We start from the raw sequence: 114450 nt of genomic DNA, 5'->3' as shown, positions 1-114450 counted from the left end.
GCCGAACGCGTTGCCGAGGTCGGTAAGCGCGAGCGCGCCCTGACCGTCTTTGGCCGCCGCCGCGACGATGTCGTCGAGACGCACGATGCCGTCGGCAATCGAGAATTCGGAGTGAACGCGGAGATGAACGAAGCGGGGATCTGACATGGGCGACATTGTAACTCCACCCTTCCGCGGATTTCAGGTCAAAACGGCGCGTTGGCCATCCGGCCAGGACGAGGTCGGAGCGAGCGCTGTTTGCGCTAGCGCAACTCGTTGGCCATTCGGCCAGGTCGGGGAAAATGCCGGGTTGAGGGATAATAGGGGTTTCGCCTCTCTCGACGTGGCCATTTAACCGGCAAACGCACGGCATACGCGCGCGAACCCGCGCGTCAAACCCCGGGTCTCATACGGGGCGCAACAGCGGCGGCACATCCCGCCGCCCCTCGCCACGCCGGCCATCTTTACCGCAGAACACACATGAGTATCGTCAATCTCGCCGCGTATCAATTCGCGACCATCGAAGACACCGCCGCCTGGCGCCCGTTCGTCACCGAACGCTGCAATGCGCTCGGCCTGCGCGGCACCATCCTGCTCGCGCCGGAAGGCATCAACCTGTTCATCGCCGGCACGCGCGAGAACACCGACGCATTCATCGACTACATTCGCCACGACGCGCTGTTCGAAGGCAAGTTCGCGAATCTGCAGTTCAAGGAAAGCCTGTCGGACAAGCAGCCCTTCACGCGCATGCTGGTCAAGCTCAAGCGCGAAATCATCACGATGAAAAAGCCGGCGATCCGCCCCGAGCTCGGCCGCGCACCGTTCGTCGACGCGCCGACGCTGAAGACCTGGCTCGACCGCGGTCACGACGACGAAGGCCGTCCGGTCGTGATGCTCGACACGCGCAACGCGTTCGAAGTCGACGTCGGCACGTTCGAGAACGCGCTCGACTATCGGATCACGAAGTTCAGCGAATTCCCCGAGGTAATCGAGAACAACCGTGCCGATCTCCAGGACAAGACGGTGGTGTCGTTCTGCACGGGCGGCATCCGCTGCGAGAAGGCCGCGATCCATATGAAGGAGGTCGGCATCGAGAACGTGTACCAGCTCGAAGGAGGCATCCTCAAATACTTCGAGGAAGTGGGCGGCGCGCATTATCACGGCGACTGCTTCGTGTTCGACTACCGCACCGCGCTGAATCCGCAACTCGAACCGACCGCGACCGCGCAATGCTTCGGCTGCCGCGCGGTGGTCACGCCCGAGCAACAGCAATCGCCGATGTACGTCGCGGGCAAGACCTGTCCGGCGTGCCACCCGGACAGCAAGGCCGCGTGCGCCGCGTAATGACAGCCGGGGGGCTCCGTGACGCGGGCGCCTCACCTGTCGTCCCCAAACCATGACCTATCGCGGACGCTTCGCGCCGTCGCCGACCGGCCCGCTGCATTTCGGCTCGCTGGTCAGCGCGCTCGCGAGCTGGCTCGACGCGCGCGCGCAGCGCGGCGCGTGGCTCGTGCGCGTCGAAGATATCGACGGACCGCGCACGATGCCGGGTGCCGCCGAGGACATCCTCGCGACCCTCGAACGCTTCGGCATGCGCGCGGACGAAACGCCGGTCTGGCAAAGCCAGCGCATGGCGCGCTATCAGCACGCGCTGGAGCAGTTGAAATCGACCGGTCTCGTCTATCCGTGCGGCTGCACGCGCAAGGAGATCGCCGATTCGCTGCTGCACGCGCACGCGCGCAACACCACACTCGCCTACCCCGGCACCTGCCGCACGGGTCTGCATGGCAAGCCGGCGCGCGCGTGGCGCCTGCGCGTACCCGACGGCGAGCCCGCCGTGATCACGTTCGACGACCGCTGGCAGGGTCCGCAGACGCAAAATCTCGCGACCGAGGTCGGCGATTTCGTGCTGCGCCGCGCGGACGATCAGTGGGCATATCAGCTGGCGGTGGTGGTGGACGATGCGGACGCGGGCATCACGCACATCGTGCGCGGCGCGGATCTGATGGATTCGACGGCGCGGCAGATTTATCTGCAGCGTTGTCTGGGTGTGGCAACGCCCGAGTATCTGCATGTGCCGGTCGTCACCAACGAGCACGGCGAGAAACTGAGCAAGCAGAACGGCGCGACCGCGCTCGATAGCGACAAGCCGCTCGAAGCACTAGGCGCGGCGGCACGGCATCTGGGACTGAAGTTGGGAAGCGAGCCGCCCACGACGCTGGAGCAGTTCTACTGCGCCGCGACCGCCGCCTGGGCAAAACGGATGAACATTCGCGCATCCCGATGATGCGCACGCGTGAAGCCTGCTGCGTTTTCCGAGACATCGAACCGCGCGGCCCCACCGTTTTTACGCTCGAGGCGTTGCACCCCGAGCTCTGAACCCGACAGCCCGTCTTACGACGACGAAGGCGTCTTCCTCGGCATTCCGAAGCCACCGAGCAACGCTGCCAGTGGCCGCTTCGGCGCCGTCTTTTGCGGCGCGGAGTTCGACGCGGCCGTCTCCTCGATCTTGCGCACCGATGCCGGCGACGGCTCGTACGGCTTCAGGAAGAAATCGTCGACCGGTTGCGCGCGATGATGATGCGCACGGTCATACGAACCCGACGCCCCGCCCGTGCGACGGCGGCTGCGCTCGTCGCGCGATTCGCTGCGCTCGCGGCGCGGCGGACGGTCCTCGTGATGATGGCGCACCGGCGCCTCGACGGTCAGGCGCTGCAAGTCGAGCGGACGCTTGATCAGCTTCTCGATGTCGGCCAGTTGCTTGCGCTCGTTCGGGCTGCACAGCGACAGCGCGTCGCCCGATGCACCCGCGCGGCCCGTGCGGCCGATCCGGTGCACATAGTCTTCGGCGTTGAACGGCAGGTCGAAGTTGATCACGGTCGGCAGTTCGACGATGTCGAGACCGCGCGCGGCGACATCCGTCGCGACGAGCGCCTCGACTTCGCCGCGCTTGAACGCATCGAGCGCCTGCATGCGCTCGCTCTGCGTGCGGTCGCCGTGAATCGCGGTCGCGACCACGCCGTCGCGTTCGAGACTGCGCGCGAGCCGGCTCGCGCCGATCTTGCTGTTGCAGAACACGAGCACCTGCTTCAGGCCACGCTCGCGGATCAGCTGCACGACCGCGCCGGTCTTGTCGCCCTCGGCGACTTCATAGACGATCTGCGTGACATTGGTCGCGGTCGAGTTGCTGCGCGCCACTTCGATGGTCTGCGGGTTGCGCAGATACGTCGCGGCGAGCTTCTTGATTTCGCCCGAGAACGTCGCGGAAAAGAGCAGCGTCTGGCGCTCTTTCGGCAGCAGGTTCAGGATGCGCTGCAGGTCGGGCAGGAAGCCCATGTCGAGCATGCGGTCGGCTTCGTCGAGCACGAGCATCTGCACCTGGCCCAGGTTCGCGGTTTTCTGCTGCACGTGATCGAGCAGACGGCCCGGCGTCGCGATCAGGATTTCGACGCCGCGGCGCAGTTGCTCGGACTGCGGATTCATGTCCACGCCACCGAACACGACCGCGCTGCGCAGCGCCGTGTGCTTCGCGTAGGCCTGCACATTCGCGGCGACCTGGTCGGCCAGTTCGCGGGTCGGCGTGAGGATCAGCGCACGGACCGGATGGCGCGCCGGCGACGCGCTCGTACTGGCCTGCGGCAGCAGACGCTGGATGATCGGCAGCGAGAAGCTCGCGGTCTTGCCGGTGCCGGTCTGCGCGGCGCCCATCACGTCACGGCCCGCCAGCACGACCGGGATCGCCTGCGCCTGGATCGGCGTGGGCGACGTGTAGCCCGATTCCTTGATGGCCTTCAGGATGTCGGGCGCGAGGCCGAATTGATCAAAAGTCTCGGTACTGGGCGTGACGGCTGTGTCGGACATGGTGGCTTTCGCTAAAAAGGCGCGTGGCGCGATGCGCGCGGCAGCGGTCGGGACCGCTGAGGGCATCAGGATGAAGGCGGAGCCACGTCGTTCCGCGCGAGACCCGTCTGAGTTCGGATAATGCGGCCGGCTCCGGCTGGCGGAAGCATCCGCCGAAAGCCGAGTATTGTAGCACTTCAGCAAAAACGCTCGTGACGGCTGGCCGGCCGGCGGCTCGCGGCCGTTGCTTCGGTCGCAGCGTAGTGCGCACAGACGACAGTGGCGTGACAGCCGGGCCCTTCGGCGGGCGGCGCGCGGCGTTCGTCAGCCGTCCCGGCGCCCGCACTGGCCCCATTGCGAACGGTCGCCCGCCCCCGCTCACGTCAGATCGCCCCTCACCACGTCTCGCGCATCACCATCAGCCGCATCTCGGTCATGTCCTCGATCGCGTAGCGCACGCCCTCGCGCCCGAGCCCCGAATCCTTGACGCCGCCATACGGCATGTTGTCGACGCGGAACGACGGCACGTCGTTGATCACGACGCCGCCCACTTCGAGCGCATCCCACGCGCGATGCGCATGCGCGAGCGAATCGGTGAACACGCCGGCCTGCAGGCCGAAGTCGCTGTCGTTGACCTGCGCGAGCGCCGCCTCGAAATCATCGAAGCGCTCGAGTATCGCAACCGGCCCGAACGCCTCCTTGCGATACAGATCGGTGTCGCGCTTCACGCCTTCCAGCAGCGTCGCCTCGAACATCGCGCCGTCGACCTTGCCGCCCGCGACGATCTGCGCGCCCGCCTGCACCGCCCCCTCCATCCAGCCAGCGAGCCGCTTCGCTTCCGATTCGGAGATCATCGGCCCGACGAAGGTCTTTTCGTTCTTCGGATCGCCCATCACGAGCGACTTCGTCTTCGCGATCAGCTTCTCGCGCAGCGCGTCGTAGACGCTCGTGTGCGCGAGAATCCGCTGCACGCCGATGCAGCTCTGCCCCGACTGATAGAACGCGCCGAACGCGAGCCGGTCGACCACGTAGTCGAGCTTGCCGCCCTGGTCAGCGTCGACGATCGCCGCCGCGTTGCCGCCCAGCTCCAGAATCACCTTCTTCTTGCCGGCTTTGCGCTTCAACTCCCAGCCGACCGCGGGCGACCCGGTGAACGACAGCAGCTTGAAGCGCTCGTCGGTCGTGAACAGGTCGGCGCCGTCGCGATGCGCGGGCAAAATCGAGAACGCGCCCTTCGGCAGATCGGTTTCCGCGAGAATTTCGCCCATGATCAGCGCACCGACCGGTGTGCGGCTCGCCGGTTTCAGCACGAACGGCACGCCGGCCGCGATCGCCGGCGCGACCTTGTGGGCGGTCAGGTTCAACGGAAAATTGAACGGCGAGATGAACGAGCACGGCCCGATCGGCACGCGCTTCACATAGCCGTGATACCCGTTCGCGCGCGGCGAAATCTGCAGATTGATGATCTCGCCGTCGATCCGCACGCTCTCCTCCGCGGCGACCTTGAACGTATCGATCAGGCGCGTGACTTCGCCCTTCGAATCGTTGATCGGCTTGCCCGCCTCGATGCACAGCGCGAGCGCGAGTTCGTCGTAGCGCTCGCGAAAGCGCTTCACGCAATGTTCGAGCACCGCCTGGCGCTTGAACGGCGGGTACGCTCGCATGGCCGGCATCGCATCGACCGCCAGGCCGATCGCCTTGTCGATCGCGGCCGCGTCGGCCATTGCGACGCGCGTGGCGACTTCGCCGCTGAATTTGTCGGTGACTTCGAGGTCGGTGTTGGCGGCCACCGGCTCGTTGGCCAGGTAGTACGGATAGGTTTTCTGCAACATGTCGCACTCTCCTTGATTCGATGCACGGATGCTCAAAGCCGCGCGGACAGCCGCTTGATCTCGCGATTGAGCACGCGCTCGTTGTCCGAATAGTCGATCGGCACGTCGATCACGTGCACGCCGGGCGTCGCGAAGCACTCGCGCAACAGCGGCGCGAACTGCTCGGCCGCCTCGATCCTATGCCCCTGCGCACCATAACTCTGCGCATAGGCGACGAAATCCGGGTTCGCAAGCGTCATGCCGTAGTCCGGGAAGTTCATGTTCTCCTGCTTCCAGCGGATCATGCCGAACGCGTCGTCGCGCAGAATCAGGATCACCAGATCGAGCTTCAGCCGCACCGCCGTTTCGAGCTCCTGCGAGTTCATCATGAAGCCGCCGTCGCCGCACACGGCGATCACCTTGCGCTCCGGATGCACGATCTTGCTCGCGATCGCAGACGGCAGCCCCGCGCCCATCGACGCCAACGCGTTGTCGAGCAGCAGCGAATTCGGCTCGTGCGCGCGGTAGTAGCGCGCGAACCAGATCTTGTACATGCCGTTATCCAGACACACGATGCCGTCGACCGGCGTGGTCTCGTACACGTCGTTGACGATCCGCACCGGGTACATCGGGAAGCGATCGTCGTGCTGGCCCTTCACCAGATGCGCCTCGAAGTGCTCCTTGATCTCCTTGAAGCGCGTGAAGTCCCAATGCTCCTGACGTGTCTTCAGGCTCTCCTTGAGCTGCCACACCGCGTTGGCGATATCGCCGACCACTTCGATCTGCGGGAAATACACCGGATCGACTTCGGCGCCGAGGAAGTTCACGTGGATCACGGTCTTCTCGCCCGCCTCGCCGCTGCGCATGAAAAACGGCGGCTTTTCGATCACGTCGTGACCGACGTTGATGATGCAGTCCGCGAGCTCGATCGCGCGGTGCACGAAGTCGCCGTCGGACAGCGTCGCGTTGCCGAGCCACATCGGATGCGATTCGTCGATCACGCCCTTGCCCATCTGCGTGGTGAAAAACGGAATGCCGATCTGGTCGACGAACTCGCGCAGCATCTTCGTGGTGGTTTTGCGGTTGCCGCCCGCGCCGATCATCAGCAGCGGATGCTTCGCGGCGGTGATCGCCTCGACCGCGCGCGCGACCGCTCTCTCCTCGGCGACCGGACGGCGGCTGTAGCTCTTCGGAATCGGCTTGCCGTCGCCCTCTTCGTGCGCGACGTCCTCGGGCAATTCGAGGTGGGTGGCGCCGGGCCGCTCCTCCTCGGCGCGGCGCACCGCCTCGCGCACCGTCGCAGGAATGTTGCCGATCGACACGATCTGCCGTGTGTACTTGGTGAGCGGCTCCATCATCCGCACCACGTCGACGATCTGGAAGTGCCCCTGCTTGCTCGACTTGATCGGCTTCTGGCCCGTGACCATCAGCATCGGCATGCCGCCCAGCTGCGCGTAGGCGGCCGCGGTCACGAAGTTGGTCGCGCCGGGGCCGAGCGTCGCCAGACATACTCCCGTGCGGCCGGTGAGCCGCCCGTAGGTGGCGGCCATGAAGCCGGCCGCCTGCTCGTGGCGCGTGAGGATCAGACGGATTTTCGAGCGGCGCAGCGACTCCAGCAGATCGAGATTTTCTTCACCGGGGATGCCAAACACATACTCGACACCTTCGGCTTCCAGGGATTTGACGAACAGGTCCGATGCTTTCATTGAGGGGCTCGCTTGATGACTCGGGGAACGGACAATCGAAGACGACAACGACGGCTGCGCGCGAAACACCGCTCCGCGCGCGCGGCATGGCAAACGGCATGGCGAACGCCATGCCGGACAGCTTACTACTCGAACGGAAACGATGCGCGCGAGCGCACGAGGCGGCGCGGGACAGGAAGCCAGGCGCGAGAAGAAGAGGCGGCGGTAGGGAATGAAGCCGCCGCATGCGGTGCATGTGTCCGCCGATCAGCAAATCAGCGAATCACGGTCACGCAGTCGGATAGAATCGGCGGCGCGTTCTCGCCGCTCGTCAGGTCATATAGATTGGCGCGCGGACCCTTGGTCCACCAGGTGTAGCTGCCGGCCTGGTACTTCGCACCGGACGCCGAGATCGTGTTGACGAACAGCATCGACGCGCCTTTCACCGGCAGCACGGCGAAGCTCTGGCCGTTCTGCGCGTTCCAGTAGGTGACTTGCAGGATCTTGCCGGTCGCGCAGGTGTATTTGCGCGTCTGATGGTTCTTGCCCTCGATGTGCTTGAATTGCAATGGCGCGGCCGATGCGCCGCCGGAAGATGCCGCCAGCCAGGCCACCGTCCATGCTGCCGTCGAGAGGATTGCAACACGCCATGTCTTCATCGAACACCTCGATTGTTGCGGGGGTCAGGCAGGGAGGGCAACACCGGCCGCGACGCCGGTCACAGCCGAGTCACGGCCGAGCCACGGCCGAGTCACAGGCAGCTCATGGGCGATTCACGGACAGCTCAACGACGCTTCAAGGATCGATCACGCCGGCACACGCATCGGTCGGCGCAGCGGCGACGTGGCCGACCACTGGCACGATCTTCAGTCCCGCCGAAGCGATCCGGCACGGCGCGGCCGCGAGCCCGCAGCCGCTGATGCCGGCGCTCAGCGCGAACGCCACGCCGAGTGCGCCGACCCGGCGAAGCGCGCCGCGCCATGGATTGCTGCGAGTTTCAAGCGCCATACGATCCTCTACTCCGATCTCTTTGCTTCGATAAGCCAGAAACGAATGCGGCAGGCTCTTTCGTGTGCGTCCCGCACACTTTTGCGCCGCGCCTCGCCGCCTGCCCGTTACTTCGCCGACACCGGCCGCACCGCGGCCGCCGCCTGCCTGGCACGCGAGCGCGCTTCCCCGATGTTCTCGCCGGTCGCGAGCGCGACGCCCATGCGACGTTTGACGAAGCTTTCCGGCTTTCCGAACAGGCGCAGATCCGCATTGGGCACCGCAAGTGCGGCCGCGACGCCTTCGAACGCGATGCCGGCCTCGTCGCGACCGCCGTAGATCACCGCCGACGCGCCCGCCGCACGCGGCGACGTATCGACCGGCAGGCCGAGGATCGCGCGCGCATGCAGCTCGAACTCCGAGAAGCGCTGCGAGCACAGCGTGACGAGCCCCGTGTCGTGCGGACGCGGGCTGACTTCCGAAAACCATACGTCGTCGCCGCGCACGAAAAGTTCCACGCCAAACAGGCCGCGGCCGCCGAGCGCCGCCGTCACCTTGTGCGCGATCTCGCGCGAACGCTCGAGCGCGAGCGGGCTCATCGGCTGCGGCTGCCACGATTCGACATAGTCGCCCGCGACCTGCACGTGGCCGATCGGATCGCAGAAATACGTGCCGACCGCACCGCTCGCCGGGTCGATCGCGCGCACGGTGAGCTGCGTGATTTCGTATTCGAAGTCGATGAAACCCTCGACGATCACGCGCCCGAAATTCACGCGGCCGCCCGCCATCGCGTACTGCCAGGCGGGTTCGACGTCGGCGTCGCTGCGCAGCACCGACTGCCCCTTGCCCGACGACGACATCACCGGTTTCACGACGCACGGATAGCCGACCTTCGCGATGCCCGCGCGCAGCTCGTCGAGCGAATCGGCGAATGCGTACGGCGAGGTCGCGAGGCCAAGCTCCTCCGCAGCGAGGCGGCGGATGCCTTCGCGGTTCATCGTCAGTTGGGTGGCACGCGCGGTCGGGATCACCTCGGCAAGCGCCTCGGTTTCGATCGCGGCGAGCTCGTCGGTGGCGATCGCCTCGATTTCGGGGACGATCAGATGCGGGCGCTCCTGCTCGACCAGTGCGCGCAGCGCGGCGCGGTCGGTCATGTCGATCACATGCGCGCGATGCGCGACCTGATGGCCCGGCGCGTTCGGGTAACGGTCGACGGCGATCACTTCGACGCCCAGCCGTTGCAGCGCGATGATCACTTCCTTGCCGAGTTCGCCGGCGCCGAGCAGCATCACGCGCGTCGCGGATTCAGAAAGGGGCGTGCCGATCCGTTGGCCGATCTGCATGGGAACTCCAGATAAAAGTCGGGATGAGGGTGGGATTGGATAGACCGCGATGTTAACATGCGGGCCCCTTGCCGCGCGGCGCTCAGGGTGCGCTTTGGGTGCGCTCGCGAGGCCGTGGCGGTCGAGCGGAACCGTGCCGCCGCGTCGACGTTCGCAGCCGCGATCACGTCACCGCGAGCATCGCTCGCGCACGACAAGCTTAGGGTCTGTTTACATATGGAACGCACGTGCGAATGCCCGCTATCGGCCGTCCCCCAAGGGGACGGCCGATAGCGGGCATTCCCCTGGAATGAAATTCAGAACTGGGGTTGCCGCGAGAAGGGCCGCTCGCTGCGTCATGCTCCTTGCGAATACGTCGAGTATTCGCGGCGTCGCAATCCTTGCGAGCGGCCCTTCTCGCGGCAACGCACGTGCGTTCCATATGTAAACAGACCCTAGTACGTTACCCTTACGCCTTCGCCAGTTTGAACAGGAACGACGCCATGCTCATCCGCTCCCGCCCGCGACCTCTTGCGCGCATCATTCCGTGCCTGCGCACGGCCGTCGCCGCGTTGAGCATCGCCGCGCTGCTCGGTGCCTGCGCGATCCCGAAGCATCCGGACTCGTCGGCGCCGCCGCCTGATCCGTTCAATCCCGCCGCCGCGCAACTGCTCGACGACACCAGCTGGGTGCTGAGCTCGTGGAAGAACGCCGACGGCACGGCGCGCGCGGTGCCGTCGAAAGATCAGAAGCCGCTCACGCTGACGTTGTCGACCGAAGGCGGCCGGCGCCACGCGAGCGGCTTTTCCGGTTGCAACCGCTTCATGGGTTCGTACACGCTGAAGGACGGCAAGCTGAGCTTCGGTTCCCTCGCCGGCACACGCATGGCGTGCGTCTCGCCGGGCGGCGACATCGAGAAGCCGTTCCTCGACGCGCTCGAGCGCATCGATCGCACCGGCGTGCAGATGCGAGCGCCGCAGCAGATGCAGCTGATCCTCGACAACGGCGACACCCTGATGTTCGATCGCAGCGACAAGTGATGCGAGTTTGCGCCGCGTTCGTGATTCGCGCCGGCCTTCGAAGCCGCGCGCTGCGCCGTTTAAACTCGACGGATTGCGCTTCTCGCGCGCTCCGTCATTCGTAGATGTCTGGTATGCACACGGTAGTTTTCGGCTGGTTCGGCGGGTCGGCCGTCTGGTTCATTCCTCTTTTGTGGCGCCTCGTGAAGTCGATGCTGCCGGGCGGCGCGGGTCTGCGCGGCCCCGGCACGATCCGGCTGTGGCTCGGCTTCGTCTGCGTGCTGATCGCGAGTTGCACGCTCGAGGGCTCGCTGATCGGCATTGCCGGCATCAATGGTTTCGGTCATGCGCTCGCCGCGGGGCTTGGACATCTGCTCGGCCATGTCGGCACGCCGCTCGCGGCGCTCGCGCTGCTCGTGATCAGCCTGCCGTGGCTCGTCGACTTCCGCTGGAGCGACGTCGCCGTTTGGGCCGACGGCGCGTTCGGCCTCGGTCTGTCGCGGGGACTCGCGAAGCGCGACGAGGATGCGCGCCGCCACCGCAGCGTCGACGACGGCGCGCCGTCGCATGTGTCGCCTGCTACCAACACGATGGCGCCACGCAATAACAAGGGTCGCTACGCGCGGCCGACGGTGTGGCGTCCGCCCGCGAGCGGGCGCGGCGCGGGCTCCGCCGCTGCTGCCGGCACCGCGGCGACTGGTATCGCGGGTAGCAAGGACGCTTCCGCCCGTGGCGCCGGCGCAAGCTGGCGAGCCGATGCGGCCGCTGACGCGGCGCGCGGGCCGGTCAAGCAGACCGAGCCGGTGTTACGCACGGGGTCGAACGCGTCGCCGCGCCCGGCAACGTCGACGGCAACGCAGGCGCTGCATGCGGACAAGGCTGCGGACAGATCCGCCGCACCATTCGTGCCGACCGAGCCGGTCGCGCCGGCCGGCTGGCTGCGCACCACGGAGCCGCGCGCGGCGACGGCGGCGGCATCGCTGGGTGCGGCGGGTGCATCGGCCGCATCGGGCATGTCGGCTCGTGATGGTGCTGCGCAGATCGGGCGGCGCTCGGTCGGAGATCAGCGTGCGGCCGCGTCGTTCGGCTCCAGTGCCGCGTCGTTCGGCTCCAGTGCCGCGTTGGCGGCGACGGCCGCCAACGCGGCCGGCGTGTCGGCGCGCGCGGCACAGGCAATGGCGGGCCGCGCCGCCGCGTCGGGCGCCGGTATCGGCATCACAGCGGGATCGATGAATGCCGCGGGCCGCGCAAGCCGCCCGTCGTCGCTGCCACGTCCGGCCGACGGCAGCGCGCCGCTCAATCGCGGCGCGACCCCGCGTCAACCATTCCCGGCCGCTTCGCGCGCCAACAGCGTGACCTCGCCGTCGACCGTGCGCCGGCCTACACCGAACTTCACTGGAACGATGACGAACGCGTCGACGGTCGCGCCGCCCGCGAGCGTCGAGGAAACGCTGCGCAGCATCGCGGAAAACGCCGCGCGCTGGACCGACATGGCCGGCGTGAGCCTGGCGCGCAGCCGTGGCGCCGATAGCGCGAAGATTGGCGATGCAGAGCGTGCGTCGACGACGTTCGATGTGCCACCGGCGCAGCGGGACGTGCTACCTGTCGAAAACGGCGAGACGGTTGCGGCGCCGCAGGCGCAGAGCGTGGAGAGTTCGGCGCGGATGGTGTCGCCGGCGCAGTCGCAGCAAGAGACCGCATCGGTCGAGTTGCCGGCTGAGCGTGCGGTGGCCGAGTCCGAGAGGTCGGTCGAGGGCGGCAACGAAGCGGTTGCGCAATGGCCGACCGAACCGCCCGTCATTCATGCGCCGCTTACGGCTGCGCCGCAGACGACGACTGCAACCGAGTCGGTGGCCGACGTGGCTGCTGCGGCTGTCGAATCCGCGGTTGTCGAGCCATCGGCATCCGCTGTGGCTGAACCTGCCGCCACCGAACCCACCGCACGCGCGCCGCAACATGAGTCGCCGACGGCGACGCCATTCGAGCGCTTCGCAGCCAGCCTACGGGACGATGCTTCGCAAGAAGACGCACCGGCGGTCCAAAACGATTCGACGCAGACAGCAACAAACACCAGCGTCCCGGCATCGCAGAGGGAGGAATCCGCGCGAACCGTCGAACCGGCCAGCGCCGACACCGCGACGCCTCCGCAAGCGCTGGCTCCGGCAGCCGAAATCGTCATCGGCAAGACGCTCGTGCCTTGGGAGAGCAAGCTCGGCCCCGCCGCGGCTCAACGCGCGGCCGCGTCGGCGGACTCGCCGCAGACGGAGGCCGCCGCGCCGTCGAGCGCAAGCGTGCCGCCGGGGTCCGGCGCGACGGTCTCGGAGCTCGCCAGCGAAAGTGCGCAGTCAGGTGAGCCCGCGACGTCGCACGCCCCTGCCCTGCCCGCTGTGAACGAGCCCGCGAACGAGCCCGCGAACACCCCCGCAAACGACTCGCCGTCGTCGACTTCGACGAGTGCGGCGAACCTCGCTATGCCGGCAACCGCACCGGCCGTCGTCTCGAACGTAGTCCGTTTCCCGGGCTTCGCCGCGCCGGCGACCAGCATCGAGCCTTCGGTCGGCGCAAGCGCAACGCCTGTCGCGAACACGCCGGCCGCCGAACCGTCGCGCGCTCCGTCGCCCGCTCCGTCGTCTTCGCCAGCGCTAACACCGCAGGTCCAATCCGCCGACCAACCCACTGCCGAGCCCGCCGCCCGCCCGCCGCTGCCCGGCCACGCGCCGGTCAACGGCTTCGAGTTCCATGCGCCGGCCGCATCGATGGTCGAACTGCCGACGCTCGATCTGCTCGCCCCCGCCGATGCCGACATCGAACCGATCCCGGATGAAAAGCTCCGCGAAACCGGCCTGCTGATCGAGCAGCGCCTGCAGGAATTCAAGGTGCCGGTGACGGTGGTCGGCGCATCGGCGGGTCCGGTCATCACACGCTTCGAAGTCGAACCGGCGCTCGGCGTGCGCGGCAGCCAGATCGTCGGTCTGATGAAGGACCTGTCGCGCGGTCTCGGTCTCACGTCGATCCGCGTGGTCGAAACGATTCCGGGCAAGACCTGCATGGGCCTCGAACTGCCGAACGCGAAGCGCCAAACGATCCGCCTCTCGGAAATTCTCGAGGCGAGCGTCTACCAGAACTCGCACTCGCGACTCACGCTTGCGATGGGCAAGGACATCACCGGCCATCCCGTCGTCGCCGATCTCGCGAAGGCGCCGCACATGCTGGTGGCCGGCACGACCGGCTCGGGCAAATCGGTCGCGATCAACGCGATGATCTGCTCGCTGCTGTTCAAGGCGACGCCTGAGGAAGTGCGCCTGATCATGATCGACCCGAAGATGCTCGAACTTTCGGTTTACGAAGGGATTCCGCATCTGCTCGCGCCGGTCGTCACCGACATGAAGCTCGCGGCCAACGCGCTGAACTGGTGCGTCGGCGAAATGGAAAAGCGCTACCGGCTGATGTCGGCCGTCGGCGTGCGCAATCTCGCCGGCTTCAACCAGAAGATCCGCGACACCGAGGCGAAGGGCAAGAAGCTCGGCAACCCGTTCTCGCTGACGCCCGATGCGCCCGAGCCGCTGGCGCCGCTGCCGCTGATCGTCGTCGTCATCGACGAGCTCGCCGACCTGATGATGGTCGCCGGCAAGAAGATCGAGGAGCTGATCGCGCGGCTCGCGCAGAAGGCGCGCGCGGCCGGCATCCACCTGATCCTCGCGACGCAGCGGCCGTCCGTCGACGTCATCACCGGTCTCATCAAGGCGAACATTCCGACGCGCGTCGCGTTCCAGGTGTCGTCGAAGATCGACTCGCGCACGATTCTCGACCAGATGGGCGCCGAGTCGCTGCTCGGCCAGGGCGACATGCTGTTCCTGCCGCCGGGCACCGGCTACCCGCAGCGCGTGCACGGCGCGTTCGTCGCCGACGAGGAAGTGCATGCGATCGTCGAATATCTGAAGCAGTTCGGCGAGCCACAATACGAGGAAGGCATTCTCGACGGCCCGGCCGCCGATGGCGGCGCGGCCCAGGACCTGTTCGGCGAAGCGCCGGATGCGGAAGCCGATCCGCTGTACGACGAAGCGGTCGCGTTCGTCGTACGCACGCGGCGCGCGTCGATCTCGTCGGTGCAGCGGCAGTTGCGCATCGGCTATAACCGCGCGGCGCGGCTCGTCGAGCAGATGGAGACGGCCGGCCTCGTGTCGGCGATGAGCATCAACGGCAGCCGCGAAGTGCTGGCGCCGGGGCCGGCGGAATGAGCGCCCGGTGAATCGCTAACCGGGTCGGCGATGATCTGGAAGAAAAAACGGACAGCCTCACGATGTGAGCTGTCCGTTTTTCATTTACCCGCGCGTGCCGCGCATCACGACGGTGATACCAGCTTGAAGTCGACCGGCGAGCCGAGATCGAAATGCTGCTTCGGATTCGGATCGAGCAGCCCCGTCTGCGGATCGCGCTTGAACACATAAACCGTGTCGCTCAGCTGATTGCCGACGATCAGCCAGTTACCGGTCGGATCGATGGTGAACTCGCGCGGCGATTTGCCGAGGCTCGACTGCCGGCCGATCTGCTTCAGGTGTCCAGTGGCGGGATCGACCGAGAAGATCACGATCTCGTTCGCGTCGCCGCGATTGGACGCATACACGAAGCGTCCGTCCGGCGACATATGGATCGCCGCGGCGCCCACCTTCCCCTTGAAGTCAGGCTCGCTCAATGGCAGCGTCTGCACGAGCTTCAGCCTGCCGTCGTGGTAGTCGAACGTGCTGACGGTCGCCGCGAGTTCGCTCGTCAGATACGCGTGCTTGCCGTCCGCGCCAAAGATCAGATGGCGCGGACCCGTGCCGGCCTTCTGCTGCGTGTAGCCCCAGTCCGTTGCGATGAATGGACCCGCGCCGGCGCTGCTCTGCGGCGCGTAGCGGTACGAGTACAGCTTGTCGGCGCCGAGGTCCTGCGCGAACAGATAGCGGCCGTCAGGCGAGAACACGGTCGAATGCACGTGAGAGTTGTCCTGCCGCCCTTTCACCGGACCGCCGCCCTCGTGATGCACGGTCTGCACCGAGGTGCCGACCTGGCCGTTCGCCTGCAGCGGAAACACCGCGAAACTGCCGCCCGGATCGGGCGCGACCGAATAGTTCGCGCCCAGCAGATACTTGCCGTCCGCCGAGATGCTCAGATAGCACGGATCATTGCCGTCCGACGACACCTTGTTCAGAAACGTCAGCTGCCCGCGCGCGGCATCGAAGCCGAACGCGCTGATCCCGCCGCGCTGCGTGGCCGGGCCGTTGTCACCGGGCAGTTCGTTGACCGAATAGACGAAGCGGCGGTCGCGGCTCACGACCAGAAACGACGGATTGACCGTCTGCGCGACCGACACCTGGGTCGCCGCGCCCGTCTTCGTATCGAAGCGAAAGACGTAGATGCCCTCGCTCTTGCCGCTGGTGTAAGTACCGACCAGCATCGTATAGACGCCGTCCGCGGGGACCGGGCCAGAATCTTGCGCATACGCGTGCGAAGCAACAATCGAAACCATGAGCGCGAAACCTTTTATTATCGAACGGGCGGCGCGCAACGGCGTTGGCCGCGTTGCGCGCCGGGCGGTGCTTTCCGCCGTGCAATCCACGGCAGATGGAGCGGCGCGGTCAGCGCCACGCGGACGGGAACCCTGAAAGGCAACACTGGCAAGAACAGAAGTAAAAACGGAAGTCGGAACTGGGCGCACGGCAATACGCCCGACGGCACGGCGACTGTGAAGCATGAGACCTCCTCGACATCGGTTGTCTGGTACGGGCTCGCGTATGAGCCGGGGTACGAGCGGTTGTAACGGTGTCTGGTCTGCCGCGCCGCGAATCGAGCGTCGTTCCACGTTGTTGTTGTCGAAGTCAGTATAAGAGCGTCAGGTCGGATCATGCAGTGAATCCATCGCTGCGGCACGGTCTGCGCCAGCGGCTTGGGTCCCGCGCGGCGGGACGTTTTTCAATCGTTTTCTCAATCGCGCATCACGCGTCTCAACCACGGAGTCTCCATGAACGTCACTCTCAGCCTGGGCCCGCTCGTTTCGCTGATCGCCGGCATCCTGATCCTGATCATGCCGCGCCTGTTGAACTACATCGTCGCGCTCTACCTGATCATCATCGGCATCATCGGGATCTTCGGCGTGGGCTCGTCGCATCTGTGAGCGACAGGCGCCGCGACGCCGGGCGCGAGATTTGCGTCCGGTATCGAGGTGGTTTTGCACGAAGGGAAGGTTCGCTGGGTGCCAGCGCCACTCGCCCGTGTGAGAGCGCGGTAAATGTCACGCCATGACATATGCGGGAAGCGGGCATCGCGCGCAAGATGGACGCGCGCGACCGCCCGCGCCACGCGAACGATCGACCTGACGCGACGCGGCGTGAAGATACGGATAGGAAATGCGAAGGCGCGGTACGAAGGGATGCGGCGAATGGCCGGCGCGGATACGCCAAGAACCTGCGCTACGAACGCTCGGCCCTACCGCTCAACCGTTCGCCAGCTGTTCGAGCCGCAGGCGCCCCTGCAACGACAGCGCGCCGACCGCATAATGATCGGCATCCTGCTGATAGCGCCGGAAGCAGGCCCGCTCGACCAGGAAGGAGGCGGCAGCCAGCATGCCGTTGCGGCTCAGGCCGAGCCGGCCATGATCGAGCGGCAGCATGGAGTCGCCGGCAAGCTGGCTGGCGGCCGAGAGAATCGTGATGCAATCGGATTTCGAAGGGTTCAGCATGGCTTTCGTCCTCGGAAACGGCGTCTGCAACCGCCATGAGCAAGGCCGATTCGCAGTCCGGCAGGTCGCCGGACATCGGCATGAAATTTGATTGTATGCATGGATTTGACAATTTTCCAATCCGCGTTTTGCCGCACTGTGCGGTGAACCAAACACTGCCGATCGTGGTCCGGTAATAACGCCCACTCGAAGCGCGGCTGCTGTTGCCGTCCGTAATAACGACTCGTTTTCCGACACGCTTTCCATGCCTGCACACATCGAAGACTACGCACTCATCGGCGATGGCCATACCGCCGCGCTCATCTCCCGCGAGGGTTCCGTCGACTGGCTCTGCTGGCCGCGCTTCGACTCGGGCGCCTGCTTCGCCGCGCTGCTCGGCTCGCCCGACAACGGCCGTTGGCTGATCGCCCCCGCCACCGAGGGCGAGCACGGCGCGCCGACCATCACGCGGCGCTATCGCGGCGAAACGCTGATCCTCGAAACCGACTTCGAAACGCCCGACGGCGCCGTCACGCTGATCGATTTCATGCCGCCCGGCAACGGCTGGTCGGAGCTGATCCGCATCGTCGTCGGCAAGCGCGGCACCGTGCGCATGAAGATGGAACTCGTGCTGCGCTTCGACTACGGCTTCTCGATTCCGTGGGTCGACAAGCTCAAGCACGACAGCGGCATCAAGGCGATCGTCGGCCCCGACAACGCGGTGCTGCGCACGCCGGTCGAACTGCACGGCGAAGACATGAAGACCATCGCGGAATTCACGGTAACCGAGGGCGAGCGCGTGCCGTTCTCGCTCGCGTACGCGGCGTCGCATCTGCGCATTCCGCCCGCGCGCGATCCGCACACGTCGCTCGCGCGCACCGAAAACCACTGGCTCGAATGGGCGGCGCGCGGCACCGTCGAAGGACGCTGGGCCGGGCCGATCCGCCGCTCGCTGATCACGCTGCGCGCGCTCGCCTACGAGCCGACCGGCGGCATCGTCGCGGCGCCCACCACCTCGCTGCCCGAGCGGCTCGGCGGCACGCGCAACTGGGACTACCGCTACTGCTGGCTGCGCGACGCGACCATCACGCTGCTCGCGATGATGCGCGGCGGCTACTACGACGAAGCGCGCGCCTGGCGCAGCTGGCTCGGCCGCGTGATGGCGGGCGCGCCCGACCAGTTGCAGATCATGTACGGCATCGGCGGCGAGCGGCGCCTGCCCGAATCCGAAATCGACTGGCTGCCCGGCTATGAGGGCGCGAAACCGGTGCGCATCGGCAACAACGCGGTCGGGCAGCGTCAGCTCGACGTCTACGGCGAGGTGATGAACGCGCTGCATCTGGCGCGCGTCGGCGGCCTGCAGGCGGACGTCACCGCGTGGAGCGTGCAGCGCGCGATGCTAGAGCACCTGAGCACGATCTGGCGCGAACCCGACGAAGGCATCTGGGAGACGCGCGGCGGCCCCGAGCATTTCACGTTCTCGAAGGTGATGGCGTGGGTCGCGTTCGACCGCGCGATCCGCTCGGCCGAAATGTTCAAGCTCGACGGCCCCCTCGACGAATGGCGCGCGACGCGCGACACGATCCATGCCGAGGTCTGCGAGAAGGCGTGGAATCCGGAGCTCAACGCGTTCTCGCAGTACTACGGCAGCGATCAGCTCGACGCGAGCGTGCTGCTGATGCCGCTGGTCGCCTTCCTGCCGCCGCACGATCCGCGCATCAAGGGCACGGTCGAGGCGATCGAGCGGGACCTGATGCACGGCGGCTTCGTGCTGCGCTACCGCACCACGGAATACGACGACGGCTTGCCACCGGGGGAAGGCACCTTTCTTGCGTGTTCGTTCTGGATGGTGGACAACCTTGCGCTGCAGGGACGCGTGCAGGAAGCAATCGAGATGTACGAGCGGCTGCTCGCGCTGTGCAACGACGTCGGCCTGCTGTCCGAGGAGTACGACCCGGTCGATAAACGTCTCGTCGGCAATTTTCCGCAGGCGTTCTCCCACGTGGCGCTCGTGAACACCGGACTGAACCTGATGAAGCACGAGCAGGAGATGGCGCAGGCGACCGGCCATCCGGCGCATGACGGCATCCGCGCGATGGAGCTCGAGGTTCAGGCAAGCCCTGATAGCGGCGGAGCAGCATCGCCATTAGCATGACGCAGTGACAATTTGCGTACACTGAATGCGAATATTGTTGCATTGCACAAATTTGCCTTATTCGATATTATCGATCTGACTGTCGGCCGACAATAATGTGCCTACAACCACAATGGCCCGCCGCAACGCCTCACGCGTGTTTGCGAAGCCCCATGCGAACCGCTTAAAACGGAGCAAACATGCTCTATCAATTTCATGAATTCCAGCGGGCGATGTTGAGCCCCCTCACCGCCTGGGCTCAGGCCGCATCGAAATCATTTGCGAATCCGGCCAGTCCGCTAGCCTATGTTCCGGGCGCCACGCGCCTTTCCGCCGGCTACGAACTGCTTTACCGGCTCGGCAAGGACTACGAAAAGCCCGAGTTCAATATTCACCAGATTGTCAAAGACGGCCATAACATTCCGATCGTCGAGCAGACGTTCATCGAAAAGCCGTTCTGCCGCCTGATGCGCTTCAAGCGCTTCGCGGACGACAGCGAAGCTGTCAGCCAATTGAAAGACGAACCGGTCGTGCTCGTCTGCGCACCGTTGTCAGGACACCACGCCACACTGCTACGCGATACCGTGCGCACGTTGCTGCAAGACCACAAGGTCTACATCACCGACTGGCTCGACGCGCGCATGGTGCCGCTAGAAGCCGGCTGGTTCGGTCTGAACGACTACATCGCGTATATCCAGGAATTCATTCGCCATATCGGCGCGAAGAATCTGCACGTGATCTCGGTGTGCCAGCCGACCGTGCCGGTGCTCGCCGCCATTTCGCTGATGGCGAGCCGCGGCGAGGACACGCCGCGCACGATGACGATGATGGGCGGCCCGATCGACGCACGAAAGAGCCCGACCTCGGTCAATTCGCTGGCCACGCAGCACTCGTACGAGTGGTTCGAGAACAACGTGATCTTCACGGTGCCGCCGAACTATCCCGGTGTGGGCCGCAAGGTCTATCCCGGCTTCCTGCAGCACACCGGTTTCGTCGCGATGAATCCGGAGCGTCACGCGGCGTCGCACTGGGATTTCTACCAGAGCCTGCTGCGCGGCGACGAGGACGACGCCGAAGCGCACCGCCGGTTCTACGACGAGTACAACGCGGTGCTCGACATGGATGCCGATTATTACCTCGACACGATCCGCGTCGTGTTCCAGGAGTTCCGTCTTGCCGAGGGCACGTGGGTCGTCAACGGCGAACCGGTGCGGCCGCAGGACATCACGACGACCGCGCTGTTTACGATCGAAGGTGAACTCGACGACATTTCCGGCGACGGCCAGACTTACGCGGCGCACGACTTGTGCAGCGGCATTCCGACGAAGAACAAGCGTCACTTCACTGCGGAGAAATGCGGCCACTACGGCATTTTCTCGGGCCGCCGCTGGCGCACGATCATTTACCCGCAATTGCGCGACTTCATTCTCGAGCACAACAAGGCAGCAAAAACGGCGAAAGAAAAAGTCGAAGCCTGAGCATCAAACTTGCACTAGCATATAAAAAGCCAACGGTCCCGTTCGAGGCCGTTGGCTTTTTTATCGCGCTTTGTTCGTGATACTGATTTTTTGCCACGGCCATGATCACCGCGGCACTGCCCGTTACTTTCTCAACAAATACGCGAGCAGCAGTTCGGTATTCATCTGAATCACCTCGCTGCGTTCGGCGGCGCTGCTGAAATCGCGGCCGAGCGTCGCCTCGAGCGTGAAACGGTTCGACACGATGTAGTAGCCCATGCCCGAGAGCGTCACGTAAAAGCGCAGCGGGTCGATGTTCGTGCGAAACAGCCCCGCGCGCTGCCCACGTTCGAGAATGCCGCCGAGCGTGGCGACGATCGGCGAAATCATTTCGCGTATGCGCGTGGACTTCTGCATATAGCGTGCTTCATGCAGATTCTCGTTGTTGATGAGCCTCAACAACTCGGGATGATCGCGGTAGTAGTCCCACACGAAATGCGCGAGACGCGTAACCGCCTCGACCGGCGCGATTCCGTTGAGTTCGAGCGTGCGTTCCGCTTCGTTGAGCGCGCTGAACGCGTGCTCGAGTACCGCGGTGAATAGCTGCTCCTTGCTACCGAAGTAGTAATAGAGCATTCGTTCATTGGTTTCCGCGCGGCGAGCGATCTGATCGACCCGCGCGCCGAACAGCCCTCCATTTGCAAACTCTTCCGCCGCCGCGAGCAAGATGCGGCGCCTCGTGCCTTCAGGATCTCTTTTGATTTTCGGCTGATTCATGGTGGCATCGTCTTCGTGAGCCGCGTTCTCCGGATCGCGCCGCCGGCCTCTCCTCGAGCCTTTTTGTGGCGGCGTTTAGCGGGCGCGTCATGGTTGGGAAACACACCCTTTTCTGCGGTCTTTCGAATGAAGCGCTTCGATTATGGCACATGGATTGCGAATGGCAATCCGGGAAATCGGCGATAATGTGCTATTTAGTTCAGGTCGTGCGATCGCACGGCAAACCCCCGCGCCGCAACCGTGACAGACGTCAAAACACTCGCGGATCGCATCGAAGATCTGCTGCCCCAAACGCAATGCACGAAGTGCGGTTATCCCGCATGCCGTCCGTATGCCGAAGCCGTCGCCAATGGCGAGGCGAACTATAACCAGTGCCCGCCCGGCGGCGCCGAGGGCATCGCGCGCCTCGCCGCGCTGCTCGGCAAACCGGTGATTCCGCTCAATTCGGCCAATGGCGTCGAACGTCCGCGTCCGTTGGCGGTTATCGACGAACAGGTGTGCATCGGCTGCACGCTGTGCATGCAGGCGTGTCCGGTCGACGCGATAGTTGGCGCACCGAAACAGATGCACACCGTGGTCGCCGAGCTATGCACCGGCTGCGACCTGTGCGTGCCGCCCTGCCCGGTCGACTGCATCACGATGCTCCCCGTGACCGGCGAGGCCACCGGCTGGGATGCATGGAGCCAAAGCCACGCGGACGCGGCGCGGGCGCGTCATAACCGCCACGAGACCCGTCTCGCGCGCGAGCGCGACGCCGCCGAAGCGCGCGCTGCGGCGCGGCGAGCCGCAAGCGCGCCGCCGGCTGCGCCGGACGCGGTTGCGGCAAACGGCGCGACAGTGCCGTCCGAGGCTCCCGCCGCCCCGATTGCGGACGACGCGGAAGCGAAGAAACGCGCGATCATCCAGGCCGCGCTCGAACGCGCGCGCAAGAAGAAGGAAGACTTGGCCGCGAAAGGCGAGGGACCGCTGAACACCGAGAACGTCAGCGCCGACGTGCAGGCACAGATCGACGCCGCCGAAGCGCGCCGCCGCCGTCTCGGTCTTGCCAGCGGTGGCGACACGCCCGGCTCGGAGCAGAAGTCCGACGAGTCAAATGAGTCAAACGAGTCCAATCCGCCGTCCAACTCGCCGCCAACCACGCGCTGACCACGCCGACGCAACCCGGCCCACTCACACGGACCCGCTCCGCATGAACGCGAACAAACGCCGCGCGATCTACGAAACGCTTCAGAGTCTCAATCCGCATCCGACCACCGAGCTCGAGTACACGACGCCGTTCGAACTGCTGATCGCGGTGCTGTTGTCGGCGCAGGCGACCGACGTGTCGGTCAACAAGGCGATGCGCAGGATGTTTCCGGTCGCGAACACGCCGCAGAAGGTGTTCGACCTCGGCGAGGAAGGTGTCGCGAGCTATATCAAGACGATCGGTCTGTATCGCACGAAGGCGAAGAACGTGATCGCAACCTGCCGCATTCTGCTCGACCGGTATGGCGGCGAGGTGCCCGAGGATCGCGAGGCACTCGAAGGGCTGCCCGGTGTCGGCCGCAAAACGGCCAACGTGATCCTGAACACCGCATTCGGCCATCCGACCATCGCGGTCGACACGCACATTTTCCGCGTCGCCAACCGCACCGGCCTCGCGCCCGGCAAGGACGTGCGCGCGGTCGAAGCGGCACTCGAAAAATTCACGCCCGCCGAATTCAGGCAGGATGCGCACCACTGGCTGATCCTGCATGGACGCTACGTGTGCAAGGCGCGCCGCCCCGAATGCTGGCATTGCGCGATCGAGCCGCTGTGCGAGTTCCGGCCGAAGACCCCGCCACCCGATCTATAAGGCCGGCCCAGTTCGAGACCCGAGGCAGTGCAGCGCGCCTGCGGCCCACGCGGCCGCCGCGTAAAATAGTGCCTTACGCGCAGCGCGCACTGCGGACCCGCACCGTCGCGCTCCGCGCCTCCACTCCCACGCACCGGTTCCACGATGTTCAATCCCAGCCGCGACGAAGTTCGCCTCTTTTTCACCGACACCTGGCGCAAACAGCGCCAGGGCGAGATTTTGACGCCGCTCGAGGCGATCGCCGCCGACTGGATCGTCGAGCATCCCGAATATCACGCCGATCTCGCCGATGGTCCCGCCGCCCAGGCGCAGGACTATTCGCCGGAGCGCGGCCAGACCAATCCGTTCCTGCACCTGTCGATGCACCTGGCGATCTCCGAGCAGTTGTCGATCGATCAGCCGCCCGGCATTCGAGCCGCGCATGAGCGGCTCGCCGCGCGCCTCGGCTCGACGCACGAGGCCCAGCACGCGATCATGGACTGCCTCGGCGAAACCATCTGGGAAGCGCAGCGCACCGGCACGCCGCCGGACACGGACGCGTATCTGCAGCGCATCGAACGGCGCGCGACGCGCGACTGAGGCGACTGGAAACGCCGGCGCGGCACGACGCCAGCACGCCGAGGTACGACGCCCTCAAAGCAAAACACCCCGCCAAGGCGGGGTGTTTTGCTTTTGAAGCTTCGGCGCGAAACCGGCGCCCGACGCTTACTTTTTCTGCACGAGGTCGCCTTTTAGCGATTCGATGTAAGCGGCGATGTCCTTCATGTCACTTAGCGACAGGCTCTGCACCTGTGCCTGCATGATCGCGTTGTTGCGGCCGAGGTGTGGATTGGCAGTACCCATCTGGTACTGACGCAGCGCCCAGAAGACATAGTCGGCGTACTGACCGGCCAGCTTCGGATACTCCGGGCTCACCGGCTTGTTCAGGTTGGGACCGTGGCAGGCCGCGCAGTTGTGGCTGTCGGCGAGCACCTTACCGTTGCCGGCGTCGGCCGCGTGTGCTGCGTTCGCTGCGGCCAGACCGATGACCGCCGCCGCGCCGACCGCCTTGAATACCGTGTGGAGTGCCTGTTGGGGCTTGATCATGAAATCTCCTATCCCGCGAATTGGATGTGCTGGTGACCGACGCCGATCACTTGTCGGGATTGTTTTTCGAAGCGGCAGTTTGCGCCGCGTAGTACGCGGCGACATCGGCAATGTCCTGATCCGACAGCGTCACCGCGATCGCATGCATCGTGGCGAAATGGCGGTCGCCCTTCTTGTAGGCGCGCAGCGCGTTTTCGAGGTACGCCTGGTTCTGGCCACCAAGCTTCGGCACGCGGAAAACCTCTGGATAAGCCGTGCGGTATTCGGGGATGCCGTGGCAGCCGATACACATCGCGACCTTGTCCTGGCCCGCCTTGGCATTGCCTACGACATCCGCTGCCTGCGCATTGGCCGCATACCCCGCGAGCACCGACAGCGCTGCGATCACGACGTGTTTGCCGACGAATTTATTCATAGATGTAACCTGGCTTGAGGGGAAACGGGTGCCCACAAAGGCAGCGGTCCGCGCCGTTCTTCTTGTAGGGTAGCCACGCAGGCCAAAAAAATCGGGCTCATTGTACCGCGCCGCCGCGCCGAACGTCCACCGGACACGGGGGCCGCGCAACGCCCGCCGGGACGGGCGCCACGCCATGACCGCGTCGGCTTCGCAACGACGCCACAGCGGCACCGCCGCCGCGTCACTGCGCGGCTGACACCATACGTGAGCCGGTTTCAGGCCAACAGGCCTTCTGACTTATACTGGGTTTTTTCCCGCACAAGAGCATCTCGTCATGCGTTTCGAAGGCTCATCGCAGTACGTCGCCACCGACGACCTCAAGCTCGCGGTCAACGCCGCGATGACGCTCAAGCGTCCGCTGCTGATCAAGGGCGAACCCGGCACCGGCAAGACCATGCTCGCCGAGGAAGTCGCCGCCGCGCTCGGCATGCCGCTCTTGCAATGGCACATCAAGTCGACCACCAAGGCACAGCAGGGGCTGTACGAATACGACGCGGTGTCGCGTCTGCGCGATTCGCAGCTCGGCGACGAGCGCGTGAAGGACATCCGCAACTACATCGTCAAGGGCGTGCTGTGGCAGGCGTTCGAATCGGACGAGCAGAGCGTGCTGCTGATCGACGAGATCGACAAGGCCGACATCGAATTCCCGAACGACCTGCTGCGCGAACTCGACCGCATGGAGTTCTACGTGTACGAGACGCGCGAGCTGGTGCGCGCCAGACATCGCCCGCTCGTGATCATTACGTCGAACAACGAGAAGGAGTTGCCCGACGCGTTCCTGCGCCGCTGCTTCTTCCACTACATCAGGTTTCCGGATGCGACGACGATGCAGCAGATCGTCGACGTGCATTACCCCGGCATCAAGAAGGATCTGCTCGCCGCGGCGCTGCAGAGCTTCTTCGAGCTGCGCAACGTCGCGGGGCTGAAGAAGAAGCCGTCCACCTCCGAACTGCTCGACTGGCTCAAGCTGCTGCTCGCCGAAGACATTCCGCCCGAAGCACTGCGCTCGGCCGATCAGAAGCAGATCGTGCCGCCCCTGCACGGCGCGCTGCTGAAGAACGAACAGGACGTGAGCCTGTTCGAGCGGCTGCTGTTCATGAACCGCAACAACCGTTGAGCGGGCGCCGCGCCGCAGGACATCCAGCATGCTGATCGACTTTTTCTACTCGCTGCGCGCCGCCCGCCTGCCGGTCTCGGTGAAGGAATACCTGACGCTGCTCGAAGCGCTGAAGGCCAACGTGATCGCGCCGTCGCTCGACGAGTTCTACTACCTCTCGCGCATCACGCTCGTGAAGGACGAGCAGTACTTCGACAAGTTCGACCAGGCGTTCGGCGCCTTTTTCAACGGTGTCGCGGCGACCTCGGAGCTCGCGTTCGAGATTCCGCCCGACTGGCTGAAGAAGAAGCTGCAACGCGATCTATCGCCCGAGGAAAAGGCGCAGATCGAGGCGATGGGCGGCATCGACAAGCTGATGGAGCGCCTGAAGGAACTGTTCGACGAGCAGAAAGAGCGCCACGAGGGCGGCAACAAGTGGATCGGGACGGGCGGCACGTCGCCGTTCGGTCACGGCGGCTATAACCCCGAAGGCGTGCGCATCGGCGGCGACGCGGCCGGCAATCGCACGGCCGTCAAGGTATGGGAAGCGCGCGCGTATCGCGACTACGACGACCAGGTCGAAATCGGCACGCGCAACATCAAGGTCGCGCTGCGACGGTTGCGCCGGTTCGCCCGCGAAGGCGCCGCGGAAGAACTCGACCTGCCCGACACGATCCGCAGCACCGCCGCGAACGCCGGCTGGCTCGATCTGAAGATGGTGCCCGAGCGGCACAACAACGTGAAGGTGCTGATGCTGCTCGACGTCGGCGGCTCGATGGACGATCACGTGAAGCGCACCGAGGAGCTGTTCTCCGCCGCGAAGGCCGAGTTCAAGCACCTCGAGTTCTACTACTTCCACAACTGCGTGTACGACTTCCTGTGGAAGCACAACCGCCGCCGCCACGCCGAGCGCACACCGACGTGGGACGTGCTGCACAAGTTCACGCCCGACTACAAGCTGATCTTCGTCGGCGACGCGACGATGAGCCCATACGAAGTGTTGCAGCCCGGCGGCTCGGTCGAGTACAACAACGCCGAGGCCGGCGCGGTGTGGTTGCGCCGGCTCGCCGATCACTTTCCGCACTTCGCGTGGCTGAACCCGGAGCCGGAAGCGCTGTGGCCGTACCGGCAGTCGGTCAGCGCGATCCGCGAAGTGCTGGGCCACCGCATGTATCCGCTGACGCTCGCGGGCCTCGAGACGGCCATGCGGGTGCTGAGCAAGTAACGCCCGCCGTTCCAGAATCCACGTCCCGACGCTTCAACTTCCACAACAAGAAAGCCTTCGCATGAGTTCGTCCCCGTCGCCCCAGCTGTCCCCCGCCGCCACGTCGCCCAGGCGCTTCAATCCGCTCGCCGATACGTCGCTGTCGACGATCGTCGCGGGCTTCGTCGCGGCGATGACCGGCTACACGAGCTCGCTCGTGCTGATGTTTCAGGCGGGCCAGGCCGCGCATCTGAGCGACGCGCAGATTTCGTCGTGGATCTGGGCGCTGTCGATCGGCATGGGCCTGTGCACGATCGGCCTGTCGCTGCGCTTTCGCGCGCCGATCGTGATCGCGTGGTCGACGCCGGGCGCGGCGCTGCTGGTGTCGTCGCTGCCGCATGTCGAGTATGCGCAGGCGATCGGCGCATTCATCTTCTGCGCGGCGCTGCTGACGCTGGTCGGCGTCACCGGCTGGTTCGACGCGCTGATGAAGCGGATTCCGTCCGGCCTTGCGGCAGCGCTGCTCGCGGGCATCCTGTTCGAGATCGGCATCGAGATTTTCCGTGCCGCGCAGTACCAGACCGCGCTCGTGCTGACGATGTTCTTTACCTACCTGATCGTCAAACGGTTCGTGCCGCGTTATGCGATTCCGACCACGCTCGTGGCAGGCACCGCAGCCGCCGGCGGCCTCGGGCTGCTCGACTTCAGCCACTTTCACGTCGCGCTCGCGCACCCGGTGCTGACGATGCCGTCGTTTTCGGTGGCGGCTTGTGTGAGCATCGGCATTCCGCTGTTCGTGGTCGCGATGGCCTCGCAGAACGTGCCGGGCATCGCGGTGCTGCGCGCCGACGGCTATACGACCCCGTCCGCGCCGCTGATCGCGACGACCGGCGTCGCATCGCTGCTGCTCGCGCCGTTCGGTTCTCACGGCATCAATCTTGCCGCGATCACGGCGGCGATCTGCACCGGCCCTGAAGCGCACGAAAACTCCGCCAGGCGCTACACAGCGGCCGTATGGGGCGGCATTTTCTATCTGCTCGCGGGCGTGTTCGGCGCGACGATCGCCGCGCTGTTCGCGGCGTTCCCGAAGGAGCTGGTCGTGTCGGTCGCGGCGCTCGCGCTGTTCGGCTCGATCATGAGCGGGCTCGCCAACGCGATGCAGGATACGAGGCAGCGCGAGGCGGCGCTCGTCACGTTCATGGTGACCGCCTCGGGACTCACGCTGCTGTCGATCGGCTCGGCGTTCTGGGGGCTCGTCGCGGGCGTGGTGACGCAAGTCGTGCTGAACGCGCGCCGCGTGTGAACGGATCGCCACGCCCGGCTGTCCATACGCGGTGTTCATACCGTCCTCGGCGATCCGCCATAGAATAGATGTATCCGGCAGCGTTTCCCAAGCCATCGTGGGACGCGCTGCGGCTTGACCCGCGGCCGCCGGCGCCGGCTGATTCCTCCCGCCGGCGCGGCGGCGTCCTCACTTCTCCTGAACCATGGCGCACGCGCGCCCTGAAGGCCCGAACATGACAACCGCACTCGACCAACTCAAGCAATACACCACCGTGGTGGCCGACACCGGCGACTTCCAGCAGCTCGCGCAGTACAAGCCGCGCGATGCGACCACCAATCCGTCGCTGATTCTGAAGGCCGTGCAGAAAGACGACTACCGGCCGCTGCTCGAAAAGACCGTGAAGGCGCATGCGTCGAAGCCGCCCGGCGCGATCATCGACCAGTTGCTGATCGCCTTCGGCACCGAAATCCTGAAGATCATCCCGGGGCGGGTGTCGACCGAAGTCGACGCGCGCCTGTCGTTCGACGTCGAAGGCTCGATCGCGAAAGGCCGCGAGCTGATCGCGCTGTACAAGGAACACGGCATCGAGCGCGACCGCGTGCTGATCAAGCTCGCGTCGACGTGGGAAGGCGTGCGCGCGGCCGAGGCGCTGCAGAAGGAAGGCATCCACTGCAACATGACGCTGCTGTTTTCGCTCGTGCAGGCCGCCGCCGCCGCGGAAGCTGGCGCGCAGTTGGTCTCGCCGTTCGTCGGCCGCATCTACGACTGGTACAAGAAGAACGCCGGCAGCGCGTGGGACGAAGCGAAAGACGGCGGCGCCAACGATCCGGGCGTCAAGTCGGTGCGCCGCATCTACGCGTACTACAAGAAGTTCGGCTACAAGACCGAGGTGATGGGCGCGAGCTTTCGCACGACCTCGCAGATTCTGGAACTGGCCGGCTGCGATCTGCTGACGATCAGCCCCGACCTGCTGCAGAAACTGCACGAGAGCACCGACAAGGTCGAACGCAAGCTGTCGCCGGAGACATCGCACGACGCGGACATCGAGCGCGTGCCGGTCGACGAGAAGTCGTTCCGCTTCCTCCTCAACGACGAAGCGATGGCGACCGAGAAGCTCTCCGAAGGCATCCGCACGTTCGCCGCGGACGCGGTGAAGCTGGAAAAGCTGATCGACACGCTGCGCTGAGGCGCCGGAGGCCGCGGGCGTGGCTGGCTGGAAAGGCGGCGCTGGACCTCACGGTTCAGCGCCGCTTTTCGTTTACGCTGCGTCGCCACCGGCGACATAGCGTCACAAGCGACGCGCCGCCACCGACTACAATCGACTCCACGCCCCTCCCGCCGCCGCTGGCGAGGAACGACGGCGCCCGCCCAACGCCTGACCATGGAGACGATCATGTACGTTCAGCCCTATGTGTTCTTCAACGGCCGTTGCCAGGAAGCGCTCGATTACTACACCGACAAGCTCGGCGCCCAGGTGACCTTCAAGATGCTGTTCAAGGAAGCGCCGCCGGACGCGCACAATCCGCCACGCCCCGAACTCGCCGACAAGATCATGCACGCGAGCGTGCAGCTGGGCTCGAGCACGTGGATGGCTTCCGACGGCAACTGCGATCCGGCGGCCGGCCCGTTCAATGGCTTCAGTCTGTCGCTGACCATCGATGACGGCGCGTCGGCGGAAAAATGCTTCAACGCGCTCGCCGATGGCGGCCAGGTCGTGATGCCGTTCCAGCAAACGTTCTGGAGCAAGGGCTTCGGAATGGTAGTGGACCGCTTCGGCATGATGTGGATGGTCACGCTGCCGCCGCAGGTTTGAGGCTTAGGGGCAGGCCAGCGCTAGCACCTACCTACCACGCGTCGCCCGCTCGTGCCGCTCGATGTTCCAGTTCGGCTCGGTCTCCAGCAATAGCGCGCGCAACCGGTCTACCTGTTCCGCGAGCCGCTGACCGAGCCAGTACGGCCCTTGCCAGTCGGGCGGCAACGCGGTGGCCACGTCGCCGTGCCCCTTCGCGAGCGGCGCCGCGGCCGGAATGCCAAAGCGCGACGGACGGCCGAAACGCAGCCCGCGCGCGGTGGACAACAGGATCGCCCGCACGGCGCGCACCTCGGCGCCGCAATGCGCTGCATAGGCGGTGCGCGCGGCGGCATCGGCGTTCATCAGCGGCCCCGTGGCAAGCAGTTCCAACGAGCTGAGCACCGAACGATGCAGCCGCTGGATTTCCTCGAGCCTCGACTGCGGCACGTCGATTTCCTTCGCGACCGATGGCATCAGCGAGCGCAGTTGCACGAGCCGCTTGTTGATCCGCAGGAAACGCTTGATCTGCTCCTCCTCGGTGATCGTTTCGCCGTCGAGCAGCCGCGCGTAGATGCCCGCGCATTCGCGCAGATTGGCGGCGAGGCCGTAGCGCCACGAATACGTCGCGTGCAGCGGAAACGCGAACGAAAACGCCAGCGCGATGACGATACCGATCAGCACGTTCAGCGTGCGCCACAGGCCGACGTCGATCAGATTGTCCCCGTGGCCCGCGACGATGCACATCGTGATGGCGGTCAGGAGCCCGATATAGCCGGACGAGCCAATCGCGAACCACGCGCAGATCGACGCGATGATCGCCTCCAGCACATAGGTGAGCGGCAGCGAACCGATGAAGTGCTGTTGCACGATCAGCAGGAGCCCGATCGATGCGCCGAGCAGCGTGCCGGCCGCGCGTTCGGCCGCTTTCTTGCGGATATTGCCGTGATGCTGCAAGCCGCCGATCACGACCAGCAGTGTCACCGACGACCAGATGCCGTGCGGAATATCGATGCCGGTCGTCGCGAGAATCGACACCAGCATCGCGAGGCCGACGCGCAGGCTATGCAGCACCTTGGCGTGCCGGTAGCGGTAGTACGGCGACGTGACCGCGCGCACCATCCGGCTGAGCGCCGCGCGGCGGGAAATCAAAGTGGGAGTATCGGCAGCAGCCATGGCGGCGCGCGGCGAACGCGTGAAAGGACGGTTCCGCTATCCTGCCCTGGAGTGCCCCGCAAACACAAACGCCCGCCAACTTCCGTCGGCGGGCGTTGCGTGTTTCAGAACGTGATTCGCAGCTGGAATCAGCCTTCGACGATGTCCAGGTAGTCCTCCGGATGCGTACGGTCCTCGGCGCGCTGCATGCCCACCGCGCGCACGACCAGGCTCACGACGACCGACACCACCAGGTTCACGACCAGCGACCACACGGCCGCATAGCCCGGAATCGCCATGCCGAACAGATGGATCGTGAAGATCGAGCTCGCGAGGTTCAACGAAATCGCCATCCACGTGCCGGTCGCGATACCTGCCGCCCAGCCGAGCAACAGACCGCGGTAGTCGAGCACGCGCGTGTAGAGACCCAGCACGATCGCCGGCAGCGTCTGGATGATCCAGATCCCGCCGAGCAGTTGCAACTGGATCGCGTACGTGAGCGGCAGACCGAGAATGAACGCCACCGCGCCGACCTTGACGATCAGCGACACCAGCTTCGCGACGTTGGTCTCCTGCTCGTGCGTCATGTTGCGGTTGACGAACTCCTTGTGCACGTTGCGCGTGTACAGATTCGCCGCCGCGATCGACATGATCGCCGCCGGCACCAGCGCGCCGATACCGATCGCCGCGAACGCGACGCCGACGAACCACGACGGGAAGAAGTGCAGGAACAGCGCCGGCACTGCGAAGTTCGGGCCGAAGGCCTTGAAGTACGGCGCGAACTCCGGCATGTCCTTCACGCCGGCCGCGAGCGCCATGAAGCCGAGCAGCGCGAGCAGGCCGAGCACCAGCGAATACGCCGGCAGCAACGCCATGTTGCGGCGGATCGTGTTGCCCGACTTCGACGACAGCACCGCGGTGATCGAGTGCGGATACAGGAACAGCGCGAGCGCCGAACCCACCGCGAGCGTCGCGTACGCGCTATAGCCGTTCAGGCTCGACACGTCCGGCGACTTCAGCAGCAGCTTGGCCGGCGGGACCGCGCCGAAGATATGGCCGAAGCCGCCCAGCTGCGGCGGAATCACGATGATCGCGGCGAAGATCGTCACGTAGATCAGGATGTCCTTGACGACCGCGATCATGGCCGGCGCGCGCAGGCCCGACGTGTACGTGTAGGCCGCGAGGATCGCGAATGCGATGATCAGCGGCAGATCGCCGACGAAGCCGGTCGTGTCGAAACCGAGCGCGCCGATCACCACTTCGATACCGACCAGTTGCAGCGCGATGTACGGCATCGTCGCGACGATGCCGGTGACCGCGACGGCGAGCGCGAGCATGCGGCTGCCGTAGCGGGCCGACACGAAGTCCGCCGAGGTCACGTAGCCGTGCCGCTTCGCGACGCTCCACAGCTTCGGGAACACGACGAACGCGAACGGATAGATCAGGATCGTGTACGGCAGCGCGAAGAAGCCCGTTGCGCCCGCACCGAACACGAGCGCCGGCACCGCGATGAACGTGTAGGCGGTGTACAGGTCGCCGCCGAGCAGGAACCACGTGACGATCGTGCCGAAGCGCCGGCCGCCGAGACCCCACTCTTCGATATGCGCGAGATCACCGCGCCGCCAGTGGGCCGCGACGAAGCCGAGAATCGTGACGCCGATGAAAAACAGAACGAAGACGAAAGTTGCAATGGGGTTCATCGTTGCGCGCCCCCGTTCGTGCGACCCGTATAGCGGGACCTGGTCTTCGAATAGACGAACGCGGTGATGACCGCGCTGATCAGCACCCACAGCAGCTGATACCAGTAGAAGAACGGGAAATCGAACAGCTGCGGCTCGATCCGGTTGTAGGACGGCACCCAGATCATCGCGATCCACGGTAGCAGCAATAGCCAGAGCCAGTGCTTGCTGGCTTTCTTCACGTCGGCGTCGTGAGCCATGACGTCTCCTGTTTCCTATTTAGAATTTATCTGCCCGCGGTCGACGGGAGGTGGGACTCAGCGGGTGGTCGTCCCGCGGTCAGCCACGGGCTCCCCGAAAGCTTCGAAAGAGTATAGGAGTGGCGAACTCCCGGTCAAGCAGGGACGACCCGAGGCGCGTCGGGTCCAACAACGCGACGGAAGCGCCAACGATGCAGGCTGGATGACGTTGCGGCGTAGACGTGAAAAAAATACCGGAAGCAAAGCGGCCGTGCCGACCGCTACGCCGGTACAGCCGCTTCATTCTCCGTGCGCTGATCAGATCGCAAACGATGCGCCCGTCTGCCCGGTCGATTCGCGCAGGCCCTTGATCCATTTGCGCGCCGGCAAGCCGAGCTCGGCTTCGATCAGCTTCGCGCGCGCCTCTAGCGCGGTGAACGGCACGTCGAGCGCGGGGCCCGAGAACGCGATCGCGATACGGTTGCCGTCGTGCACTTCGGGCAGCGCGACGACGCGACCGTCGAAGGCTTCGTTCAGACGCTTCATGTTGCGCACGAAGCTCGGATGATCGCCGAACAGATTCACCGTGACGATGCCCGCGTCGGTCAGACACGCACGTGCCGCACGGTAAAAGCCGACGCTGTCGAGTACTGGGCCGCGCGCGGTCGCGTCGTAGACGTCGATCTGCAGCGCGCCGATGGTGCCGTGGTTTGCGCTCTCGTTGACGAAGTCCCACGCGTCGCTTTCATGCACGCTCAGACGCGCGTCGTCGGGCGGCAGTTCGAACATCGTGCGCGCGGCCACGACGACCGCCGGATTCAGTTCGACGGCCTCGACCTTCGCGCTCTTCAGGAAGCGGTGCGCGAACTTGGTCAGCGAAGCGGCGCCGAGCCCGAGCTGCACGATGCGCTTCGGCGTTTCGAGGAATAGCAGCCAGGCCATCATCTGCTGCGCGTATTCGAGTTCGATGTGATCGGGCTTGCGCAGACGCATCGCGCCTTGCACCCATTCCGTGCCGAAATGCAGGTAGCGCACGCCGCCCTCTTCGGAGAACGTCACCGGTGCGAAGCGCGGCTTGCGTGGCGCTTCGATTTGCGGCGCGTCGTGTGCGTCGTGCTCGACGGTGCCGCTCGCGTTGCGCGTGGATTTGGGTGCCTTTTTGTGGGCCATTTTCTGTTTACCGCCGATGGCTTGGGCGTCGCGGTTACGGAAAGCGCGCGCCTCGGCCGAAGCGCGCTTGATCAGATTCGTCATGTAGGGATGTCGCGCGACAGGCGCAATATTTTTGGTCGAACGAGAGCATAGCATTCGCTGCGGTTCGCTCATTCAAATCAACCGCTCACAAACTGCTTTCAACGAACTCACTTTTGCGGCCGCTGGATCGCGACCAACCTGCGCCATTACGCCACGCGCAAACGATTCACGGCGCGCTTTATCGCCGTTTTCCGTCACCAGCCGCAGCTTGCAGCGCATTTCCTCCTGGTGCAGCGCCCGGTGAGATCATCTATTCCGAGGGCTACTCGGGTGAGGCCGTGGTCTTTCTGATCACGGAGGGCAAGGTCGAACTTTCTACTCGCTGCGACGACATGAAGGTCGTCGATTCGTTCGATGTACTCAACCCGATCGCGCAGGGACTGCAAAAGGATGCGACGGGGAATGTGCTCGTCGAAGGGCATACCGACAGTGCGCCGATTTCGACCGCGAAGTATGCGTCCAACTGGGAGCTGTCGTCGGCTCGCGCGGGGGCCGTGGTCAGGTATCTGGTCGAGCGCGGGATCGAGCCGCATCGGCTGGCCGCGATCGGGCGGGCGGACAATTTTCCGCTGGTCGCCGGCAATGACGCGGCGGCAAGAGCGGCCAACCGGCGGGTCGCGATCGTCGTGCAGTATTGAACGCGTTCGCCGGTAGCATCGGCCGCCCTTCCCTGCTACGAGCCGCCCGCCGGCGGCTCGTCTTCACATCACCTCACTTCACGCATCACGTCATTCGACGCGTACCGCCCCAAGCGCCTCGTTCAGCGTGCGGCTCGGCCGCATCACCTCTTCGAGCTTGTTGAAGTCCGGCTTGTAATAGCCGCCGATGTCCGCCGGCGCGCCCTGCACCGACGCGAGCTCCGCCACGATCACCTGCTCGTTGGCGGTCAGCTGCGTCGCGAGCGGCGCGAACTGCGCGGCGAGCGCGGCGTCGTCCGTTTGCGCGGCCAGCTCCTGGGCCCAGTACATCGCCAGATAGAACTGGCTGCCGCGATTGTCGAGCTCGCCCGTCTTCGGGCTCGGGCTGCGATTGTTGTCGAGCAGCTTGCCGGTTGCGGTGTCGAGCGTCTTCGCGAGGATCTTCGCCCGGTTGTTGCCGGTCTTGATGCCCAGTTCTTCGAGCGACGCCGCGAGCGCGAGGAACTCGCCGAGCGAGTCCCAACGCAGATGGTTCTCTTCGACGAGCTGCTTCACGTGCTTCGGCGCCGAACCACCCGCGCCGGTCTCGTACATGCCGCCGCCCGCCATCAACGGCACGATCGACAGCATCTTCGCGCTCGTGCCCAGCTCCATGATCGGGAACAGGTCGGTCAGATAATCGCGCAGGATGTTGCCGGTGACCGAGATCGTATCGAGCCCGCGCACGACGCGCTCGAGCGTGTAACGCATCGCGCGCACCTGCGACATGATCTGGATGTCGAGGCCCGTGGTGTCGTAATCCTTCAGGTAGGCCTCGACCTTCCTGATCAGCTCCGCTTCGTGCGGGCGATACGGGTCGAGCCAGAACACCGCGGGCATGCCGGAATTGCGCACGCGCGTGACCGCGAGCTTGACCCAATCGCGGATCGCCGCGTCCTTCACCTCGCACATGCGCCAGATGTCGCCCTGCTCGACGTTCTGCGTGAGCAGCACCTCGCCACTGGCTAGATCGACGATGCGCGCCTCGCCGTCTTCCGGCACTTCGAAGGTCTTGTCGTGCGAGCCGTATTCTTCCGCCTTCTGCGCCATCAGGCCGACGTTGGGCACGGTGCCCATCGTGACCGGATCGAACGCGCCGTTGGTCTTGCAGAAGTTGATGATCTCCTGGTAGATGCGCGCGAACGTGCTCTCCGGGATCACCGCCTTGGTGTCTTTCGGACGACCGTCGGCGCCCCACATCTTGCCGCCGAGGCGAATCATCGCCGGCATCGACGCATCGACGATCACGTCGTTCGGCGCATGCAGGTTCGAGATGCCCTTCGCCGAATCGACCATCGCCAGTTCCGGACGATGCTCGTGGCATGCGTGCAGGTCGCGGATCACCTCCTCGCGCTGCGATTCCGGCAGCGTCTCGAGCTTCTCGTACAGATTGACGAGGCCGTTGTTGACGTTCACGCCAAGTTCCTCGAACAGCTTGCCGTGCTTCGCGAACGCGTCCTTGTAGAACACCTTCACCGCGTGGCCGAAGACGATCGGGTGCGAGATCTTCATCATCGTCGCCTTCACGTGCAGCGACAGCATCATGCCGGTCTTGTGCGCATCTTCCATCTGGTCTTCATAGAACGCTAGCAGCGCCTTCCTGCTCATGAACATGCTGTCGATGATCTCGCCGTCCTGCAGCGCGACCTTCGGCTTCAGCACGATCATCTTGCCGTTCTTCGTGACGAGTTCCATCTTCACATCGCGCGCGCGATCGAGCGTCATCGATTTTTCGCCGTGATAGAAGTCGCCGTGCCGCATGTGCGCGACGTGCGTGCGCGACGCCATGCTCCATTCGGCCATGCTGTGCGGATGCTTGCGGGCGTAGTTCTTCACCGCGGCCGGCGCGCGACGGTCCGAGTTGCCCTCGCGCAGCACCGGATTCACCGCGCTGCCGAGACACTTCGAGTAGCGCTGACGGATCGCCTTCTGTTCGTCGGTCTTCGGATCTTCCGGATAGTCGGGCACCTTGTAGCCCTTCGCCTGCAGTTCCCTGATCGCGCTCGTCAGTTGCGGCACCGATGCGCTGATGTTGGGCAGCTTGATGATGTTGGTGTCGGGTAACGAGGTCAGGCGACCGAGTTCCGCGAGGTTGTCGGGCACCCGCTGCGCTTCGGTCAGAAACTCGGGAAACTCACCGAGGATGCGGCCCGCGACCGAGATGTCGCTGGTCTCGACCTCGATGCCGGCCGGCCTGGTGAAGGTCCGGATGATCGGCAGGAACGCGGCCGTCGCAAGCAGCGGCGCCTCGTCGGTGAGGGTGTAGATGATGGTCGGTTGCTGGGTCGTCATTGCTAGGCTCTGGGCGGGCGGTTGAGAGGCATCTCGCACGTGATACGGGCAGGATGCGCAAACGTCGATCAGGAAAACGACAACGCTAGGACACAAACGCTGTGCGTGGCGGATGGCGACGCGGGGCCCTGGAACGCCAAAGCGGAACGATTAAGCGAACACGGCGGACTGCGTCGCGCAGCGGGTCGCACGGTTGGATTCTGCCTCATTTTTGGGCTGCCAGGAGAATTCGGAATGTGAACAACGGGAGCACGCATGGACACGGCAGAGCAAATGACGATCGCGGCTGACTGGATACGCGAAGCCGACGGCATTCTGATCACGGCAGGCGCAGGCATGGGCGTCGATTCCGGACTACCCGACTTTCGAGGCGATCACGGATTCCGGGCGGCTTATCCGGCGTTGAAGACCGGCGGAATCAATTTCCATGATATTGCCAATGGAACAGCCTTCCTGCGTGATCCGGTCCGCGCATGGGGTTTCTACGGCCATCGGCTCAACCTGGACCGGCGCGCCGTCCCGCACGCGGGTTTCGAGAGCTTGCGCCGCTGGGCATCGGCGAAAAGAAGCGGCGGGTTCGTATTCACCAGCAATGTGGATGGCCAGTTCCAGAAGGCCGGCTTCGCCGACGATCGCCTGTTCGAATGCCACGGATCGATCCATTTCCTGCAATGCGGACAGTCCTGCAGTACGCCTGAATAAATCAGAACCCGAATTTTCATCCGTCGCCCATTCCTCTCCCTGTTGTCGCCTGCTAGCGTGGCAGTCCCGACAGCTACGGAGAAGTTCGGAATGTCGTATCAACAGGATGCGGACGGCGTGCGCGTGGTGCTCAGCGCGCCGCAAATGGCGGCGGTACTGGCAAGGCAGTCAATCACCCAGACCGAAATGCTTTCCAACCGGCTATGGGGCGGGTTGCAAATCGTCGGTGGCGTGCTGGAAATGGTCGGCGCAAGTGCGTTGTGTGTGATCCCGGAACCGACCATGCTCACCAAGGCAGGGTGTGTCGTGTTCGGCGTACATGGTTCTGGTACGGCGGCGGCTGGTTTGCGTCAGGTCTGGACGGGCCAGGATACGGCCACATTGACCCAGCAGGGCACGACGAAGCTGGCCGAAGCAATGAAGGCAAGTCCTGACATAGCCAACAATATCGGCCTGTCACTTGACATGGTCGTGCCGTTCAGCTTTGCCGGGTCAATCAAGGCAGTGCGGGCTGCGCGTATCACGATGGGCGAGATCAACCTGAACATGCATGAAGCGAAGACGCTTCGCGGGGTTGGCGGGCATACACTTTTGAAGCATGTGGGAAAGGATGAGGCCTGGTTGCGACAAAGACTGAAAGATGAGCCGCGGATAAAAGCGGCGACATCATTTAAAGACCAGAAGACTGCCGAGAAAGCCATTTCGGAAGTGATGATGGGCGAAACTACCCGCATCAGATCCTGGTCTCAGTCTACGACGAGTGCTCCGTTGCGTTTAACAAGGCACATATCTGGGGACGTGGGTTACGGGGTTGTCAGGAAGACAGGACAATTTGCGAAAGGAAACAAGGTTTTGGTGGTACTTAAGCGGGAGATATACAATGGAATGCCCTATTACGTCCTGACGGCGTTCATCGACTTATGAGACGCAGCTATGAATGAAAATCCGCTGTACCCCGAACTAAACCAGCTCTTTGGTGTGTACCTTAACGAGGATTTTTCGTACTGGGGTAACACCATCAAAGTGATCATAGGTTGCTACAGAAGAGATAGTTCACAAGAGAGTTTAAGGAACATACTTGTTGAAATTGAAAACTTCGAGAGAGAGAACTTTAGCAATCTGGACGATGCATTCGAAGAGGCGTATGGCTCCCAGTTCGGCCCGGAGTTGTGGGGTTACACCACTGCTTCCTTCCTTGACGAATTGAAGCGGCTACTGAGTGAGTAGGCAATTGCTCGGGACAGACTATAAAGAAGGCCCGCCATTGTCGCGGGCATTTTCACGCACGCGCCCCTCAACACGCAGACAGGGAGTGAAGGCTTATCGTATGGTTGACGGTGAGGAATATGGCAATCTGACGGGGTTGATTCGCTCTCGTTTCCACGAAGATTTTGACCTTTTCGGAAACTCAGTAGAAGAACTCGTTTCTTCCTATACCGCGAAAATGTCAACGACTGACATTGACGCGCTCATGTCTGACATAGATTCATTCAAAGCCGACTATCCAGAGACGTTGGACTCAAAGTTCAAGGAGCGGTTTGGCCGCCAGTTCGATCCTGTTTTGTGGGGCTGCACGACGGCTTCCCTCCTTGATGAAGTAAAACGGTTACTGAGTGAGTAGGCAATTGCTCAGGAGCGGACCCGCGACGAGACACTGACGTCAGTCGCACTATCACGCATGCCAAGCGTGCGAACATTCGCACCGGTACAATCCTCCGATATCGATGTTCCCGCAGATCTGCCAAACCAAGCCGGAGCGTGTGATGGACGGCGATATCAGCAAAGCCCAATCCGACTGGATTTCCCGTTCGGAATCCACCCACGGAGTCGAACGCATCGAAGCGTTTTTCCACGGCAACGCGTACTCCATGCATCGGCACGACACCTACGCGATCGGCCTGACCCTCGCCGGCGTCCAATGCTTCCATTACCGGCACGGTTTGCGCACCAGCCTACCTGGACAGACCATGGTCCTGCATCCCGACGAAGTGCACGACGGTCAGGCCGGCACGAACGAGGGATTTCGTTATCAGATGATTTACGTGCAGCCCGCTGCAATCCAGGAAGTCCTCGGCGGCCGCCCCCTGCCGTTCGTCGAAGGCGGCGTCACGACCGATCCGCGCCTGTTCGAAGCCACGCAGACAGCGCTGCGCCAGATGCGTGGCGACGCGGAGCCGCTCGAACGTGACGACGCGCTCGCCGGTCTCGCGCTCGCGCTGGATAACGCCTCGGGCGCGCGGCAGACGCGCAGGTCCGCGGATTTCGCGGCAGCGCAGCGAGCACGCGAATATCTGCACGCATCGTGCACGCACACCGTCACGCTCGATGAACTTGCCGTCGTCAGCGGGCAGGACCGCTGGAGCCTCTCGCGCGATTTCCGAACTTTTTACGGCACCAGCCCCTATCACTACCTGGTCATGCGCCGGCTCGAAGCCGCGCGCGCGATGATGCTGCGCGGCGTTTCCCTCGTGGACGCGGCGGCAGCAGCCGGCTTCGCCGACCAGAGCCACATGACCCGACATTTTCGCCACGCATACGGGATCCCGCCCGCACGTTGGCTCGCGATGACGAGCGATCGGCACGCCGGCTAACGCAAGCTTGCACGATCGTTCAAGACACTCGCCGGCGGCGGGACTATGCTCTGTTCCAGGTATCACCCGAATGGAGCCACCATGCACAGCGATTCCCAGCCGACACCCGATCAACGCGGCCAATACAAGACCATCAACCTGCTCGACAAGATCAGTCAGATCGACGACCACTGGCAGCCGCGCGTCGTGGCTGAAATGAATGACTATCAGTTCAAGGTCGTAAAGATAGCCGGCGATTTCGTCTGGCATCGGCATGCCGATACCGACGAGACGTTCATCGTCCTCGCAGGCCGGTTGCGCATCGACTTCCGCGACCGCTCGATCGAACTGTTTCCCGGAGAAATGGCGGTGGTACCAAAGGGAGTCGAGCACAAGCCGTATGCCGAGTCCGAGGTGAAGCTGCTGCTCATCGAACCGCGCGGCGTCGTCAATACCGGCGATACGACCACCGAAAGAACGGCCGAAAACGACGTATGGATCTGAGAGCCGCCATGCAAACGCCGCGGCCGATCGTTCGCGAAGCCGTTTTCCCCGCCGACACCCACAACCTCGTCGCCGTGATCCGCGAGTATGTCCGCTGGCTGGATATGGATCTGTCGTACCGTGGATTCGATGCAGAAATGGACGCGTTCGAACACGTTTATACGCTGCCATCCGGCATGTTCTTCGTCGCCGACGCCGGCGGCGAGCTCGCCGGTTGCGCGGGGCTGCTGCGCCATACGGCAGAGACTGCGGAAATCAAACGGCTCTATGTTCGTGAAGCATTCAGAGGGTTGTCGCTTGGCGAAACGCTGGTCACATCGGTGATCGGGAAAGCGAAGACATTGGGATTCTCGACGCTGGTTCTCGACACGGTTCCGCAAACCGGTTTTGCACAGCGCATCTACGAGCGGTTAGGGTTCGTCGAAACCGCGCCCTACTACGAGAATCCAGTCGAAGGCACACGGTTTCTTGCGCTCGTTCTATGAGCGCGAATGGCATCCTGTCGGTCGATCAGACCCAGGTTAGCCGTCGCCATATGTCCAGCTTTTGAGCGTATGAAACCGAGGCATGGGCGGGACTGCTCGATGGCAAACGGACAAGCCGATATTGCACTCCCCGCTCGCCCAACGCTTTCATCCCGATTTTGGCCGCCGTCCCCCCGTTGAAGGCGATGGTAGCCAGTTTCGGCAGCGTATCGATCAGAGCGATCAGATCGTTGCTGGCATGGTCGCGAATCCGGCTATCCAGGCTTCCTGCTCGACGAGCCTCGGCAACGACATCCCATAGTCCGATATGGTGTTCGAGCAACGTCTCGAGACGCGTCGAATAGTCCATACCAACCAGATCCCGTTCTATCGCTTCACCGACCAGTAACCAGAATTTGTTCTGCGGATGTGCGTAGTATTGGCCGTGAGCCAACGACACCTCGCCCGGCAAGCTACCGAGGATCAAGACCCGCGTATCGGCGTCGACGACAGGCGCAAAGCAACGCTTGAACGACATCAGCGGCTCCGCTCGTCGGCGCTACGCGGCACGCTGTGCGCGCGCGACGCGGTGTGATCGAGCGGACGACCGTGCTCGCGCACCCGCGCGTGCGCGATATGCGCCGCGCCGGTGCCTGACGCGGCAGCGTGCGCGCGAGCGGCCGCGTCCAACGCACGCAAATGCTCCCACAGTGCCGGCAACATGCATTCGGTCACCATCAAAGGCGCACCATGCCGCTCGAACACCGAGCGACGCGCCACCAGCGCATGCGGCGCATGCCGATCGCCGCCGTCGATTTCATGGGCGGCCAACCGATACAACGGATGCCGCTGCCCCACCCTGCGGCTCACCAGCGACGAACGCGCGACACTGCTATCGCTATACAGCAACTCCGCGAGCGGCCGGGTGCGCAGGCGACGCGTCGCCTGCCAGATGCCGACGCTCGCGGCACGCGGCGTCACGCTATGCGCGGCGACGAACGGCACGCCATCGACCGACAGCACCACTTCGCGCACCCACACCGGCGCGCGCGGCGCGAGTCCGAGCGCGGCGGCTTCGTCGGGCCACGGCAGCGCGACGGCTTCGCGTGTTACGCGCACCGCGACCGCGCCGAGCGCGCGCAGGTGCGCGGTCAGTGAACCGCCGCGGGTCAGCCAGTCTTTCTGGGCGGCGCTGAAAGTGGCCAAAGGCGCGACGCGCCAGTGGGCGTCGGCAGGATCGAAACGGATAGGCATGGTGTCGGATTATAGCGGCGTGCCCCGACGGTAATTTTTCGCGGCAACGACCGCGGCGATCGTGCGCGCTCCTTCAGCCAGGGGAGCCGACGCAAACCAGAAGGCAAAAAAAATGCGCTGCCGAAGCAGCGCATTTCTCAACTACCGGGCGTCAATCCAGCAACGACATCAACGCTTTCGGCTCACGCTCAACCCGCGCGCGACAGCAGCAACGCATTGGTCCGCTTCACGAAGCTCGCCGGATCTTCCAGCGCGCCGCCTTCGGCGAGCAGTGCCTGATCGAACAGCAGATGGCACCAGTCGTCGAAATTCGCGCTATCGGCATGCAGACCCTTCACGAGGGCGTGCTCCGGATTCACTTCGAGAATTGGATGGAACTCAGGCGCCTGCTGGCCCGCGGCCTTCAGCATGCGCTGCAGGTAGCCGCTCATTTCGCCGTCGTCGGCAACGAGGCACGACGGCGAGTCGGTCAGGCGGAACGTCAGACGCACGTCCTTCGCCTTGTCCTTCAACGCTTCCTTCATCTTCTCGACGAGCGGCTTGAACGCTTCGCCGATCTTCTCCTGCGCCTCTTTTTCCTCGTCGTTCAGCGCGCCGAGATCGAGGTCGCCGCGCGCGACGCTTTGCAGCGGCTTGCCGTCGAATTCGTTGAGGAACGACAGCATCCATTCATCGACGCGATCGGTCAGCAACAGCACTTCGACGCCCTTCTTGCGGAACACTTCGAGATGCGGGCTGTTCGACGCGGCCTGCCACGTGTCGGCGGTCACGTAGTAGATCTTCGTCTGCTCGGGCTTCATGCGAGCGACGTAGTCGGCCAGCGACACGGTCTGCTCGGCCGTGCCCGTATGCGTCGTCGCAAAGCGCACGAGCTTCGCGACGCGCTCGCGATTGGCGAAGTCCTCGCCGATGCCTTCCTTCAGCACCTGGCCGAATTCCTTCCAGAAGCCCGCGTACTTTTCCTTCTCGGCGTCGTTGTCCGCGTTGGCCAGTTCTTCCAGCATCGACAGCGCGCGCTTCGTCACGCCTTCGCGGATCGCCTTCACGTCGCGGCTTTCCTGCAGGATTTCGCGCGACACGTTGAGCGGCAGATCGGCCGAATCGACCACACCCTTCACGAAGCGCAGGTACGTGGGCAGCAGTTGCTCGGCGTCGTCCATGATGAACACGCGCTTCACGTACAGCTTCAGTCCGCCGCGCTGCTCGCGGTTCCACAGATCGAACGGCGCGTGCGCCGGCACGTACAGCAGTTGCGTGTACTCGCTGCGGCCTTCGACGCGGTTATGCGTCCACGTCAGCGGATCTTGATGATCGTGCGAGATGTGCTGGTAGAACTGCTTGTATTGCTCGTCGGTGATGTCGTTCTTCGAACGGGTCCACAGCGCGCTCGCCTGGTTGACGGTCTCGTCCTCGTCCTTCGTGACCATCTCGCTCTTTTCCGCGTCCCACTCTTCCTTCTTCATCAGGATCGGCAGCGCGACGTGGTCCGAGTACTTCTGGATGATCGACTTCAGCCGATACGACGACAGCAGTTCGTCCTCATCGGCACGCAGATGCAGCGTGATGGTCGTGCCGCGCGCGGCGCGCTCGATCGTCTCGACCGCGAAATCGCCTTCGCCCGCGCTTTCCCAGCGCACGCCTTCCGAGGCCGGCAAACCGGCGCGGCGCGTCTCGACGGTGATCTTGTCCGCGACGATGAAGCCCGAGTAGAAGCCCACGCCAAACTGGCCGATCAGCGCCGCGTCCTTCTGCTGGTCGCCCGACAGCTTGCCGAAGAATTCCCTGGTGCCCGAACGCGCGATCGTGCCGAGGTGCGCGATCGTCTCGTCGCGGCTCATGCCGATGCCGTTGTCGTCGATCGTGATGGTGCGCGCGGCCTTGTCGAACGACACCCGAATCCGCAGGTTCGGATCGTTCTCGTACAGCGCGCTGTTTTCGATCGCCTCGAAGCGCAGCTTGTCGGCCGCGTCGGACGCGTTCGAAATCAGCTCGCGCAGAAAGATTTCCTTGTTGCTGTACAGCGAATGGATCATCAGTTGCAGAAGTTGCTTCACTTCTGCCTGAAAGCTCATGGTTTCTTGTGCCATGGTCGGACTTCCTCTCTGTTGCGAATTGGGGGATGAGCGGCGGCCGAAGCGGATTCCAACCGCGGTTCGGGCCCGCCGTGCCGGAGCGCCGGACCGCCGGATCGTCCGCGCAAATGGGGACGCTCCGGCGCGGTTTCAAGAGGCGCGGCGCGCGACGCCGTCGAGATAACGGCTTAGGAACGCCGGTAATTCAGGATCGCCGCAATTGGCGATGTTGAAGCGCATCCACGTGCTCGGCGACTGCTGCGGCGAAAACAGCCCGCCCGGCGTCAGCAGATAGCCGGCTTCGTGCCCGGCCGCGGCGAGCGCGCCTGCGTCGACGCCGGTGTCGGCCCACAGGAACATCCCGGCCGTCGGCGTCAGAAACAGCTTCATGCCGGTCTTCTCGATCATCCGCACGGCCTTCTCGCGCACGCCGTCGAGCCGTGCGCGAATGCGCTCGACGTGCCGCCGGTAGTGGCCCTCGGTCAGGATCTTGTAGATCACGCGCTCGTTCAACTCCGGGCTCGTCATGCCGACCAGCATCTTCTGATTGGCGACCACCATCGCGACCTCTGCCGCGCACGCGATGAAACCGACGCGCAGATTCGGCGCAAGCGTCTTCGAGAAACTGCCGAGGTAGATCACGCGCTTTAGCTGATCGAGGCTCGCGAGCCGCGTACCGGCGTAGCTGGGCGGGCACAGGTCGCCGTAGATGTCGTCCTCGACGACGATGAAGTCGTACGCCTCGGCAAGCCGCAGGATGCGGAACGCCTGCGCGGCGCTCAGCGAGGTGCCGGTCGGGTTCTGCAGCACCGAGTTGATCACCAGCATTTTGGGGCGCCATTCCTGGACCAGCGCTTCGAGCGCGTCGAGATCGGGGCCGTCCGGTGTGTACGGCATGCCGACGAGCCGCGCGCCCTGCGACGCGAAGCAGCCGAACATCTGGAACCACGCCGGATCGCCGACGATCACCGCATCACCCGGCTTCACGTAGATGCGCGAAATGAGGTCGATCGCCTGGGTGACGCCCGACACCATCACGATCTGCTCGGGCGACGCGCCGATCTCCAGCTCCTCGAGCCGCGTCTGCAACTGCTGACGCAGCGGCAGGAAACCTTGCGCGGTACCGATGCCGAGCATCTGCATGCCGCTTTGCCGGCCGAGCGTGCGCAGCGCGTTGGTGATCAGGTCGCCGTCGAGCCAGCGGGCCGGCAGATAGCCGAGGCCCGGGCTGCGCTCGGGCCGCGCGCCGGTGTGCAGCATGTTGCGCAGCAGCCAGACGACGTCGATATTGGCCGGCGCGGGCAGCGTCTCGGCGCGCGGGTGCAGCTCGGAGACCGTCGCCGCGCCCCCCTGGCGCTCGCGCACGTAGAAGCCGGAGCCGCGCCGCGACTCCAGAAAACCCTGCGCGACGAGCCGCTCGTACGCTTCGACCACCGTGAAGCGCGACACGCCCTTATCGAGCGCGAGCTTGCGGATCGACGGCATGCGCATGCCGGGGCGGAACACGCGCTCCTCGATGCGGCGCCGCGCCCATTGGACGAGCTGTTCGACCAGCGTCAACGACGCGGTGTCGTGCGGGGCAGGAATGTGGGTAAGCGGGACGGACATGACGGACTCCAACTGTACCGAATAGTATCGCGCCGATTGTACCGTTACTGTGCAGGTCACGGCCGTTACATTTGAATCCAGCGAGGCTGGTGACACCATGTAAATCCATACGTATGGCCGGCCGATCCGGCAAACGGTTATGCTTACGGCCCCGGCAGCGCTGCCCACAAGCGTGGCGCGCAACTGGCCCTTGCACAGAACAGCGTTTTCCGTCGATCCGCCATGACCACCCTGACAGCCCAATCGCTCAGTCTCGATCACCTCGTCGTCTCCGCGCGCACCTTGGACGAAGGCGTCCAGTACGTCGCCGATACGCTCGGCGTCGCGCCGGCCGGCGGTGGCGCGCATCCGCTGATGCGGACCCACAATCGCCTGCTCGGCCTGTGGGGCGGGGTCTACCTGGAAGTGGTCGCCATCGATCCGCGCGCCGCGGCCGACGCAACCGATGGCACCGCGCCGCGCCCGCGCCTGTTCGCGCTCGACGACCCGGTGACGCAGGCGCGATTGGAAAACGGGCCGTATCTGTCGCATTGGGTCGCGCGCGTCGAACGACCGAAGCATCTGGCGACGTGGCAAGCGCAGTATCCGCAGCGCATCGCGCCGGTCGTGCCGATGACGCGAGGCGATTTCACGTGGGGCCTGACGGTGCCCGACGACGGGTCGTTCCCCGCGTGGCAAGGCGCCGGCGACGGCGTGCTGCCCTCGCTGATCCAGTGGGACTCGACGCGGCATCCGTCGCAGTCGCTGGCACCGACCAACCTCGCGCTGAAAGCGTTGAAAGCCGTGCATCCGCGGCCAGAGCTGATTGGCGAGCAACTGCGCTGGCTCGGCGCCGCGCACCTGCTCGACGTACAGCCGACCGACGGCGCGGCGGCGCTCGTCGCCGAATTCGAAACACCCGAGGGTTCTCGAACCCTCGGATAAACAGCGCGTGGTTGGGCAACCCCCGTGGCAACCCCGGTGGCACCCCAGCGGCAATGGTTGGCCAGTCGCGCGATAATTGAAATTTTGACCGGTTCCAGAAATACCAGAGGAGATCATGGACCAAAGCGACCTGAAAGCCCCGACGTGGCAATTGTCCGAACGCGCGCGCAAGCTCACGAGCTCCGCGATCCGCGAGATCCTGAAAGTCACGGAACGGCCCGAAGTCATCTCCTTCGCCGGCGGCCTGCCCTCGCCTGCCACCTTCCCGGCCGAGCGCATGCGCGAGGCGTCCGACCGCATCCTGCGCGACACGCCCGCCGCGGCGCTGCAGTACAGCGCGACCGAAGGTTATCTGCCGCTGCGCGAATGGGTCGCGCAACGCCACTCGATCAACGGCGCGCAGATCCGTGCGTCGCAGGTGCTGATCACGACCGGCTCGCAACAGGCGCTCGACCTGCTCGGCAAGGTGCTGATCTGCGTCGATAGCCCGGTGCTGGTCGAAACGCCGACCTACCTCGGCGCGCTGCAATCGTTCTCGATGTACGAGCCGCACTACGTGCAGGTGCCAACCGACGAGCAGGGCCTGATCCCCGAGGGCCTGAAGCCGGAACTGACCAATGGCGCGCGTCTGCTGTACGCGCAGCCGAATTTCCAGAATCCGACGGGACGCCGTCTGCCGGTCGAACGCCGCCGCGCGCTCGCCGAGTTCGCGAAGACCGCGCCGTTCCCGGTGATCGAGGACGATCCCTACGGCGCGCTCGACTACGCGGGCGAACCGCTGCCGACGATGTTGTCGATGGCGCCCGATCACATCGTCTATCTCGGCTCGTTCTCGAAGGTGCTCGCGCCGGGTCTGCGCGTCGGTTTCATCATCGCGCCCGAGGAACTGATCTTCAAACTCGTGCAGGCCAAGCAGGCCACCGACCTGCACACGCCGAGCTTCACGCAGCGCATCGTGCACGAGGTGGTCAAGGACGGCTTTCTCGACACGCACGTGCCGACGATCCGCGAGCTGTATCGCAACCAGTGCGACGCGATGCTCACCGCGCTCGAGCGCTATATGCCCGAAGGCGTCAGCTGGAACCGTCCGGAAGGCGGCATGTTCATCTGGGTCAATCTGCCGGCGGGCATCGACACCATGAAGCTGCTCGAGGAAGCGGTCGCGCAGAACGTCGCGTTCGTGCCGGGCGCTCCGTTCTTCGCGAGCGAGGCGCAGCACAACACGCTGCGTCTGTCGTTCGTCACGGTGCCACCGGCTAAAATCGACGAAGGCGTGGCGCGTCTCGCCGCACTCGTGCGCGCGAAAATCTGAACGGCGTTAGCCGCACTGCCATCGGGGTGAAGCTTGCACGCGCGTTGCGTGCGGACTTCGCCCCGCCTGCATTCATGCAATCTCACCGAAACGAGGACACGATATGGCTCAATCGAATGTGTACGACAAGCTCAAGGAACTCGGCATCGAATTGCCGGCGGCGGGTGCGCCGGCAGCGGCCTATGTGATGAGCGCGCAAAGCGGCAACACGGTGTACCTGTCGGGCCACATCGCCAGGAAGGACGGCAAGGTGTGGGTCGGCAAGCTCGGCGCGACGCTCTCCACCGAGGAAGGCAAGGCCGCCGCGCGCTCGATCGCGATCGATCTGCTCGCCACCTTGCATGCGCACGTCGGCGACCTGAACCGCGTCACGCGCGTCGTCAAGCTGATGAGCCTCGTCAACTCGACGCTCGAGTTCACCGAGCAGCATCTGGTCACCAACGGTGCGTCCGAGCTGATCGCCGACGTGTTCGGCGAACGCGGCAAGCACGCGCGCTCGGCGTTCGGCGTCGCGCAGATTCCGCTCGGCGCGTGCGTGGAGATCGAGCTGATCGCCGAGGTCCAATAGCATCGACGCGATGTGACAATGCGTGCGGTGTCGCGCGAGATCGGCACCTGATTCACGCCGCATTGCGATTGAAACGCGCCGACCGGTGTCACGCACCGGCGGCGCGTTTTTGTTTTATGGCGACGGTGGATCGCCGCCGCGCAGGCGGATAGAATCCGCGAACTCCCTCAACGTCCATTGCGCCGGAGCCTGTCGATGTCCGCTCACACCGTTCGTTTCAAACAGGTCGACGTGTTTACGTCGACACCGTTCAAGGGCAATCCGCTTGCCGTCGTGTTCGATGCCGACGCGCTCGATACCGCGCAAATGCAGGCCATTGCGCGCTGGACCAATCTGTCCGAAACCACGTTTCTGCTAAAGCCGACCGACGCGGCCGCCGACTATCGCGTGCGCATCTTCACGCCGGGGGGCGAGTTGCCGTTCGCGGGTCATCCGACCTTGGGCACCGCGCATGCTTTGCGCGAAAGCGGCTACCAGCCGAAGCAGGCCGGCAAGCTGATCCAGCAATGCGGCGTGGGTCTCGTCGAACTCGAAGCGCTCGACGGCGGCGACAACATGCACGGCGCATGGGCGTTCGCCGCGCCGCCCGCGCGCGTGACACCGCTCGCCGAGCATCGTTACGAAGCGCTGTCTACGGCTTTACGTAGTCAGGCGATCGACTTCAGCGCGCCGCCATGCGCGGTCGACAACGGTGCGCCGTGGCTCGTCGTGCGGGTCGATTCGGCACGCGCCTGCCTCGCGCTCGAACCCGACGCGGCGGCGCTCGCCGAGCTCGCGCATTCGGTCGACACGCACGGCGTCGCCGTGTATGGACCGCACGACGCCGACGGCCCCGCGACGTTCGAGGTCCGTTGCCTGATGGCGGGCGGCGGCTTCGGTGTCGGCGAAGACCCGGTGACGGGCAGCGCCAATGCCGCGCTCGCGGGTCTGCTGAACCTGCAGCACCGTCGTCCCGCCGCGCGCTATACGGCGCGTCAGGGCACCGCGCTCGGGCGCGCGGGCCACGTGTCGGTCCACTACGACGATGCGCGCGGCAAGATCTGGATCGCCGGGCCTTCGGTGACGATCGTCGACGGCACGTGCCGGCTCGTGTAAGCGAGCTGCGGCTTCGCGCGCGCGCCACGGCGACACGCCACATGCCGCCGCTTCACACCACAAAAAGCCGCAGCGCGATGGCGTCGCCATACCTGGTTCTCCGAATTCATCGTGGCCGGATTGCAAAAGCCCTGCCAGAAACTGCCGAGTGGCAGGCACCGTTGCCGATGAAGTCTTGGACAAATCACGGACCGGTCGCGTCATAAGACCGGCGATGCAGGCCAACGTGAACAGCCGCATCCAGGCGCCCGCCGCGCGAGCGTATACCCCATGCCCGGAAGCTTCCTTAATCCAGTGGCATTCAGTAATATCGAACCGTATCCGATGACCTGTGGACGGTCCGGCGCGGCGCCACGCCCTCTCATCCTGCGCAGCAGCTTTGGCATCTTGGTCACCATGCAGCCATCCATCTATTTCGCGCAGTCGATGCCCATGCGTTTGCAAGCGGCCCGCACCCAGCCAAGGCCCGCGCGATGACTCAGTCCCGCTTCTCCGAGCCGCGCGAAGCCAGGCCGCGACGCGATCCATTGGTCGCGCGCCGGCGCGCATTGCTCGTCATTCCCGCCCTCGGGGTACTCGTACTGATCCTGCTGTGGACCGTGATCTTCGCGCGGCTGTCGGTAGAAAGGGACGCGACGTACCGCGAAGCGATGGCGTCTTCCGCAATACTTTCCGCGGCGCTCGAGCAGCACACCATCAAGGCGATTCACCAGGTCGATCAGATCACGCGCTTCGTCAAGTACGAGTTCGAAAAGACGCCCAATCATTTCGATCTCGCGAGCACGGTCGAAAAAGGCGTCGTGCAAAGCGAAACGCTCGTGCAGGTGTCGATAATCGACGAGCACGGCAGACTGATCGCCAATACGGCCGAACTCAACCCCGCTCACATCGACTTGTCGGACCGCGAGCACTTCAAGGTCCACGAGCACGAAAACGACGACCAGCTGTACATCAGCAAGCCCGTGCTCGGCCGCGTGTCGGGTCACTGGACGCTGCAGATGACGCGGCGTCTCAATCATCCGGACGGCTCGTTCGCGGGCGTCATCGTGGTCTCCGAAGACCCGAGCTACTTTACGTCGGACTTCTACAACAACGCGGCGATCGGCCGCGAAGGCGTGATCGCGGTGATCTCGGACAGCGGCACCGTGCTCGCGCGCCGCACCGGCAACGCCAGCAGGACGAGCAGCACGTTCACCGCGAGCGGCACGTATCCGACCTCGGAGCATGTGTCGGGCACCTACGTCGATTCGATCGACAACGTCACGCGCATCGTGTCGTACCGGCACATCGACGGCTATCCGCTCGGCGTGCTCGTCGGTCTTTCGCAGGGCGAAGAATTCGCCGATTACAACCACACGCGCAACGTCTATCTCTTGATGGCGGGCTTCATCTCGCTCGCGATGCTCAGCTTCTTCGCGGTCGCGACCGGCCTGATAGGCAAACTGCTAGGCCGCGAGCGCGAGATGACGCAACTCGTCGAATACGATCTGTTGACCGGCCTGCGCAATCGCTACGCGACGCTGCAGGCGCTGCGCCATGACGTCGCGCAGCCGCTCAACCTGGGTCGCCTCGCGATTCTTTTTATCGACCTCGACAACTTCAAGACCGTCAACGACACGCTCGGCCACAACGCCGGCGACATCGTGCTGCAGATGACAGCCTCGCGCCTCGCCACCGCGGTCGGCGACGACGGCGCGCTGAGCCGAATCGGCGGGGACGAGTTCGTCGTCGTGATCAAGGGCGACGATGTCGAAAAGCGCGCGGTCGCGCTCGCCAAAGCCGCCGGCGAAGCGTTCTCGAAGCCGTTCGAGGTGCGCGGCAGCGCGTTCGTGCTGCATGCGAGCATCGGCATCGCGCTGTACTCGGTCGCCAACGAAAGCGAGATCGACCTGCTGAAGAAAGCCGACCTCGCGATGTACAGCGCGAAGGACGCCGGCAAGAACTGCTACCAGTTCTATTCGCCGCATCTGTCGCATCGCGCCGACCATCTGATGAAGTGGGAGCAGCAGTTGCGCGTCGCGCTGGCCGAGGGGCAACTGTTCCTCGCCTATCAGCCGAAGATCGATCTGAAGCGCCGCTGCATCACCGGCTTCGAAGCGCTCGTGCGCTGGAACCATCCGCAGCACGGACTGATCCCGGCCAACGAGTTCATCCCCGTGGCCGAGTCGACCGGCCTGATCGTGCCGATCGGCGACTTCGTGATCGAGACCGCATGCCGTCAGCTCGCGCAATGGCAGCAGCAGGGCTACGACACGCTATCGCTCGCGGTGAACATTTCGGCGGTGCAGTTCTGGCGCGGCGACCTGCTCGAAACGGTCTCGCGCGCGATCGAGGAAACCGGCATCTCCGCCCGTCGCCTCGAACTCGAAATCACCGAAACGACGATGATGGAATTTCCGGAAGTGGTCTCCGAAAAAATCTTCGCGCTGAAGCGTCTCGGCGTACGCATCGCGCTCGACGATTTCGGCACCGGCTACTCTTCGCTGTCCTATCTCAACCGCTTTGCCGTCGATACGCTGAAGGTGGACCGCTCGTTCGTCCAGGCGATTCCGGGCGACCGCAGCGTCTGCGTGATGGTCACCGCGATCGTCAACCTCGCGCGCTCGCTCGGGCTCACGGTGGTGGTCGAAGGCACGGAGACCGAAGAGCAGATTGCGTGGCTGGCCGCGCTCGGCCATATCGAGGCACAGGGCTTTCTGTTCTCGCGGCCGGTGCCAGTGGAGGCGATCCCGGCACTGCTCGAGCGCTTCGGGGTATGCGGCATGAACAGCGTCGGCGGCCGCCGCGTCGCGCACGAAGCCCACAGCGCAAGCAGCCTATCCAGCAACAATTAAAGGACGGGCGCCCGCATGGCGGGGCCCGCGCAGCGCCGATGCAGACCATCACGAGCGATGAGGCTGCCCGCCGCGGGCAACGGGAACCGCTATGGACGCTGTTCCGGGTCGTGTGCGGCCTGTCGGCGCTGTCGTGGGGCGGTCTCGCGTTGATGGCGCAGCTCGAGCATCATTACGTGGAACGCGAGGGGCGGCTCTCGCGCGTGGCGTTCTCGGACCTGATCGCGCTCGCGTGGATGGTGCCGGGACCCGTCGGCTGCAACGTCGCCGTGCAGCTCGGGCACGCGCTGCGCGGACGCGCGGGCGCATGGGTCGCCGGGGTGGCGAGCGTCCTGCCCTTCTTCACGCTGATGACGCTGTTCGCGATCTTCTATCGCACGCCCATCGTGCACACGATCGCGTCGCAAACCCTGCTGCATCACTTCAGCGTCGTGCTCGCGACGCTGATCGCGCTCACCTGGTACAAGCAAACCCGCGCGCTCGTGCGGGGCAAGCTCGAATGGACGGCGGCGCTGCTCGGCAGCATCGCGCTGCTCTATGCGCACAGCGCCGCGGCGTATGTGGTGATGCTCGGCGCGGCCTTCGGCGCCGGCTGGTTCGCGAGTCGGGAGCGCGACTCGCGACTCGCCGTGTCGCTCCAGCGCGGCGACTATCGGCTACTGGCCGCGCTCGGCGTGCTGCTCGTGCTGTTTGCGCTGCCGCTGCCGCATCGCTATGACCTCGCGCTGCTGTGGCCGCGCCTCGCGGGCGCCGGCATGACGCTGTTCGGCGGTGGCTTCTCGGCGTTGCCGGTGCTGAAGACGCTGTTCGTCACGCCGGCGGTCGGCGTGTCCGATAACGACTTCACGCTCGCGTTTACGCTGTCGCCGTTGTCCCCGGGACCCCTGCTGAACGTGGTCCCGTTCTTCGGTTATCTCGTCGATGGCTGGCTCGGCGCGCTGATCGCGACGCTCGCGCTATTCGTGCCGTCAGGCTGCCTCGTCGTGCTCGCGCAGCGGCATCTGCATCAGTTGAAGGTGAACCCGCGCTTCGAGCACGGCATGAGGATTCTGCGCGCGGTCACGACCGCGTTTCTCGCGGTCGCGGTACTGCGCATTGCCGTGCGCGTACCGCTGGAGCCGATCTATCTGCTGACCGCGACGTTCTCCGCGATGTGCTTCGCGAAGCTGAAGGTGCCGGTGTATGCCGTGTATGGAACGGTGGCGGTGGCGTGCGGTTTGTGGCTCGCGTACGGCGCCACGACGTGATGCGTCGCGGGCCGCACGAAGCCTGCTGCGCCGTTGGCGATCCGGCGGTCCGGCGGTCCGGCGGTCCGGCGATCCGGCGATCCGGCGGTCCGGCGGTCCGGCGGTCCGGCGATCCGCCGATCAGAACCCGCGCGACAGCACAGCGAAGCCGATCGTCACGACGCCCAGCACGAGATTGATCAGCACGAGACGGCGGACCGTGCCGACCGCCTGCGCGCCATCGGGCCACTTCTGCGCCTGCACCGCGCGGCGAATGCGCGGATATACGGCGAAGCGGATATGCCCGAAGATCAGCATCATCACGATGCCGAGACCGGCCATCGCATGCAACGGCCAGCTAGCATGAGCGCCGCCGAATTGCATCAGCAGGAAGCCGCCGCTGATCAGGATCACGAGCACCGACACCCCGACCCAGTTGAAGAAGCGGCCAAATACCGACTCCCACAGCGGCAGGCGCAGTTGCGGCGACAGATCGCCGAGCGCAGGGCGCAGGCAGAAATGCGCGAACACCATACCGCCGACCCACACCGCCACCCCGAGCAGATGCAGAAAAAGCGCGACTTCGATAGCCTTGTTCATGTAGTTTTCCTCTCCCGACGACGCCACACCGTTTAGGACACGCGATCCCGCTCAGCACCAACTGAGCGCGTTCGACCATACGTGATGCAGGCAGTTCCGGGTATCGACGTCTATTGCGTCGTGTTTTGTCGTTGTGATCGCGGCCCGTTCATCTGGCCGCGACGCCGCCGCGCCCCGTTTGCTTCCACGCCCTTCGCGCGACGGACTCTGCTGCGACAGACCGCGAGCGCCCCGCATGCTAGCAGGCGCCCTCGGTTTTGCAGCGTCAAACTTCGTTAAATCGACTCCACTAGGCCGGCAGCACCGGACGCATGCCGTCGAGCTTCAGCTTGCTGGCGGGCGCGCGTCCCTTGCGCGCACGCTTGCCGACATGCGCCGCAAGCTCGGCGCCGGCCAGCTTCTCCTCGTCGACGCGGCCGCCACGACGCGTGCCGATCAGCATCACGCCTGCTTTGTTGATCGCGAGCGCCTGCACGAGCGTTTCGTTGTCGTCGAGCGCCATCAGCGTGACGCCACGGCCGCCGCCCGACAGCGTCTTCATCTCGTCGAGGCCGAACACGAGCAGACGTCCGCCCGACGACAGACACGCGACCTGCGCCGCGTCCGGCAGCATCGGCATCGGCGCGAGCGGCGCGGCGCCGGCGTCGATCGTCATGAACGACTTGCCGGCCTTCACGCGGCTCACCATATCGCCGACCTTCGCGATGAAGCCGAAGCCGTTGCTCGAGGCGAGCAGCAGCGCCTGTTCCGCCGACGCCGCGTAGTAGTGCATCAAATGACTGCCCGATTCGAGCTCGATCAGCGACGTGACCGGCACGCCGTCGCCGCGTCCGCCCGGCAGTTGAGCCACCGCGACCGAATAGACGCGCCCGTTGCTACCCCACGCGATCAGCGTATCGGGCGTGCGGCATTGGAACGCCGCGTAGAGGCCGTCGCCGGCCTTGAAGCTGAAGCCGGCCGTATCGAGCCCGTGGCCCTTCAGCGCGCGCACCCAGCCCTTTTGCGACACCACGACGGTGACCGGCTCGTCGACCACGCGCGCTTCGAACGTCGCGCGCTTTTCCTGCTGGATCAGCGTGCGGCGCTCGTCGCCGTACTGTTTCGCGTCGGCTTCGATTTCCTTGATCAGCAGGCGCTTCATCGCCGGTTCGCTGCCGAGCAGCTCTTCGAGCTTGGCCTTCTCGTCGCGCAGCTCGGCCAGTTCCTTCTCGATCTTGATCTTCTCGAGGCGCGCCAACTGACGCAGCCGGATTTCGAGGATGTCCTCGGCCTGGCGATCCGTGAGACCGAACGCGGCCATCAGCGCGACTTTCGGCTCGTCCGATTCGCGAATGATGCGGATGACTTCGTCGATATTCAGGAAGACGATCATCCGGCCTTCGAGAATATGGATGCGGTCGTCGACCTTCGACAGACGATGCCGCGTGCGGCGCGTCACCGTCGCGAAACGGAACGCGATCCACTCGTGCAGGATTTCGCTCAAGCCCTTCTGACGCGGCCGGCCATCGCCGCCGACCATCACCATGTTCAGCGGTGCGTTCGATTCGAGGCTCGTATGCGCGAGCAGCGTGTTGACGAAGTCGGTCTGATCGATGCGGCTCGACTTCGGCTCGAACACGAGACGCACCGGCGCGTCCTTGCCCGATTCGTCGCGCACCGCGTCGACGAGCCCGAGCAGCGTCTGCCGCGTCTGCAACTGCTCGGGCGTCAGCGTCTTCTTGCCGAGCTTGATTTTCGGGTTGGTCTGTTCTTCGATTTCCTCGAGCACCTTCTGCGCGGCCGTATTCGGCGGCAGTTCGGTGATCACGAGTTGCCACTGGCCACGCGCGAGATCCTCGATCTTCCAGCGCGCGCGCACCTTCAGGCTGCCGCGGCCGGTTTCGTACGCGGTGGCGATTTCCGCCTCGCTCGAAATGATCTGGCCGCCGCCGGGGAAGTCCGGACCGGGCACGTGCTGCATCAGCTCCGCATGCGAGAGCTTCGGATTGCGGATCAGCGCGACCGCCGCTCCTGCGACTTCGCGCAGGTTGTGCGACGGAATTTCCGTCGCGAGGCCGACGGCGATGCCCGATGCGCCATTGAGCAGCACGAACGGCAGACGCGCCGGCAGCACTTTCGGCTCTTCGAACGAGCCGTCGTAGTTCGGCATGAAGTCGACCGTGCCCTGGTCGATTTCGGCGAGCAGCAGCTTTGCGATCGGCGTCAGGCGCGCTTCGGTGTAACGCATCGCCGCCGCGCCGTCGCCGTCGCGCGAGCCGAAGTTGCCCTGGCCGTCGATCAGCGGATAGCGCATCGAAAAGTCTTGCGCGAGACGCACGAGTGCGTCGTACGCGGACTGGTCGCCGTGCGGGTGATACTTACCGAGCACGTCGCCGACCACGCGCGCCGATTTGACCGGCTTCGCGTTGTCGCCGAGGCCCATCTCGTTCATCGCGAACAGGATGCGGCGCTGCACCGGCTTCTGCCCATCGCAAACATCGGGCAGCGCGCGGCCCTTGACCACGCTGACCGCATACTCGAGGTACGCGCGCTCCGCGTAGTTGCCGAGCGTCAGCACGTCGCTGTCCGACGGCGGCTCGTTGAAAAGGTCGAGAGTGTTATCGTCGTCCATCTAGATTCCGTGTCCGTGTTTGGCTTGAAGTGTCGTATGCCGCATTGAGGCGCAATGCGCTCAGATGTCCGCTTCCACTTCGTTGCCCTTCTCTTCGAGCCAGCTGCGGCGCGACGCCGCTTCGCCCTTGCCCATCAGCATCGTCATGCGCGCGACGGTCGCATCGTAGTCGAGTTCGCCGAGCGCGACCGGCTGCAGGCGGCGCGTGTCGGGATTCATCGTCGTGTCCCACAGCTGCTCGGCGCTCATTTCACCGAGCCCCTTGAAGCGGCTGATCGACCACTGGTTGTCGCGCACGCCGTCCTTGCGCAGCTTGTCGAGAATCGCCTCGAGCTCGCCTTCGTCGAGCGCATAGAGCTTCTGCGCGGGCTTCTTGCCGCGCGCGGGCGCATCGACGCGAAACAACGGCGGACGCGCGACGCACACATGACCGCGCTCGATCAGTTGCGGGAAATGCTTGAAGAACAGCGTGAGCAGCAGCACCTGGATATGCGAGCCGTCGACGTCCGCATCCGACAGAATGCAGATCTTGCCGTAGCGCAGATTCGACAGATCGACCTTGTCGTCCGGATTATGCGGATCGACGCCGATCGCCACTGAAATGTCGTGCACCTCGTTGTTCGCGAACAGGCGATCACGTTCGGTTTCCCATGTGTTCAGCACCTTGCCGCGCAGCGGCAGGATCGCCTGGTATTCCTTGTCGCGGCCCATCTTCGCGGAGCCGCCCGCCGAGTCGCCCTCGACGAGGAACAGCTCGTTGCGGCCGATTTCCGTCGATTCGCAATCGGTCAGCTTGCCGGGCAGCACGGCAACGCCCGAGCTCTTGCGCTTCTCGACCTTCTGCCCCGCGCGCGTGCGCGCCTGCGCCTGCTTGATCACGAGGTCCGCGAGTTTCTTGCCATGCTCGACGTGCTGGTTCAACCACAGTTCGAGCGCCGGCCGAGCGAACGACGACACGAGCTTGACCGCATCGCGGCTATTCAGGCGCTCCTTGATCTGCCCTTGAAACTGCGGATCGAGCACCTTCGCCGACAGCACGAACGATACCCGCGCGAACACGTCTTCGGCGAGCAGTTTCACGCCCTTCGGCTGCAGGTTGTGCAACTCGACGAAGCTCTTGACCGCCTGATAAAGACCGTCGCGCAAGCCCGACTCATGCGTGCCGCCCGCGGGCGTAGGAATCAGGTTCACGTACGACTCGCGCGTGAGCGGCCCTTCCTCGCTCCACGCGACGACCCACGCCGCGCCCTCGCCTTCGGCGAACGTCTCTTCGCTCGAACGCGAGCTTTCCGCGTAGCGCTCGCCCTCGAACAGCGGAATCAGCAGATCGCTGCCGTTCATGCCTTCCAGCAGATAGCCGCGCAGGCCGTCTTCGTATTTCCAGCTTTGCCGCTCGCCGGTTTTCTCGTTGACGAGCGTGACCTCGACGCCCGGCAGCAGCACCGCTTTTGAGCGCAACAGACGCTGCAATTCACCGAACGGCAGGTTCGGCGAATCGAAGTACTTCGGATCGGCCCACGCGGTCACGCGCGTGCCGGATTTCTTGTCGGCCTTGGTGGCGGCGCGCACTTCGAGCGGCTTCGCGACGTCGCCGTGCGCGAAGCTCAGTTCGGCGACCTTGCCGTCGCGCCACACGGTGACGTCGAGCCGCGTGGACAGCGCGTTGGTGACCGACACGCCGACGCCGTGCAGACCGCCCGAGAACGTATAGGCGCCGCCGGCGGCCTTGTCGAACTTGCCGCCCGCGTGCAAGCGCGTGAAAACGATTTCGACGACCGGTACGCCCTCGTCGGGGTGCAGGCCGAACGGAATGCCGCGGCCGTCGTCGTCGACCGAGACCGAATGGTCCGCGTGCAGCGTGACCGTGATTTGCCGGCCGTAGCCGCCGAGGGCTTCGTCCGATGCGTTGTCGATGACTTCCTGAATGATGTGCAGCGGATTCTCGGTGCGGGTGTACATGCCGGGTCGTTGCTTGACCGGCTCCAGACCCTTCAACACCTTGATCGACGCTTCGCTATACGCGGCGTTTGGCTTTTTCGTAGACATGATTGACTCGGTGCGTCGGTTCATCGTTGTCCACAGGTCCTGTGGACAGGGCCTGGACAATGCGTTGAGTACTCAAAAAAAGCGAAACGAAACAACGGGGTTAGGTGGAGCGCCCGCGATGCGGGCAAGCTGTTTTGTCGCGCGGCTTCCGTTGGCGCGCTCGAATGCCGGAGATGGACGCACAGCCCGCCGGGGAAGCCTGTTCGCGGGGTATTGTACTGATTTCGATCACGGCGGCAATTGACCCCGCGCTGAATTGGCCGACTGGATAAGGCGCGGCGGGCGTTGGGGGACATGCAATGGAGGATGCACGACTCGCAGGACGGCGGCGCGATAGGTATCGGCGGAAATGCACGGGCGCGCGCCGGCTGAATTTCGGTGCCGTGCGCGGCGGCGCTTTCTGCTGTTTTTGTGCCGGCCGCGCACGCCGCGTTACTTGACGCGGTTTTCCAGCTCGTCCCAACGTTCGAGCGCGAGCATCAACTCTTCGTCGATCTCGGCATAGCGCTCGGTCAGACGCGCGCCTTCGCGTGCATCTTTCGCGAACACCGAGCCGTCTTCGAGCTGCGCGCCGATTGCCTTCTGTTCGGCCTCAAGGTCGGCAATCATTTTCGGTAGCGCCTCCAGTTCGCGCTGCTCCTTGAACGACAGCTTCGCGCTGCGCTGCGCATTGCGGCCCGACGCGCTGTCCTTCGGCGCCGCTTCTTTCGGCGCTTCCTTGCTCGATTCTTTCTGCGCTTCGAGCGCGAGTCGCTCCGAGCGATCGCGCTGCGTCTGCCAGTCCGTGAAGCCGCCGACGTATTCGCGCCACTTGCCACCGCCTTCCGAGGCGATCACCGACGTCACGACGTTATCGAGAAAGGCGCGGTCGTGGCTGACGAGCAGCACCGTGCCGTCGTAGTCGATCAGCAGTTCTTCGAGCAGTTCGAGCGTCGGAATGTCGAGGTCGTTGGTCGGTTCATCGAGCACCAGCACGTTGGCCGGGCGCGCGAACAGGCGCGCGAGCAACAGCCGGTTGCGCTCGCCGCCCGACAGCGACTTGACCGGCGAACGCGCGCGCTCCGGTGCGAACAGGAAGTCGCCGAGATAGCTCATCACATGCTTCTTCTGGCCGTTGATTTCGACCCACTCGCTGCCGGGGCTGATCGTGTCCGCGAGACTCTTTTCCAGATCGAGCGCCGCGCGCATCTGATCGAAATACGCGACCTGCGGATTCGTGCCGACGCGCACGTTGCCCTCGTCGGGCGCGAGTTCACCGAGGATCAGCTTCAGCAGCGTGGTCTTGCCCGCGCCGTTCGGACCGATGAAGCCGATCTTGTCGCCGCGCATCACCGTGGCCGTGAAGCGGTCCACCACCGCGCGCTCGCCATAGCGCTTCGTCACGTCCGTCAGTTCCGCCACGATCTTGCCGGACTTCTCGCCCTGACCGACGTCGAGCTTCACGTTGCCCTGCCCGTTGCGGCGCTCGGCGCGCTCGTTGCGCATCTGCACGAGGCGCGCGATGCGGCCGACGCTGCGCGTGCGGCGTGCCTCGACGCCCTTGCGAATCCACACTTCTTCCTGCGCGAGCAGTTTGTCGAACTTCTCGTTCTCGATGCGCTCGACTTCGAGCTGCTGCGCCTTGCGCGTCTGGTACGCGGAGAAATTGCCCGGATACGACAGCAGCCGCCCGCGATCGAGCTCGACGATGCGCGTCGCGACGCGGTCGAGAAACGCGCGATCGTGTGTGATGAACAGCAGCCCAGCGCGCAGCGACACCAGCAGATCTTCGAGCCAGCGGATGCCGTCGAAGTCGAGATGGTTGGTCGGCTCGTCGAGCAGCAGCACGTCGGGCTGCACGACGAGCGCGCGCGCGAGCGCGGCGCGCTTCTGCATGCCGCCCGACAGCGAGCCGACACGGGCTTCGCCGTTCAGGCCGATCTGCTGCAGCGTGGTCGCGACGCGCGTGCTCCAATTCCATGCGTCCGCGGCGTCCAACGACGATTGCAGCGTGTTCATGCGCGCGAGCAGCGCGTCGTGTTCGGCGCCCTCAGGCGTGTCGGCGAGCTGATGCGCGACCGCGTCGTATTCGTCGAGCAGCGCGCGCGCCTCGGTGAGTCCGGCGGCGACCGCGTCGAACACGGTGTCGTCGGCGTTGAACTCGGGCTCCTGCGGCACGTAGACCGTGCTCAGATGCTGCTGACGCGTGACGAGGCCGTCGTCGGGTTTGGCCAGATCGGCGACGATTTTCAACAGCGACGACTTGCCCGCGCCGTTGCGCCCGATCAGCCCGACGTGCTCGCCCGCTTCGAGCGAGAAATCCGCGTGGTCGAGCAGCGCGACGTGACCGAACGCGAGCTGCGCTCCGGTAATGGTGTAAAGCGACATGGGAATGGGAGAAGGCAGCGATGAGTCGGAACTGCTCATTGTACCGGGCGCAGGTATGCCGGGCGGGAACATCCGTGCGATGAAGCGCGCAACGCAGCGTGCAACGCTATTGGCGAGCGCCGGCCCGGCCTTTCAAGCAGTTGCTTACTTGACGTGCACCGTGATCGTCTTGCTCATCTCCGGCCCATACGAGCGATGCGCGCCGTCGCCGAATTGCAGCGTCAGCGTATGGTCGCCCGGCGGCAGCGTCAGATCGGTTTCAGTCTGGCCTTTGCCGAAGTGCAGCGACTTGTTGGTCGCGGGGACGACCTCGCCCTTCGGCAGCGGCTTGCCGTCGATCAGCAGGTGATGATGCCCGGTGCCGTCCGTCAGCGTGCCGGCGGGCGCGATCTTCATGCCGTCAAGGCCAAACACGACGTGCACCGGATTGGTGACGGTCGCGCCGTCCGCCGGTTGCACGAAGGTCACGCCCTCCGCCTGCGCCACACCTGACCCGGCGAGTAGCCCAGCCGCCGCGACGCCGACCAACCATCTGTTTATAAACATCGTTTTCTCCTTTGGAAGCGAAACCCGGCGATGCGGCGCCGCCAGCGGCCTCGCCCGAGACCGTTCGTCGCAATACGTGCGAAGCGAGCGCCACATCTGTCCAATCGAATAGCTTGCAGGTCAAAGCGTACACGGCTTGTGTGACGAGGCCCGTCGCGCGAACCCGGGCTCGCCGCAGAGGCGTTGGGGCGGCGCCGCATCGGTCGTCTGCGGCTGATTTGACAAATTCCGGTAATATTGCGGGTCGCCGCGCCACCCCATAAAGGGGCAGAGCAAGCCGGCCATTGCATTGAACGAGAGAGCGTGTCGTGAGCGAAGTAATCGAAGTGACGGAATTCAAGAGCTGGGTCTGCCTGATTTGCGGTTGGATCTACAACGAGGAAGACGGTCTGCCCGAAGAAGGCATCGGACCGGGCACGCGTTTCGCCGACATTCCGGAAGACTGGCGCTGCCCGCTCTGCGACGTGGGCAAGGCGGAGTTCGCGGTGGTGGAGTTTTGACAGTGAGATGAGCTTGGGGCGATAGGCGCGGTTGCGTGCGCTTCGCCAGATGCTCAGGTGGTTTGCGCGGCCCGGCAGGCGATGTCTGCGGGGCCGTTTGTTTTTGCGGGATTTGTGCGAGGCGCGGGCGGCTGCTGGCTTGGCTCTCCTTTTGCCCGCGCCGGTTTGATATACTCTGCGCTCGGTGGTCAGTCTGGACTCACCGAGTCCTCGCCGATCTGTCCGGCCCGGTCCTCTCCCTGTAGTTCAATGGATAGAACAAGTGCCTCCTAAGCGCTAGATACAGGTTCGATTCCTGTCAGGGGGACCAGATAGCTTCCCGGCGTTGCCCAGAAAAGTATTGAACATGGGCCCAATCTGCACTGACGAGTCGCCGCGAACGTGAGACGGTGCGGAGGCAGCGCGCAGATATTCAGCGAGCTTCACCTGTTGCGGTTCGTCCCTCGCCAAAGTGGTCGGGCTGGCAGTGACGATGCGTTTGCGGCCAGCGCGTACCTCACTACTCCCGGCGTCGCCGCAATATTCCGCTCGAGCATAGACCACACAAAGGTTGCCGGCTCTCGCCTGGATTTCGATTGCCACTAGCCCATCCATTCGTGCCCGCTCTAGCGGTACTCGTCAATCTCCACCGTGCCGCTCAGCGCTTCTGGCAGTTCGTCCTCGTTGCCGTCGCCGGACAGCAGTTCGGAAAGCTCGTCTGCGCGTACCGCCCGCATCGCTTTCTCGATCTCCCTGTCGTATCGGCGGTTGTTCCGATCATGCCGGGCGTGCGCCTTACGCGCGTACTTCTGAACGAAGCAACCACGCTCGCCAGCGAGGCGGTCCCGCTTTCGTTTTGCGATCACGGGAGCCGAGGGCCACATGTTCCGCCGTCGGTCTCATGGACCTCAAGCGAGTCACACTCAATCGCGAGTTCGGCACCCAGAGTGGAATAGATGAAAGCAAGCAGTGCGGCTTTCTTGTCGGTAAGTCGCTCTCCAGCTTCGAGCACAGCACTGGCCCGCGCGTGCTTCGCGTCGTCCGGGGCAACGATGTGAATGCCGTAGACGATATTCAGCAAGCCAAGATGCTCAACCGAAACACACGTCACGCCGTTGAACGTGACCAACGCGCGCCTGTTGGCAAGGTACAGGCCTAGCGTCAGCGTCCGGGGCTCGGTATTCGGGCCAATGACCACGCTGTCCAGATACCAATCGTGGAAATAGCCCCACGCCTTCAATATTTCATCCGTCATATCGATTTACCAAGGGAGCAAGGAGACCGGCGCGCCCTCGTCGCGGATGTAGCCGTCCCAACCGTGCGCGTGCGGATTTGGATTGCCGTGGTGCGCTTCAAGGTCAAAGTCCGCTAGCGGCGTGCCATTCGGCCCGAACTGACGCAACTGCGGCATCGTCCCCGGCATACTGGAGATCCACGTCCCCGGCGTGCCTTTGAACGGCATCCCGGCAACTTCATCTGCTGCGCCACCCGGCATGTCGGGCTGATAGTCGAACGCCTGCGCATCGCCAAGCGGCGTTGATACCGGCGTAGCGATGGTTCCATCCGGAAGCACGTCACCGGGGCGGGCGAACCAGATGGCGAGATCATCGTCGGCGGCCAGTCGCGGAAGTACTGGACGCTGGAATGAACGCCCGGCACTCACCACAGGCAGCGAGCGCCTGAATAGCTGCGACGGCGTGACGGTCGCGTAGTACGGCCGGATCTTCTGCTCAATAGTCGCACCGCCTCCGCGCGACGTACGCGGCGTGGCACGACTGCGATCACATCGCCACGTTCGACGGCGTTCTGTAGCGCCCGGGCGGTCTGCTCTGGAGCAGCGCTACTCGCGTATGCACCACTGCGCGCGTTGCGCATGAATTCGACGAGCCGCGCCAGCTGACGTGTGTCGCGCGTGAATTCTCGCAATCCTGCCGAGGTAATGAACTGGCGGCCGGCGCGCGCCTCGTTGCTCAGGGCATTACCGTGATACTCATGTCGCGTGTAGAGCGTGCAGCGCCGATGCGTTCCGACGTCGAAGTCAATCGCCATCTGTCTGTAATCCCATCAACTTGTGCCTCCTCCAAAAAAAGCGATTTGAAGAGGCTATGTAGCACAAAGCCGGGAACGGAGCGACAGGTCCGACACAATCGTTGACACTCGTCCCTGCGCCGGTCCGCCATGCGTCACCACGCACGGCCGTGCGCGCGCCGAAGCGCCGAAAAGGCCGGACGAAAAACCGGACTTGCAAGGATTCCTGCAAGGAGGAGACGAGTCTAGATGCTGCTGAATGCGGAGCAGCACTGAGGCGGCGAAGCGGCGAAAAACTACTCTCTTATGTGACGCCGGATGTGAAGCGGCCCCGCTTCAGGGGGCTATACAAGCAAATCAATCGCCCCGCGATCGATTGCGCCGCATCCAGGTCATACAGGAATCGCACCCGTTTTTCCTCAGGAGACCGATTCGAGGGGCACAGGTGGGGGGCACAAAAAATCGAAAACTCCCCGCAAACACCGCCAGCCTTGACGTATGAATTCTGTCAGGGGACCAACCGGCCACCAGTGCTCTTAAAAGCCCCGCACACCTTGCGCTGCGGTGCTTTTTGTTGCCGATCCGCCTTCCAGGCGAACCACCCGTTCGACAACCCCGGAAAATCGGGCGCTCCCGGAAATCTCAGATCGCTATAATCTGCGAGCCGACTTCGAAACGTTTCCGAGGACCGACATGGATCAAGCGCTTGAATGCGTTACCGCGTTGAATTTTTGTGAGCAGGCCTATCTCGCCGCAAATCCGGACGTCGCTGCGGCTGTCAGGCTCGGCGCATTACGATCGGGAAGATCGCATTTCGAAGTTTTCGGAAGCGCCGAAAGTCATCGCAGGCAAGATGCACTGATGGCGGCCCAATCCAGGCAGGAACGAAGAAAAAGAATAGCGTCTGTCCTTCGCACTGATATGCCATTTAGTGACGACGGAAAATTTTTCGATTTTTTGTCGCCCGATCTGCGCTCCCAGTTCGACATTTACGACTCGGAACTGGCCGGCAGCAATCTGTACGATCAGGATGCACTGAGTATGATCGAGCGCCATCCGTCGGGGATCATTCTGGATTGTGGGGCCGGCAGCCGTCCCGCGATCTACGAAAACGTGATCAATTTCGACATCACCAACTATCCATCCACCGATGTGCGCGGTGTCGGCGAAGTTCTGCCATTCAAAGATGCATCGTTCGATGGCCTTCTGTCGTTGAATGTCCTCGAACATGTGAAGGACCCATTCACTGCCGCCAAAGAGATTCTTCGCGTGTTGAAGCCAGGAGGCGATCTGGTCGTGGTGGTTCCGCTCACTCAACCTACTCACGGCTACCCGCATCACTACTACAACATGACAGCCGAGGGGATTCTCAACCTGTTCGGATCTGCGATCAATGCCGAACGTGTGTACGTACCGGAATCGACATCGGCCATCTGGTCGATTTACTGGATCATGAGCGAATGGGCCGATGGTCTCGACGAGAATGCGCTGAAGGAATTCAAGGCGCTCACGGTCGAAGAAATTCTGCAAGGGCCGCCGACGTTGCTGGATCGATCGTTTGTGAAGCAGCTAAGCGCAAAAAAGAATCTCGACATTGCGAGTTCGACGACGGTGATCGCGAAACGCGTTTGAGACGACGCCAGTCCAGCGGCTCCATTATTTTTGCATCGGCCGACGGACACTTTGCTCGTATATCGAAGGGTCGACGACGTTCATCTGATCCTTTGGGCGTTCACCAAAAACTCGCTCGAAGTCCTCGGGACCCAGAATGTCAGCAGCGTCGTGGAGAAAAGACGAATAGGCCTGGTTCAGCTCCGAGGCGGACGGAACATCGCCGCCCTGCGGGGCAGGTTGCAAACGCTCGACCCGCACCATAAATGCGCGTCGATGATTCATCAACGACTTGATCTTCGCATCCGCGTCGGGACCCTTCAAAGTCGCCTGAAGATGCTCCTGAAAATCGTCGACATCGGATTCCTGATGTCCTGGCTTCATCGCGTTACTCCCGCTTGGTGTCGAGCACTGAATCTTCTTGCTCGCCCATGCAGCATGCTGCTTGCCGTATGGTCCGAAGATCGCGACACTCAACCAGTAGCCCCTGGACATGCGGACGGTAGCTGGAGCCGCTCCACCGCTGCCGGTCGCCCAAAGAATCTGGTTTGACAACTGATGGCATACACCATCGCGACCATAGCTGAATATCGTTCCACGAGCGGCCGGATCGATGTTCGAGTCCACATCGGGCTTACATAGACAACTAGCATAAAGCAGATTTGCCGCGCCGGAAGCCAAAAAACCATCCGCACTGACCGGCGTCCCAGCTCGGGCGTGGAAGCTGCCCCAGCTGTACCAATAGTGCTCGCCCGCGATCAGGACGTCCGCCAGCGCTGGGTAAATCTTCACGCGGCTGTCGTAGGTCGTCACCCATGTATGGTCGACCACGGAATCCTGGAAATACGCCGGAACGGACCACGCGAACAATGTAACGGCGCTCATTGCTTCACCTTTTCGTCCGGTCGCGTCACAGCGCTGTCGCGCGATTCTCGCCCGATAAGCCGGTAAGAACTTTACTCACCTCAAAGGTTATACGCGCTCAGCGGTATTACGCGGAAAAACATGGACGAGCCAGCCATGCGCGGCAACGATGCCGTCGGTATGAAACGCGACGACGCCCAGCGCGGCGAGTGCGCGCAACAGGCCATCAAGCCGGCCGCTGCGGAATATTCAGGCCGCGCACCACCGCCGGACGCTCGACGAACGCCGCCAGCACGCGCCGCACGTTCGGGAAGTCCTGAATGCCGACCAGTTCTCCCGCCTCATAGAAGCCGACCAGATTGCGCACCCACGGGAAGATCGCGATATCGGCAATCGAATACTGATCGCCCATCACCCATGTGCGTCCTTCCAGGCGCTGCTCCAGCACGCCGAGCAGCCGCTTCGATTCGGCGATGTAGCGATCGCGCGGACGCTTGTCCTCGTACTCCCTGCCGGCGAATTTGTGGAAGAAGCCGACCTGGCCGAACATCGGACCGATGCCGCCCATCTGGAACATCACCCACTGGATCGTCTCGTAGCGCCCGGCGGCGTCCCGGGGGATCAGCCGGCCGCTTTTGTCGGCGAGATAAATCAGGATCGCGCCCGATTCGAACAGCGGCAGCGGTTTGCCGTCGGGACCGTTCGGATCGAGGATCGCCGGAATCTTGTTGTTCGGGTTCAACGACAGAAACGCCGGCGTCATCTGATCGTTGGTATCGAAGCGCACCAGATGTGGCTCGTACGGCAAGCCGGTTTCCTCGAGCATGATCGAGATTTTTACGCCATTGGGCGTCGGCAGCGAATAGAGCTGAATCCGGTCCGGATGCTCGGCCGGCCATTTCTTCGTGATCGCGAAAGCGGATAAATCGGTCATGGGTTCGGGTCGCCCTATGGGACAGAAATTGCAAGACCGCCCAATATAAACCGACTCGCCACAACGCGTGCGAGGCCGCGTGAAGACCCTACAAACGCTGCGGCAACAGCGCCGTTCGCGATCGGCGGTTCACCACAAGTCCTTCGTCGCCGTACCCGCGCGCACGTTGAAGCCCTCGCGCCACAGCGCCGCGCCGACCGTCAGCAGCAGCGTCTTTTCGGTGCCGTCGAGCAGTTCCCACGCGGCCGCGAGCCACGTCGCGAAGTTCGCGCAGGTCGCTTCGAGATCGGGCGGCGCCTTGCCTTCCAAATACTGCCGTTCGAACATCGAAAGTATCTTTTCGGGTGTCATTGGCGCGACCTCCTGATGGGATTGCGCCAAGTCTAAAGGGCTCGCAGCGCGCGCGGAATGCCGATCATCGCGACCACGGGTTACTCCCAGGCCGGCCGCCGCGCCAACGTCAGCCGTGACCCAGCTGGTGAAATCGGACGCGTCGTGTCCGACCTGCGCCGTACAAAAAGCAAAGGCGCCGCGACGATCGCGACGCCTCCGCCGTTACGGCAACCTGCATCGAACGGGTTCAGTGACGACCGCGCTTTGCATCGTCCCTGGCGTCTTCCTTCGCATCGCCATAGGCCTTCTGCACCTTGCCGGCGCCCTGCTGCAGGTCGCCTTTGAGTTCCTTCGCAGGGTCCTTCGTGGCCTTGCCGACGGCCTCGTTGACCTTGCCCTTGACCTGCTCGCCAACGCCCTTCACTTGATCCTTGTTCATGCTCGGCTCCCATATGCGTAGTCGACGGAAATGCCGGCGCGGTATCGCGCCGGTGTGTGGGAAGCAGCAACGGCTGTTCCCGGGAGCTGCTCCGCGCGCCGGGCCGCGACACCGACGAACGCCGACGCGCGATCGGGCAAATTTTTTATCAAAAGGCCTAAAGTCTCGCCGCGCACCGCCGTAAATGCGCTCAGGGAGGAGTCATGGACCGCACGGAGACTACGATTTCGGGATCATCGCAAGCTGCGTTGATCGATCACGACATCGCGCACATCGCGCGGGTGATGCACGTATCGCTGCGCGGCGATTTCGGCGGTCCGATCCTGCCAGCCACCTATTGGCGCAAACGACTGACCGCGCTGGTCGACAGCGGCCAGCTTTCTACCGCCCAATTGGACAAAGTCGATAGCCTGTTGCTGCAACTCGATCGGCTGGCCTCGACGCCGCTGCCCGAATGGGAACGCTTCGCGCCCGCGCCGACCTCGCGATTCGAGCCGGCTGGCCCGGTGAAGAAGGTGAAGTCGGCCTGACCGCATCCGCATCCGCCCCACCCGCTGCACCCGCACGCGTGGCGCCAAGCCGGCCCGCGGCTCGTCTTGCGCGCCGCAAAAAAAGCGGCCGGGCACGAGGTCGCGGCCGCCAACACACGTCGCAACGCCGGAAACCAGCGTCACGGGACCAGCGTCTATCCGCATTCGTGACAGGCATGGTTCGCCGCAGACAAACGCAGCGGCGCGACGTATCGCGAAAAATTCCTGATCAATCGGCGCCGACAATAGGGAAAGGGGACGACCTTAGGTCATAATGTCCGCAAAAATTCCCAGCAAGGACGCCACGTGACCCTCGCCGCCCCGTTCGACCTGCTCAAGCAGGCGCGCGCCCGTTTCACCCAACGCGAAATCGCAGCCCATGTCGGCAAGGACATCAAGACGGTGCGTCGCTGGGAAAAAGGTGAAACGCCTTGTCCCGCGATGCTGGAACCCGCGTTGCGCGATCTGCTGCGGCAAGGCGCGCGTGAGGCGCAACACGCGGCCGACGCGGCGCGCTTCCGCTTCATCGATCTGTTCGCGGGTATCGGCGGCATTCGCATGGGCTTCGAGGCGCACGGCGGCGAATGCGTGTTCACCAGCGAGTGGAACGAGTTCTCGACGCGGACTTATCGCGAGAACCACGGCGACAACTCCGCGAGCGGCGGCGCGCACGCGCTGATCGGCGACATCGTCACGTTTCCCGCCGAGGACGTGCCGAGCCACGACGTGCTGCTCGGCGGCTTTCCGTGCCAGCCGTTTTCGATCGCCGGCGTCAGCAAGAAAAACGCGCTTGGCCGGCCGCACGGCTTCGAATGCACGACCCAGGGCACGCTGTTTTTCGACGTCGCGCGCATCATCGCCGCGAAGCGCCCCGCCGCGTTCCTGCTCGAAAACGTAAAGAACCTGCTGTCGCACGACAAGGGCCGCACCTTCGACGTGATCCTGCAAACGCTGCGCGACGAACTCGGCTACGAGGTGCACTACCGCGTGATCGATGGCCAGCATTTCACGCCTCAGCATCGCGAGCGCATCATCGTGGTGGGCTTTCGCGGCAAGACCGGGTTCACATGGGACGACCTGCGCCTGCCCGAACAGGGTCCGCGGCTCGGCGCGATCCTGCATCGCACGGACGGCACGGAACCGGTGCTGCCGTGGGACCATGACCGCTTCTTCGACCACACCGCGCGCCGCGTGCAGCCGAAGTACACGCTCACCCCGAAGCTGTGGGCGTATCTGCAAAACTACGCGGCCAAGCATCGTGCGGCGGGCAACGGCTTCGGTTTCGGCATGGCCTATCCGGACAGCGTGACGCGCACGCTGTCGGCGCGCTATCACAAGGACGGCTCCGAAATTCTCGTCTATCAGGGCGAGGCGCTGCGCCCGCGTCGCCTGACGCCGCGCGAATGCGCGCGACTGATGGGCTTTCCCGACACCTTCAGGATTCCGGTCAGCGATACGCAGGCCTACCGGCAGTTCGGCAATAGCGTCGTGATGCCGGTGATGCGCGAAGTGGCGCGTATCATGCTGCCGCATGTGCAAACCCTGCTTGCCCACCCGACCCGCGATGCGTCGAAACACTCCCTGCCGCTCTACGCGTGAGCGGCCGCGCGACCCGTTGGCCCGCTGACGATGGTCGATATCGTCGATAGCGCGACGCGCAGCCGGATGATGTCCGGCATTCGCGGCCGCAACACCAAGCCGGAGATCCTGATCCGCAGCCTGCTGCATCGGCGGGGCCTGCGCTTCCGGCTCGACGCGCGCGATCTGCCCGGCCGCCCCGACATCGTGCTGCCGCGCTATCGCGCGGTGGTGCTCGTGCATGGCTGCTTCTGGCATGGCCACGACTGTCATCTGTTCAAATGGCCCCAGACGCGGCCCGACTTCTGGCGCGACAAGATCGGCCGCAATCGCAGCAACGACGACAAGGTGCGCGCCGCGCTGCTCGCGAGCGGCTGGCGCGTCGCGGTCGTGTGGGAATGCGCTTTGCGGGGCGCGAATCGCGATATTGCGGGCGTGATCGAGCGGCTCGTCGCGTGGATCGGAAGCGACGCGCCGGAGTTGGAGGAACGCGGCTGAAAACCGCGCGCGACCTGCCCGGCTCGCGCGAGTCTCGCGGCCGCTGGTGCTACACTCGAAAAGCTCACCCGGCGCGCTTTCGAGATGCCTTCGAGGCACGCTTCGGCGGCGTTTTCCGGGTGCTTCCAGGCGCTTTCGCGGCACGTCCTCACGCGCTTCGGCATGCCACGAGATGCGCCTCGCCCGCCGCGACATCGCGAACTCCGACGATCCCAGAACCAATCAACAAGGGAGGCACATCATGGCTGACTTCCGTCTCTGGTCCGACGATTTTCCCACCAACGGCTTCATGCCGAGAGCCCACGAGTACAACGACAAGGCGTTCGGCGGCGACGGCGAAAACATCTCGCCGTCGCTGCAATGGGAAGCGCCGCCCGCGGACACGCAAAGCTTCGCGCTCACCGTTCACGATCCCGACGCGCCGACCGGCAGCGGCTTCTGGCATTGGGTCGTGGTGAACATTCCGGCCGACGCGCGCTCGCTGCCGCGCAACGCCGGCAAGGCTGACGGCTCGCTGCTGCCGCAGGGCGCGATGCAGGTGCGCAACGACTATGGGACGGTCGGCTTCGGCGGCGCCGCGCCGCCGCGCGGCGATCGCACGCATCGCTATATCTTCCGGCTGCATGCGCTGAAAGTGCCGCATCTGCCGGTCAGCGCGGAAACCACCAACGCGGTCGCGCGCTTCATGACGCACCTGAACGAAATCGATTCGACGACCCACACGGGCCTTTACGAACTCAAATAACGCACGCGCGGCGCCGGCGCCCGGTAACGCCGGCGCCGCGCCGACCGATACGCCCGCAGCGGCCAGCGCGTGAGCCGCGCACAGGCGCGCCAACATCTCCGACAAATCAAACAATCGATGCACGCACCCTCCCCGCGCACGGACGGCTCGACGTCCTCCACTTCCCGCTTCGAAGGCAAGGAACTGGGCCTACCGGTCCCACAACGCTACTGGGCGATGCTCGTCATCGCGCTCTCGCTGACGCTCGCGGTGCTCGACAGCGCGATCGCCAACGTCGCGCTGCCGACGATCGCGCGCAACCTCAATGCGAGCGCCGCCGCGTCGATCTGGGTCGTCAACGCGTATCAGCTTGCGATCACGATCTCGCTGCTGCCGCTCGCGTCGCTCGGCGACCGCATCGGCTACCGGCGCATTTATCTGTCGGGCCTGATCCTGTTCACGATCGCGTCGTTCGGTTGCGCGCTGTCGAACTCGCTGGCGACGCTCGCGCTCGCGCGAGTGATCCAGGGCTTCGGCGCGGCCGGCATCATGAGCGTGAACACCGCGATCGTGCGCATGATCTATCCGCCCAACCAGCTCGGGCGCGGCGTCTCGATCAACGCGATGGTGGTGGCGGTGTCGTCGGCGGTCGGGCCGACGGTCGCCTCGGGCGTGCTCGCGATCGCGAGCTGGCCGTGGCTGTTTGCAATCAACGTGCCGATCGGGATTGCGGCGATCGTCGGCGGCTTCAAGGCGCTGCCGATGAACCCCGGCCACGAATCCCCGTACGACTATCTGAGCGCGGTGATGAACGCGTTCGTGTTCGGCCTGCTGATTTTCGCGGTCGATGGCCTCGGCCACGGCGAGCGTTTCGGCTACGTGACGCTCGAGGCGCTCGGAGCGCTGGTCATCGGCTACTTCTTCGTGCGTCGCCAGCTGACGCGGCCCGCCCCGCTGCTGCCGATCGACCTGCTGCGTATTCCGGTGTTCGCGCTGTCGATCGGCACGTCGGTCTGCTCGTTCTGCGCGCAGATGCTCGCGTTCGTGTCGCTGCCGTTCCTGCTGCAGGAAACGTTCGGCATGTCGCAGGTCGAAACGGGTCTTTTGATGACGCCCTGGCCCGCGATCATCATCATCGCGGCGCCCATTGCCGGCGTGCTGTCGGACAGGATATCGGCCGGCTGGCTCGGCGGCGTCGGGCTCGCCGCGATGACCGTCGGCCTGCTGCTGCTCGCGACGCTCGGGCCTCACCCGGACGCGCTGCAGATTTCGTGGCGCATGGCGCTGTGCGGCGCGGGCTTCGGCATCTTCCAGTCGCCGAACAATCGCACGATGCTGTCGTCCGCGCCGCGCGAACGCAGCGGCGGCGCGAGCGGCATGCTCGGCACCGCGCGCCTGACCGGGCAAACGCTCGGCGCGGCGCTGGTCGCGCTGATCTTCGGCGTCGCGCCGCAGAGCGGGACGATCATCGCGCTGTATGTGGCCGCGGGGTTCTCGGCGGTCGCGGCGGTCGTCAGCACGATGCGGGTCATGCAGAAGGCGGCGCAGCCGGCCTGAGGGCTGTGGCCGTTATGCGTGCAAGACATGCACGATAAAAAGGCGCGCATCGCACGAGGCGATGCACGCCTTTTTGCTTTGATCTTCCCTGTCACTCCATGCACGACGTGAGCGGCACACACGCGCCGCCCGCCTGCGCGGGCCGCGCCTGTCGGCTCAGGGCGATGCCGTCACGTCAGCGAGCTTTACCGCTTTGGCCGTCACCGAAGACGCGGTCGCGACGTGGCGCAGATCATCGAGCAACGTATCGCGCCACACCGACAGGTTGCTCTCGCGCATCGGCTCCATCATGTCCGCATGACGCGCCTGACGTTCGGCGAGCGGCATCGCTAATGCGCGCTCGAGCGCTTCGGCCATCTGCGACAGATCGAACGGATTGACGACGAGCGCGCCCGGCAACTGCTCGGCCGCGCCCGCGAATTGCGACAGCACGAGTACGCCCGGATCGGCCGGATCCTGCGACGCGACGTACTCCTTGGCCACCAGGTTCATGCCGTCGCGCAGTGGCGTCACATAGCCGACCTGCGACTGGCGGAAGAGCGCCATCAGCAGATTGCGCTCGTACTTGCGGTTCAGATACTGGATCGGCGTCCAGTCGAGCTGCGCGAACCGGCCGTTGATGCGGCCCGCCTCGCCTTCGAGCGTTTGCCGGATGCGCTGATAGGTCTGCACGTCGGCGCGGGTCGGCGGCGCGATCTGCACGAGCGACACGCGGCCGTGCCAGCCGGGCGCGTTCTGCAACAGCCGCTCGAATGCCTGGAAGCGCTCGACCAGCCCCTTCGAATAATCGAGCCGGTCGACGCTCATGATCAGCTTGCGCCCGCGCATGCCGTCGCGCAGGCTGCGCACCGCCTTGCGGTCGGTGAACTGCTCGGCGGTCTTCGCGATCGCGTCGGGATAGATGCCGATCGGGTACGCGCCGACCTTCAGGAAGCGGTTGTACGCGTGCACCATGCCGTCTTCGCTCGACGTGCCATGGTGACCGCGCTCGATATAGTCGACGAACGACTGGCGATCCGCCTCGGTCTGAAAGCCGATCACGTCGTAGCTGCACATCGCTTTGACGAGTTCTTCATGCGGCGGAATCGTGCGCAACACTTCGGGCACCGGAAACGGAATGTGCAGGAAGAAGCCGATCGGGTTCTTCACGCCGAGCTCACGCAGGCAGCGCGCGAACGGCAGCAGATGGTAGTCGTGCACCCAGATGATGTCGCTGGGCTTGAGCAGTTCCTTGAGCTGCTTGGCGAGCGTCGCGTTGACGCGCTGGTAGCCCGCGTAGTCCTCGCGGTCGTAGCGGGACAGGTCGTTGCGATAGTGGAAGGTCGGCCACAACGTGGTGTTCGAAAAACCGCGGTAGTACTCGTCGTAATCGCGCTTGGTGAGGCCCACAGTCGCGTAGGTGACGTTGCCCTGCTTCTCGATCACGGGCGCGGATGGCTCGCTGACCGTTTCGCCGCTCCAGCCGAACCAGACGCCGCCGGTCTCCTTCAGTGCGTCCAGCACGCCGATCGCGAGCCCGCCCGCCGCCGGACGCGCTTCCTGAATCGGTGCGACACGATTCGATACCACGATCAATCTGCTCATTAGTGCTCCATTGTTTCGTTGTATGCGGAATTGCGCCAAAACGGTGCACGCAATCATCGTGCCGATATATGAGATATCGGAAACAAAGTTGTATGAAAATGTGACAAACGAGCAAATCCCCGCAATCATTACGGATGGCGAAGAAAATTTTTCTGTTAAATCCGACGAATGCGGAGGTCTTTCTTACCGGTATCCCGGTCGCCGGGAGACCCCGCCCGGGTGCTACGCTGCCTCAGGCATCCTGCTCCGAGCCCAGATCGCGCTGGTATTCGAGGCCTTCCTGACGCACCCCGCCCTGGTTGTGCTCGCCGTCCGGCGGCGTATGCGGGGCGATCCGATTCTGCGCGGCCGGGTCCGGCGACACCACCGGCTCAGTCTCGACCTCGGCCGGCCGTGGCCCGCGCTTGGAGTGCCGCGCGGAACGTCGCAATGCGGGGTGTCTCATGATCGTGCCTCCGGGGGAAGCCTGCCGCTTGTCGCGGCATCCCTACAGTCTAGGGGGCGAAACCGTAAACTGCCGGTAAAACATGCGCCGGCTTTGTAACAAATACAGCAATGTTCTGCACCGACCCAGGGCATGGCGCCTTGCAGTGCGGGATGTGGTTCCATCGAGTGCGCGACAGGGCGCCGACCTCGACGGTCGTATCAACATTGCCGCGGTCGCGACGGAGGTCGGTGGCCTGAGGCGTTTGCGTCGGCTGCGGCGGCGGATCGCCGATCGGCGGCGTGACCGGTTCGACGGGTTCGATCGGATCGGGTGTCGGGCCGGGGATCGTGTCGGGTTCGGCCGGGTCCGGCGGCGCGATGGGAGGTGCAGTGGGCGGCTCGACCGGTTCGGGCCGATGAGCGTGCAACCGCCTGGACGGCGCGGAAACGGCGGCGTAATGCGGCAGGTGCGGCAGGTGCGGCATGTCGGTGACCTCGTTTTGCGTTCCACCGGAGCGCAGCAAGGCTTGTGCCGTTCGGGTGCCCGCCCGGAAGCCCGGACGGGCGGATACTGGGGACGCGGATGACGTGCGAACGAGGCGCGGATCAGGCGTCCGCGCCGCCGAGTGCGCGTGATTCGTCGGTGGGATCGCCGTCGTCGCGCGCATCGTTGCCGTACTCGACGAGCCGGTTGTAAAGCGTCTTCAGGCTGATGCCGAGAATTTCCGCGGCGCGTGTCTTGACGCCGCCGCATTGCTCGAGCGTCGCAAGAATCAGCTGACGGTCGGCTTCCGCGAGAGAGGTGCCGAACGGGATCGTGATCGCGGTGCCGGCCGCGGGCTTCGACAGCGTGATTTGCAACGGCACCGTCGCCGTGCTATCCGAATCCCCGCTCGACATGATGTGCGCGCGCTGCACGTAGTTCTTCAGCTCGCGCACATTGCCCGGCCACGGATACGACAGCAGCATGTCCTTCACCGCGACAGGGAAATGCTTCTTCGTGCCGTGACGCTCGTTGAGCTCATCGAGGAACGATTGCGCGAGCAGCTCGACGTCCTTGCCGCGATCGCGCAGCGGCGGCAGGCTGATCGGAAACACGTTCAGCCGGTGGTACAGATCGAGCCGCAGCTTGCCTTCGAGCACCGCCTGCTCGGGATCGCGATTGGTGGCCGCGATCAGACGCACGTCGGTTTCGATTTCCTTGGTCGTGCCGACGCGCATGAACATGCCGGTCTCGAGCACGCGCAGCAGCTTTACCTGCAGCTCGATCGGCATCTCGGTGATTTCGTCGAGGAACAGCGTGCCGCCGTTCGCGCGCTCGAAATAGCCCTTGTGCTGCCGGTCCGCGCCGGTGAACGAACCGCGCTCGTGGCCGAACATTTCCGATTCGATCAGATTCGGCGAAATCGCGCCGCAGTTGACCGCGAGGAACGCGTGCTTGCGGCGCAGGCTCAGCTCGTGCAGCGTCTGCGCGGCAACTTCCTTGCCGGTGCCCGATTCGCCGACCAGCATCACCGAGGCCGCCGTCGGCGCGACGCGGCTGATCTGGTCGTAGACCTCCTGCATCGCCGGCGAATTGCCGAGCATCAGACCGAAGCGGCCCATGCGGCGCAACTCGCCCCGCAGCGTGCCGATTTCGGCCTTCAGGTCGCCGGCGCGCGGCAGGCGCGACAGGATCGACTTCACGCGCTGCATGTTGATCGGCTTCACGAGGTAGTCGGCCGCGCCCATTTTCAGTGCGCTGACCGCCGACTCGACCGTCGCGTGGCCAGTGATCACGATCACTTCGACGCCGGAGCGCGGATCGAGATCTTCGAACAGATCGACCCCGCTGCCGTCGGGCAGCTTCAGGTCGGTGAAAACGACGTCCGGCATCTGCCGGATCAGTTGAATACGCGCTTCGCGCAGATCGCCCGCGGTGGCGGTGGTCAGCCCGTCTTCCCCGATGACGGCGGAAAGTGCCTCGCGGGTACCTGCGTCATCATCGACAATGAGTACATGTGGCATCGCGTTTCGAAAGCCTGCAAGCGTGGGTCAGAAAATATGCGGAACATGCCAATGGGCATGCGGCTGGGTCGGGTCGGCTGCATGACGCGGAATCGATTGCGTTCCGTTCCGCCGACCATTTGATGAAAAATTGCAACAATAACGGCCAAATTCGCGCCAACTTCCACGTCATTGTTGTCTATTTACCTATTATACGGCTTTACAAGATTCATTTAACAATCCCGTTCCAGGCGCCGGCGGCAGGCCGCGTTGCATTCGAGCGAACCGCGTCAGCCGCGCGGAAATGGCCATGCGCGAGGTTCGCCGTTGACCTGCCCCGAGCCGTTGGCGCTGTGCGAGGCAGGCGCCAGCTCGGTCGACAAAGTCGCCGGCGCCGCCACCGCGCCGCCCTCGTTTTCCCAGCGGCTCAGCTCGCGCGCCGGTGAGACCTGGCCCGTGCGCTTGTGTTGCACGTAGCGAACCGCCAGGAAGCCGCCGATTGCCATCAATGCGCCAAAAAAACCAATGGTGGGTCGTGTCATCATGAACTCCTTGGATCGTGATGCGGATGAATGCAGCCGTGCCAAGCGTGCGCCGCGCCTTCCGGCGAGCCGATGCGAGCGCCGCTCGCTGCGCCGCGTCTAACGCGCGGCCAGCACGCCGAGCAAAAAACCGGTGCCCGCCGCGAGCGCGAGCGAGCGCCACGGGTTATGGCGCACATAGTGCTCGGCGCTGACCGCCGCCCCGCGATATCGGCGATGCACGTTGCGTTGCGCATCGCCGAGCGTCGATTGCAGCGTTTCCACGTGCGTGCCGAGCCGGTCGCGCAAGGCGCCGACGCCTTCGCCCGGCACGTTGGCGGCGAGCCGCAGCATTTCCTCCGAGTCCCTCAGCAGCACCCGAAGATCCTCGACGATCTTCTGTCCGCCGAGTGCAAGTTGTTGTGTGGTGTCAGTCATCGTTCACTCCTCGTCTGATTCGGCGTTCGTGCGTTGCCGCGGAATCGGTGCGTCGACCGGTGCAACAGTTCGGGCTTCGGGCGCACGATGCGGGTTGCCGGTTTGCGCTGGCCGGCGGCGCTGCGACGTAGCCGTCAAACCTCGCACGACTCGATCAAACGGTCAATGATGCAATGCATGTGCCCGGTATATTTACCGCTCCAGCGCGCTGATAAAGCCAATCTCGCGCACTTTCGACCGATTGCGCGCACGGCTATTTCAGCGGCTGCCAGTTCGATTGCCGGAATCAGTGTCGAAGTGGTTAAATCGTCTTTTATGAGATAGTGGCTGTACGGTCTATCGCATTCAAGGCCTGCGCGCCGCAACACGAACTCCATTTGCACAGGACTTCCCTTTTTATGGCGTCAATCGATCTGGACTCGCGCACCGTGTCCGCCGGTGGCAATGCTTCGCCACAAGCGAAGCAGCGCGTCGCGGACGCCGTCGCGGGACTGAAATCGTACGGGCTGCTGTACGGCTCGTCGCCGGTAATGCTCGATCTGTACGAACAGATCGAACGCGTCGCGGATACCGACGCGACCGCGCTGATCATCGGCGAATCGGGCACCGGCAAGGAGCTGATCGCCCGCACCATCCACGAGCGCAGCGGCCGCAAGGACGGCGCGTTCGTCGCCGTGAACTGCGGCGCGATTCCCGATGAGCTGATCGAAGCCGAACTGTTCGGCCACGAAAAAGGCAGCTTCACCGGCGCGGTCCAGGGCCGCGTCGGCTACTTCGAACATGCGAACGGCGGCACGCTGTTTCTGGACGAAATCACCGAAATGGCGCCGGTGCGCCAGGTCAAGCTGCTGCGCGCGCTCGAAACCGGCACGTTCTATCGCGTCGGCGGCAACGAGTTGATCAGCGGCAACGTGCGCGTGATCGCCGCGACCAATCGCGACCCCGCCGTAGCCGTCAAGGAAAACGGCTTGCGCGAGGATCTGATGTACCGGCTCGCGGTGTTTCCGCTGCGCGCGCCGCCGCTGCGCGAGCGCGAAAACGATCGCGAGCTGCTCGCGCAACACTTCCTCGCGCAATTGAATCAGCAGGAAGGCACCAACAAGAGCTTCAGCAAACGCTCGATCGAAACGCTGCGTTCATGGTCGTGGCCGGGCAACGTGCGCGAGTTGAAGAACGCCGTCTATCGCGCGTTCATTCTCGCGGAAAAGACGGTTGAATTGCCGCATCCGCATCTTGCGTCGCGAGTCAAGAAAGCGGTCACTCAAGGCGACACGATGAGCGTGTGGATCGGCACGCCGCTCGCCGACGCGCAGAAGCAGATCATTCTCGGCACCCTCAAGTACTGCGGCGGCGACAAGCGACGCGCGGCCAAAGCGCTCGGCGTGAGCCTCAAAACGCTGTACAACCGGCTGAGCGCATACGGCGACGAAAGCGGGGAAGACGAAGCCGACTCATAGGCACGGTGCAACGCGAGCCGTCCGCCGATGGCGGCGGCCAGCTGTTGCGCTGTTCGTCATGATCCTTTCGCCGCGCGTTTCGCGGCACCGAATTCACCTGCTCAACGTCTCACGCCGACGGCAAATTCACCTGATGTCCCCAATACCTGGCAGAGCCAGGTAAGCCCGCCCATGCGACAGAAAACATCGCAGCGCACGATGTTTTGCAATTTCTTGCATTTTTTCGCTGCCAATTACAAAACGCATCCTGCACAATGCGGCTGCATAATGAACGACGTGTCCTTCGTTTACACGCGCGAAGCGTGAACGCAGGCACCTGTACGGGCAGGGACGGGAGAAATGCAAAAGAACATGGTGTGGGCTGTCAACGCGAAGTCCGTTGTCGCTGGCAAACGCCCCCACGTAACAGCGCTGATCGCGCTGGCGCTGGCGGTTTCGTCGGCATTGAGCGGCTGCAGTTCGTTGTACACGGAAGGCGCGGTCGCGGGCGCCGGTGTCGCGGGCGCCGCGGTCGCCAACAAGGTCACCAGCAATGCGGCGGTCGCGACCGGTATCGGTCTTGGCGCGGTCGCCGCCGCGCGCGCCGGTGTGCAGTACTCGGAGCGCGTAGTTCACACGAATACGCAGAACAGCATCGCGCAGGCGGCCGGTCCGCTCGAGGTCGGCGCGGTCGCCCCGTGGAGCATCACCCACTCTTTCCCAATCGAAGACGACGAACACGGCCGCGTGACCGTCAGCCGTCTGATCAGCACCGGCCAGCTCGACTGCAAGGAAATCGTCTTTTCCGTCGATCAAAACGCAACGCGCGACAAGCCCGCGAGCAGCGCGTTCTACATCGCATCGGTTTGCCGTGATGGTAAGGACTGGCGTTGGGCGTCGGCCGAACCCGCCACCGAGCGCTGGGGTGCGCTGCAATGAAATTGCGTTCGCTTGGCGTTCCGATGGGTGATCGGATGCGGCTCATCGCGGCCGGCGCGCTATGCGTCGGCGCGAGCCTGCTGGCGAGCGGCTGCGCGTCGATCGGCGCGGCGAGCGGCGCGGCGGCGGGTATCGCGTCAGGCCTCGTGACCAGCAATCCGGCCGTCGCGCTCGGCGTCGGCGTGGCCGTGCAGGCCGCGACCGACGAAGCGGTCGCGCGCTACATGCGCAGCATGCACGAGGATCAGCAGGATCTGATGGCGGCACTGGTCGGCACGATGCCGGTCGGCGAAACGAAACCGTGGTCGGTCAAGCACACCTTGCCGATCGAAAACGGCCATGGCGAGGTGCGCGTGACCCGCGCGTTCAGCTCGGCGCTCGCGCTGTGCAAGGATTTCGTGTTCTCGGTGCAGGACGGCGACGGCCCGAACGCGCCCGAGAGGTGGTTCACGGCGAGCGCGTGCCAGCAGGACAAGGGTTGGAAGTGGGCGACGGCCGAGCCGGCAGTTGCACGCTGGGGCAATCTGCAATAAAAAAGCGGCGAGGTTTTCCTCGCCGCTTTTTTGTCTGAACCGCAGTCGTTTCCGCGGCAACCCAGGCTTAAGACTCCACGTCTTCCAGACTGAAGATTTCGGTCTGGTCGTTATACGAAAAGATCTCGCCGTAACGGCCCCAGTTGATGACCGCGTCGAGCGTCTCTTCCGCCGCGCTGTCCGACAGGAAGTCCTCGAGCTCCTGCTCGAAACGCACGCGCGGCGCGCGATGTCCGGGCCGCTCGTTCAACACCTTCTTGATCCGCGCCGCGAGCGGCACGTGCCGCAGCAGATGCTCGGCGAACATCATCTTCCGTTCCTGCGTGCCGAACTCGGAGAACACGCGCGCCGGCGGCGTCAGGAAAATGTCGCCCTCGCGCACGTCGGCGAAACCGAGGTGCTGCAGCACTTCGGCGATCGGGAACAGATCGTCGACCTCCAGATGCAGCGAGCGCGCGATTTCCGGCATGTCCGCGCGGCCGTGATACGGCGCGGCGGCGAGCGTTTCGATCAGACCGGCCATCAGGTTGGTCGACACGTGCGGCAGCCAGCTACCGAGCTCCAGCCCCTTCTTGGTCTTTTCGTCGGTCTGACGCGCGGTCATCTTCGCGTAGATCTCGTCGACGAGGCGGCGGAATGCCGGGTCCAGACGGTTGCGCGGATGCTTGAACGGCACCTTGATCTCGGCGATCACGCGGCCCGGGTTCGACGACAGCACCAGAATGCGGTCACACATGAACACCGCTTCCTCGATGTTGTGCGTCACGATCAGCACCGCCTTGATCGGCATGCGCCCCTGCGTCCACAGATCGAGCAGGTCGGTACGCAGCGTTTCGGCGGTCAGCACGTCGAGTGCGGAGAACGGCTCGTCCATCAGCAGCAGCGTCGGATCGACGACGAGCGCGCGCGCAAAGCCGACGCGCTGGCGCATGCCGCCCGACAACTCGCGCGGATACGCGTTTTCGAAGCCGTCGAGGCCGATCAGGTCGATCGCGGCGAGCGCGCGCGTGCGCCGCTCCGACGCGCCGACGCCTTGCGCCTCGAGACCCGCTTCCACGTTCTGCAGCACGGTCAGCCACGGAAACAGCGCGAAGGTCTGGAACACCATCGCGACACCCTTGGCCGGGCCTGCGAGCGGCTTGCCCATGTACGTGACTTCGCCGTCGGTCGGCTCGATCAGACCGGCGATGATGCGCAACAGCGTCGACTTGCCCGAGCCCGAACGGCCAAGCAGGCCGACGATCTCGCCCTCGCGCAGCGACAGATTCGCGTCGTCGAGGACGAGCAGTTCGCCCTGCGTCTTGTTGAAGCCGCGGCACACGTCCTTCACGCGCAGGATTTCCTCGCCGAGGCGCGGGGGCTTCGGCGGCGTCTGGATCGGCGCGGCGGTCATAGCAGCTTTAGGATTTTGCATCGCGTTAAGCCTTCATTTCTCAATCTAGACGGAGCTTGCCTTCGGCGTAGGCGTACATCGGACGCCACAGCAGACGGTTGAACAGGGTCACGAATAGGGACATCACGGCGATGCCCACGATGATCTTCGGATAGTCGCCCGCCGCGGTAGTCTGCGCGATATAGGCGCCGAGGCCATGCGCGGCGACCTTGGTATCGCCCCACTGCACGAACTCGGCAACGATGCTCGCGTTCCACGCGCCGCCCGACGCGGTGATCGCACCGGTCACGTAGTACGGAAAAATGCCCGGCAGCATCGCCTGACGCCACCACTGCCAGCCGCGAATGTGGAAATTCTTGGCCGCCTCGCGGTAGTCGTTCGGATACGAGCTTGCACCTGCAATCACGTTGAACAGGATATACCACTGCGTGCCGAGCACGATCAGCGGCGACAGCCAGATGTCCGGATTCAGGTGAAAGCGCACGATCGCGATCACGAACACCGGGAACAGCAAATTCGCCGGGAACGCCGCGAGGAACTGCGCGAGTGGCTGCATCTTTTCCGCGAGCGCGGGGCGCAGGCCAATCAGCACGCCGACGGGCACCCAGATCACGGAAGCGATCGCGATCAGCACGACCACGCGCAGGAGCGTGATCAGGCCCAGCACGAACACGTGGCCGATCTCGTCGAGCGTCACGCCGGTACGCACATACAGGAACACGCGGTACACCACATACACCGTGGCGAGCAGCACGATCGCCGCCCAGATGAAGTCGCCGAGCTTCGAGTTCTTCTCGCGCTGCGGGATGTGAAAGCGCGGCGCGCTGAACGCCGGCAGTTGGAAGCGCACCCGAGCCGCGCGCGCGAACATCCAGCCGAGCGGCACGAGCAACCGGTGAATCAGCCGCGTGCGGCGGATCAGGTCGAGCAGCCACGATTCCGGCGCATCGCCCGAACTCGTGAACTCCATGCGGAACTTGTCGGCCCACGCGACGAGCGGACGGAACAGCAACTGGTCGTAGGCGAGAATCACGACCGTCATCGCGAGGATGACCCAGCCGATCGCGTGCAGGTTCTTGTCGCTGATCGCCTGCGCCAGGTAGGCGCCGATGCCCGGCAGCGTAACCGTATGATTGCCGACCGTGATCGCTTCGGAAGCCACGACGAAGAACCAGCCGCCCGACATCGACATCATCATGTTCCAGATCAGGCCGGGCATCGAGAACGGCACTTCGAGTTTCCAGAAGCGCTGCCATGAAGTCAGATGAAAGCCGCGCGAGACTTCGTCGAGATCGCGCGGCACCGTGCGCAGCGACTGATAGAAGCTGAACGTCATGTTCCACGCCTGGCTCGTGAAGATCGCGAAGATCGCGGCGAGTTCGGCGCCGAGCACGCGGCCCGGGAACATCGCGAGGAAGAACGTGACCGTGAACGAGATGTAGCCGAGCACCGGCACCGACTGCAGGATGTCGAGAATCGGCACCAGCACGAGACCGGCGCGGCGGCTCTTGGCGGCCAGCGTCCCGTAGACCAGCGTGAAGATCAGCGACGCGACCATCGCCGCGAGCATGCGCAGCGTGGTGCGCATCGCGTACTCGGGCAGGTTGGCCGGATCGAGCGAGATCGCCTGCGTCTTTAGCGTCGACATCGGCGCGAGCGTCTCGTGAAAGCCGATCGACGCCATCGCGATCAGGCAGATGATCAGCGGGAACGCGACGAAGTCCCAGCGGTTGGGCAACACGCGCCATGCCGACGCATTGGCGGTGCGGTTCAGGTTGAAGCTGAAATCCATCAGATGCCCTCCCTCTTCAAACAGGCATTCGAACGCTCGAAGGAGGCCGCGGCTGCTCCGCGGCGGTCTATGGGTCGGTCCGGAAAGCGGAAATCAGGCATGGCAAAACGCGCGTGCGTGGTAAATCGTTAGCGTTGGAGACACATGGGCCGGCAATGGGTAGGTTCGTGAACGCGTCGCCCACGACCACAACCATCACGCCGAACTCCTGTCGCCGCGGGCGCCGCCCGAGGGCTGGCGGGCTTTCCTCGTTTTGGACGGCACGACACTACACCATCCTATGTTTCAGGCACAACCTTTCGCCGCAAATTGCGATACGGCCTCGCGAGGCCGTGGCGTAAGGCTTCAGCAAGCCCCGGCACGCGTCGCCGCGCCGCACTGTACTCTGCTGCCCGGTGCTTCAGCGTGACACGTCGCGGGGCCGTCTCGCGGCGTGGCGCGCAAGCCACATCGGCGCGTCGCCCCGGCCGTCGTCGCTCGATCGCTTCATTGGCCCGCACAGCTATCAAGAAAGCGGCGCGGCTGCCGTTAAGAATCGGATCGGCGCGGCATATGCAGGCGGCATCCCAGCAATAACGGTGGCATCGTGCCCCGCGACGGTTAAAATCGGGAAACGACGTACCTGTTTATCAGCGGATCATCCCGGGCATGGCGACGGCGCAGCGCACCTCGCTCGCGACGGGACGAAACCGCAGCTGATGCAGATAACGACACAGCGTTGAGAGCGCGCTGCCCACGAACGAGCAAGTTGCATGTCACAGCCAGACGGATCAGAGGGTCGATGAACAGGACAACCTTGCGCCAGGTAGCCGGGCCGGTCAGCTTCGTGCTGATCGTACTCGTCTGCTGGTTCGTGGCTGGCATGGTCGCGGACCGGATGGTACAGCAAGAGCTGGACGCGGCGTTGCACACGCAGCGGCAAATGTCCACGTCGATCGTCGACAACATGGCTGAAGTGATTGCCAGCGACCTCGCGATGTCCCGCGCCATCCCCGCAACCATGGCCGAAATGGACGTGGTGCAGCGTGCCCTCGTGCAATCGCAGAATTATGCCGTGAACAGCGAGGCGGCGGAACCCGCTTTGCGAGCCGCCTTGCTCAAGGATCCGAAGATGGCCGGGGTCAGCAGGTTCCTGCACGAAGCGCAGGGCTTCTCCGGGCTCGATCAGGTCTGGATCGTCAACGCGAACGGCATCTGTGTTGCGTCGAGCGGCACGATGTCGAACCCCGAGGGTGCGCAGCAATCGTTCGTCGGCGTGGACATGCGCGCGCGCGGCTATCTGACCAACGCGCTGCTCGGCGCATTCTCCGAAGCCTACGGCGTGGGTCGCGCGAGCGGCGAGCCGGGCATCTTCATCGCCGCGCCGGTGTACGCGGACGGGCTGCTGGTCGGCGCGGTGGTCGCGAAGGTCGGCATCGCGCGGTTGCGCCACTGGGTCGCGCACGCGGGCACCTTCGTGTCCGACGACAACGGCGTCATCATCATGGCGCACAACAGCGCGCTCGAAGGCCACGCGTTGCCGAACTCGCGCGTCACGCTGATGAGCCCCGCCGAGCGGCGCATCATCTACCGCCGGGAGACGTTCCCCGACATGCTGATCCGCGAAGACACGCAAGTGCGTGAGCAGGCGCCGTGGGTGCCGGCGTCGGTCGCCGCGCAGCTGTTCGGCATGATCGAACGGCCGGCCCCGGCTCTCTATCAGAACCGCGGCGGCCTGAACTCGGGGCTCTCCGCGCACCTGGTCGATCCGCTCGCCGCGTGGCCGGAGCTGCTGCGCAACCACAAGCGCGACCACCTGCTGGTGTTCCTGACGCTGGCCGGCACCGTCGCGCTCGCGTGGGTGATCACCGTGTCCTACGTGCGCGAGCGGCGCCACCATCGCGCGACACGCGATCTCGCCGAGCAGTTGCAGTCGGCCAATACGCTGCTGTCGGCGGAGGCGCGGCACGATGCGTTGACCGGCGCGCTGTCGCGGCGCTATTTCCTCGACCTGCTACGCCACGAGATCGATCGCGCGCACGCGGGGCGCGAGCCGCTGTGCATGGCGATCGCCGATCTCGACCACTTCAAGCAGATCAACGACCGCTTCGGCCACGCCGCCGGCGACCGCGCGCTCGAACATTTCGTCGATACGTGTCGCGCCGAGCTGCGTGGCTCCGACGCGGTCGGCCGGCTCGGCGGCGAAGAGTTCGGCCTGCTGCTGCCGGCCACCGATCTGACGGGCGGGCGCGAGGTCGTCGAGCGTCTGCGGCTGCGGTTGAAAGCGGTGCCCTCGCCGAAGCTGCCGGCCTCGGCGGGGCTGAGCGTGAGCATCGGCATCACCGAACTGTCGCCCGACGATCTGCCCGAGCGTCTCATGAGCCGCGCCGATACCGCGCTGTATGCGGCGAAGACCGGCGGGCGCGACCGCACCGAAGCACTGCCGCCCGACGATACGGCGCCGCCTACGCGCACCGCGGTGAATGCCTGGTGAATGCCTGACGCTCGCCGAAAGATTCAGCGCGCGTCGGTATCGCCCTCTCCGCTCAGCCAACCCACGCCGACACCCTGCCCCGCGCTGAAAACGACGCCGAGCCTCCCGCAACGAAGCAGGTATCATCAATCCTGATATCGGATTGTCACTACCGCACTAACGGGAGATTCGCATGAAGGGAAATCTGGTGATCGTCTGTCGCGATCACGACGCCGATGCATTCGACCATCTGCTCGCCGAATACGGCGCGTTCCAGACGCGTCTGTCGTCGACCGCGTGGTATCTGAAACTGGAGGTCGCGCCGGAACTGATTCAGGAGGAAATACTCGCGCGCCTCGGCAAATATACGACACACTATATCTTCGAGGCGGAATCGGTGACGTGGAATACCGTCGATAGCGAAACGGCGAACGCGTTGAACACGCTGTTTTCGGACTGAGCTCTCGCCGCTCGCGATGCCGACGCCTCGCGCGCGCATCGCGACGCCAACACCCCTGCTTCTACCAGGCGTTTTCCGAGGCGGTCGCGACCCGCGGCAGCACGTCGAACGGAAAACTCATCAACACCCGCAAACCGCGGCCGCCATGATTGCCGATTTCCCATTCACCGCCCGCGCGCCGCACGAGCCGCTCGACGATCGCAAGGCCCAGCCCGCTATGGCCGTTGCCGCCTCGCGCCGGATCGAGCCGCACGAACGGCCGGCTCGCGTTGATCAGGTCCTGGGCGGCGATGCCCGTGCCGCTGTCGCTAATTGATAGCGTAAAGCTCTGCGGTGTGCGCGCGGTCGCGACGACCACCGGCGGCGCGCCATACGCATGCGCGTTGTCGATCAGATTCGACAGAATCCGGTCGAGCGTGGCCGCCGGCAGCAGAAATGACGGCCCGGCGTTCAGTTCCGTGTGCACGGTCGACGCACTGCTGGCCACCGCCCGATAGCTGCGCACGACACGCTCGCACTGCGCATCCACTTCCACGGGTTCGCTGCGGTCCGCGCCGTCGTGCGCGAACAGCAGGAACTGCTCGACGATATGCGTCATCGAATCGACGTCGCGCACGACGCCGTCGCGCGTCTTCGCGTCGTCCATCATTTCGGCGCGCAGTCGCAGACGCGCGAGCGGCGTCTTCAGGTCATGCGCGACACCGGCAAGCATCACCGCGCGATCGTTCTCGGTGCGCGCGACTTCCTGCACCATCTGATTGAAGCCATGGGTGAGTTGCCGCAACTCGCGCGGCCCGCGCTCGGGCACCGGCGGCACCGGCAGCCCGCGACCGAAGCGCGCCACCGCCTGCGCGAGCAAGCGCAGCGGCCGCTGCAGCGCCCACGCGGCGAACAGCGCCGCCATCACCGCAAACGAGAAAATGATGACGAGCCACAAGACCGTGCGGTCGAGCGAGCGCGGCATGCGCAGCGGCTGCACCGGCACGACGATCCAGTTCTGATCGGTCACGGCGCGCACCCATAGCATGGGTGGAGCGCCGGGTGGACCGACGCGCACCTGGGTGTCGGCCGGCATGCGGTCGCGCACGTCCTCGACGAAACGCGCGAGCGGCGGCGGCATGTTCGCGCTGGCCGCCGGCACGTCCGGACTCGCCGGGTCGACCAGCTTCACACGCGACGGCAGCGGTTGATCCGGTGTGCGGGCGACGTGCTGACGCACCGCGTCGACGAGGAAGGTCGCTTCCTCGACGGCGTAGCGCGTTTGCAGTTGCGAACGTTCGAGTCGCATCAGCGCATACCACGCGAAATGCGACAGCAACAGCACCGCGACGACGAGCAGCGCGAGCCGCCCGAACAGCGAATCAATGGGCCGACGCATGCTGCTCGCCGTCCGGCACGAACACGTAACCGCGGCCGCGCACGGTCTGGATGAAGCGCGGCGTGGATGGATCGGTTTCGAGAATGCGGCGCAGGCGCCACACCTGCACGTCGATGCCGCGGTCGGTGCCGTCGTACTCGGGACCGTGCAGCAGTTCCAGCAGGCGCTCGCGCGTGAGCGTGCGCATGGGGTGATTGACGAAAATCTTCAGCAGCGCGAACTCGCTGCCCGACAGCGCGAGCGGCTTGTCTTCGAGATGCAGCGTGCGCGACTGGAAATCCAGCGTGAAGCGGCCGAAGCTGAACGGCTCGCGCTGCTCGGGCGCGGCCGCCGACGGCAGCGTGCGGCGCCGCCGCAGCACCGCCTGCACGCGCGCGAGCAGTTCGCGCGGATTGAACGGTTTGCCGAGGTAATCGTCCGCGCCGAGTTCGAGCCCGACGATACGATCGACGTCGTCCGCACGCGCGGTCAGCATGATGACGGGGATATCGTCGCCCGACGCACGCAACTTGCGCAGCGCGGTGAGGCCGTCCACGCCGGGCATCATCAGGTCCAGCACGATGAGGTCGGGGCGCTCGCGCTCGAGGCGCCGTTCGAGCGAGCCCGCGTCGTGCAGCACCGAAACTTCGATGCCCTGACGGGCGAGATAGTCGCGCAACAGATCGCGCAGTTCGACGTCGTCGTCGACGACCAGGATTTGAGTAGCCATGGAATGAAGTTTAACGCGCAGCCAAAAGGGATTTCGTTTTCCAAACGGTCTGAAGGGTTACCGGGTGTTACGGTGAAAGCCACACGTAATTGCTGGTAATAGCGGCGTCCGGGCGCGTAACACAGCGGCGCACGCGGTTCTCTACGCTGTGCCTTACCGAGTGCAGGCAGTCCAAAGACCGGTTGCTTCGTCGGCTATTCCATTACAAGGAGCCTCATATGTCCACCAAAAAGATGTCGCGCGTTCTCGCCGTTGCTGCCACCGCTCTCGCCATCGGCGCTGGCGCCGCTTACGCCGCCCAACCCGCCGAGCAGGCGCACGGCGGGCCCGGCGGCTGGCATGGCCACTTCATGAAGGAACTGACCCAACTCCACGACCGGCTGAAGCTGAACGCGGATCAGGAAAAGCTGTGGCAAAACGCGCTCGATACGATGAAGCAGAACCGCGAAGCGATGCGCGCCAACCACAAGCAGGTTCAAGATCAGTTCAAGGCCGCACAGCAACAGCCGATCCTGGATCTGAACGCGATGGCCGCGACGCATCAGCAGATCGAGCAGAAGGACGCGCAACTGCGTCAGCAAACCACCGACGCGTGGCTGAAGTTCTATAACGGCCTGAACGACCAGCAGAAGACCACCGTCAGCACGGCGCTGAAGCAGCGCTTCGCGCGGATGGAGCAGCGTCACGAGAAGATGCGCGAGCGCTGGGAGCATCACAAGGGCGCCGCGTCGGCGCCGGCCGCCAATCAATAAGCGGCGCATTCGCGAGGCGGACCAGGGAGGGCGCCTCGCTAATAGAAAAACGCCACGGAAGAGGTTTTCCGTGGCGTTGCTGTTTGGCGCTGCTCGCCGCTCGATCGGCGGCCCGCGCGAATCAACCGCCTGAATCAGCCGTTCAACTGACCCAGATCGAACAGCAGCACTTCCGCGTCGTCGCCCTTTTCCAGCGTCACCGTGTCGACGTCGCTGAGCTTCGCGGCATCGCCCGCCTCGAGCACCGTGCCGTTCACGCTCAGCGTGCCGCGCGCGACGTGCAGATAGCCGAGGCGCCCCGCCGGCAGCGCGAACGTCGCGTGTTCGGCGCCGTCGAACAGTCCCGCGTAGATCGACGCGTCCGCATGGATCGTCACCGAGCCGTCACGGCCGTCGGGCGACGCGATCACGCGCAGGCGGCCGCGCTTGCTGTCGGCGTCGAAGCGCTTTTCCTCGTAGCCGGGCTGGTCGCCCGCGCGGCGCGGGATGATCCAGATCTGCAGCAAGTGCGCGAGTTCGTCGCGCGACGCGTTGAACTCGCTATGCTGCACGCCGGTGCCCGCGCTCATGCGCTGCACGTCGCCGGGACGGATCGTCGAGCCATTGCCCATGCTGTCGCGATGCGCGAGCGCGCCTTCGAGCACATACGTGACGATCTCCATGTCGCGATGCCCGTGCGCGCCGAAACCCTGACCGCCGGCGATGCGGTCTTCGTTGATCACGCGCAGCGGCCCGAAGTGCACGTGCTCGGGGTCGCGGTAATCGGCAAACGAGAAGCTGTGATACGAGTCGAGCCAGCCGTGGTTGGCGTGACCGCGTTCTGCGGAGCGGCGAATCTCGATCATGGAAAGTCTCCCGGTAAGTAGTCAATCAGAGCGATGTTGGGAATGTAGGGGTTGCGCCCCCCCATAACAATCGTGCGCAACCGCACCGCAGCGTTCCATCGCTGCATGCAATCGCGCGACCGGCGAGCCCATCGCGCGGAAAGCCCGGCGCCCGGATGCCCCGCGCCCGGCAGCCCGGCGCCCGGCAGCCCGGCGCCCGCAAAACCGCGCCGGCGTCGCGCACGCACAACGCGTTGCACGGCGTCTTGCCGCTCGATGCCGCGCTGCGCTGGCAGCTTGCCGCTCTTCGGGTAAAATACCGCGCTTTTCAACCCGCGTGGACGTCCCGCGGGACGCGCAGGCCGCGCCGGCAAGCCTCGGCGGGCGGGCCGCAACCGGTGTGCGACGGGCTTCGACTCGGCACCAAACCGTGCGAGCCACGCCCGATAAGCACCGAACGCGCCGCACCGGCGCGCCACGTCGGACGAACCCGCCCGCGCAAGGACGACCAGAGCGCGGCGACGATCCCTGCGGCACGTCAATTTTGACCGCCTAGAATACCGACCGTCGGCCCTCGGCCGGTGCTCGTCGAGTCGTGTCATTACGACGATCAGTTTGATTCAGGAGAAACATGAAGAAGTTCGCACTGTGCGTGGCTCTGGCAGTCACGGCCACCGGCGCGATGGCGAAAGAATGGAAAACGGTGCGCATCGGGGTCGACGCAAGTTATCCGCCATTCGAATCGAAGGCGCCTGATGGCGACATCGTCGGTTTCGATGCCGATCTGACCCGCGCGCTGTGCGCGAAGATGAACGTGAAGTGCGTGTGGGTCGCGCAGGATCTCGATGGCATCATCCCGGCGCTGAAAGCTCGCAAGTTCGACGCGATCATTTCCTCGCTGAGCGTCACCGACAAGCGCCGCGAGCAGATCGACTTCTCCGACAGGATGTTCGACGCGCCCGCCCGCATGATTGCGAAAACCGGTTCGCCGCTTCTGCCCACCCCTGAATCGCTGAAAGGCAAGCACGTCGGCGTCGAGCAGGGTTCGACGCAGGAACAGTACGCGAAGGCCTGGTGGGAGCCGAAGGGCGTGCTCGTCGTGTCGTACCAGAATCAGGACCAGGTGTACGCGGATCTCGCGTCGGGGCGCCTCGACGCCGCGCTGCAGGACGAAGTGCAGGCCGACGCCGGCTTTCTGAAGACGCCGCGCGGCAAAGGGTTCGCCTGGGCCGGTCCGGAAGTGAAGGATCCGCAGACGATCGGCGAAGGCACCGCGATCGGTCTGCGCAAGGGCGATGCCGAGCTGAAGGCGAAGTTCAATCAGGCGCTCGCCGAGGTTCATCAGGACGGCACGTTCAAGAAGCTCGAAAAGCAGTACTTCGATTTCGACATTTATCCTGGCCGTTGAGCGAAACAGGCAGGATACTGCGCAGTAAGCCGGCTCGTGCCGGTGGCGGTGAAAGCGGCAACGAAGGTGGCGACACCAGGCAGTAGATTCAAAACAATCCGAGACGAAAGTCCCACAAGCGCGCTGCAGGAGCACCAACGTTTCTGCAGCATGATTTGCACAGCGGCACGCTGTGCGCCGCGGATCACGGCGAGCCAGGCGCTCGTCCCCGACGCGGCGCTACGCGGGCCGCGTCTTTCGCGGTGCGCGAGAAGCGCATCGTCGTGGACTACCTATGTTCCTTCAAGGCTACGGCCCGCTGCTTCTCAGCGGCACCTGGCAAACCGTCAAGCTGGCGGTGTTCTCGCTCGCGCTCGCGTTCGTGCTCGGCCTGCTCGGCGCGGCGGCGAAATTGTCGAAGAACCGTCTGTCGAACGGCATCGGCACGGTGTATACGACGCTCGTGCGCGGCGTGCCCGATCTCGTGCTGATGCTGCTGCTGTTCTATAGCATCCAGATCTGGCTGAACAACCTGACCGACGCGCTCGGCTGGGAGCAGATCGACATCGACCCGTTCGTGGCCGGCGTCGCGGTGCTCGGCTTCATCTACGGCGCGTACTTCACCGAGACGTTCCGCGGCGCGTTTATCGCGGTGCCGCGCGGCCAGCTCGAAGCGGGCGCCGCCTACGGCATGACGAGCTGGCAGGTGTTCTCGCGCGTGATGTTCCCGCAAATGATGCGCTTCGCGCTTCCGGGCATCGGCAATAACTGGCAGGTGATGGTCAAGGCGACCGCGCTCGTGTCGATCATCGGTCTCGCCGACGTCGTCAAGGCCTCGCAGGACGCCGGCAAGGGTACCTTGCGGTTCTTCTTCTTTACCCTGCTCGCGGGGGCGATCTATCTCGTCATCACCACCGTGTCGAACTTCGTGCTGATGTACCTCGAAAAGCGTTACTCGACCGGCGTGCGAAAGGCGGATCTATGATCGAGATCATTCAGCAATACTGGCGCAACTATCTGTTCACCGACGGCTATCGCTTCACCGGCGTCGCGATCACGTTATGGCTGCTGGTCGTGTCGATCGGCCTCGGCTTCTGCCTGTCGGTGCCGCTCGCGGTCGCGCGCGTGTCGAAGAAGAAATGGCTCGCGGGCCTCGTATGGCTCTATACGTATATCTTCCGCGGCACGCCGCTCTACGTGCAGCTGCTGCTGTGCTACACGGGTCTCTACAGCCTCGAGATCATCCGCAACAACGAGCTGACCAACGCGTTCTTTCGCGACGGCATGCACTGCACGCTGCTCGCGTTCACGCTGAATACCTGCGCGTACACGACCGAAATCTTCGCGGGCGCGATCAAGGCGACGCCCTACGGCGAGATCGAAGCGGCGCGCGCGTACGGCATGTCGTCGTTCACGCTGTACCGGCGCGTGATTCTGCCGTCGGCGCTGCGCCGCGCACTGCCCTACTACAGCAACGAAGTGATCCTGATGCTGCACGCGACCACCGTCGCGTTCACGGCCACGGTGCCGGATATCCTGAAGATCGCGCGCGACGTGAACTCCGCGACGTACCAGTCGTTCAATGCGTTCGGCATCGCCGCGCTGCTGTATCTGTGTATTTCTTTCGCGCTCGTGTGGCTGTTCCGCCGCGCCGAGCGTCGCTGGCTCGCTTACCTGCGGCCGCAAGGCAAGTAACTGCGCGTCCCTGGACAAGCAAGCTCGTTAAGGATCCTGATGAACTCCAAGAAGCAGAAGCTCTTCGTCGACGAGCTTCACAAAAAGTACGGCGACAACGAAGTCCTCAAGGGCGTGTCGCTGAAAGCCAATGCCGGCGACGTGATCAGCGTGATCGGTTCGTCCGGTTCGGGCAAGAGCACGATGCTCCGCTGCATCAACTTTCTCGAACAGCCGAACGCGGGGCGCATTTTCGTCGACGGTGAGGAAGTGCGCACGCAGACCGCCAGGGACGGCGCGTTGCGCGTGTCGGACCCGAAGCAGTTGCAGCGTGTGCGCACCAAGCTTTCGATGGTGTTCCAGCACTTCAACCTGTGGTCGCACATGAACGTGCTCGAGAACATCATCGAGGCGCCGGTGCATGTGCTCGGTCTGAAGCGCAAGGAAGCCGAGGACCGCGCGCGCGAATATCTGGAGAAGGTCGGTCTCGCGCCGCGTCTCGAGAAGCAGTATCCGTCGCATCTGTCGGGCGGCCAGCAGCAGCGTGTCGCGATCGCGCGGGCGCTGGCAATGCACCCCGATGTGATGCTGTTCGACGAGCCGACCTCCGCGCTCGACCCGGAGCTCGTCGGCGAAGTGCTGAAGGTAATGCAGAAGCTCGCCGAGGAGGGCCGCACGATGATCGTCGTCACGCACGAAATGGGCTTCGCGCGCAACGTGTCGAACCACGTGATGTTTCTGCACCAGGGCCGCGTTGAGGAAGAAGGCCATCCCGACGAAGTGTTCAGGAACACGAAGAGCGAACGTCTGAAGCAATTCCTGTCGGGCAGTCTCAAGTAATAAAATTACCCGCGACTTATGATGCGAATAGCATGGAAAATGTAGTCCATGTAGTTTTACAAGGCGCTTACGAGCGCCTTTTTCGTTTCTACCCTGCCCTTCCGCCCGGCCATTCGAACGACGAAAAAGCGCCGAAAATCCCACAAAACGGGCCGTTCAGGCCGAGTTTTCGCTCTACACTGCCACTTTTGACTCGTCAATAGTGGCAATCCTTAATGCGACCGCTTCCAGGCCGCGATTCCCTTGCCGGACAAGACTTTGCGCCTTTTCCCGAGGAACTGCTTCGGGTGCCGGCCCACATTCGTATTGCAATTTGGCGACACCCCTCGTGGACGGTACTAATTTCTTCTTCCAGTTAAAGTTATTTTTGATAAATTGGTAACCAAAGTAGCAAAACAAAGTTGATTAAAAGTAGTTTCACTTCAAAACACAGAGGAGAACCGGTCGGCGTGGGATCGGCATGACGCAAAGATAGCTCGACGCTACATGTCATGACAGGAGAATCCCTATCCACCCGCCACTCTCCCTGGTACCGCTTTCTGTTCGGTGCTTATCGCGTCCGAACACCACTCGCAGTACTGGGTTTCTTTTTTGACAGGGTATGGAGGAGAAGATGAAGAAAGCTTTGCTCGTCGCTGCGCTGATGTCGGCCGGCGTTGTTGCACACGCTCAGAGTAGCGTCACGCTGTATGGCCGTTTGGATGCTGGTCTCGAGTACATGTCGGGCGTCCCGACCGGCGCTAACGCCAACGGCGCGGCCAACACCAGCTCGAACCGCTTCAAGGCGGAAAGCGGCGACTGGGGCACCAGCCTGTGGGGCATGAAGGGTGTCGAGGACATCGGCGCCGGCAACAAGATCCTGTTCCAGTTGGAAGGCTCGTTCAACACGATGACGGGCGCAGGTCCCGGCGGCGGCGGTCTCTTCAATCGCTGGGCAACGGTCGGTATTTCGAACAACCAGTACGGTACGTTCACGATGGGCCGCATGCTCTTCATCTCGAACGGCGTGTGGGACTTCGACCCGTTCGGTCAGTCGAACTGGTCGTCGGCATCGCTGGTGCGTGGCCGCAACTGGCCGCAGTCGAGCAACAACTTCGCGTACCAGTCGCCGAAGATCGCAGGCTTTGACTTCTACGGTCAGTACGCGCTGTCGAACGCGACGAGCTGGAACGGTAACGGCTCGACGCCGCAAGGTCGCGAAGCTGGCGCGCAGGTCACCTACACCAGCTCGCTGTTCCAGATCCGCGGTCTGTACGACGAAATCCGCAACCCGGCGAACGGCGGTCTGTACGGTCCGCACCTCGACGTGATCAACGCGGGCAATGCGGCTGGCGGCGTATTTTCGGCATCGCGCGAGTACTCCGCTCTGCTGAACGTGTTCCTCGGCCAGTTCAAGATTCAGGCTGCTTACCAGGCAGTCCGTTCGGCAGGCGCAACGGGGGTTCTGCCCGCGTCAGCCGACCACGCTCGATCACGAATGGGGCGGTGTGACGTGGCAGGCAACGCCGGCTGCAGCACTGATCGCGGCGGTCTACCACGTGAACGGCAACAACGGCGCGGGCAATGCGACGATCTACACGATCGGCGGTTCGTACAATCTGTCGAAGCGCACGCTGCTCGACCTGCAGGCAGCGACGGTGCGCAACAGCCGCAATGCTAACTTCGGTCTGAACGCGAACAATGCGGGCTTCGCCGCTGCAACGGACAACCCGCTGCAAGGCCGCCAGCAAAGCGGCGTGTACGCAGGTATCCAGCACTCGTTCTAATCGAACGGTACGCCCCGAGGGTCATCCCTCGGGGTGCAATACAGGTTTCTTCGAGAGAATCTTTTTCACGCTGCTGCGAGAGGCGCGTATCGGTGCGATATCCGCAAGGGTATTGCACCGTTTTTTATTCGGCGCACGGTTTTTGCCGTTGCGCGCACCGGGCCGGTGCGTGATTGCGTCGGCTTATACCGCTGCTTCGTTCTCTTCGCCGGTACGGATACGGATGACGCGCTCGACGTCCGCGACGAAGATCTTGCCGTCGCCGATCTTGCCGGTACGCGCCGCGCCGATGATCGCGTCGATGACCTGATCGCACTGGCTGTCCGCGACCACGACTTCGATCTTCACTTTCGGCAGAAAGTCGACCACGTATTCCGCACCACGATAGAGCTCGGTATGCCCTTTCTGGCGGCCGAACCCCTTGACCTCGGTAACGGTCAGGCCGGTGAGGCCGACTTCCGCGAGGGCCTCGCGCACTTCGTCGAGTTTGAACGGTTTGATGACTGCGGTGATGCGCTTCATGGCGAACCTCGTCTCTTGATGGGAAGAGTGGAAAGGAAAAGGATGATTTTTATTCTACGCCGCGCCGGATGCATTGCGGCATCCGCGCGCGGGTGCCGTCTTTCACTCCACCGGTTCGGTGTAGCGCGACGTGATCGGATAACGCCAGTCGCGGCCGAACGCGCGATGCGTGACGCGAATGCCGATCGGCGCCTGACGGCGCTTGTACTCGTTGATCTTGATCAGGCGCGTGACGCGCTTCACGTCGTCGACCTGATAACCCGCCGCGATGATCTCCGCGAGCGAACGGTCCTCCTCCATATACATGCGCATGATCGCGTCGAGTACTTCGTATTCGGGCAGGCTGTCCTGGTCGGTCTGGTTCTCGCGCAGCTCAGCGGACGGCGCGCGCGTCAGAATCCGCTCGGGAATCACGTCGCGCGTCGCAAACGTGGTGGCCGCGTTGCGATAGCGGCACAGCCGGTACACGAGCGTCTTCGCGATGTCCTTGATCACCGCGAAGCCGCCGGCCATGTCGCCGTACAGCGTGCAATAGCCGACCGCCATCTCGCTCTTGTTGCCGGTGGTCAGCACGATCGAGCCGAACTTGTTCGACAGCGCCATCAGCAGCGTGCCGCGAATGCGCGCCTGAATGTTCTCTTCGGTCGCATCTTCGGCGCGGCCCGCGAACTCTTCGGCGAGCGAGCCGCGGAACGCGTCGAACATCGGCGCGATCGCGATCTCGTCGTAGCGCACGCCGACGCGGCGCGCCATCTCGGCGGCGTCGCTGGTCGAGATATCGGCCGTGTAGCGCGACGGCATCATCACCGCGCGCACCTTGTCGGCGCCGAGCGCATCGCATGCAACGGCCAGCACGAGCGCCGAATCGACGCCGCCCGACAGACCGATCAAAGCACCAGGAAAACCGTTCTTGCCGATGTAGTCGCGCACACCCATCACGAGCGCCGCGTAGACCTGCGCTTCGATCGACTGCTCCGGCGCGATCGCGGCCGGCAGCGGCGTGCCAGCGTCGAACTCGACGACAGCCGTGGCTTCCTCGAACTGCGCGAGCTTCGCGACGAGTTCGCCCCGCGCGCCGAGCACGAACGAACCGCCATCGAACACGAGTTCGTCCTGGCCGCCGACCATGTTCACGTAGACCATCGGAATACCGGTTTCGCGAATGCGCGCGCGCAGGATGTCGAAGCGCACCGCTTCCTTGTTCAGGTGGTACGGCGAGCCGTTCGGAATCAGCAGCACCTGCGCGCCCGCGGCCTTTGCCATCTGCGCGGCCGACGCATGCCACGCGTCCTCGCAGATCACGACCCCGTACTTGACGCCGTCGAGTTCGAACACGAACGGCTGCGGGTCGGAGGCGAAGTAGCGTTTCTCGTCGAACACTTCGGTGTTCGGCAGATCCTGCTTGCGATAGGTGCCCTTCACTTCGCCGTCGACGATCAGCGATGCCGCATTGAACGTATCGACTGGCGGCACGCCGCGCTCGATCGGCGCGTTTGCATTACCATGGCCGTTCGCCGGGCGGTGCGCGAGGTTGTCCGACCCGTCGCGCAGCGGATGGCCGACGATCACATGCAGACCGGTGAACGGCTTCAACTGTTCAGCGAGATCGGCCAACGCGGCCGCGCTCGCGGTGTAGAACGCGGGGCGCAGCAGCAGGTCTTCGGGCGGATAACCCGACAGCGCGAGTTCAGGCGCGACCAGCAGCTTCGCACCATCGCTGTGCGCGGCGCGCGCGGCGGCGACGATCTTCGCGACGTTGCCGGCGAAGTCGCCGACGGTGACATTGATTTGAGCAAGAGCGATTCGGGTCTTCATGGCAGGATCGACAGGCAAGCCTTCACGGCTCGCGGTACCGCGGCTCGATGGCTCGACGGGATTGAACAAACCGGATAAACGAACTCAACGAACGACGTGGCAGCTTCAGTTTCAGAGCGCCGCGCCGGTCATTGCATACAGTCACTCAGATTGAACCAGCAACGTATCGATTATCGCACGGGCATTCTGGCCTCGCCCTCCGAGGTGGACGCCGCCGAGTGGAACGCCCTCCTCGCCGCGCAGGCGCAGCCCACGCCGTTTTTGCGGCACGAGTTTCTGAGCGCGCTCAACGCGACGCAATGCGCGGTTCCCGACACAGGTTGGGCGCCGCAATTCGTCACGCTGACCGACGCGCGCACGGGCATGCTCGCGGCGGCGGCGCCCGTCTATCTGAAGGGACACTCGTACGGCGAGTACGTGTTCGACTGGGCCTGGGCCGACGCGTACAAGCGCAACGGCCTGCCCTATTACCCGAAGCTGCTGTGCGCGGTGCCCTTCACGCCGGTACAGGGCAACCGGCTGCTGTCGGCGAACGAGCATGCGTTGCGTCATCTCGCGGCCACGTTGATGGCGTTCGCCGAGCAGGCCGAGGTGTCGTCGCTGCATGTGCTGTTTCCGACGCAGAGCGAAGCGGACGCGCTCACCGATATCGGCATGATGCAGCGCGAAGGCGTGCAGTTTCACTGGCTCAACGACGGCTATCGCGACTTCGAAGACTTTCTGTCGACGCTCGAACAGAAGAAGCGCAAGAACATCCGCGCCGAACGGCGCAAGGTGCACGAGGCCGGCATCACGATGCGAAGGATCCGCGGCGCAGACATCGAGGATGCCGACTGGCGCTTCTTCAGCAAGTGCTATCGGCAAACCTATCGCGAGCATTTTTCGAGTCCGTATCTGAACCTCGATTTCTTCCGGATGATCGGCGCGTCGATGCCGGAGAATCTGCTGCTCGTGATCGCCGAATATGAAGGCAAGCCGATCGCGAGCTCGCTCGTCGTCTATCAGCGCGACGAGAAAACCGGCGGCACCTTGTATGGCCGCTACTGGGGCGCGCTCGAACACGTGCCGTGCCTGCACTTCGAAACCGCGTACTATCAGCCGCTCGAATTCTGCATCGAAGAAAAGCTCGGCGCATTCGAAGGCGGCGCGCAGGGCGAGCACAAGATGGCGCGCGGCTTTCTGCCCACGGTCACGCGCTCGACGCATTGGCTCGCGCATCCGGCGTTCGCCGATGCGGTCGGCCATTTTCTCGATAACGAAAAAAACAGCATCCACGCTTACGTGGACGAGCTGCGCGAACACAATCCGTTCAAAGGCTAGAAGCGCGGTTATGGCGTGGTTTCTCTATCTGCTCGAATGCTCGGACGGCAGCGTCTATACCGGCATCGCGACCGATGTCGCTGCTCGCTTCGACAAACATCTGAGCGGCACGGGCGCGCGTTATACGCGCTCGCGCAAGCCGGTGCGGGTGCTGGCGTCGTTCGAGCTGGCGGACCGGTCGAGCGCGTCGAGCGCCGAGTATTGGGTCAAGCGGCTCACGGCGGCCGATAAACGGGCGCTGGCGGCCGGGGCGTTCACGCTGCAGTCGGTGTTGCCGGTTGCAGCGGTGAATGATGTCGCGGAAGACGGCGAGCGTTCCGACGGCTGAGTCGTGCTACCCCCTCGCCTCCCGCATCCTCTCCGTCAGCAGCCGATGCACCCGCGCCAGCTCGCCCACCACATCTGCTTCCAGCGACGTCAATTGCTCACGAGCGGGTAACTCGAGCCGCACCGGCCGTAACGTGCGATTCAGCGCGGCCTCGATCGCCGCGCTGATCGCCTCGACCCATTCGTCGAGTTCGCTATGCAGGTCGCGACGGTTCGCGGTGAGGCGCAGCTGCGTCGCGGTGCCGGCCATCCGTCGCAGCAGGCTCAGCACCGTCAGCGTGACCGTATCGGCCATCGAGTCCTCGAGCTTTTCGAGCCGCACGCGGCCGAGCGCTTCCTCCGCGTTGTTGCTGGTGAGGCCCGCGGCGCGGCGCAATTGCTCGATCTCCTTGCCGCCATGCCGAGGCGCGTCGAGCGACGCGCGCAGATACGCGAGATTCGCGCGCACCGCGTCGCCGAGATAGACGCGCACATCGAGCTTCTCGCGCGTCGGCCATAGAAGGAACGTCGCGAGCAGCGCGAGCGCGCAGCCGAGCACGTTGTTGCCGAGCCGCGTCAGCGCGAACGCCAACTCGTTGGCGCCCGGCGTCGCGAAGTCGGCGACCAGCACGAAGCTCGGCGTCAGGAACAGCACGAACAGGCTGTAACTGACGGGGCGCAGCGCCATCGTCGCCATCACCAGCGGGAACACCGCGAGCGAGATGCCGAGCGGCGAATGAATCGCATAGCCGATCGCCGCCGCGAGCACGCCGCCGACGATACTGCCCGTCGCGCGTTCGATGCTGCGCGGCCAGGTCGCGGCGATCGACGGCTGCAGGATCAGCAGCGTGGCCATCGTGGCCCAATAGCCGAACGGCAGACCGAGCGCGCGAATCACGACGAAGCCCGCCGTCGTCGTCACGCCGACACGCGCCGCATGGCGCAAGCCGACCGACTGCCACGACAGGTTGGCCTTCAGCGTCGACCACGCGCGCGCCGTATAACGCGCGACGCACGCGCTCCACGGCTCGACGTGCACCTCACGCGGCGCGAAATCGACGAGCTCGAAACCGGATTGCAGCTTCACCGGTTCGAGCAACGCGCTTTCGAGCCGATGCGCGAGACGCCGCAGACGCGCCTGCAGGTCCGCGAGACGTTCCCAGCGCGCGTCGCCGGTCGCGCTGCCGATGTCGCTGAGCACTTCGCCGATCGCATTGAGCGAGCGCACCGCGCGTTGCGTGCGGCGCGAATCGTCGGGCACTTTCGCGCCCGCGCCCGACACCGCGATCAGATACGCGAACAGCGCTTCGCCATCGGTCAGCAGGCCGAGCAACGTGTCGTAGACGGCCGCCCCGCCCGCCTTCGATGCGGGCACGTTCGCGAGCGCATCGCGCGAACGTTCGAGCGACGCGCGCGCATCGGCGCGAAAGCGCGCGGCATGCGTGGCCCATTCGCGCGGCGCGGCACGTCCGCCGACAAGCCGCGCGCTGTCGAACGCGACATCGGCGAGGCGCAGATACACGGCGCGCAACGACGCGCGGCTCGCGCCGAATGGATGAATGCGCCACACGGTCAAGCTCAGCACGATCGCGAACAGACAGCCGACCAGATAGACGCCGAGAAACGCGACACCCGCGCGCGCGTCGTGCATCGGCCGATCGACCATCACGACGCAGGCGGTCGCCGCGAGGATCGTCACCTGCGACGTGGCCGCGCCCCAGATGCGGCCGAACGCGCCGAGCGTCGTGAACGCGAGCACCGCGAGCGCGGCCCACGCGGCACCCGAGGCGGACGCGAACGCGGTCATGCCGCCGCACAGCGTCGACAGCAGCGCGAAGCTCATCATCGACATGAAGCGCGCGCGGTTCGAGCCGGCGGCATCGGCGAGGCAGGTCCAGAACGCGCCGATCGCCGCCCACGCAAACACCGGATCGTGCAGCACGTTGCCGAGCGCGAGCATCGCCGTCGATGCGCACGCCGCCCTCAAGCCCTCCGACAGATTCGCCTCGCTCGCCGCGAACGACACCATCCAGACCGGCCGCTTGCGATAGATCGCGGTGACGACCGAATGCAGCCGGGTCGACCAGCGCGGCGATGTCGAGTGGGGCTTGCTGCGGTTCATCATCCGGACCGTGGTTCTTGAAGTGATGGAAACGCGCGTTGATGCCGTGAGTTCGCGCGCGAGGTCGTGCGGCGAATGATAAGGGTTTACACCTAAATATAAAAATGCGTTCCGTTCATCGGAGCGATGCATTCAGGTTATGCGCGCGAGACGGCACGTGCCAGACGAAGATCGCGGCGCTTGTTGCACGGTAGTCGAATGCCGCGCAAATCAGATGAAAAAACCGCGCGGTCCTTGCGGACTCGCGCGGTTTTCGTACTGCATGCAGCAAGCGGATGAACCGCGGCGCGCTTACTTCTTGTAGTTCGCCACGCCTTCGCTGATTTCCTTGTGGGCGGCATCGACGTCGGCCCAGCCTTCGACCTTGACCCACTTGCCCTTCTCGAGCGCCTTGTATTGCTCGAAGAAGTGCTTGATCTGGTCCTTCAGGTAAGCGGGCACGTCGTCGACCGACTTCAGGTTCGCCGTCATCGGGCAGATCTTGTCGTGCGGCACGGCGATCAGCTTCGCGTCGACACCGGACTCATCAGTCATCTGCAGCATGCCGAGCGCGCGGGCACGCACGACCGAGCCTGCCAGCAGCGGGAACGGCGTGATCACCAGCACGTCGACCGGGTCGCCGTCGCCCGACAGCGTCTGCGGAATGAAGCCGTAGTTGGCCGGATAGCGCATGCCGGTGCCGATGAAACGGTCGACGACGAGCAGGCCCAGGTCCTTGTCGGCTTCGTACTTCACCGGGTCGCTTTGCGCCGGGATTTCGATGATGACGTTGAAATCGTGCGGAAGGTCTTTGCCTGCGGGAACGTGATTGAAGCTCATGAGCGCTCTCTGAAGGGGATGGAAATCGGAAGGCGGCGAACGGCGCGCGGGCTGCGGATGCGGTGCGAACTGTGTGCGAACCGCGAACGTCGGGCACTGAAACCCTCTCGCCCCGAACGACGGGGCCGCGCACCGGACCGTACGGAATGCGCCATTATAGCCAATCGGCAGGTGGCATCCGCGGTCGGATCGGCGCGATAATCGGCTGGCGTCTCGCTTCGCGTCTCTACCGTTTTGTGTCTCCCCTTCGAACCCGCGCCGCCGCACGCCGGCCGCACGTCATCAAGGAGCATGCATGGAAGAAGCACGGCATTTCATCGGCGGCGAGTGGTGCGCCGCTTCCGGCGGCGAATCGATCGCCGTACTCGATCCCTCGGACGGCCAGCCGTTCACGCGCATCGCGCGCGGCACCGAGGCCGATATAGACACCGCCGTGCACGCCGCACGCGCAGCGTTCGACGGCGCATGGGGCGCGCTGAGCGCCGCCGAGCGCGGCCGCGTGCTGTACCGGCTGTCGCTGCTGGTGGCAGCGCGCCAGGAAGACCTTGCACGGCTCGAAGCGCGCGACACCGGCAAACCGCTCAGGCAGGCGCGCGCCGACGCCGCCGCCCTGACCCGCTACTTCGAGTTCTACGCCGGCGCGGCCGACAAGCTGCACGGCGAAACCCTGCCTTACCAATCCGGCTACACGGTGCTGACGATCCGCGAGCCGCACGGCGTGACCGGCCACATCGTGCCGTGGAATTACCCGATGCAGATCTTCGGGCGCAGCGTCGGCGCGGCGCTCGCGACCGGCAATGCATGCGTCGTCAAACCGGCCGAGGACGCGTGCCTTTCCGTGCTGCGCGTCGCAGAGCTCGCCGCCGAGGCCGGCTTGCCGGCCGGTGCGCTGAACATCGTGACCGGCTATGGACACGAAGCGGGCGCCGCGCTCGCGCGTCATCCGGGCATCGATCACATCTCCTTCACGGGCTCGCCCGAAACCGGCAAGCTCGTCACGCAGATGGCCGCCGAAAACCACGTGCCGGTCACGCTCGAACTCGGCGGCAAGTCGCCGCAAATCGTGTTCGCCGACGCCGATCTCGACGCCGCGCTGCCGGTGCTGATCTCCGCGATCGTGCAGAACGCCGGGCAAACCTGCTCGGCGGGCAGTCGCGTGCTGATCGAGCAGGCGATTTACGAGCCGCTGCTCGACAGACTCAGCAGCGCCTTTCAGGCGTTGCGCGTCGGGCCGTCGAATGCCGACCTCGACTGCGGACCGCTGATCAGCGCGAAACAGCAGCAACGCGTGTGGGACTTTCTGTCGGACGCGCAACACGACGGCATCGCGATGGCCGCGCACGGCGAGGTGATTCCCGAAGCGCCTGAAAGCGGCTTCTATCAGGCCCCGACCTTGCTGCGCGACGTGCCCGCGAGCCACCGCCTCGCGCGCGACGAAGTGTTCGGTCCGGTGCTCGCCGCGATGTCGTTCCGCGACGAAGCCGAAGCGCTCGCGCTCGCGAACGGCACGCGGTTCGGGCTCGTCGCCGGCATCTGGACACGCGATGGCGCGCGCCAGATGCGCCTCGCCCGACGCGTGCGCTCGGGCCAGGTATTCATCAACAACTATGGCGCGGGCGGCGGCGTCGAATTGCCGTTCGGCGGCGTCAAGCATTCGGGACATGGTCGCGAGAAAGGCTTCGAGGCGCTGTATGGCTTTACGGTGCTGAAGACGATCGCGATCCGGCACGGCTAGCGGGTGCCGTAGGGCTCGCTCGCGATCGGCGCGAGCAGCACGTTACACGCAACAACGCATCGCTCTATCCATCACAAACAACGGAGACATCATGCGGTTGACAGGTAAAACGGCCATCGTCACGGGCGGCGGTTCGGGTTTCGGCGAAGGCATCGCAAAGACCTTTGCGCGCGAAGGCGCGAACGTCGTGGTCAACGACCTCAACGGCCCGGCCGCCGAGCGCGTCGCGAGTGAGATCGCGATTGCGGGCGGCAAGGCGATCGCGGTCCCCGGCAACGTCGCGCAACGCGACGACTGGCGCACGCTGCGCGAGGCCGCGCTGGAAGACTTCGGCAGCGTGCAGATCGTCGTCAACAACGCGGGCACCACGCATCGCAACAAGCCGGTACTCGAGGTGACCGAGGCCGAGTTCGACCGCGTCTATGCGGTGAACGTGAAGAGCATCTACTGGAGCGTGCAGGAGTTCGTGCCGTATTTTCGCGAGCAAGGCGGCGGCAGCTTCATCAATATCGCGTCGACGGCGGGCGTGCGGCCGCGGCCCGGGCTCGTCTGGTACAACGGCAGCAAGGGCGCGGTGATCGTCGCTAGCAAGTCGCTCGCCGTCGAGCTGGGGCCGGAGCGGATTCGCGTGAACTGCGTGAATCCGGTGATCGGTGAGACCGCGCTGTTGTCCGAGTTCATGGGGGTCGAGGATACGCCGCAGAACCGGCAGAAGTTCCTGGCAGGGATTCCTCTCGGGCGGTTTTCGACGCCGCAGGATATTGCGAATGCGGCGCTGTATCTGGCTTCGGATGAGGCGGAGTTTATTACCGGCGTGTGTCTCGAAGTGGATGGGGGGCGCTGCGTGTAGCGGTAGATGAAGCGCTGCGCACGCACTGCGTGCGCGGTCAGTGTTTTCCCCCAATATCGATTCGTCCTGCAAAAGACCTGGCGCGGATAGAATCGTGCGGCGGCGGCACTTCAATTCCATAAAAATGAGGAGACATAGTCATGGCTAGTCCTGCAAATCCGCTCCACCATCCCGGCGCTGGCGCGCCGCCTTCGACGTTCGAAGAGGCGACTTATCGCAAGGTTACCTGGCGGCTCGCGCCGCTATTGATGCTCTGCTACATCGTTGCCTATCTGGACCGTGTGAACGTCGGCTTCGCGAAGCTGGGGATGAGCACCGATCTTGGCTTGAGCGATGCGGTGTATGGCTTCGGCGCGGGGATTTTCTTCATCGGCTATTTCATCTTCGAAGTGCCGAGCAACGTGATCCTGCATAAGGTCGGCGCGCGTGTCTGGATCGCGCGGATCATGATTTCGTGGGGCGTGATATCCATGCTGACGATGTTAGTCACCACGCCGACGATGTTTTATGTGATGCGCTTTTTGCTCGGGCTTGCAGAGGCGGGTTTCTTTCCTGGGATTATTTTGTATCTCACCTACTGGTATCCGGCGCATCGGCGTGGACGGATGACGACCTGGTTTATGACGGCGATTGCGTTGTCGGGGGTGATTGGTGGGCCGGTGTCTGGGTACATCCTGAAGAACTTCAACGGCGTGAACGGGTGGCACGGGTGGCAGTGGCTGTTTCTGCTCGAGGGGGTGCCGTCGGTGCTGGTTGGGATCATCGTATTCGTGATGCTCGATGATCGGATTTCGAAGGCTAAGTGGCTGACCCGGGAAGAGCAGCAGTTGCTTGAGAGTCAGGTGTCGGCTGAGGAAGCGACCAAGCACGATATGCCGATTCGGCAGGTACTCACTAGCGGGCGGGTGTTGATGTTGAGCCTCACGTACTTCTCGTTTGTGATGGGGCTTTATGGGGTGAGCTTCTGGTTGCCGACGATTATCAAATCGACCGGCGTTACCGATGCGTTTTTGATTGGGCTGCTATCGGCGGTGCCGTTTGCGGCGGCTGTTGTGGCGATGGTGTTTGTGGCGCGGAGTGCGGATCGGTCGAGGGAACGGAGATGGCATATTGCGTTGCCGGCGTTTCTTGGTGCTGTGGGGCTCGTGCTTTCCGTCGTTTGGGCGCATAACACCCTGCTTGCCATGACTGGGTTGACGCTGGCTACCATGGGCATCCTCACTACACTGCCGTTGTTTTGGAGTTTGCCTACGGCGATTCTGGCAGGCACCGGCGCCGCTGCCGGGATTGCGATGATCAATTCGATTGGCAACCTTGCCGGTTTCCTTAGTCCTTATGCTGTGGGGTGGTTGAAGGAGGTTACCGCGGCGAACGATTCGGGGATGTATATGTTGGCGGCGTTCATGGTGCTGGGCGGTTTGCTTGCTATTAGTGCGCCGGCGAGGATGGTTAATAAGTGATTGGAGTCGCTGCTGAATGTTGCAGAAAGAGTGATTGCCCGCCTTCGCGGAATGCCACCGACGAGGTCGGGTTTATATGACCTTAGTGAAGCAGACGCAAAATCAGTCGGTGTCAAATTGGCGGGCGAGCTTCGCTCGACTTACTTCAAAAGCGTCCCCCCCAGTGTTGGGCGCGTTGGCATTTGGAGCAATGACTCGGGTTAGTGCCTCGCGTGTGAGCTCCCAACCGAAAGCTATAGCCGTACACGAGCAGCGGCACCTGTGGTGATCGGCCAACAATCAATCTTCCGTAACCAGCTCGGACACTCAGGCTTCCACTGCACCCAGGAAGCAGCCATTAAATCTGAGGGATGGCGGTCGCTTCTCATCGGCCATACCCGACGTTCGGCTGTCGGGGTTTGTGAGGCCGCTCCAAGTCGCATTTCCGACATTTGCATATCGGAGTTGGCGAATGTCGCACTCGCTGCGAGCGAATGCGTACTGTCGCCCCCTTTCGGTCCTTCGACGCAACGTGGTGAAATCGTCAGGTTTGGAGGGCGGATTCAAACGGCCATTCCATCGCGATGACGGTTCGCGATGCTGGATACGGGTGGTTGCGAGCAAACTCTGCGCGTCGAACTTACGGAGCGTTGTTCAAACGAGGTCAGGACGTCGCCGCGCCGCCCGCTGCACACCAGTCACGTGCGTTTCGCAACCAGACCTAGAACCGCTTCGCGAAGCCTACCGTTAAACCGTGGCGGGAGAATCTGCACGAACAGGGGTGTCTGCCACGTCGTGCTCAAGTATCCTACCGCCGTGCCCAGCGCCCAACCGGCGAGGACGTCGGTCTGCCAATGCGCCTGGCTTTTCACGCGTGCGATCGAATCATAGAGCGGCAACACCTCGAGTGCCCAAACCCACGGATCACGCCGACCATAGTTGACGATGAACGGCGTTACGAAACTCGCCTGAAGGGTGACTTCACCACTGGGAAAACTCTTTCCGCCGCTGAACCATTGGTTCGGTCCCTGGCCAGCGCTGGGCCGCTGGCGACCGAACGCATACTTCATGCCTTGGGCAGCGACCGCCGATATCGCCGTAGCGTCGGCCGATTGCCAGAATGTATGGCCCAGTTCGTTGTCGTTCCCAAGCCACAGAGCCCCACCCGCCGTCGTGGCTATCACGGCGTATTCAAGTGCGAGCTGAACATTGCGGTTCCATATGCCGCTCTGATCCAGCGCGACTTCATGATCGATCCCGCCGGCATATGCGCCCGAAAAAGTGAACGCCGTGATTGCGGCGGCTCCGCACCGTCTCCCTGTCACCCTGATTCCAGAAGTCATCGATCTCATTTTCGCCCTCGCGCAGCAGTGTGGCGAAAGGTTCGCGTAACTAGCTTTCTGCAGTTACTTTAAGACGCAACGTGAACGACGATCGCGGCCCGCACCATGATCGCCATGGATCATGGTGGCGACGATTGAAGGCAACTTCAGTCCGCCCCGGATCTATTCAAACCTTCCGATACTTCAATTGGCGCCTCGATGCGTAAACCGCCAGCAGAAGGAACTGCCGTCAACGTACCAACGCGACGGGATGCACAGCATGTGGTCGAATACGGTGAAACCCATGTTGCACAAGATCGTACTAGACCGATCTGAAGGAAACGTTAAGACCCGAAACGTTTCCAATGCTTAGGGAGCTAAGCCATGTCACATCAGCATCGAATTGATCGTGCCGGGCATATTCTCGCGATGGCACCAGAGGCGGCTTGAAAGGTCCTGTTAGCGCGGCACTTAACAACATGTCGAACCGATGTCGTCGGGCCCGGATCTCTGGTTTACCGAGGCCTGTGGCTGCCTGGGAAATCCCTAAATCCATGAACAGGACGGCCTGCCAGCATGAGTGCTTACGCCGCTAGACCGGCCTCAAGAGAAATGGCTGGTGTTGAAATGGATACGCATCCTCTACCGCTGCTGGCAGACTGGGACACGATACGACGAAAGCGTCTATCTAAACGCATTGAGGAAGCGAGGCTCGCCCCTTCTTGCAAACCTCATGCTTCCCCCTTCTAAAAGCTTGACGGACCGCCTCAGGGCGTGAAGCGGTCGATCAGAGTCCGAAATCAAACGTCCTTCGGTACGATTTCGGCCCCTCAACACAACCTCGTTGAACATTGCCTCCTGGCCGAACCTTGGCCGATGATGAACTGCCTAGCGGCCCGGCACGAACAACCCGCCGCGCCTCGAAACCGTCGTGGCACGGTGTTCCTTTTGCGCAAAGGTGATTTCGATGTCCGGCACTTCCGGCGCCAACGCCCCGCGCCTAAAGTCAGGTCAGCCTTCGGATGCGGATCCTCACAAATGGAACCGCGCGAAGCCCCCTCAAAACTCAAAAGGAGCAAAACCATGCTGACCAGGACATCCCCCGCGCTTCTCACCAAACCGAATGTCGCCACGGAAGACGCGCAATACTTCGAATACACTTCGTCCGCCAATCCGATTGGTGCGAAGCTCATCTCGCGTGTGCCGTTCTGCAGCTTCTCGCCTTCGCTTTATGCAGACGGCGCAACCCGAGTCGTGCCGCTTGACCTTTCTGCGGAGTTGGGCTGCCCAGGTCCCGCGACCGGTCCCGGCTTGAGCGCCAACTTCCTGCGCATCAATGCGGGCGACGCGTTGACACTCGATCCCAATGCGACCTCGCAGGTCTGCTACGTCATTAGCGGAGCGGGTAGCGTGCAGCAGTCCGAAACGAGCTTCCCCTTTTCGATGGGCGATTTCTTCACGTTCCCGGGCGGCCATGCCACGGTGCTGTCCGCTGCTGCGACGGCCACGCTCTATTACGTCAATGACGCGCCGCTGCTCACCTATCTTGGTACCACCGGAGTACATGCGCGCTTTGCGCCGACACGCTATCCGGCCGCCGAGGCGCAGGCAGCACTGCGCGCGGTCGCGGAACAAGCGAACGCGGGTCGTCGCAACCGCATCAGCGTACTAATGGGCAACACCAACTTTCCGCAGACGCGCACGGTCACGCATGTGTTGTGGGCGATGTTCGGCATCGTGCCGCCCAACTCGGTGCAGAAGCCGCACCGGCACCAGTCGATTGCACTCGACTTCATCGCCAGCGGCAAGCCGGGTGTCTATACGCTGGTCGGAACGGAACTGGACAGGGATGGCAATATCGTGAACCCGACCCGCGTCGATTGGAAAACGGGGATGGCATTCGTCACGCCGCCGGGACACTGGCATGCGCATTTCAACGAAACGAACGAAAACGCCTATGTGATTCCGATCCAGGATGCAGGCTTGCAGACTTACCTGCGCACGCTAGACATCCGCTTCGCCCATCAAGGCTGACGCTCCAGTGCGAGTCCGTCGTCCCAGTACGGCGGCTCGCCAAACGCCTCGGCATAGAAATCCACGAAGGCGCGCACCTTCGACGAGACGATCTTCTTCGGTGGGTAGACCGCCCAGACCGCGGGTTCGGCTCGTCCGGTGCGTGCTTCCCATTCCGGTAGCACGTGCTGCAAGCGTCCTCCGCGCAGGGCCGTAGAGGCGAGCCATGTCGGCAGGAGCGCCACGCCACAACCGGCCACGGCGAGCGCGAGCACGGCTTCGGAGTCGTCAGCGCGTAAGCGCCCCTGCAACTCTACCAGCACCTGTTCCTGTTCTTGCGACGCCCGCGCGTCCGCGGTGACCAGCGTGAAATACCATTTGTCGTCCGGAACCAGGGACACGCGAAGCGCATCGCGCGCGGCCAGATCGCCAGGCACACGCGGCGTGCCGCTACGCGCGAAATACGCCGGGCTGCCACAGACGATACGACGATGCGGTGCCAGGCGCCTCGCCATCAATGACGAATCGGGCAGCACGCCGGTACGGATCGCCACATCAATGCCCGCATCGATCATGTTGAGCGTTTCGTCCGTAGAGACGATGTCGAGGTCGATATCAGGATAGCGCGCCATGAAGGCCGGCAGATGCGGCACGATGTGCAGGCGGCCGAATGCCGGTGGCATTGTCACGCGCAGCACGCCTTGTGGCGTGCGATTTAGCGACGACGTCACTTCGCGCGCGTCATCGAGTGCTTGCAACGCTAACAAGGCGTGTTCACGAAACAGCCGGCCGCCTTCTGTCAGGACGAGGCCGCGCGTCGACCGGTTGAATAGGGCGATGCCCAGATCTCTTTCGAGTTCGCTGACGTAGCGGGAGACAGTCGAGATCTTGACTGACAGTGCATTGGCCGTCTTGCTGAAGCTCTGCAGTTCCGCTGCGCAAACGAAGGCCCGTACTGCGGCGAAGTAGTCCATGGACTGTCTGACGTGGATGGGATTACCTGGCTTTTGCCGAGACCGGTAGTGTACTGCCCCGGCGCGGGCGAGTGTCGCTCGTTCCCCGGCTGCAGGCCGGCAGCGATTGGCGGCACGCGACCCCTTCGAGTCACTCAATCCACGTTGACGAATGTCCCCCTGCTGCCCCTACAGGAGGCCATCGTCAATCTGTTCGCCCCGAAGGGCTTTTCAAGTCAAGGCCGAAGGTAGTCCATTGGCAGCACTTACTGGCGGATCAGTCATACCTTTGCCGGGATTCAACGGCATCGGGAGCACCGTCAAAAAATGTTCATGGTCAAGCGGCCCAGATGGACTATATACAAACGAGGGGCGGCGAACGGCTGTACGTCCAACGAAAACCGCCCTTGACTCAGGTCCGCGAGAGCCGCAGTCAAGCCGAACGGAGATGTACGACGCCGAATAGTCGCGACCCGGCTCCCGACCAATCCACCGCTGCCCGATGTTCCCTGTTCGACCTCCTTAACCCCCGTGTAGTAAACGCGACAAGGGGTGAAGTAATGAAACAGCTCGCGAACTGGGTAACGCTCTTGCAGGTCTGCCTGTAGCCCAATTTATCAAGGACGTAACGTACAGCTACCTGCTCTGCCCACTCGCCCATCCGACGTCACCCGTTCGCTCGTCGCCCACGCAAGGAGTACGCCATGTCATTTTTCACGTGCCGTTTAACGTTTCTATTGCGAACCATCGCGTTCGCGACGGCGTTAGGATTCGCTTCAATCAGCATTGCGCAAGCCGATTCGGAGGTCGATCCGCCAGGAGCGGTTTACGTTCTGTCAAACCAGCCGTCCGGGAACTCGGTTCTTGTCTATTCGCGGGCTGCCAACGGAATACTCACCTACGAAGCCACGTACTCAACCGGCGGCCAAGGAGCAGGCACAGGAACCGATCCGCTAGGCTCGCAGGGTTCGCTGACGTTGCAAGGGGGCTTTCTGTTCGCCGTGAATGCCGGCAGCAATGATGTTTCGCTGTTCGCGGTCGACGGCAGCAAACTGACGCTGCTCGACAGAAAACCATCGGGTGGTCAAATGCCCGTCAGCGTGACCGTGAAGGGGCCCATCGCGTATGTGCTTAATGCCGGAGGCACACCGAACATCAATGGCTTTATCGTCGACGCGTTTGGCAAGCGTCTCGTTCCATTACCAGGCTCACAACGACCACTTGCCGGCGGAAACTCCGCCCAGCCCGCGCAAGTGAAGTTTGCGCCGGAAGGCAACGAACTGCTCGTGACCGAAAAGGGCACACAACTCA

Annotated in this window: 102 protein-coding genes, 1 tRNA gene and 3 pseudogenes (2 of these 106 only partly in view); 55 read left to right on the top strand and 51 right to left on the bottom strand. The window is 64.1% G+C overall.

Features of this window, described 5'->3' with window-relative positions; all coding sequences use genetic code 11:
* Nucleotides 1-156 carry the 5' end (the start) of a DNA polymerase III subunit alpha gene (dnaE, locus tag OKW40_RS21485; protein WP_184059420.1) on the bottom strand. Its footprint begins 3411 nt before the window's first position, so only the first 156 of its 3567 coding nucleotides appear in the window; the start codon lies at nt 154-156; the stop codon falls past the left edge of the window.
* A 303-nt stretch (nt 157-459) separates the two neighbouring features.
* Here dnaE and OKW40_RS21480 point away from each other — a divergent pair, with 303 nt between their 5' ends.
* The gene (locus OKW40_RS21480) at nt 460-1323 is read left to right on the top strand and encodes a sulfurtransferase (RefSeq protein ID WP_429491395.1); all 864 of its coding nucleotides are present in this window, start codon (nt 460-462) and stop codon (nt 1321-1323) included.
* A 52-nt stretch (nt 1324-1375) separates the two neighbouring features.
* Nucleotides 1376-2266 carry a tRNA glutamyl-Q(34) synthetase GluQRS gene (gluQRS, locus tag OKW40_RS21475; protein ID WP_429491393.1) on the top strand — a complete coding sequence of 297 codons (891 nt, stop codon included), beginning with the start codon at nt 1376-1378 and terminating at the stop codon, nt 2264-2266.
* A 107-nt stretch (nt 2267-2373) separates the two neighbouring features.
* On the opposite strand, the gene OKW40_RS21470 is transcribed toward gluQRS, so the two are convergent.
* The 6 genes from OKW40_RS21470 to purT form a co-directional block, all read right to left on the bottom strand.
* Entirely contained in the window at nt 2374-3840 is a 1467-nt protein-coding gene (locus OKW40_RS21470; RefSeq protein ID WP_184059426.1) for a DEAD/DEAH box helicase, read from the bottom strand.
* A gap of 374 nt (nt 3841-4214) precedes the next feature.
* On the bottom strand, nt 4215-5651 hold the full coding sequence (locus OKW40_RS21465) for an aldehyde dehydrogenase family protein (RefSeq protein WP_184021588.1): 1437 nt from the start codon (nt 5649-5651) through the stop codon (nt 4215-4217).
* 32 nt (nt 5652-5683) lie between these two features.
* Complete coding sequence (locus tag OKW40_RS21460) at nt 5684-7336, bottom strand: acetolactate synthase large subunit (protein WP_429491391.1); 1653 nt, start codon at nt 7334-7336, stop codon at nt 5684-5686.
* Between the two features lie 254 nt (nt 7337-7590).
* On the bottom strand, nt 7591-7974 hold the full coding sequence (locus OKW40_RS21455; protein WP_090803659.1) for an MliC family protein: 384 nt from the start codon (nt 7972-7974) through the stop codon (nt 7591-7593).
* Nucleotides 7975-8110: 136 nt separating this feature from the next.
* Nucleotides 8111-8323, bottom strand: coding sequence for a DUF6726 family protein (locus tag OKW40_RS21450; RefSeq protein WP_429491390.1), 213 nt, complete (start codon nt 8321-8323; stop codon nt 8111-8113).
* A 107-nt stretch (nt 8324-8430) separates the two neighbouring features.
* Nucleotides 8431-9645 (bottom strand): formate-dependent phosphoribosylglycinamide formyltransferase, encoded by a 1215-nt coding sequence (gene purT, locus OKW40_RS21445; RefSeq protein ID WP_429491388.1) that lies wholly within the window; start codon nt 9643-9645, stop codon nt 8431-8433.
* A 482-nt stretch (nt 9646-10127) separates the two neighbouring features.
* On the opposite strand from purT, the gene OKW40_RS21440 reads away from it, so the two are divergent.
* Entirely contained in the window at nt 10128-10664 is a 537-nt protein-coding gene (locus OKW40_RS21440) for an META domain-containing protein (protein ID WP_184059436.1), read from the top strand.
* Nucleotides 10665-10777: 113 nt separating this feature from the next.
* Complete coding sequence (locus tag OKW40_RS21435) at nt 10778-14881, top strand: DNA translocase FtsK (RefSeq protein WP_429491385.1); 4104 nt, start codon at nt 10778-10780, stop codon at nt 14879-14881.
* A 104-nt stretch (nt 14882-14985) separates the two neighbouring features.
* Here OKW40_RS21435 and OKW40_RS21430 read toward each other — a convergent pair whose 3' ends face one another.
* Nucleotides 14986-16377, bottom strand: coding sequence for a lactonase family protein (locus tag OKW40_RS21430; protein WP_429491384.1), 1392 nt, complete (start codon nt 16375-16377; stop codon nt 14986-14988).
* Nucleotides 16378-16644: 267 nt separating this feature from the next.
* On the opposite strand from OKW40_RS21430, the gene OKW40_RS21425 reads away from it, so the two are divergent.
* Nucleotides 16645-16797 (top strand): DUF3096 domain-containing protein, encoded by a 153-nt coding sequence (locus OKW40_RS21425; RefSeq protein WP_013088853.1) that lies wholly within the window; start codon nt 16645-16647, stop codon nt 16795-16797.
* Nucleotides 16798-17115: 318 nt separating this feature from the next.
* On the opposite strand, the gene OKW40_RS21420 is transcribed toward OKW40_RS21425, so the two are convergent.
* Entirely contained in the window at nt 17116-17361 is a 246-nt protein-coding gene (locus OKW40_RS21420) for a hypothetical protein (protein ID WP_090803648.1), read from the bottom strand.
* Nucleotides 17362-17605: 244 nt separating this feature from the next.
* Here OKW40_RS21420 and OKW40_RS21415 point away from each other — a divergent pair, with 244 nt between their 5' ends.
* A complete protein-coding gene (locus tag OKW40_RS21415) occupies nt 17606-19495 on the top strand; it encodes a glycoside hydrolase family 15 protein (protein ID WP_429491382.1) in 1890 nt (629 codons plus the stop codon).
* A gap of 179 nt (nt 19496-19674) precedes the next feature.
* The gene (locus OKW40_RS21410) at nt 19675-20952 is read left to right on the top strand and encodes a polyhydroxyalkanoate depolymerase (RefSeq protein WP_429356834.1); all 1278 of its coding nucleotides are present in this window, start codon (nt 19675-19677) and stop codon (nt 20950-20952) included.
* A gap of 123 nt (nt 20953-21075) precedes the next feature.
* Here the strand turns inward: OKW40_RS21410 and OKW40_RS21405 are convergent, their stop codons facing one another.
* Nucleotides 21076-21708 (bottom strand): TetR family transcriptional regulator, encoded by a 633-nt coding sequence (locus OKW40_RS21405; protein ID WP_013088849.1) that lies wholly within the window; start codon nt 21706-21708, stop codon nt 21076-21078.
* Nucleotides 21709-21948: 240 nt separating this feature from the next.
* On the opposite strand from OKW40_RS21405, the gene rsxB reads away from it, so the two are divergent.
* The 3 genes from rsxB to OKW40_RS21390 all read left to right on the top strand — a co-directional run bounded on the left by rsxB (nt 21949) and on the right by OKW40_RS21390 (nt 24121).
* A complete protein-coding gene (gene rsxB, locus OKW40_RS21400) occupies nt 21949-22854 on the top strand; it encodes an electron transport complex subunit RsxB (RefSeq protein WP_429491380.1) in 906 nt (301 codons plus the stop codon).
* Between the two features lie 43 nt (nt 22855-22897).
* Nucleotides 22898-23542: an endonuclease III gene (nth, locus tag OKW40_RS21395; protein WP_187611024.1), complete on the top strand. Its 645-nt coding sequence runs from the start codon at nt 22898-22900 to the stop codon at nt 23540-23542.
* A gap of 144 nt (nt 23543-23686) precedes the next feature.
* Nucleotides 23687-24121, top strand: a complete 435-nt coding sequence (locus OKW40_RS21390) for a DUF1841 family protein (RefSeq protein WP_018419890.1) — start codon at nt 23687-23689, stop codon at nt 24119-24121.
* A gap of 126 nt (nt 24122-24247) precedes the next feature.
* On the opposite strand, the gene OKW40_RS21385 is transcribed toward OKW40_RS21390, so the two are convergent.
* Together OKW40_RS21385 and OKW40_RS21380 are read right to left on the bottom strand one after the other, a co-directional pair.
* A complete protein-coding gene (locus OKW40_RS21385) occupies nt 24248-24628 on the bottom strand; it encodes a c-type cytochrome (RefSeq protein WP_429356830.1) in 381 nt (126 codons plus the stop codon).
* A 46-nt stretch (nt 24629-24674) separates the two neighbouring features.
* A complete protein-coding gene (locus tag OKW40_RS21380) occupies nt 24675-25043 on the bottom strand; it encodes a c-type cytochrome (protein ID WP_184045800.1) in 369 nt (122 codons plus the stop codon).
* Between the two features lie 316 nt (nt 25044-25359).
* Between OKW40_RS21380 and OKW40_RS21375 the strand changes: the two genes are divergently transcribed.
* The 5 genes from OKW40_RS21375 (at nt 25360) to OKW40_RS21355 (ending at nt 30483) form a co-directional block, all read left to right on the top strand.
* Complete coding sequence (locus OKW40_RS21375; RefSeq protein ID WP_090803635.1) at nt 25360-26202, top strand: AAA family ATPase; 843 nt, start codon at nt 25360-25362, stop codon at nt 26200-26202.
* Between the two features lie 28 nt (nt 26203-26230).
* Complete coding sequence (locus tag OKW40_RS21370) at nt 26231-27406, top strand: vWA domain-containing protein (protein WP_018419886.1); 1176 nt, start codon at nt 26231-26233, stop codon at nt 27404-27406.
* A gap of 61 nt (nt 27407-27467) precedes the next feature.
* The gene (locus OKW40_RS21365; protein ID WP_429335988.1) at nt 27468-28688 is read left to right on the top strand and encodes a benzoate/H(+) symporter BenE family transporter; all 1221 of its coding nucleotides are present in this window, start codon (nt 27468-27470) and stop codon (nt 28686-28688) included.
* Nucleotides 28689-28902: 214 nt separating this feature from the next.
* Complete coding sequence (gene tal / locus OKW40_RS21360; protein ID WP_184065632.1) at nt 28903-29856, top strand: transaldolase; 954 nt, start codon at nt 28903-28905, stop codon at nt 29854-29856.
* 207 nt (nt 29857-30063) lie between these two features.
* On the top strand, nt 30064-30483 hold the full coding sequence (locus OKW40_RS21355) for a VOC family protein (protein ID WP_429356826.1): 420 nt from the start codon (nt 30064-30066) through the stop codon (nt 30481-30483).
* A gap of 27 nt (nt 30484-30510) precedes the next feature.
* On the opposite strand, the gene OKW40_RS21350 is transcribed toward OKW40_RS21355, so the two are convergent.
* The 5 genes from OKW40_RS21350 to OKW40_RS21330 form a co-directional block, all read right to left on the bottom strand.
* Complete coding sequence (locus OKW40_RS21350; protein WP_184059459.1) at nt 30511-31635, bottom strand: FUSC family protein; 1125 nt, start codon at nt 31633-31635, stop codon at nt 30511-30513.
* Nucleotides 31636-31763: 128 nt separating this feature from the next.
* Nucleotides 31764-33314 (bottom strand): monocarboxylate uptake permease MctP, encoded by a 1551-nt coding sequence (gene mctP / locus OKW40_RS21345; RefSeq protein WP_184059461.1) that lies wholly within the window; start codon nt 33312-33314, stop codon nt 31764-31766.
* Nucleotides 33311-33553, bottom strand: a complete 243-nt coding sequence (locus OKW40_RS21340; RefSeq protein ID WP_184059463.1) for a DUF3311 domain-containing protein — start codon at nt 33551-33553, stop codon at nt 33311-33313. Before OKW40_RS21340 ends, mctP begins: the two co-directional genes overlap by 4 nt.
* A 297-nt stretch (nt 33554-33850) precedes the next feature.
* Nucleotides 33851-34786, bottom strand: coding sequence for a spermidine synthase (locus OKW40_RS21335; protein ID WP_187618161.1), 936 nt, complete (start codon nt 34784-34786; stop codon nt 33851-33853).
* A 72-nt stretch (nt 34787-34858) separates the two neighbouring features.
* Nucleotides 34859-35005 carry a hypothetical protein gene (locus OKW40_RS21330; protein WP_429491376.1) on the bottom strand — a complete coding sequence of 49 codons (147 nt, stop codon included), beginning with the start codon at nt 35003-35005 and terminating at the stop codon, nt 34859-34861.
* Nucleotides 35006-35130: 125 nt separating this feature from the next.
* Here OKW40_RS21330 and OKW40_RS21325 point away from each other — a divergent pair.
* Nucleotides 35131-35424, top strand: a pseudogene (locus OKW40_RS21325) (OmpA/MotB family protein); the annotation flags it as partial.
* Nucleotides 35425-35514: 90 nt separating this feature from the next.
* Here OKW40_RS21325 and OKW40_RS21320 read toward each other — a convergent pair.
* Entirely contained in the window at nt 35515-37755 is a 2241-nt protein-coding gene (locus tag OKW40_RS21320; protein ID WP_429491374.1) for an NADP-dependent isocitrate dehydrogenase, read from the bottom strand.
* A gap of 273 nt (nt 37756-38028) precedes the next feature.
* On the opposite strand from OKW40_RS21320, the gene OKW40_RS21315 reads away from it, so the two are divergent.
* The 7 genes from OKW40_RS21315 to OKW40_RS21285 all read left to right on the top strand — a co-directional run bounded on the left by OKW40_RS21315 (nt 38029) and on the right by OKW40_RS21285 (nt 42016).
* A complete protein-coding gene (locus OKW40_RS21315; protein ID WP_429491372.1) occupies nt 38029-38457 on the top strand; it encodes an SIR2 family NAD-dependent protein deacylase in 429 nt (142 codons plus the stop codon).
* A 90-nt stretch (nt 38458-38547) separates the two neighbouring features.
* A complete protein-coding gene (locus tag OKW40_RS21310) occupies nt 38548-39381 on the top strand; it encodes an RNase A-like domain-containing protein (protein ID WP_429356824.1) in 834 nt (277 codons plus the stop codon).
* A 9-nt stretch (nt 39382-39390) separates the two neighbouring features.
* Nucleotides 39391-39684: a contact-dependent growth inhibition system immunity protein gene (locus OKW40_RS21305; protein ID WP_184059469.1), complete on the top strand. Its 294-nt coding sequence runs from the start codon at nt 39391-39393 to the stop codon at nt 39682-39684.
* A gap of 85 nt (nt 39685-39769) precedes the next feature.
* Nucleotides 39770-40078 (top strand): contact-dependent growth inhibition system immunity protein, encoded by a 309-nt coding sequence (locus tag OKW40_RS21300; protein WP_429491370.1) that lies wholly within the window; start codon nt 39770-39772, stop codon nt 40076-40078.
* A 142-nt stretch (nt 40079-40220) separates the two neighbouring features.
* The gene (locus OKW40_RS21295; RefSeq protein WP_429491368.1) at nt 40221-41048 is read left to right on the top strand and encodes an AraC family transcriptional regulator; all 828 of its coding nucleotides are present in this window, start codon (nt 40221-40223) and stop codon (nt 41046-41048) included.
* An 81-nt stretch (nt 41049-41129) separates the two neighbouring features.
* On the top strand, nt 41130-41531 hold the full coding sequence (locus OKW40_RS21290) for a cupin domain-containing protein (protein ID WP_429491366.1): 402 nt from the start codon (nt 41130-41132) through the stop codon (nt 41529-41531).
* The gene (locus OKW40_RS21285) at nt 41522-42016 is read left to right on the top strand and encodes a GNAT family N-acetyltransferase (RefSeq protein WP_429491364.1); all 495 of its coding nucleotides are present in this window, start codon (nt 41522-41524) and stop codon (nt 42014-42016) included. The genes OKW40_RS21290 and OKW40_RS21285 overlap by 10 nt, the downstream gene beginning before the upstream one ends.
* Nucleotides 42017-42041: 25 nt before the next feature.
* Here OKW40_RS21285 and OKW40_RS21280 read toward each other — a convergent pair whose 3' ends face one another.
* The 4 genes from OKW40_RS21280 to OKW40_RS21265 form a co-directional block, all read right to left on the bottom strand.
* Entirely contained in the window at nt 42042-42533 is a 492-nt protein-coding gene (locus tag OKW40_RS21280) for a DNA-deoxyinosine glycosylase (protein WP_429491362.1), read from the bottom strand.
* Entirely contained in the window at nt 42533-43249 is a 717-nt protein-coding gene (locus OKW40_RS21275; protein ID WP_429491361.1) for a chorismate--pyruvate lyase family protein, read from the bottom strand. Before OKW40_RS21275 ends, OKW40_RS21280 begins: the two co-directional genes overlap by 1 nt.
* Before the next feature lie 188 nt (nt 43250-43437).
* Nucleotides 43438-45336: a molecular chaperone HtpG gene (htpG, locus tag OKW40_RS21270; RefSeq protein ID WP_429356818.1), complete on the bottom strand. Its 1899-nt coding sequence runs from the start codon at nt 45334-45336 to the stop codon at nt 43438-43440.
* A 135-nt stretch (nt 45337-45471) separates the two neighbouring features.
* Nucleotides 45472-46929: a PLP-dependent aminotransferase family protein gene (locus OKW40_RS21265; protein ID WP_429356817.1), complete on the bottom strand. Its 1458-nt coding sequence runs from the start codon at nt 46927-46929 to the stop codon at nt 45472-45474.
* A 231-nt stretch (nt 46930-47160) separates the two neighbouring features.
* Between OKW40_RS21265 and OKW40_RS21260 the strand changes: the two genes are divergently transcribed.
* From OKW40_RS21260 to OKW40_RS21235, 6 genes are all read left to right on the top strand, one after another.
* The gene (locus OKW40_RS21260) at nt 47161-47853 is read left to right on the top strand and encodes a VOC family protein (RefSeq protein WP_429492013.1); all 693 of its coding nucleotides are present in this window, start codon (nt 47161-47163) and stop codon (nt 47851-47853) included.
* A 115-nt stretch (nt 47854-47968) separates the two neighbouring features.
* Nucleotides 47969-49165, top strand: coding sequence for a PLP-dependent aminotransferase family protein (locus OKW40_RS21255; RefSeq protein ID WP_429491359.1), 1197 nt, complete (start codon nt 47969-47971; stop codon nt 49163-49165).
* 103 nt (nt 49166-49268) lie between these two features.
* Nucleotides 49269-49733: a RidA family protein gene (locus tag OKW40_RS21250; RefSeq protein ID WP_184059485.1), complete on the top strand. Its 465-nt coding sequence runs from the start codon at nt 49269-49271 to the stop codon at nt 49731-49733.
* Nucleotides 49734-49928: 195 nt separating this feature from the next.
* Complete coding sequence (locus OKW40_RS21245; protein WP_429491358.1) at nt 49929-50828, top strand: PhzF family phenazine biosynthesis protein; 900 nt, start codon at nt 49929-49931, stop codon at nt 50826-50828.
* Between the two features lie 473 nt (nt 50829-51301).
* Nucleotides 51302-53662, top strand: coding sequence for a bifunctional diguanylate cyclase/phosphodiesterase (locus OKW40_RS21240; RefSeq protein WP_429491356.1), 2361 nt, complete (start codon nt 51302-51304; stop codon nt 53660-53662).
* Nucleotides 53663-53700: 38 nt separating this feature from the next.
* Nucleotides 53701-54909 carry a chromate transporter gene (locus OKW40_RS21235; RefSeq protein WP_429356813.1) on the top strand — a complete coding sequence of 403 codons (1209 nt, stop codon included), beginning with the start codon at nt 53701-53703 and terminating at the stop codon, nt 54907-54909.
* A 120-nt stretch (nt 54910-55029) separates the two neighbouring features.
* Here OKW40_RS21235 and OKW40_RS21230 read toward each other — a convergent pair whose 3' ends face one another.
* The 5 genes from OKW40_RS21230 to OKW40_RS21210 form a co-directional block, all read right to left on the bottom strand.
* The gene (locus OKW40_RS21230; protein WP_184045759.1) at nt 55030-55488 is read right to left on the bottom strand and encodes a CopD family protein; all 459 of its coding nucleotides are present in this window, start codon (nt 55486-55488) and stop codon (nt 55030-55032) included.
* Between the two features lie 289 nt (nt 55489-55777).
* Nucleotides 55778-58099 (bottom strand): DNA topoisomerase IV subunit A, encoded by a 2322-nt coding sequence (parC, locus tag OKW40_RS21225; RefSeq protein WP_184059490.1) that lies wholly within the window; start codon nt 58097-58099, stop codon nt 55778-55780.
* A gap of 60 nt (nt 58100-58159) precedes the next feature.
* Nucleotides 58160-60145 (bottom strand): DNA topoisomerase IV subunit B, encoded by a 1986-nt coding sequence (locus OKW40_RS21220; protein WP_429491353.1) that lies wholly within the window; start codon nt 60143-60145, stop codon nt 58160-58162.
* A gap of 432 nt (nt 60146-60577) precedes the next feature.
* Complete coding sequence (locus tag OKW40_RS21215) at nt 60578-62512, bottom strand: ATP-binding cassette domain-containing protein (protein ID WP_429491351.1); 1935 nt, start codon at nt 62510-62512, stop codon at nt 60578-60580.
* Nucleotides 62513-62656: 144 nt separating this feature from the next.
* The gene (locus tag OKW40_RS21210; protein ID WP_429491349.1) at nt 62657-63058 is read right to left on the bottom strand and encodes a DUF4399 domain-containing protein; all 402 of its coding nucleotides are present in this window, start codon (nt 63056-63058) and stop codon (nt 62657-62659) included.
* A 308-nt stretch (nt 63059-63366) separates the two neighbouring features.
* On the opposite strand from OKW40_RS21210, the gene OKW40_RS21205 reads away from it, so the two are divergent.
* Both OKW40_RS21205 and OKW40_RS21200 read left to right on the top strand, forming a co-directional pair.
* Nucleotides 63367-63558, top strand: a complete 192-nt coding sequence (locus OKW40_RS21205) for a rubredoxin (RefSeq protein WP_090803595.1) — start codon at nt 63367-63369, stop codon at nt 63556-63558.
* A 235-nt stretch (nt 63559-63793) separates the two neighbouring features.
* Nucleotides 63794-63868: transfer RNA gene (locus OKW40_RS21200), tRNA-Arg, on the top strand.
* A gap of 295 nt (nt 63869-64163) precedes the next feature.
* On the opposite strand, the gene OKW40_RS21195 is transcribed toward OKW40_RS21200, so the two are convergent.
* Genes OKW40_RS21195 through OKW40_RS21185 form a run of 3 tightly spaced genes read right to left on the bottom strand, consistent with a single transcriptional unit; the run spans nt 64164 to nt 65203 of the window.
* Complete coding sequence (locus tag OKW40_RS21195; RefSeq protein ID WP_429491348.1) at nt 64164-64403, bottom strand: hypothetical protein; 240 nt, start codon at nt 64401-64403, stop codon at nt 64164-64166.
* A complete protein-coding gene (locus OKW40_RS21190; RefSeq protein ID WP_244144823.1) occupies nt 64400-64792 on the bottom strand; it encodes a hypothetical protein in 393 nt (130 codons plus the stop codon). The genes OKW40_RS21195 and OKW40_RS21190 overlap by 4 nt, the downstream gene beginning before the upstream one ends.
* 6 nt (nt 64793-64798) lie before the next feature.
* The gene (locus tag OKW40_RS21185) at nt 64799-65203 is read right to left on the bottom strand and encodes a hypothetical protein (RefSeq protein ID WP_429491346.1); all 405 of its coding nucleotides are present in this window, start codon (nt 65201-65203) and stop codon (nt 64799-64801) included.
* Nucleotides 65204-66258: 1055 nt separating this feature from the next.
* Here OKW40_RS21185 and OKW40_RS21180 point away from each other — a divergent pair.
* Nucleotides 66259-67197, top strand: coding sequence for a class I SAM-dependent methyltransferase (locus OKW40_RS21180; RefSeq protein WP_429491345.1), 939 nt, complete (start codon nt 66259-66261; stop codon nt 67195-67197).
* A gap of 24 nt (nt 67198-67221) precedes the next feature.
* On the opposite strand, the gene OKW40_RS21175 is transcribed toward OKW40_RS21180, so the two are convergent.
* The 4 genes from OKW40_RS21175 to OKW40_RS21160 form a co-directional block, all read right to left on the bottom strand.
* Complete coding sequence (locus OKW40_RS21175; RefSeq protein ID WP_429491343.1) at nt 67222-68061, bottom strand: hypothetical protein; 840 nt, start codon at nt 68059-68061, stop codon at nt 67222-67224.
* A 205-nt stretch (nt 68062-68266) separates the two neighbouring features.
* Entirely contained in the window at nt 68267-68974 is a 708-nt protein-coding gene (locus OKW40_RS21170) for a glutathione binding-like protein (RefSeq protein ID WP_184021434.1), read from the bottom strand.
* Between the two features lie 129 nt (nt 68975-69103).
* Nucleotides 69104-69325: a hypothetical protein gene (locus OKW40_RS21165; RefSeq protein ID WP_184045738.1), complete on the bottom strand. Its 222-nt coding sequence runs from the start codon at nt 69323-69325 to the stop codon at nt 69104-69106.
* Nucleotides 69326-69554: 229 nt separating this feature from the next.
* Complete coding sequence (locus tag OKW40_RS21160; RefSeq protein ID WP_090803583.1) at nt 69555-69746, bottom strand: CsbD family protein; 192 nt, start codon at nt 69744-69746, stop codon at nt 69555-69557.
* Between the two features lie 203 nt (nt 69747-69949).
* Here OKW40_RS21160 and OKW40_RS21155 point away from each other — a divergent pair, with 203 nt between their 5' ends.
* The 5 genes from OKW40_RS21155 to OKW40_RS21135 all read left to right on the top strand — a co-directional run bounded on the left by OKW40_RS21155 (nt 69950) and on the right by OKW40_RS21135 (nt 74633).
* Entirely contained in the window at nt 69950-70276 is a 327-nt protein-coding gene (locus tag OKW40_RS21155) for a hypothetical protein (RefSeq protein WP_184059513.1), read from the top strand.
* A gap of 306 nt (nt 70277-70582) precedes the next feature.
* Entirely contained in the window at nt 70583-71875 is a 1293-nt protein-coding gene (dcm, locus tag OKW40_RS21150) for a DNA (cytosine-5-)-methyltransferase (protein WP_429491341.1), read from the top strand.
* Nucleotides 71876-71905: 30 nt separating this feature from the next.
* Nucleotides 71906-72352, top strand: a complete 447-nt coding sequence (locus tag OKW40_RS21145) for a very short patch repair endonuclease (protein WP_184045730.1) — start codon at nt 71906-71908, stop codon at nt 72350-72352.
* Between the two features lie 241 nt (nt 72353-72593).
* Nucleotides 72594-73097: a YbhB/YbcL family Raf kinase inhibitor-like protein gene (locus OKW40_RS21140; protein ID WP_018419796.1), complete on the top strand. Its 504-nt coding sequence runs from the start codon at nt 72594-72596 to the stop codon at nt 73095-73097.
* 117 nt (nt 73098-73214) lie between these two features.
* A complete protein-coding gene (locus OKW40_RS21135; protein ID WP_429406955.1) occupies nt 73215-74633 on the top strand; it encodes an MFS transporter in 1419 nt (472 codons plus the stop codon).
* A gap of 156 nt (nt 74634-74789) precedes the next feature.
* Here OKW40_RS21135 and otsA read toward each other — a convergent pair whose 3' ends face one another.
* From otsA to OKW40_RS21105, 6 genes and pseudogenes are all read right to left on the bottom strand, one after another.
* The gene (gene otsA, locus OKW40_RS21130; RefSeq protein WP_090803575.1) at nt 74790-76217 is read right to left on the bottom strand and encodes an alpha,alpha-trehalose-phosphate synthase (UDP-forming); all 1428 of its coding nucleotides are present in this window, start codon (nt 76215-76217) and stop codon (nt 74790-74792) included.
* Between the two features lie 232 nt (nt 76218-76449).
* Nucleotides 76450-76662, bottom strand: a complete 213-nt coding sequence (locus OKW40_RS21125) for a hypothetical protein (RefSeq protein WP_026225665.1) — start codon at nt 76660-76662, stop codon at nt 76450-76452.
* A gap of 200 nt (nt 76663-76862) precedes the next feature.
* Nucleotides 76863-77110, bottom strand: a pseudogene (locus OKW40_RS21120) (hypothetical protein).
* A 139-nt stretch (nt 77111-77249) separates the two neighbouring features.
* Entirely contained in the window at nt 77250-78650 is a 1401-nt protein-coding gene (locus tag OKW40_RS21115) for a sigma-54-dependent transcriptional regulator (protein WP_184045722.1), read from the bottom strand.
* A 269-nt stretch (nt 78651-78919) separates the two neighbouring features.
* Nucleotides 78920-79171, bottom strand: a complete 252-nt coding sequence (locus tag OKW40_RS21110) for a hypothetical protein (protein WP_018419790.1) — start codon at nt 79169-79171, stop codon at nt 78920-78922.
* 99 nt (nt 79172-79270) lie between these two features.
* Nucleotides 79271-79588: a DUF883 family protein gene (locus OKW40_RS21105; RefSeq protein ID WP_429356804.1), complete on the bottom strand. Its 318-nt coding sequence runs from the start codon at nt 79586-79588 to the stop codon at nt 79271-79273.
* Between the two features lie 398 nt (nt 79589-79986).
* On the opposite strand from OKW40_RS21105, the gene OKW40_RS21100 reads away from it, so the two are divergent.
* The 3 genes from OKW40_RS21100 to OKW40_RS21090 all read left to right on the top strand — a co-directional run bounded on the left by OKW40_RS21100 (nt 79987) and on the right by OKW40_RS21090 (nt 82496).
* Nucleotides 79987-81045: a sigma-54 interaction domain-containing protein gene (locus OKW40_RS21100; RefSeq protein ID WP_184059525.1), complete on the top strand. Its 1059-nt coding sequence runs from the start codon at nt 79987-79989 to the stop codon at nt 81043-81045.
* A gap of 339 nt (nt 81046-81384) precedes the next feature.
* Nucleotides 81385-81963: a hypothetical protein gene (locus OKW40_RS21095; protein ID WP_184059527.1), complete on the top strand. Its 579-nt coding sequence runs from the start codon at nt 81385-81387 to the stop codon at nt 81961-81963.
* The gene (locus OKW40_RS21090; protein ID WP_429491339.1) at nt 81960-82496 is read left to right on the top strand and encodes a hypothetical protein; all 537 of its coding nucleotides are present in this window, start codon (nt 81960-81962) and stop codon (nt 82494-82496) included. Before OKW40_RS21095 ends, OKW40_RS21090 begins: the two co-directional genes overlap by 4 nt.
* Nucleotides 82497-82563: 67 nt before the next feature.
* Here the strand turns inward: OKW40_RS21090 and OKW40_RS21085 are convergent, their stop codons facing one another.
* Both OKW40_RS21085 and OKW40_RS21080 read right to left on the bottom strand, forming a co-directional pair.
* Nucleotides 82564-83910, bottom strand: coding sequence for an AAA-associated domain-containing protein (locus OKW40_RS21085; protein WP_026225663.1), 1347 nt, complete (start codon nt 83908-83910; stop codon nt 82564-82566).
* A gap of 19 nt (nt 83911-83929) precedes the next feature.
* Complete coding sequence (locus OKW40_RS21080; RefSeq protein ID WP_090803567.1) at nt 83930-85681, bottom strand: ABC transporter permease; 1752 nt, start codon at nt 85679-85681, stop codon at nt 83930-83932.
* Between the two features lie 781 nt (nt 85682-86462).
* On the opposite strand from OKW40_RS21080, the gene OKW40_RS21075 reads away from it, so the two are divergent.
* Both OKW40_RS21075 and OKW40_RS21070 read left to right on the top strand, forming a co-directional pair.
* A complete protein-coding gene (locus tag OKW40_RS21075; RefSeq protein WP_429356802.1) occupies nt 86463-88154 on the top strand; it encodes a sensor domain-containing diguanylate cyclase in 1692 nt (563 codons plus the stop codon).
* Between the two features lie 172 nt (nt 88155-88326).
* Entirely contained in the window at nt 88327-88593 is a 267-nt protein-coding gene (locus OKW40_RS21070) for a hypothetical protein (protein WP_018419782.1), read from the top strand.
* Nucleotides 88594-88654: 61 nt separating this feature from the next.
* Here OKW40_RS21070 and OKW40_RS21065 read toward each other — a convergent pair whose 3' ends face one another.
* A complete protein-coding gene (locus OKW40_RS21065) occupies nt 88655-89971 on the bottom strand; it encodes an ATP-binding protein (RefSeq protein WP_184059533.1) in 1317 nt (438 codons plus the stop codon).
* Nucleotides 89955-90680, bottom strand: a complete 726-nt coding sequence (locus tag OKW40_RS21060) for a response regulator (RefSeq protein ID WP_090803560.1) — start codon at nt 90678-90680, stop codon at nt 89955-89957. Before OKW40_RS21060 ends, OKW40_RS21065 begins: the two co-directional genes overlap by 17 nt.
* Nucleotides 90681-90898: 218 nt before the next feature.
* Here OKW40_RS21060 and OKW40_RS21055 point away from each other — a divergent pair, with 218 nt between their 5' ends.
* Nucleotides 90899-91432: a periplasmic heavy metal sensor gene (locus OKW40_RS21055; protein WP_090803559.1), complete on the top strand. Its 534-nt coding sequence runs from the start codon at nt 90899-90901 to the stop codon at nt 91430-91432.
* 134 nt (nt 91433-91566) lie between these two features.
* On the opposite strand, the gene OKW40_RS21050 is transcribed toward OKW40_RS21055, so the two are convergent.
* On the bottom strand, nt 91567-92277 hold the full coding sequence (locus OKW40_RS21050; protein WP_018419778.1) for a pirin family protein: 711 nt from the start codon (nt 92275-92277) through the stop codon (nt 91567-91569).
* Between the two features lie 610 nt (nt 92278-92887).
* Between OKW40_RS21050 and OKW40_RS21045 the strand changes: the two genes are divergently transcribed.
* The 5 genes and pseudogenes from OKW40_RS21045 (at nt 92888) to OKW40_RS21025 (ending at nt 97923) form a co-directional block, all read left to right on the top strand.
* Entirely contained in the window at nt 92888-93664 is a 777-nt protein-coding gene (locus tag OKW40_RS21045) for an ABC transporter substrate-binding protein (protein ID WP_429491336.1), read from the top strand.
* Nucleotides 93665-93938: 274 nt separating this feature from the next.
* Nucleotides 93939-94628 carry an ABC transporter permease gene (locus OKW40_RS21040; protein WP_184007926.1) on the top strand — a complete coding sequence of 230 codons (690 nt, stop codon included), beginning with the start codon at nt 93939-93941 and terminating at the stop codon, nt 94626-94628.
* Complete coding sequence (locus tag OKW40_RS21035) at nt 94625-95338, top strand: ABC transporter permease (protein WP_018419774.1); 714 nt, start codon at nt 94625-94627, stop codon at nt 95336-95338. Before OKW40_RS21040 ends, OKW40_RS21035 begins: the two co-directional genes overlap by 4 nt.
* Before the next feature lie 39 nt (nt 95339-95377).
* On the top strand, nt 95378-96157 hold the full coding sequence (locus OKW40_RS21030) for an ABC transporter ATP-binding protein (RefSeq protein ID WP_184021339.1): 780 nt from the start codon (nt 95378-95380) through the stop codon (nt 96155-96157).
* 613 nt (nt 96158-96770) lie between these two features.
* Nucleotides 96771-97923 (top strand): annotated as a pseudogene (locus tag OKW40_RS21025) (porin).
* 183 nt (nt 97924-98106) lie between these two features.
* Here the strand turns inward: OKW40_RS21025 and glnK are convergent.
* Both glnK and OKW40_RS21015 read right to left on the bottom strand, forming a co-directional pair.
* Nucleotides 98107-98445 (bottom strand): P-II family nitrogen regulator, encoded by a 339-nt coding sequence (gene glnK / locus OKW40_RS21020; RefSeq protein ID WP_013088783.1) that lies wholly within the window; start codon nt 98443-98445, stop codon nt 98107-98109.
* A 102-nt stretch (nt 98446-98547) separates the two neighbouring features.
* On the bottom strand, nt 98548-100260 hold the full coding sequence (locus OKW40_RS21015; RefSeq protein ID WP_429491334.1) for an NAD+ synthase: 1713 nt from the start codon (nt 100258-100260) through the stop codon (nt 98548-98550).
* Nucleotides 100261-100410: 150 nt separating this feature from the next.
* Between OKW40_RS21015 and OKW40_RS21010 the strand changes: the two genes are divergently transcribed.
* Nucleotides 100411-101580: a GNAT family N-acetyltransferase gene (locus OKW40_RS21010; protein WP_429362085.1), complete on the top strand. Its 1170-nt coding sequence runs from the start codon at nt 100411-100413 to the stop codon at nt 101578-101580.
* Between the two features lie 10 nt (nt 101581-101590).
* A complete protein-coding gene (locus OKW40_RS21005) occupies nt 101591-101908 on the top strand; it encodes a GIY-YIG nuclease family protein (protein WP_429356798.1) in 318 nt (105 codons plus the stop codon).
* A 6-nt stretch (nt 101909-101914) separates the two neighbouring features.
* On the opposite strand, the gene OKW40_RS21000 is transcribed toward OKW40_RS21005, so the two are convergent.
* The gene (locus OKW40_RS21000) at nt 101915-104011 is read right to left on the bottom strand and encodes an FUSC family protein (protein ID WP_429491332.1); all 2097 of its coding nucleotides are present in this window, start codon (nt 104009-104011) and stop codon (nt 101915-101917) included.
* Between the two features lie 288 nt (nt 104012-104299).
* On the bottom strand, nt 104300-104827 hold the full coding sequence (gene ppa / locus OKW40_RS20995; RefSeq protein ID WP_129958864.1) for an inorganic diphosphatase: 528 nt from the start codon (nt 104825-104827) through the stop codon (nt 104300-104302).
* Between the two features lie 295 nt (nt 104828-105122).
* Between ppa and OKW40_RS20990 the strand changes: the two genes are divergently transcribed.
* From OKW40_RS20990 to OKW40_RS20980, 3 genes are all read left to right on the top strand, one after another.
* Nucleotides 105123-106562: an aldehyde dehydrogenase family protein gene (locus OKW40_RS20990; RefSeq protein ID WP_429407056.1), complete on the top strand. Its 1440-nt coding sequence runs from the start codon at nt 105123-105125 to the stop codon at nt 106560-106562.
* A gap of 91 nt (nt 106563-106653) precedes the next feature.
* Nucleotides 106654-107412 carry an SDR family oxidoreductase gene (locus OKW40_RS20985; protein ID WP_090803537.1) on the top strand — a complete coding sequence of 253 codons (759 nt, stop codon included), beginning with the start codon at nt 106654-106656 and terminating at the stop codon, nt 107410-107412.
* 140 nt (nt 107413-107552) lie between these two features.
* The gene (locus OKW40_RS20980; RefSeq protein ID WP_184059550.1) at nt 107553-108872 is read left to right on the top strand and encodes an MFS transporter; all 1320 of its coding nucleotides are present in this window, start codon (nt 107553-107555) and stop codon (nt 108870-108872) included.
* A gap of 677 nt (nt 108873-109549) precedes the next feature.
* On the opposite strand, the gene OKW40_RS20975 is transcribed toward OKW40_RS20980, so the two are convergent.
* Nucleotides 109550-110194 (bottom strand): phosphatase PAP2 family protein, encoded by a 645-nt coding sequence (locus OKW40_RS20975; protein ID WP_429491330.1) that lies wholly within the window; start codon nt 110192-110194, stop codon nt 109550-109552.
* Between the two features lie 1062 nt (nt 110195-111256).
* Between OKW40_RS20975 and OKW40_RS20970 the strand changes: the two genes are divergently transcribed.
* Complete coding sequence (locus tag OKW40_RS20970; RefSeq protein ID WP_429408461.1) at nt 111257-112207, top strand: cupin domain-containing protein; 951 nt, start codon at nt 111257-111259, stop codon at nt 112205-112207.
* On the opposite strand, the gene OKW40_RS20965 is transcribed toward OKW40_RS20970, so the two are convergent.
* Entirely contained in the window at nt 112198-113160 is a 963-nt protein-coding gene (locus OKW40_RS20965; RefSeq protein ID WP_429491328.1) for a LysR substrate-binding domain-containing protein, read from the bottom strand. The genes OKW40_RS20970 and OKW40_RS20965 overlap by 10 nt on opposite strands.
* 683 nt (nt 113161-113843) lie before the next feature.
* On the opposite strand from OKW40_RS20965, the gene OKW40_RS20960 reads away from it, so the two are divergent.
* Nucleotides 113844-114450 carry the 5' portion of a hypothetical protein gene (locus OKW40_RS20960; RefSeq protein ID WP_429491326.1) on the top strand. It continues 272 nt past the right edge of the window, so 607 of the gene's 879 nt are visible here — the first part of the coding sequence; its start codon is at nt 113844-113846; its stop codon lies beyond the right edge, outside the window.

The organism is Paraburkholderia sp. RAU6.4a (assembly GCF_050435625.1).
In the GTDB taxonomy this organism is placed as follows: Bacteria; Pseudomonadota; Gammaproteobacteria; order Burkholderiales; family Burkholderiaceae; genus Paraburkholderia; species Paraburkholderia tuberum.
The sequence above is the reverse complement of the archived record's forward strand: the minus strand, read 5'-3'. Positions and strand labels throughout refer to the sequence as shown.

Excerpts from the sequence above, each read along its gene's own strand:
- OKW40_RS21480 (WP_429491395.1), top strand. The coding sequence starts at position 460 with ATGAGTATCGTCAATCTCGCCGCGTATCAATTCGCGACCATCGAAGAC.
- gluQRS (WP_429491393.1), top strand. The coding sequence starts at position 1,376 with ATGACCTATCGCGGACGCTTCGCGCCGTCGCCGACCGGCCCGCTGCAT.
- OKW40_RS21470 (WP_184059426.1), bottom strand. The coding sequence starts at position 3,840 with ATGTCCGACACAGCCGTCACGCCCAGTACCGAGACTTTTGATCAATTC.
- OKW40_RS21465 (WP_184021588.1), bottom strand. The coding sequence starts at position 5,651 with ATGTTGCAGAAAACCTATCCGTACTACCTGGCCAACGAGCCGGTGGCC.
- OKW40_RS21460 (WP_429491391.1), bottom strand. The coding sequence starts at position 7,336 with ATGAAAGCATCGGACCTGTTCGTCAAATCCCTGGAAGCCGAAGGTGTC.
- OKW40_RS21455 (WP_090803659.1), bottom strand. The coding sequence starts at position 7,974 with ATGAAGACATGGCGTGTTGCAATCCTCTCGACGGCAGCATGGACGGTG.
- OKW40_RS21450 (WP_429491390.1), bottom strand. The coding sequence starts at position 8,323 with ATGGCGCTTGAAACTCGCAGCAATCCATGGCGCGGCGCGCTTCGCCGG.
- purT (WP_429491388.1), bottom strand. The coding sequence starts at position 9,645 with ATGCAGATCGGCCAACGGATCGGCACGCCCCTTTCTGAATCCGCGACG.
- OKW40_RS21440 (WP_184059436.1), top strand. The coding sequence starts at position 10,128 with ATGCTCATCCGCTCCCGCCCGCGACCTCTTGCGCGCATCATTCCGTGC.
- OKW40_RS21435 (WP_429491385.1), top strand. The coding sequence starts at position 10,778 with ATGCACACGGTAGTTTTCGGCTGGTTCGGCGGGTCGGCCGTCTGGTTC.
- OKW40_RS21430 (WP_429491384.1), bottom strand. The coding sequence starts at position 16,377 with ATGCTTCACAGTCGCCGTGCCGTCGGGCGTATTGCCGTGCGCCCAGTT.
- OKW40_RS21425 (WP_013088853.1), top strand. The coding sequence starts at position 16,645 with ATGAACGTCACTCTCAGCCTGGGCCCGCTCGTTTCGCTGATCGCCGGC.
- OKW40_RS21420 (WP_090803648.1), bottom strand. The coding sequence starts at position 17,361 with ATGCTGAACCCTTCGAAATCCGATTGCATCACGATTCTCTCGGCCGCC.
- OKW40_RS21415 (WP_429491382.1), top strand. The coding sequence starts at position 17,606 with ATGCCTGCACACATCGAAGACTACGCACTCATCGGCGATGGCCATACC.
- OKW40_RS21410 (WP_429356834.1), top strand. The coding sequence starts at position 19,675 with ATGCTCTATCAATTTCATGAATTCCAGCGGGCGATGTTGAGCCCCCTC.
- OKW40_RS21405 (WP_013088849.1), bottom strand. The coding sequence starts at position 21,708 with ATGAATCAGCCGAAAATCAAAAGAGATCCTGAAGGCACGAGGCGCCGC.
- nth (WP_187611024.1), top strand. The coding sequence starts at position 22,898 with ATGAACGCGAACAAACGCCGCGCGATCTACGAAACGCTTCAGAGTCTC.
- OKW40_RS21390 (WP_018419890.1), top strand. The coding sequence starts at position 23,687 with ATGTTCAATCCCAGCCGCGACGAAGTTCGCCTCTTTTTCACCGACACC.
- OKW40_RS21385 (WP_429356830.1), bottom strand. The coding sequence starts at position 24,628 with ATGATCAAGCCCCAACAGGCACTCCACACGGTATTCAAGGCGGTCGGC.
- OKW40_RS21380 (WP_184045800.1), bottom strand. The coding sequence starts at position 25,043 with ATGAATAAATTCGTCGGCAAACACGTCGTGATCGCAGCGCTGTCGGTG.
- OKW40_RS21375 (WP_090803635.1), top strand. The coding sequence starts at position 25,360 with ATGCGTTTCGAAGGCTCATCGCAGTACGTCGCCACCGACGACCTCAAG.
- OKW40_RS21370 (WP_018419886.1), top strand. The coding sequence starts at position 26,231 with ATGCTGATCGACTTTTTCTACTCGCTGCGCGCCGCCCGCCTGCCGGTC.
- OKW40_RS21365 (WP_429335988.1), top strand. The coding sequence starts at position 27,468 with ATGAGTTCGTCCCCGTCGCCCCAGCTGTCCCCCGCCGCCACGTCGCCC.
- tal (WP_184065632.1), top strand. The coding sequence starts at position 28,903 with ATGACAACCGCACTCGACCAACTCAAGCAATACACCACCGTGGTGGCC.
- OKW40_RS21355 (WP_429356826.1), top strand. The coding sequence starts at position 30,064 with ATGTACGTTCAGCCCTATGTGTTCTTCAACGGCCGTTGCCAGGAAGCG.
- OKW40_RS21350 (WP_184059459.1), bottom strand. The coding sequence starts at position 31,635 with ATGGCTGCTGCCGATACTCCCACTTTGATTTCCCGCCGCGCGGCGCTC.
- mctP (WP_184059461.1), bottom strand. The coding sequence starts at position 33,314 with ATGAACCCCATTGCAACTTTCGTCTTCGTTCTGTTTTTCATCGGCGTC.
- OKW40_RS21340 (WP_184059463.1), bottom strand. The coding sequence starts at position 33,553 with ATGGCTCACGACGCCGACGTGAAGAAAGCCAGCAAGCACTGGCTCTGG.
- OKW40_RS21335 (WP_187618161.1), bottom strand. The coding sequence starts at position 34,786 with ATGACGAATCTGATCAAGCGCGCTTCGGCCGAGGCGCGCGCTTTCCGT.
- OKW40_RS21330 (WP_429491376.1), bottom strand. The coding sequence starts at position 35,005 with ATGCGCTGCAAGCTGCGGCTGGTGACGGAAAACGGCGATAAAGCGCGC.
- OKW40_RS21320 (WP_429491374.1), bottom strand. The coding sequence starts at position 37,755 with ATGACGACCCAGCAACCGACCATCATCTACACCCTCACCGACGAGGCG.
- OKW40_RS21315 (WP_429491372.1), top strand. The coding sequence starts at position 38,029 with ATGACGATCGCGGCTGACTGGATACGCGAAGCCGACGGCATTCTGATC.
- OKW40_RS21310 (WP_429356824.1), top strand. The coding sequence starts at position 38,548 with ATGTCGTATCAACAGGATGCGGACGGCGTGCGCGTGGTGCTCAGCGCG.
- OKW40_RS21305 (WP_184059469.1), top strand. The coding sequence starts at position 39,391 with ATGAATGAAAATCCGCTGTACCCCGAACTAAACCAGCTCTTTGGTGTG.
- OKW40_RS21295 (WP_429491368.1), top strand. The coding sequence starts at position 40,221 with ATGGACGGCGATATCAGCAAAGCCCAATCCGACTGGATTTCCCGTTCG.
- OKW40_RS21290 (WP_429491366.1), top strand. The coding sequence starts at position 41,130 with ATGCACAGCGATTCCCAGCCGACACCCGATCAACGCGGCCAATACAAG.
- OKW40_RS21285 (WP_429491364.1), top strand. The coding sequence starts at position 41,522 with ATGGATCTGAGAGCCGCCATGCAAACGCCGCGGCCGATCGTTCGCGAA.
- OKW40_RS21280 (WP_429491362.1), bottom strand. The coding sequence starts at position 42,533 with ATGTCGTTCAAGCGTTGCTTTGCGCCTGTCGTCGACGCCGATACGCGG.
- OKW40_RS21275 (WP_429491361.1), bottom strand. The coding sequence starts at position 43,249 with ATGCCTATCCGTTTCGATCCTGCCGACGCCCACTGGCGCGTCGCGCCT.
- htpG (WP_429356818.1), bottom strand. The coding sequence starts at position 45,336 with ATGGCACAAGAAACCATGAGCTTTCAGGCAGAAGTGAAGCAACTTCTG.
- OKW40_RS21265 (WP_429356817.1), bottom strand. The coding sequence starts at position 46,929 with ATGTCCGTCCCGCTTACCCACATTCCTGCCCCGCACGACACCGCGTCG.
- OKW40_RS21255 (WP_429491359.1), top strand. The coding sequence starts at position 47,969 with ATGGACCAAAGCGACCTGAAAGCCCCGACGTGGCAATTGTCCGAACGC.
- OKW40_RS21250 (WP_184059485.1), top strand. The coding sequence starts at position 49,269 with ATGGCTCAATCGAATGTGTACGACAAGCTCAAGGAACTCGGCATCGAA.
- OKW40_RS21245 (WP_429491358.1), top strand. The coding sequence starts at position 49,929 with ATGTCCGCTCACACCGTTCGTTTCAAACAGGTCGACGTGTTTACGTCG.
- OKW40_RS21240 (WP_429491356.1), top strand. The coding sequence starts at position 51,302 with ATGACTCAGTCCCGCTTCTCCGAGCCGCGCGAAGCCAGGCCGCGACGC.
- OKW40_RS21235 (WP_429356813.1), top strand. The coding sequence starts at position 53,701 with ATGCAGACCATCACGAGCGATGAGGCTGCCCGCCGCGGGCAACGGGAA.
- OKW40_RS21230 (WP_184045759.1), bottom strand. The coding sequence starts at position 55,488 with ATGAACAAGGCTATCGAAGTCGCGCTTTTTCTGCATCTGCTCGGGGTG.
- parC (WP_184059490.1), bottom strand. The coding sequence starts at position 58,099 with ATGGACGACGATAACACTCTCGACCTTTTCAACGAGCCGCCGTCGGAC.
- OKW40_RS21220 (WP_429491353.1), bottom strand. The coding sequence starts at position 60,145 with ATGTCTACGAAAAAGCCAAACGCCGCGTATAGCGAAGCGTCGATCAAG.
- OKW40_RS21215 (WP_429491351.1), bottom strand. The coding sequence starts at position 62,512 with ATGTCGCTTTACACCATTACCGGAGCGCAGCTCGCGTTCGGTCACGTC.
- OKW40_RS21210 (WP_429491349.1), bottom strand. The coding sequence starts at position 63,058 with ATGTTTATAAACAGATGGTTGGTCGGCGTCGCGGCGGCTGGGCTACTC.
- OKW40_RS21190 (WP_244144823.1), bottom strand. The coding sequence starts at position 64,792 with ATGACGGATGAAATATTGAAGGCGTGGGGCTATTTCCACGATTGGTAT.
- OKW40_RS21180 (WP_429491345.1), top strand. The coding sequence starts at position 66,259 with ATGGATCAAGCGCTTGAATGCGTTACCGCGTTGAATTTTTGTGAGCAG.
- OKW40_RS21175 (WP_429491343.1), bottom strand. The coding sequence starts at position 68,061 with ATGAGCGCCGTTACATTGTTCGCGTGGTCCGTTCCGGCGTATTTCCAG.
- OKW40_RS21170 (WP_184021434.1), bottom strand. The coding sequence starts at position 68,974 with ATGACCGATTTATCCGCTTTCGCGATCACGAAGAAATGGCCGGCCGAG.
- OKW40_RS21165 (WP_184045738.1), bottom strand. The coding sequence starts at position 69,325 with ATGACACCCGAAAAGATACTTTCGATGTTCGAACGGCAGTATTTGGAA.
- OKW40_RS21160 (WP_090803583.1), bottom strand. The coding sequence starts at position 69,746 with ATGAACAAGGATCAAGTGAAGGGCGTTGGCGAGCAGGTCAAGGGCAAG.
- OKW40_RS21155 (WP_184059513.1), top strand. The coding sequence starts at position 69,950 with ATGGACCGCACGGAGACTACGATTTCGGGATCATCGCAAGCTGCGTTG.
- OKW40_RS21145 (WP_184045730.1), top strand. The coding sequence starts at position 71,906 with ATGGTCGATATCGTCGATAGCGCGACGCGCAGCCGGATGATGTCCGGC.
- OKW40_RS21140 (WP_018419796.1), top strand. The coding sequence starts at position 72,594 with ATGGCTGACTTCCGTCTCTGGTCCGACGATTTTCCCACCAACGGCTTC.
- OKW40_RS21135 (WP_429406955.1), top strand. The coding sequence starts at position 73,215 with ATGCACGCACCCTCCCCGCGCACGGACGGCTCGACGTCCTCCACTTCC.
- otsA (WP_090803575.1), bottom strand. The coding sequence starts at position 76,217 with ATGAGCAGATTGATCGTGGTATCGAATCGTGTCGCACCGATTCAGGAA.
- OKW40_RS21125 (WP_026225665.1), bottom strand. The coding sequence starts at position 76,662 with ATGAGACACCCCGCATTGCGACGTTCCGCGCGGCACTCCAAGCGCGGG.
- OKW40_RS21115 (WP_184045722.1), bottom strand. The coding sequence starts at position 78,650 with ATGCCACATGTACTCATTGTCGATGATGACGCAGGTACCCGCGAGGCA.
- OKW40_RS21110 (WP_018419790.1), bottom strand. The coding sequence starts at position 79,171 with ATGACACGACCCACCATTGGTTTTTTTGGCGCATTGATGGCAATCGGC.
- OKW40_RS21105 (WP_429356804.1), bottom strand. The coding sequence starts at position 79,588 with ATGACTGACACCACACAACAACTTGCACTCGGCGGACAGAAGATCGTC.
- OKW40_RS21100 (WP_184059525.1), top strand. The coding sequence starts at position 79,987 with ATGGCGTCAATCGATCTGGACTCGCGCACCGTGTCCGCCGGTGGCAAT.
- OKW40_RS21095 (WP_184059527.1), top strand. The coding sequence starts at position 81,385 with ATGCAAAAGAACATGGTGTGGGCTGTCAACGCGAAGTCCGTTGTCGCT.
- OKW40_RS21090 (WP_429491339.1), top strand. The coding sequence starts at position 81,960 with ATGAAATTGCGTTCGCTTGGCGTTCCGATGGGTGATCGGATGCGGCTC.
- OKW40_RS21085 (WP_026225663.1), bottom strand. The coding sequence starts at position 83,910 with ATGCAAAATCCTAAAGCTGCTATGACCGCCGCGCCGATCCAGACGCCG.
- OKW40_RS21080 (WP_090803567.1), bottom strand. The coding sequence starts at position 85,681 with ATGGATTTCAGCTTCAACCTGAACCGCACCGCCAATGCGTCGGCATGG.
- OKW40_RS21075 (WP_429356802.1), top strand. The coding sequence starts at position 86,463 with ATGAACAGGACAACCTTGCGCCAGGTAGCCGGGCCGGTCAGCTTCGTG.
- OKW40_RS21070 (WP_018419782.1), top strand. The coding sequence starts at position 88,327 with ATGAAGGGAAATCTGGTGATCGTCTGTCGCGATCACGACGCCGATGCA.
- OKW40_RS21065 (WP_184059533.1), bottom strand. The coding sequence starts at position 89,971 with ATGCGTCGGCCCATTGATTCGCTGTTCGGGCGGCTCGCGCTGCTCGTC.
- OKW40_RS21060 (WP_090803560.1), bottom strand. The coding sequence starts at position 90,680 with ATGGCTACTCAAATCCTGGTCGTCGACGACGACGTCGAACTGCGCGAT.
- OKW40_RS21055 (WP_090803559.1), top strand. The coding sequence starts at position 90,899 with ATGTCCACCAAAAAGATGTCGCGCGTTCTCGCCGTTGCTGCCACCGCT.
- OKW40_RS21050 (WP_018419778.1), bottom strand. The coding sequence starts at position 92,277 with ATGATCGAGATTCGCCGCTCCGCAGAACGCGGTCACGCCAACCACGGC.
- OKW40_RS21045 (WP_429491336.1), top strand. The coding sequence starts at position 92,888 with ATGAAGAAGTTCGCACTGTGCGTGGCTCTGGCAGTCACGGCCACCGGC.
- OKW40_RS21040 (WP_184007926.1), top strand. The coding sequence starts at position 93,939 with ATGTTCCTTCAAGGCTACGGCCCGCTGCTTCTCAGCGGCACCTGGCAA.
- OKW40_RS21035 (WP_018419774.1), top strand. The coding sequence starts at position 94,625 with ATGATCGAGATCATTCAGCAATACTGGCGCAACTATCTGTTCACCGAC.
- OKW40_RS21030 (WP_184021339.1), top strand. The coding sequence starts at position 95,378 with ATGAACTCCAAGAAGCAGAAGCTCTTCGTCGACGAGCTTCACAAAAAG.
- glnK (WP_013088783.1), bottom strand. The coding sequence starts at position 98,445 with ATGAAGCGCATCACCGCAGTCATCAAACCGTTCAAACTCGACGAAGTG.
- OKW40_RS21015 (WP_429491334.1), bottom strand. The coding sequence starts at position 100,260 with ATGAAGACCCGAATCGCTCTTGCTCAAATCAATGTCACCGTCGGCGAC.
- OKW40_RS21005 (WP_429356798.1), top strand. The coding sequence starts at position 101,591 with ATGGCGTGGTTTCTCTATCTGCTCGAATGCTCGGACGGCAGCGTCTAT.
- OKW40_RS21000 (WP_429491332.1), bottom strand. The coding sequence starts at position 104,011 with ATGATGAACCGCAGCAAGCCCCACTCGACATCGCCGCGCTGGTCGACC.
- ppa (WP_129958864.1), bottom strand. The coding sequence starts at position 104,827 with ATGAGCTTCAATCACGTTCCCGCAGGCAAAGACCTTCCGCACGATTTC.
- OKW40_RS20990 (WP_429407056.1), top strand. The coding sequence starts at position 105,123 with ATGGAAGAAGCACGGCATTTCATCGGCGGCGAGTGGTGCGCCGCTTCC.
- OKW40_RS20985 (WP_090803537.1), top strand. The coding sequence starts at position 106,654 with ATGCGGTTGACAGGTAAAACGGCCATCGTCACGGGCGGCGGTTCGGGT.
- OKW40_RS20980 (WP_184059550.1), top strand. The coding sequence starts at position 107,553 with ATGGCTAGTCCTGCAAATCCGCTCCACCATCCCGGCGCTGGCGCGCCG.
- OKW40_RS20975 (WP_429491330.1), bottom strand. The coding sequence starts at position 110,194 with ATGACTTCTGGAATCAGGGTGACAGGGAGACGGTGCGGAGCCGCCGCA.
- OKW40_RS20970 (WP_429408461.1), top strand. The coding sequence starts at position 111,257 with ATGCTGACCAGGACATCCCCCGCGCTTCTCACCAAACCGAATGTCGCC.
- OKW40_RS20965 (WP_429491328.1), bottom strand. The coding sequence starts at position 113,160 with ATGGACTACTTCGCCGCAGTACGGGCCTTCGTTTGCGCAGCGGAACTG.